The organism is Subtercola boreus, assembly GCF_003399625.1.
In the GTDB taxonomy this organism is placed as follows: domain Bacteria; phylum Actinomycetota; class Actinomycetes; order Actinomycetales; family Microbacteriaceae; genus Subtercola; species Subtercola boreus_C.
Genome location: NZ_NBXA01000022.1, coordinates 170,900 through 259,583 on the forward strand (window position 1 = coordinate 170,900; position 88,684 = coordinate 259,583).

The 88,684-nt window shown below is 67.8% G+C and carries 88 protein-coding genes, 1 tRNA gene, 1 other RNA gene and 1 pseudogene (1 of these 91 only partly in view); 44 read left to right on the forward strand and 47 right to left on the reverse strand.

Annotated elements, in window-relative coordinates:
• The 5 genes from B7R21_RS11600 to B7R21_RS11620 all read left to right on the forward strand — a co-directional run.
• On the forward strand, positions 1-225 hold the final stretch of the coding sequence (locus B7R21_RS11600) for a bifunctional o-acetylhomoserine/o-acetylserine sulfhydrylase (RefSeq protein WP_116283405.1). Its footprint begins 1,098 nt before the window's first position; 225 of the gene's 1,323 nt are visible here — the last part of the coding sequence; its start codon lies beyond the left edge, outside the window; the stop codon is at positions 223-225.
• Positions 226-298: 73 nt separating this feature from the next.
• Entirely contained in the window at positions 299-1,504 is a 1,206-nt protein-coding gene (gene metX / locus B7R21_RS11605) for a homoserine O-acetyltransferase MetX (RefSeq protein WP_116283406.1), read from the forward strand.
• A gap of 28 nt (positions 1,505-1,532) precedes the next feature.
• Complete coding sequence (locus tag B7R21_RS11610) at positions 1,533-2,678, forward strand: sensor histidine kinase (RefSeq protein ID WP_147305873.1); 1,146 nt, start codon at positions 1,533-1,535, stop codon at positions 2,676-2,678.
• Positions 2,675-3,934: a hypothetical protein gene (locus tag B7R21_RS11615; RefSeq protein ID WP_116283408.1), complete on the forward strand. Its 1,260-nt coding sequence runs from the start codon at positions 2,675-2,677 to the stop codon at positions 3,932-3,934. Before B7R21_RS11610 ends, B7R21_RS11615 begins: the two co-directional genes overlap by 4 nt.
• 31 nt (positions 3,935-3,965) lie before the next feature.
• Positions 3,966-4,667, forward strand: a complete 702-nt coding sequence (locus B7R21_RS11620; RefSeq protein WP_116283409.1) for a response regulator transcription factor — start codon at positions 3,966-3,968, stop codon at positions 4,665-4,667.
• A gap of 26 nt (positions 4,668-4,693) precedes the next feature.
• On the opposite strand, the gene B7R21_RS11625 is transcribed toward B7R21_RS11620, so the two are convergent.
• Positions 4,694-5,998, reverse strand: a complete 1,305-nt coding sequence (locus tag B7R21_RS11625) for an MFS transporter (RefSeq protein WP_116283410.1) — start codon at positions 5,996-5,998, stop codon at positions 4,694-4,696.
• 95 nt (positions 5,999-6,093) lie between these two features.
• Positions 6,094-6,264 (reverse strand): annotated as a pseudogene (locus tag B7R21_RS20725) (thiamine-binding protein); the annotation flags it as partial.
• A gap of 73 nt (positions 6,265-6,337) precedes the next feature.
• Here B7R21_RS20725 and B7R21_RS11635 point away from each other — a divergent pair.
• The 5 genes from B7R21_RS11635 (at position 6,338) to B7R21_RS11655 (ending at position 9,793) form a co-directional block, all read left to right on the forward strand.
• Entirely contained in the window at positions 6,338-7,855 is a 1,518-nt protein-coding gene (locus B7R21_RS11635) for a recombinase family protein (protein ID WP_172592145.1), read from the forward strand.
• Between the two features lie 328 nt (positions 7,856-8,183).
• A complete protein-coding gene (locus B7R21_RS11640; RefSeq protein WP_116283413.1) occupies positions 8,184-8,438 on the forward strand; it encodes a hypothetical protein in 255 nt (84 codons plus the stop codon).
• 352 nt (positions 8,439-8,790) lie between these two features.
• On the forward strand, positions 8,791-9,369 hold the full coding sequence (locus B7R21_RS11645; protein ID WP_116283414.1) for a hypothetical protein: 579 nt from the start codon (positions 8,791-8,793) through the stop codon (positions 9,367-9,369).
• Positions 9,366-9,614: a hypothetical protein gene (locus B7R21_RS11650; protein ID WP_116283415.1), complete on the forward strand. Its 249-nt coding sequence runs from the start codon at positions 9,366-9,368 to the stop codon at positions 9,612-9,614. Before B7R21_RS11645 ends, B7R21_RS11650 begins: the two co-directional genes overlap by 4 nt.
• Positions 9,611-9,793 carry a hypothetical protein gene (locus B7R21_RS11655; protein WP_116283416.1) on the forward strand — a complete coding sequence of 61 codons (183 nt, stop codon included), beginning with the start codon at positions 9,611-9,613 and terminating at the stop codon, positions 9,791-9,793. Before B7R21_RS11650 ends, B7R21_RS11655 begins: the two co-directional genes overlap by 4 nt.
• Before the next feature lie 254 nt (positions 9,794-10,047).
• Here the strand turns inward: B7R21_RS11655 and B7R21_RS20115 are convergent, their stop codons facing one another.
• Together B7R21_RS20115 and B7R21_RS11665 are read right to left on the reverse strand one after the other, a co-directional pair.
• Entirely contained in the window at positions 10,048-10,218 is a 171-nt protein-coding gene (locus B7R21_RS20115; RefSeq protein ID WP_172592146.1) for a hypothetical protein, read from the reverse strand.
• Between the two features lie 672 nt (positions 10,219-10,890).
• Positions 10,891-11,607 (reverse strand): hypothetical protein, encoded by a 717-nt coding sequence (locus B7R21_RS11665; RefSeq protein WP_116283418.1) that lies wholly within the window; start codon positions 11,605-11,607, stop codon positions 10,891-10,893.
• Positions 11,608-11,979: 372 nt separating this feature from the next.
• On the opposite strand from B7R21_RS11665, the gene B7R21_RS11670 reads away from it, so the two are divergent.
• Entirely contained in the window at positions 11,980-12,342 is a 363-nt protein-coding gene (locus B7R21_RS11670) for a hypothetical protein (protein WP_116283419.1), read from the forward strand.
• 484 nt (positions 12,343-12,826) lie between these two features.
• On the opposite strand, the gene B7R21_RS11675 is transcribed toward B7R21_RS11670, so the two are convergent.
• Positions 12,827-13,633 carry an AbiJ-NTD4 domain-containing protein gene (locus B7R21_RS11675; protein WP_147305874.1) on the reverse strand — a complete coding sequence of 269 codons (807 nt, stop codon included), beginning with the start codon at positions 13,631-13,633 and terminating at the stop codon, positions 12,827-12,829.
• Positions 13,634-13,753: 120 nt separating this feature from the next.
• On the opposite strand from B7R21_RS11675, the gene B7R21_RS11680 reads away from it, so the two are divergent.
• The 3 genes from B7R21_RS11680 to B7R21_RS11690 all read left to right on the forward strand — a co-directional run bounded on the left by B7R21_RS11680 (position 13,754) and on the right by B7R21_RS11690 (position 15,435).
• Positions 13,754-14,467 carry a DNA/RNA non-specific endonuclease gene (locus B7R21_RS11680; RefSeq protein ID WP_253259766.1) on the forward strand — a complete coding sequence of 238 codons (714 nt, stop codon included), beginning with the start codon at positions 13,754-13,756 and terminating at the stop codon, positions 14,465-14,467.
• Between the two features lie 39 nt (positions 14,468-14,506).
• Positions 14,507-15,070, forward strand: coding sequence for a hypothetical protein (locus tag B7R21_RS11685; RefSeq protein WP_116283422.1), 564 nt, complete (start codon positions 14,507-14,509; stop codon positions 15,068-15,070).
• A 179-nt stretch (positions 15,071-15,249) separates the two neighbouring features.
• Positions 15,250-15,435, forward strand: coding sequence for a hypothetical protein (locus B7R21_RS11690; protein WP_116283423.1), 186 nt, complete (start codon positions 15,250-15,252; stop codon positions 15,433-15,435).
• 5 nt (positions 15,436-15,440) lie between these two features.
• On the opposite strand, the gene B7R21_RS11695 is transcribed toward B7R21_RS11690, so the two are convergent.
• From B7R21_RS11695 to B7R21_RS11725, 7 genes are all read right to left on the reverse strand, one after another.
• Entirely contained in the window at positions 15,441-15,665 is a 225-nt protein-coding gene (locus B7R21_RS11695) for a hypothetical protein (protein WP_116283424.1), read from the reverse strand.
• 117 nt (positions 15,666-15,782) lie between these two features.
• Entirely contained in the window at positions 15,783-16,229 is a 447-nt protein-coding gene (locus tag B7R21_RS11700) for a hypothetical protein (protein WP_116283425.1), read from the reverse strand.
• A complete protein-coding gene (locus B7R21_RS20120; RefSeq protein ID WP_116283426.1) occupies positions 16,222-16,590 on the reverse strand; it encodes a hypothetical protein in 369 nt (122 codons plus the stop codon). The genes B7R21_RS11700 and B7R21_RS20120 overlap by 8 nt, the downstream gene beginning before the upstream one ends.
• A gap of 115 nt (positions 16,591-16,705) precedes the next feature.
• The gene (locus B7R21_RS11710) at positions 16,706-17,005 is read right to left on the reverse strand and encodes a thiamine-binding protein (RefSeq protein WP_116283427.1); all 300 of its coding nucleotides are present in this window, start codon (positions 17,003-17,005) and stop codon (positions 16,706-16,708) included.
• Complete coding sequence (locus B7R21_RS11715) at positions 16,999-17,181, reverse strand: thiamine-binding protein (RefSeq protein ID WP_437184188.1); 183 nt, start codon at positions 17,179-17,181, stop codon at positions 16,999-17,001. The genes B7R21_RS11710 and B7R21_RS11715 overlap by 7 nt, the downstream gene beginning before the upstream one ends.
• Positions 17,181-18,509: a glycosyltransferase 87 family protein gene (locus B7R21_RS11720; RefSeq protein ID WP_116283428.1), complete on the reverse strand. Its 1,329-nt coding sequence runs from the start codon at positions 18,507-18,509 to the stop codon at positions 17,181-17,183. The genes B7R21_RS11715 and B7R21_RS11720 overlap by 1 nt, the downstream gene beginning before the upstream one ends.
• Before the next feature lie 4 nt (positions 18,510-18,513).
• Complete coding sequence (locus B7R21_RS11725) at positions 18,514-19,356, reverse strand: ADP-dependent NAD(P)H-hydrate dehydratase (RefSeq protein ID WP_116283429.1); 843 nt, start codon at positions 19,354-19,356, stop codon at positions 18,514-18,516.
• Positions 19,357-19,495: 139 nt separating this feature from the next.
• Here B7R21_RS11725 and B7R21_RS11730 point away from each other — a divergent pair, with 139 nt between their 5' ends.
• On the forward strand, positions 19,496-20,581 hold the full coding sequence (locus B7R21_RS11730; protein ID WP_116283430.1) for an NADH:flavin oxidoreductase/NADH oxidase: 1,086 nt from the start codon (positions 19,496-19,498) through the stop codon (positions 20,579-20,581).
• 76 nt (positions 20,582-20,657) lie between these two features.
• Here B7R21_RS11730 and B7R21_RS11735 read toward each other — a convergent pair whose 3' ends face one another.
• The 4 genes from B7R21_RS11735 to B7R21_RS11750 form a co-directional block, all read right to left on the reverse strand.
• Complete coding sequence (locus tag B7R21_RS11735; RefSeq protein WP_147305877.1) at positions 20,658-21,302, reverse strand: hypothetical protein; 645 nt, start codon at positions 21,300-21,302, stop codon at positions 20,658-20,660.
• Between the two features lie 510 nt (positions 21,303-21,812).
• Positions 21,813-22,850, reverse strand: a complete 1,038-nt coding sequence (locus B7R21_RS11740; protein WP_116283432.1) for a hemolysin family protein — start codon at positions 22,848-22,850, stop codon at positions 21,813-21,815.
• Positions 22,850-24,331, reverse strand: coding sequence for a hemolysin family protein (locus B7R21_RS11745; protein WP_253259767.1), 1,482 nt, complete (start codon positions 24,329-24,331; stop codon positions 22,850-22,852). Before B7R21_RS11745 ends, B7R21_RS11740 begins: the two co-directional genes overlap by 1 nt.
• 99 nt (positions 24,332-24,430) lie before the next feature.
• A complete protein-coding gene (locus B7R21_RS11750; RefSeq protein WP_116283433.1) occupies positions 24,431-25,870 on the reverse strand; it encodes a GuaB1 family IMP dehydrogenase-related protein in 1,440 nt (479 codons plus the stop codon).
• Between the two features lie 157 nt (positions 25,871-26,027).
• On the opposite strand from B7R21_RS11750, the gene B7R21_RS11755 reads away from it, so the two are divergent.
• The gene (locus B7R21_RS11755; RefSeq protein ID WP_116283434.1) at positions 26,028-29,834 is read left to right on the forward strand and encodes a multifunctional oxoglutarate decarboxylase/oxoglutarate dehydrogenase thiamine pyrophosphate-binding subunit/dihydrolipoyllysine-residue succinyltransferase subunit; all 3,807 of its coding nucleotides are present in this window, start codon (positions 26,028-26,030) and stop codon (positions 29,832-29,834) included.
• A 428-nt stretch (positions 29,835-30,262) separates the two neighbouring features.
• Here the strand turns inward: B7R21_RS11755 and B7R21_RS11760 are convergent, their stop codons facing one another.
• Both B7R21_RS11760 and B7R21_RS11765 read right to left on the reverse strand, forming a co-directional pair.
• Positions 30,263-30,505 carry a zf-HC2 domain-containing protein gene (locus B7R21_RS11760; RefSeq protein ID WP_116283435.1) on the reverse strand — a complete coding sequence of 81 codons (243 nt, stop codon included), beginning with the start codon at positions 30,503-30,505 and terminating at the stop codon, positions 30,263-30,265.
• Positions 30,502-31,203 carry a sigma-70 family RNA polymerase sigma factor gene (locus B7R21_RS11765; RefSeq protein ID WP_116283436.1) on the reverse strand — a complete coding sequence of 234 codons (702 nt, stop codon included), beginning with the start codon at positions 31,201-31,203 and terminating at the stop codon, positions 30,502-30,504. Before B7R21_RS11765 ends, B7R21_RS11760 begins: the two co-directional genes overlap by 4 nt.
• Before the next feature lie 129 nt (positions 31,204-31,332).
• Between B7R21_RS11765 and aroA the strand changes: the two genes are divergently transcribed.
• The 7 genes from aroA to B7R21_RS11800 all read left to right on the forward strand — a co-directional run bounded on the left by aroA (position 31,333) and on the right by B7R21_RS11800 (position 39,261).
• Complete coding sequence (gene aroA, locus B7R21_RS11770) at positions 31,333-32,784, forward strand: 3-phosphoshikimate 1-carboxyvinyltransferase (protein ID WP_116283437.1); 1,452 nt, start codon at positions 31,333-31,335, stop codon at positions 32,782-32,784.
• Complete coding sequence (rsgA, locus tag B7R21_RS11775; protein WP_116283438.1) at positions 32,781-33,839, forward strand: ribosome small subunit-dependent GTPase A; 1,059 nt, start codon at positions 32,781-32,783, stop codon at positions 33,837-33,839. The genes aroA and rsgA overlap by 4 nt, the downstream gene beginning before the upstream one ends.
• A 586-nt stretch (positions 33,840-34,425) precedes the next feature.
• Positions 34,426-35,277: an inositol monophosphatase family protein gene (locus tag B7R21_RS11780; protein ID WP_253259768.1), complete on the forward strand. Its 852-nt coding sequence runs from the start codon at positions 34,426-34,428 to the stop codon at positions 35,275-35,277.
• Between the two features lie 9 nt (positions 35,278-35,286).
• Positions 35,287-36,222: a cysteine synthase A gene (gene cysK / locus B7R21_RS11785; protein WP_116283439.1), complete on the forward strand. Its 936-nt coding sequence runs from the start codon at positions 35,287-35,289 to the stop codon at positions 36,220-36,222.
• Between the two features lie 7 nt (positions 36,223-36,229).
• Complete coding sequence (gene epsC / locus B7R21_RS11790; RefSeq protein WP_116283440.1) at positions 36,230-36,754, forward strand: serine O-acetyltransferase EpsC; 525 nt, start codon at positions 36,230-36,232, stop codon at positions 36,752-36,754.
• Between the two features lie 163 nt (positions 36,755-36,917).
• Positions 36,918-38,222 (forward strand): hemolysin family protein, encoded by a 1,305-nt coding sequence (locus B7R21_RS11795; protein ID WP_116283441.1) that lies wholly within the window; start codon positions 36,918-36,920, stop codon positions 38,220-38,222.
• Positions 38,215-39,261 (forward strand): hemolysin family protein, encoded by a 1,047-nt coding sequence (locus tag B7R21_RS11800; RefSeq protein ID WP_116283442.1) that lies wholly within the window; start codon positions 38,215-38,217, stop codon positions 39,259-39,261. The genes B7R21_RS11795 and B7R21_RS11800 overlap by 8 nt, the downstream gene beginning before the upstream one ends.
• Positions 39,262-39,339: 78 nt before the next feature.
• On the opposite strand, the gene B7R21_RS20125 is transcribed toward B7R21_RS11800, so the two are convergent.
• The 7 genes from B7R21_RS20125 to B7R21_RS11830 form a co-directional block, all read right to left on the reverse strand.
• Entirely contained in the window at positions 39,340-39,501 is a 162-nt protein-coding gene (locus B7R21_RS20125) for a hypothetical protein (protein WP_172592147.1), read from the reverse strand.
• Between the two features lie 115 nt (positions 39,502-39,616).
• A complete protein-coding gene (locus tag B7R21_RS11805) occupies positions 39,617-40,759 on the reverse strand; it encodes a cysteine desulfurase family protein (protein ID WP_116283443.1) in 1,143 nt (380 codons plus the stop codon).
• Positions 40,756-41,655: a carboxylating nicotinate-nucleotide diphosphorylase gene (nadC, locus tag B7R21_RS11810; RefSeq protein ID WP_116283444.1), complete on the reverse strand. Its 900-nt coding sequence runs from the start codon at positions 41,653-41,655 to the stop codon at positions 40,756-40,758. Before nadC ends, B7R21_RS11805 begins: the two co-directional genes overlap by 4 nt.
• Entirely contained in the window at positions 41,652-43,310 is a 1,659-nt protein-coding gene (gene nadB / locus B7R21_RS11815; RefSeq protein WP_116283445.1) for an L-aspartate oxidase, read from the reverse strand. The genes nadC and nadB overlap by 4 nt, the downstream gene beginning before the upstream one ends.
• Positions 43,307-44,578, reverse strand: coding sequence for a quinolinate synthase NadA (nadA, locus tag B7R21_RS11820; RefSeq protein ID WP_116283446.1), 1,272 nt, complete (start codon positions 44,576-44,578; stop codon positions 43,307-43,309). The genes nadB and nadA overlap by 4 nt, the downstream gene beginning before the upstream one ends.
• Positions 44,579-44,615: 37 nt before the next feature.
• Complete coding sequence (locus B7R21_RS11825; protein ID WP_116283447.1) at positions 44,616-45,299, reverse strand: NUDIX hydrolase; 684 nt, start codon at positions 45,297-45,299, stop codon at positions 44,616-44,618.
• 357 nt (positions 45,300-45,656) lie between these two features.
• Positions 45,657-46,655: a helix-turn-helix transcriptional regulator gene (locus tag B7R21_RS11830; RefSeq protein WP_147305878.1), complete on the reverse strand. Its 999-nt coding sequence runs from the start codon at positions 46,653-46,655 to the stop codon at positions 45,657-45,659.
• 205 nt (positions 46,656-46,860) lie between these two features.
• On the opposite strand from B7R21_RS11830, the gene B7R21_RS11835 reads away from it, so the two are divergent.
• Positions 46,861-47,625: a sigma factor-like helix-turn-helix DNA-binding protein gene (locus tag B7R21_RS11835; RefSeq protein ID WP_116283449.1), complete on the forward strand. Its 765-nt coding sequence runs from the start codon at positions 46,861-46,863 to the stop codon at positions 47,623-47,625.
• Positions 47,626-47,686: 61 nt separating this feature from the next.
• Positions 47,687-48,034: a UBP-type zinc finger domain-containing protein gene (locus B7R21_RS11840; RefSeq protein ID WP_116283450.1), complete on the forward strand. Its 348-nt coding sequence runs from the start codon at positions 47,687-47,689 to the stop codon at positions 48,032-48,034.
• 74 nt (positions 48,035-48,108) lie between these two features.
• Here B7R21_RS11840 and B7R21_RS11845 read toward each other — a convergent pair whose 3' ends face one another.
• Positions 48,109-50,787 (reverse strand): phosphoenolpyruvate carboxylase, encoded by a 2,679-nt coding sequence (locus B7R21_RS11845; protein WP_116283451.1) that lies wholly within the window; start codon positions 50,785-50,787, stop codon positions 48,109-48,111.
• A gap of 31 nt (positions 50,788-50,818) precedes the next feature.
• Between B7R21_RS11845 and B7R21_RS11850 the strand changes: the two genes are divergently transcribed.
• Positions 50,819-52,090: a MarP family serine protease gene (locus B7R21_RS11850; RefSeq protein ID WP_253259769.1), complete on the forward strand. Its 1,272-nt coding sequence runs from the start codon at positions 50,819-50,821 to the stop codon at positions 52,088-52,090.
• 133 nt (positions 52,091-52,223) lie between these two features.
• On the opposite strand, the gene B7R21_RS11855 is transcribed toward B7R21_RS11850, so the two are convergent.
• Positions 52,224-52,739 (reverse strand): MarR family winged helix-turn-helix transcriptional regulator, encoded by a 516-nt coding sequence (locus B7R21_RS11855; protein WP_116283453.1) that lies wholly within the window; start codon positions 52,737-52,739, stop codon positions 52,224-52,226.
• Positions 52,740-52,817: 78 nt separating this feature from the next.
• Here B7R21_RS11855 and B7R21_RS11860 point away from each other — a divergent pair, with 78 nt between their 5' ends.
• Both B7R21_RS11860 and B7R21_RS11865 read left to right on the forward strand, forming a co-directional pair.
• Positions 52,818-53,912, forward strand: coding sequence for an FUSC family protein (locus tag B7R21_RS11860; RefSeq protein WP_116283454.1), 1,095 nt, complete (start codon positions 52,818-52,820; stop codon positions 53,910-53,912).
• A gap of 9 nt (positions 53,913-53,921) precedes the next feature.
• On the forward strand, positions 53,922-54,521 hold the full coding sequence (locus tag B7R21_RS11865; protein WP_116283455.1) for a hypothetical protein: 600 nt from the start codon (positions 53,922-53,924) through the stop codon (positions 54,519-54,521).
• Between the two features lie 77 nt (positions 54,522-54,598).
• Here B7R21_RS11865 and ssrA read toward each other — a convergent pair.
• Positions 54,599-54,994, reverse strand: a transfer-messenger RNA (tmRNA) gene (gene ssrA, locus B7R21_RS11870).
• Between the two features lie 99 nt (positions 54,995-55,093).
• Here ssrA and B7R21_RS11875 point away from each other — a divergent pair.
• Complete coding sequence (locus B7R21_RS11875; RefSeq protein ID WP_116283456.1) at positions 55,094-56,017, forward strand: oxidoreductase; 924 nt, start codon at positions 55,094-55,096, stop codon at positions 56,015-56,017.
• A gap of 4 nt (positions 56,018-56,021) precedes the next feature.
• Here the strand turns inward: B7R21_RS11875 and B7R21_RS11880 are convergent, their stop codons facing one another.
• The 6 genes from B7R21_RS11880 to prfB form a co-directional block, all read right to left on the reverse strand.
• Positions 56,022-56,879 (reverse strand): ABC transporter permease, encoded by an 858-nt coding sequence (locus B7R21_RS11880; protein ID WP_116283457.1) that lies wholly within the window; start codon positions 56,877-56,879, stop codon positions 56,022-56,024.
• Positions 56,876-57,850 (reverse strand): ATP-binding cassette domain-containing protein, encoded by a 975-nt coding sequence (locus tag B7R21_RS11885; protein WP_116283458.1) that lies wholly within the window; start codon positions 57,848-57,850, stop codon positions 56,876-56,878. Before B7R21_RS11885 ends, B7R21_RS11880 begins: the two co-directional genes overlap by 4 nt.
• 79 nt (positions 57,851-57,929) lie before the next feature.
• Complete coding sequence (smpB, locus tag B7R21_RS11890) at positions 57,930-58,406, reverse strand: SsrA-binding protein SmpB (protein WP_116283507.1); 477 nt, start codon at positions 58,404-58,406, stop codon at positions 57,930-57,932.
• Between the two features lie 76 nt (positions 58,407-58,482).
• Positions 58,483-59,400, reverse strand: a complete 918-nt coding sequence (gene ftsX / locus B7R21_RS11895) for a permease-like cell division protein FtsX (RefSeq protein WP_116283459.1) — start codon at positions 59,398-59,400, stop codon at positions 58,483-58,485.
• A complete protein-coding gene (gene ftsE, locus B7R21_RS11900; protein WP_116283460.1) occupies positions 59,397-60,566 on the reverse strand; it encodes a cell division ATP-binding protein FtsE in 1,170 nt (389 codons plus the stop codon). Before ftsE ends, ftsX begins: the two co-directional genes overlap by 4 nt.
• A gap of 98 nt (positions 60,567-60,664) precedes the next feature.
• A complete protein-coding gene (gene prfB, locus B7R21_RS11905) occupies positions 60,665-61,771 on the reverse strand; it encodes a peptide chain release factor 2 (RefSeq protein ID WP_116283461.1) in 1,107 nt (368 codons plus the stop codon).
• 114 nt (positions 61,772-61,885) lie between these two features.
• Between prfB and B7R21_RS11910 the strand changes: the two genes are divergently transcribed.
• The 3 genes from B7R21_RS11910 (at position 61,886) to B7R21_RS11920 (ending at position 64,084) form a co-directional block, all read left to right on the forward strand.
• Entirely contained in the window at positions 61,886-63,148 is a 1,263-nt protein-coding gene (locus tag B7R21_RS11910; protein ID WP_116283462.1) for an MFS transporter, read from the forward strand.
• Between the two features lie 30 nt (positions 63,149-63,178).
• A tRNA-Leu gene (locus tag B7R21_RS11915) sits at positions 63,179-63,260 on the forward strand.
• 59 nt (positions 63,261-63,319) lie between these two features.
• Entirely contained in the window at positions 63,320-64,084 is a 765-nt protein-coding gene (locus B7R21_RS11920) for a DedA family protein (protein WP_116283463.1), read from the forward strand.
• Between the two features lie 132 nt (positions 64,085-64,216).
• On the opposite strand, the gene B7R21_RS11925 is transcribed toward B7R21_RS11920, so the two are convergent.
• Genes B7R21_RS11925 through murI form a run of 4 tightly spaced genes read right to left on the reverse strand, consistent with a single transcriptional unit; the run spans position 64,217 to position 67,473 of the window.
• Complete coding sequence (locus B7R21_RS11925) at positions 64,217-65,140, reverse strand: cation diffusion facilitator family transporter (RefSeq protein ID WP_116283464.1); 924 nt, start codon at positions 65,138-65,140, stop codon at positions 64,217-64,219.
• Between the two features lie 46 nt (positions 65,141-65,186).
• Positions 65,187-65,816, reverse strand: a complete 630-nt coding sequence (gene rdgB / locus B7R21_RS11930) for an RdgB/HAM1 family non-canonical purine NTP pyrophosphatase (protein ID WP_116283465.1) — start codon at positions 65,814-65,816, stop codon at positions 65,187-65,189.
• On the reverse strand, positions 65,813-66,574 hold the full coding sequence (rph, locus tag B7R21_RS11935) for a ribonuclease PH (protein ID WP_116283466.1): 762 nt from the start codon (positions 66,572-66,574) through the stop codon (positions 65,813-65,815). The genes rdgB and rph overlap by 4 nt, the downstream gene beginning before the upstream one ends.
• Positions 66,571-67,473, reverse strand: coding sequence for a glutamate racemase (gene murI / locus B7R21_RS11940; protein WP_116283467.1), 903 nt, complete (start codon positions 67,471-67,473; stop codon positions 66,571-66,573). The genes rph and murI overlap by 4 nt, the downstream gene beginning before the upstream one ends.
• A gap of 135 nt (positions 67,474-67,608) precedes the next feature.
• Between murI and B7R21_RS11945 the strand changes: the two genes are divergently transcribed.
• Complete coding sequence (locus B7R21_RS11945; RefSeq protein WP_253259778.1) at positions 67,609-68,982, forward strand: nicotinate phosphoribosyltransferase; 1,374 nt, start codon at positions 67,609-67,611, stop codon at positions 68,980-68,982.
• A gap of 40 nt (positions 68,983-69,022) precedes the next feature.
• On the opposite strand, the gene B7R21_RS11950 is transcribed toward B7R21_RS11945, so the two are convergent.
• From B7R21_RS11950 to B7R21_RS11960, 3 genes are read right to left on the reverse strand one after another with little or no spacing between them, the layout of a single operon-like run.
• On the reverse strand, positions 69,023-69,301 hold the full coding sequence (locus B7R21_RS11950) for a DUF3039 domain-containing protein (RefSeq protein WP_116283469.1): 279 nt from the start codon (positions 69,299-69,301) through the stop codon (positions 69,023-69,025).
• A 9-nt stretch (positions 69,302-69,310) separates the two neighbouring features.
• On the reverse strand, positions 69,311-70,888 hold the full coding sequence (locus B7R21_RS11955) for an ABC transporter permease (protein ID WP_116283470.1): 1,578 nt from the start codon (positions 70,886-70,888) through the stop codon (positions 69,311-69,313).
• The gene (locus tag B7R21_RS11960) at positions 70,864-71,901 is read right to left on the reverse strand and encodes an ABC transporter ATP-binding protein (protein WP_367379403.1); all 1,038 of its coding nucleotides are present in this window, start codon (positions 71,899-71,901) and stop codon (positions 70,864-70,866) included. The genes B7R21_RS11955 and B7R21_RS11960 overlap by 25 nt, the downstream gene beginning before the upstream one ends.
• Before the next feature lie 37 nt (positions 71,902-71,938).
• On the opposite strand from B7R21_RS11960, the gene B7R21_RS11965 reads away from it, so the two are divergent.
• From B7R21_RS11965 to B7R21_RS11975, 3 genes are all read left to right on the forward strand, one after another.
• The gene (locus B7R21_RS11965; RefSeq protein ID WP_172592148.1) at positions 71,939-72,364 is read left to right on the forward strand and encodes a hypothetical protein; all 426 of its coding nucleotides are present in this window, start codon (positions 71,939-71,941) and stop codon (positions 72,362-72,364) included.
• A gap of 196 nt (positions 72,365-72,560) precedes the next feature.
• Positions 72,561-73,433 carry a hypothetical protein gene (locus tag B7R21_RS11970; protein WP_116283472.1) on the forward strand — a complete coding sequence of 291 codons (873 nt, stop codon included), beginning with the start codon at positions 72,561-72,563 and terminating at the stop codon, positions 73,431-73,433.
• 78 nt (positions 73,434-73,511) lie between these two features.
• Positions 73,512-73,823 (forward strand): hypothetical protein, encoded by a 312-nt coding sequence (locus B7R21_RS11975; RefSeq protein ID WP_253259770.1) that lies wholly within the window; start codon positions 73,512-73,514, stop codon positions 73,821-73,823.
• Positions 73,824-73,873: 50 nt separating this feature from the next.
• Here B7R21_RS11975 and B7R21_RS11980 read toward each other — a convergent pair whose 3' ends face one another.
• A complete protein-coding gene (locus B7R21_RS11980; RefSeq protein ID WP_116283473.1) occupies positions 73,874-74,965 on the reverse strand; it encodes a glycosyltransferase in 1,092 nt (363 codons plus the stop codon).
• Between the two features lie 120 nt (positions 74,966-75,085).
• Complete coding sequence (locus tag B7R21_RS11985; RefSeq protein ID WP_253259771.1) at positions 75,086-76,738, reverse strand: S1C family serine protease; 1,653 nt, start codon at positions 76,736-76,738, stop codon at positions 75,086-75,088.
• A 148-nt stretch (positions 76,739-76,886) separates the two neighbouring features.
• Between B7R21_RS11985 and B7R21_RS11990 the strand changes: the two genes are divergently transcribed.
• Entirely contained in the window at positions 76,887-78,083 is a 1,197-nt protein-coding gene (locus tag B7R21_RS11990) for an aminotransferase class I/II-fold pyridoxal phosphate-dependent enzyme (RefSeq protein WP_116283474.1), read from the forward strand.
• A 178-nt stretch (positions 78,084-78,261) separates the two neighbouring features.
• Here B7R21_RS11990 and B7R21_RS11995 read toward each other — a convergent pair whose 3' ends face one another.
• Complete coding sequence (locus B7R21_RS11995; protein WP_116283475.1) at positions 78,262-79,077, reverse strand: carbon-nitrogen hydrolase family protein; 816 nt, start codon at positions 79,075-79,077, stop codon at positions 78,262-78,264.
• Positions 79,074-80,108 (reverse strand): zinc-dependent alcohol dehydrogenase family protein, encoded by a 1,035-nt coding sequence (locus tag B7R21_RS12000; RefSeq protein WP_116283476.1) that lies wholly within the window; start codon positions 80,106-80,108, stop codon positions 79,074-79,076. Before B7R21_RS12000 ends, B7R21_RS11995 begins: the two co-directional genes overlap by 4 nt.
• A gap of 67 nt (positions 80,109-80,175) precedes the next feature.
• On the opposite strand from B7R21_RS12000, the gene B7R21_RS12005 reads away from it, so the two are divergent.
• From B7R21_RS12005 to B7R21_RS12015, 3 genes are all read left to right on the forward strand, one after another.
• Positions 80,176-80,688 carry a hypothetical protein gene (locus B7R21_RS12005; RefSeq protein WP_116283477.1) on the forward strand — a complete coding sequence of 171 codons (513 nt, stop codon included), beginning with the start codon at positions 80,176-80,178 and terminating at the stop codon, positions 80,686-80,688.
• Between the two features lie 14 nt (positions 80,689-80,702).
• Positions 80,703-81,098, forward strand: a complete 396-nt coding sequence (trxA, locus tag B7R21_RS12010) for a thioredoxin (protein ID WP_116283478.1) — start codon at positions 80,703-80,705, stop codon at positions 81,096-81,098.
• Between the two features lie 79 nt (positions 81,099-81,177).
• Entirely contained in the window at positions 81,178-82,815 is a 1,638-nt protein-coding gene (locus B7R21_RS12015; protein WP_116283479.1) for a family 14 glycosylhydrolase, read from the forward strand.
• Positions 82,816-82,896: 81 nt separating this feature from the next.
• Here B7R21_RS12015 and B7R21_RS12020 read toward each other — a convergent pair whose 3' ends face one another.
• Positions 82,897-83,127 (reverse strand): hypothetical protein, encoded by a 231-nt coding sequence (locus B7R21_RS12020; protein WP_147305879.1) that lies wholly within the window; start codon positions 83,125-83,127, stop codon positions 82,897-82,899.
• A complete protein-coding gene (locus tag B7R21_RS12025; protein ID WP_116283481.1) occupies positions 83,120-85,693 on the reverse strand; it encodes an ATP-dependent DNA ligase in 2,574 nt (857 codons plus the stop codon). The genes B7R21_RS12020 and B7R21_RS12025 overlap by 8 nt, the downstream gene beginning before the upstream one ends.
• 69 nt (positions 85,694-85,762) lie before the next feature.
• Here B7R21_RS12025 and B7R21_RS12030 point away from each other — a divergent pair, with 69 nt between their 5' ends.
• The 4 genes from B7R21_RS12030 to B7R21_RS20980 all read left to right on the forward strand — a co-directional run.
• A complete protein-coding gene (locus B7R21_RS12030; RefSeq protein ID WP_116283482.1) occupies positions 85,763-86,620 on the forward strand; it encodes a Ku protein in 858 nt (285 codons plus the stop codon).
• Between the two features lie 91 nt (positions 86,621-86,711).
• A complete protein-coding gene (locus B7R21_RS12035) occupies positions 86,712-87,377 on the forward strand; it encodes a DUF3105 domain-containing protein (RefSeq protein ID WP_253259772.1) in 666 nt (221 codons plus the stop codon).
• A complete protein-coding gene (locus tag B7R21_RS12040) occupies positions 87,374-88,156 on the forward strand; it encodes a DUF305 domain-containing protein (RefSeq protein ID WP_253259773.1) in 783 nt (260 codons plus the stop codon). The genes B7R21_RS12035 and B7R21_RS12040 overlap by 4 nt, the downstream gene beginning before the upstream one ends.
• Positions 88,157-88,361: 205 nt before the next feature.
• Positions 88,362-88,684, forward strand: a 323-nt coding sequence (locus B7R21_RS20980; RefSeq protein WP_172592149.1) for a transposase, incomplete at its 3' end; no start/stop codon positions are given.

Genomic DNA, 88,684 nt, shown 5'->3' on the forward strand with positions numbered 1-88,684 from the left:
ACGCTCTTCTCGCACCTGGCCAACATCGGCGATGTGCGTTCGCTGGTCATCCACCCGGCGTCGACGACGCACTCGCAGCTCACCCCGGAGCAGCAGCTGACCTCGGGCGTCACCCCGGGCCTCGTGCGACTCTCTGTGGGGCTCGAGAACATCGAGGACATCAAGGCCGACCTGGCAACCGGTCTCGCGGCAGCACGCGAGGTCGCGCGCGCGAACGCGCTCTGAGTTCCTCACGAAAGGGGCGGCCGCGCGTAACATGCGCCCGGCCGCCCCTTTCGCTTGCCAGAATGGAAGAACAATGGACTGGCAGATACCCGAAGACACCGTTCCGAGCGACTTCATCACCGATGCGCAGATCCGGTCCATCCTCGGCAAGCCGCCGGCGACCGGGGCCTGGCGGGACGGCGATCCGGTCGGGCGCCGTCAGTTCGCCCACATCGGCGACATCGCCTTCGAGGGCGGAGGCACGGTTCCGGATGCCCGGATCGCCTTCGAGACGTTCGGAACCCTCAACGCCGCCGCCGACAACGCGATCCTCGTCGCCCACGCTCTCACCGGGGACAGCCACCTCACGGGGCCGGCCGAGCCCGGGCATCCGACAGCCGGCTGGTGGGGCGGGATCGTGGGCCCCGGCCAGGCGATCGACACGGAGAAGTACTTCGTGGTGGCACCGAACATGCTCGGCAGCTGCCAGGGGTCGACGGGGCCGGCATCCATTGCCCCCGACGGCGAGGAGTGGGGTGCGCGGTTCCCGTTCACGAGCATCCGCGACCAGGTGTCGGCGCAGGAGCGGGTGATGCAGCAGCTCGGCATCCGCCGGTGGGCCGCGATCGTGGGTGGCTCGATGGGCGGCATGCAGGTGCTCGAATGGGGAGTCACGTTCCCCGACAGGGCCGAGAAGCTGGCCATGATCGCCGCTCCGCCGATCTCGAGCGCCGACCAGATCGCGCTGAACTCGGTGCAGATCGAAGCCATCAGGGCAGACCCGCTCTTCCATGACGGCAGCTACTACAACGCGAAGGACGGCGAAGGCCCCCACTCCGGGCTCGCGCTCGCCCGGCGTATGGCCCTGCTGAACTACCGGAGCCCCACCGAACTCAACGACCGGTTCGAGCGCAGCTGGCAGAGCGGCATCAGCCCTCTCGGTAGCGGCGGGCGCTTCGCGGTGGAGTCGTATCTCGACTTCCACGGCAACAAGTTCACCCGCCGGTTCGATGCCAACTCCTACATCACTCTCGTCGAGGCGATGAGTTCACACGACGTGGGCCGCGGCCGGGGCGGGGTCGTCGAGGCCCTCCACCGGGTGAGCGCCGTCTCGCTGGTGATCGGCATCGACAGCGACCGGCTCTTCCCGGTGGAGGACCAGCAGGTCATCGCACGTCACATCCCCGCCAACATCGACGGAGACGAGGCAGCCGTGATCTCGTCGCGCTTCGGCCACGACGGCTTCCTCATCGAGAACGAGCTCGTCAGCCGGGAACTGCGGCGGCTCCTGGCCCTCTGATGCGGGGTGCCCCGCTAGGATCACGAGTGTGATCAGGCGCCAGGAACCCTTGCTGCGGACAGCGGCGTGGGTGGAGGGCTGGGTCTTCACGCTGTCGTCCCTCGTGTGCCTGGCGATCGCCGGCACCGTTCCGGGTTACGTCATCGCGATCGCCCTCCCGCTCTACGCGGTGATGCTCCTCGGTTACCTCATGGTCGGCCGCTCCTCGGCCACCCTGTGGGTGGTCGTGAGCACGGTGGCCGGTCTCGCCCTGAGCGGGCTCCTCGGGAGTGTGGTGGCCGAGTACCCCGCCATCCTGAGCGCTCTGCTGCTGGTCTCCGGCGGTGGTATCGGGGCAATGGCGATCGTCCTCCAGGGCTCTGTATCCGGTCGCGTCTACCTCACTGCGGTGTTCCTGGTCAATCTCGCCATCGCGCTCTCGTCGATGACCTCCGACGAAGCGGTGCAGGCGCTCACCATCTTCATCGTCAGCTGGTCGGTGAACGCGCTCGTCGGCATCTGGATCACCGACAGCGTCAGGCGCGCCCGAGACCGCATCGCCCGACTCGGTGCCGTGCACCGCGCGGAACGGTGGGCGAGCGAACTCGAGGCAGAACGCCGCCGGAGCGCGCGGCTGCTGCACGACACGGTGCTCGCGACCCTCACCCTGCTCGCGCATTCCGGCCGGGGGGTGGATCCCGATGCCCTCCGCGTGCAGGCCAGCGACGACGCCGTGCTGCTTCGACAACTGCGCCAGGGCGAGACACCCACACCCCGGTCATCCGGAACCTACAACCTGCGGACCGACCAGGCACCACCGGTCACACAGAGCATCAAGGCTCTGCAGCAGCGATTTAAACGGCGCGGCCTCACGGTGCACTGGCACGGCGACGGCGATGTCACCCTGCCGCCGGTCGTGCGGAGCGCCTTTCTCCTCTCGCTCGGTGAGTGCCTCGAGAACGTTCGGCGCCACGCCCAGGTCGACGAGGCCGACGTGACGATCACGCAGGACGCCGGTGGCGTGCGCGCCATGGTCACCGATTCCGGAGTGGGATTCGAGACCGACGGAGTCGACAGCGCCCGGCTCGGTCTCGCGGAGTCGGTGGTGGCGCGCCTTCGCGACGTCGGCGGGAACGCCCGCATCTTCTCCGCCCCCGGGGCCGGAACGACCGTCGTCCTGGAGGTTCCACGATGAGCGACCCGGCACGACTCGGAACAGAGACCGACGACCAGGGCAGCGGCCTTCTCACCCGGCTGGTGCGCGCCCGCACCCTCGGTCCCGAGGCATTGGAGTCGCTCCGGCACGACGTGGCGACCGACTCCCGGATCGGCATCGGCTACCTCGGCATCGGTGCCGTCGTGGCGGGGATCCTGCTGAGCATCCGGGGACTGGCCATCTTCCTGCTGAACTGGGGCGCCTACGACAACCCGTGGCTGACGGTCGGCGCCTGGGCCATGATCGCCGTGGCCATGGGTGGCGGATGCATCATCGCCAACTCCCAGGGCGGGCACCTGCCGACGTCCGCCTACTCCGGCGTGCTGTTCCTGCTCGCCGCGGCGGTCGTACTCGACCTGGTGTCGGCACATGGATTCACAGCTGCGGTGCCCGAAGTCACGGTGATCATCGGGGCCGGAGCCACCCTGCTCTCGCTGGTGGCCTACCGGCCGCTGAACCAGCTCATCCTGGCGACCGTCGTGCTCGTCGTCTTCCTCCTGGCCGTGACGGCGGTGGGCCTCGGCGAGCAGCCCTCGGCCGCCAGGCCCCAGATCGAAGTGATCGTGGCGGCCCTCGCGCCGACTCTCATCGCGATCCTGATCGTCAAGTCGTTCACGCGGTTCATCGACCGGGAACTCGACCGCACCCTGGTGGAGAGCACGATCTCCTCCCCCCGGTTCGCGGTGGGCATCCTCGGCTCAGATGAACTCGCGCGGCTCGACCGGAGCGCAGAGGAGCTGCTCTCCGACGTGGCATCCGGACGGATCCCCCTCCCCCTCGATGCCGAACAGGCTGCCGCTGCGTCGTCCCTGGCGAACGAACTCCGCCGCCGCCTCATCGAAGGTCGCCTGCAGACGTGGCTGCAGCACGCCATCGGCGATTCCGAGGTGCTCCGCCCGACGGTGACTCTCGCGGATCCCGACGGGCTGGCCGGGTACCTCGAACCGGAGCAACGGGAGGGCTTCTTGTCAGCGCTCTGGCTCATTGCCGCCGCAGCCAACCGGCAGCAACCCTCCATCAGGGTCACCCTCGGGCCGTCGGTGCACCCCAATCGGGGGACTCTGGTGGATATGATGGTGATTCCGATGGAAATTTCGATCGACGGCATTCCACGCCGACGTTTCGATGTGACGATCTGGGGGGCGCTGGATCGAGTGGGACAGCATTCGGAGAGCAGCAGGAACGGCTCGATCGACATTCACATCACCGCAGAGGTCCAATCCCCCGAATCCTAGAATCGCGAGTGATGCAGAGGGAAGGCCAGACATGCCAACGACGCATGAGAACATCCGGTTGGCGATCGTCGACGACCATCGCATGCTGCTCGGGGCACTGACCGAGTGGATCCGCGGTGCCGCGAGCGACATCAACATGGTGGCCGCCGTCACGACCTGGCCCGACCTGCTGACAGACCCGGAATTCCCCGTCGACGTCGTGCTGCTCGACCTCGACCTGAAGGACAACCTGCCGATCTCGGTGAAGCTGCGGGCCCTGAAGTCGGCCGGGGTGAAGACCGTGCTGATGAGCACCTACTCCGAACCCGTGGTCGTGCGGGAGGCCCTGGCGGCCGGGGCACTCGGCTACCTCGTGAAGAGCGAGGAGGCAGACATGATCGTCGAGGCGATCCGGTCTGCCGCGAAGGGCGAGCCCTTCATCTCCAGCGAGCTCGATCTCGCGCTCAGCGCCCAGGAGGTCAATGGATCGCCGAAACTGAGCGCACAGGAACGCCGCGTGATGGCGCTCTACGGTGGCGGCGAACCGGTGAAGCAGGTCGCCGAACAGCTCAGCATCTCCGAGGAGACGGCCAAGAGCTACCTGAAGCGCATCCGCGAGAAGTACCGGGTTCTCGGCATCGACGTCGGCACGAAGGTGGCCCTTCGAAAGCGCGCCATCCAGGACGGCCTGCTCATCCAGGACGACTACCTCACGAACCCCGAGAGCGTGGCGGGCGAGACGTCGCGAGGCTGAGAGCCGGCCGGCCTGGCAGGGCAGCGTCAGCGCCTGCTCGGCACCGCGATCGGCTGGGTGCCGTCGAGTTCGGTGCGGAAGGCCGCCTCAGCGGTCGCCACGGCGATGCGGCGGCGGGTGCGGCGTTCCACGGTGAACGAGGCGAGCGCGATGAGGATCCCGAGCACGGTGAGAACGATGCCCGCGCCGATCGGTGCGATGTAGCCGAACCCGAACGTGAGGGCCACTCCCCCGACGATCGGGCCGAGCGCGTTGCCGAAGTTCAGCGAAGAGTGGTTGAGAGCGGCCGCGATCGACTGGCTGTCGCCCGCGACATCCATCAGCCGGGTCTGGATGAGCGGGGAGATCGATGCCGCAGCGGCCCCCACGAAGAACAGGCCGACGAAGAGCCCGACAGGGTTCGAGGCGAACAGCACCAGTTCGACGAGCGCCAGCAGCAGCAGCCCGAAGAACAGCAGCATCGAGCGCTTCAGGTTGTGATCTGCCGCCCAGCCCCCGGTGAGGTTGCCGATGGTCATGCCGAGACCGACAACGACAAGGGCCCACGGCACGACCGACGCCGGTAGCCCCGTGATGGTGGTGAGGATGGGTGAGACATAGGTGTAGACGCAGAAGAACCCACCGAAGCCGATCGCCCCGATCGCAATGGCGAACCAGACCTGCGGCCGGCCGAACGCCTTCAGCTCCTTGCGCATCGTCGCGGTGCGGTCCCCCGGGAGGTTCGGAACGGTGAGGGTCACCGCGACGAACGCCAGCACGAAGATGCCGGCGACCACCAGGTAGGACACGCGCCAACTCGACGACTGCCCCACCCACGTGATGAACGGCACTCCGACCACGTTCGCCACGGTGAGACCGCCGAGCACGAGCGCGACGCCCTGGCCGCGCTTGTTCGGCCCGAGGAGTGACGCCGCCACCAGGGAGGCGATGCCGAAATACGCTCCGTGCGGCAGGGCCGACACGAAACGGGCCACCAGCACGAGACCGAAGGTGGGGAGCAGGGCCGAGGCGATGGTTCCGAGGATGATCGTGACGAGCAGCACCATCAGCACGACCTTCCGCGGCCAGCGCGCGGCGACAGCGGCGATCGTCGGCGCCCCGACGACCACCCCCGCGGCGTAGGCGGTGATGAGGAGGCCGGCCTGGCCGTTCGCCTGCTCAGACGAAACCCGGAACAGATCGGGCAGCAGGTCACTGGCGAGGTTCGGCAGCAGACCCATGGCGACGAACTCGGTGCAGCCGATGCCGAAGCCGCCGAGGGTCAGCGCCAACAGCGCAAGACGGATGCGGGCCGGCGACAGCGACGACAGCCCAGGAGAAGTGAGGGTCACCCGTCCAGCCTAGTGCCGCGACCGACTGCCGATCGAATCGATTCGATCGGCGCTGCACCGGCACTGCACCGGCGCTGCACCCGCTCCCGTGCGGGCTACTCTCCGAGCGCCTGCTCGAGCCGGTCGAGCTTCGCCGTGAGCTCCCCCGTGTATCCGGGTCGGATGTCGGCCTTCAGAACCAGAGACACGCGCGATCCGAAGGCGCCGACGGCCTCGGTGGCCCGTTTGACGACCTCGAACACCTCGTCCCAGTCACCCTCGTGAGTGAGTTTTGGGTATTGGCGCGAGCAGCACGCCCGCACTGGCCCTCTCCTCCTCTGCAAACACGAGGAGTGCACTGTGAGAATTATCGGTTATGTTCGCCTGTCCAGGGCGTCACGCGAGGAGTCAACGTCGATCGTCCGACAGCGAGAGCTGATCGCGCAGACTTGCACGCTGCGCGACGACTTCGAGTTGATCGACTTGGTCGAGGACGTCGACGTCTCCGCCACGCGGAGCAGGCTCGACCGGCCCGGACTAAATAAGGTCCGAGAGATGGTCCGCAGAGGTGACGCCGATGCCGTGATGGTCTGGCGCCTCGACCGCCTGGTCCGGTCCGTCGTCGATGTTGGGGTCCTCCTCGACGAGGGTCTTCAGATCATTTCCGCAACCGAGAACCTCGACACGACCTCGGCAATGGGCCGGGCGATGATCGAGATTCTTCAGGTCTTCGCGAGCATGGAAGCCAAGACCATCGGCGTCCGCGTCGCAGCCTCCCAGGAGCGCCTTCGCAACAACGGCCGCTGGCCTGGAGGCGTCGTTCCGTACGGCTATCGATCCGTACCCCACCCGACCGGCGCAGGTCGCGCGCTGGAGCCTGAGCCGTTCGAGGCGCGCATCGTCCGCCGCATGGCCGACGAGGTTCTCGCCGGGTCTCCTGTGTTCGCTGTGACAGCTCGCCTGAACGCGGACGGAGTTCCGACTCGACGGCCGATCAAGAACGACGACGGGACGGAGTCTCGCCGCGACTGGTCGCCGACAAGCGTGCAGCGCATTCTACGATCCGACGCGGTCCTCGGCAGGGTTCGCCTCGGCGGCATTCACAAGCGAAGTGGCCGTAAGACGACCACGACCAAGAAGGCCGAGCCGCTGCGAGACGAGCTAGGAATCCCGGTCTCAGTGTGGCCCCCACTTCTCTCTGTAGAGGAGGTGGAACGGCTCCGAGAGCTAACCGATTGGAAGCCGATCCCCGGCCGATCAGAAGCAACTCGCCAGGGGCGCAGACAGCGGCGGACTCGACTTCTCTCCGGACTCCTCTCTTGCCCCACCTGCGGGCATGAGCTGGTCGCGAAGAGTCGCCGGTCGACAACGGGAGAGGATATTTACACCTGCAACGCAAAGTCTCGCGGGCTCGTCTGCGAGTGCGGCGTCGCCGTCGAGTGCTACCGGATCGAAGCCGAAGTCGAACGTCAGTTCCTCGGCGCTTACGGCCGCCTGCGCCTAGTCGAGCCGTCGACCATAATTCGGGAGGTCGCGGGTCTTGCGGCGGTCCAGGAAGCGATCCGCGACACGACAGACCGGCTCCGAGATCCCGACGCCGACGTCCCTACGCTCGTCGACCGACTGACGGATCTACGCCGTGAACGGGAGCGGCTGGAGGCGGTGCCCGAGCGCCCAGTCGTCGTCATGGTCGACGCCGGTATGACCGTCGAGGAAGCCTGGGCGGATCGGGACGTCACTTTGCGGCGCGAGATCATCGAAGCTTCCGGCGTGTCGATCACGCTCGCGCACGCGGCGCAGCGGGGACGCTGGGACCCGGCGCGCGTCTCAGTCGAGTTCCCGATCGGTTACCTCACGGAGCGCGACTTCGCAAGTTAGGCGGCCGCACGCCTGAGGAGGCATAACCGAGCCACGTGGCCCTCTCCTCTAATGAGCCCCCCTGTTCTCTGTTGCAGCGGCTTGGCATGCGAGGTGAGTTGGCCTGTTGGCGCGCCCATGCCTGGCGGCCTTCGGCGTCCTCTCCCGACGGCCCCTTCTCCTTCCGCACGCGGTCATTAGGCCGTTCGCGTCGCGGCCCCTGGCGGGGAACCTGGAGCCTCGTCCGCGTGCTGGCGGCGGGGCTCCAGCCTGCCCGCCGCCTCGCCCGCCGAGTGCGGGCGCTTTTTCAATCGACCTTTGCCGGTCGCCCTCTAACGAAGGAAGAACTATGTCCTCGTTCATCCAACACTGCAACTACTGTGATCGGCCGTTTCAGGCCCAGCGAAGCACCGCACGATTCTGTTCCGGCGCTCACCGAAACGACTACCGGCGCCGAGCGACTGACGCCTGGCGAGAGGAGGCGGTCGCCGTCCTGATCGATCAGCAGCTCGCCGCGATCGCCGTCAACGCCGAGGCGCTGGGTGCCGTGATCCGCCGCGCCGATGAGCTTTTCGCGCCAAGTCGCCGTCGAAGCGCTGCTTGATCCGGGCGCCCGGTAGGGCCGCTCGCCGCTGCGCCGAGGATGGGAGCCTCCGCCGAGCGCAGAGGCCGGACGCCGGACACCGGTGTGACGGAATGACGGTTCTTACGTCACTTCTCTTCTTTCTCTCTAGAGTTCTCTCTCTTAAGGAAAGAAGCAGAAGTGACGTACCTTTCGTCATTCCGTCACATCCGGCCCTCTCAGCCAGGCTTCGGCCATATATCTGGTCGTTTCCTCGGCGCCTTCCCTCTCTAGCGCGAGCACCTCGCCGCCGTGACACCCATCCGGCGTACGGCCTGAAATTCACCCCGACCCCGCCAGCCGCGAGAGCGGCACAAACAGAAAGAGAAACCGAATGACCAACAACATTGAAGCTCGCCCCGACGGTCTGCCGCCCGCGTTCCTGATCGACGCGGTCCCCGGCGCCGTCGAGGCCCTCACCCATGCGCGACGCACGGAAGCGGGCGGCGAGGTACTCCGCGCCGCGACGAACGAGGCAATGCGGGCGCGTCGTGGCAAAGTTCAGACCCTTGGAACACCGCCCGACACGTTCCCCGGACCGGCGCGTGGCGTGAGCACGGCTGAATTCGACGCGCTCCAGGCTGCCTACGCTGACGCTCAGGCCGCCGAAAGCGCATACAACCGACGCAGCTCCGCAGCGTGGCGATCCTTCGCAACCCTGATCTCAGAGGGCAAGTCGGAGCCGCGCGCCCGAGAGGCCGTCTCAGCGTTCGCACAAGACAGGCACGCGGATGCCGAGGCCGCCCTCGCAGCTCTTCAGGAGGCGCTCCGAGAACGAGAGGAAGCCGCCTCGTTCCTCCGCACTCCGCGAGCACAGAGGCCGCTGGAGGACCGGGCGCACGTCCTGCGCCTCGTCCAGGATCAGATCGACGCGTTTTCGCCGGTGAGCTTCGCGACCGAGGTCGCAGCGTGAGCACCGCCGACACAGAGGCGATCGTCCGCGCCGTCCAGGCCGCGCGCCCGCTGCCGGAGACGGCCGAGGAGCTGGACGCTGGGGCGCTTCGCCAGTTGACCTGGCAGGCCACCCGCGCGGGCGTCACCCCCGCTGAGTATCTCGCCCAGGTTCACGTCGACCGCGCGGCCACCGCGGCGCAAGAGACCTTCGTCGCCGACGTTCTCTCGTCGGTCCGCGCGGCGCGAGCGGGCGGTCTGCGATGACCAACTCTTTCCAGCCCGCGTCCGACGCCAAACCGCCCCAGCTCGACCTCACCCTGGCGCTTCGCCCGGGCCACGGCGGCGACGATCCCGTCCGGTTCGACGCGAACGCAATCGCGCTGGCTGCGCGCACCGCGCCGCCGTCTCAGGTCGTCCGCGCCCGGATCATCCTTGATGACTAGCTACATCTCGCCGGGGCAGACGCCCGAGCTGTCCCGGCACCCCCTATCCGCGCCCGCCGTGGCGCAGTGGCTCAGGAGGCCGCTCGACTATGACAAAGACCGAAACTCCCTCCCCGCTCGCAGACCTCGCTACCGCGGTCCGATCGCGTGTCGAGCATCGCATGACAACCCTCGGCCGGTTCGCCGAGGCCGAAGCGACCAGGACCCCTGCGAAGCTCCGCGCCCCGCACGCCCGCCAGACTTGGCTAGCCCTATCACCGGAGAGCCGCCTGGAACACCTGCGCTCGACCGTGATCGCAGACGAAACCGACATCCACCTCGCCCGCGCCGAAGGACGCGCACACGCGGCGGACGAACGAGAGCGGCAGCGCCAGGCCGTCGCCGACGAAGGTCGCCAACGCGAGGCCCGAGGCGTAGCGGTCCACAGCCGAGTCCGCTTCTGGGTATCGTGTGCCCGCGGCTGCGGCCGGATGGTATCGGCGCCTGATCCTCGGCCGGTTCTGCGATTCTGCACTGCTCAGTCGACAGGCGGGTGCATGCCACGCGCTGACTGAACGCTCAGCCCGCTTGCTTGCCCGGGACGGGCTCGGGGTTGCCCCAGGCTGCGTTACCGAGAACCTTCTGTGCATTCATTACCTTGACGACGTCGCGCCGAGTGAGCACCGCCAAGTTGACTGCATCAGCGTCGGCGGGGTCAGATCCGCAGAGGACCGCGACAGTCTGCATGTTGGCCGCGATGCTCTCGTATGTGCCCCGATAGTTGTCGAGTGGAGTCGCATTCGCAAACTGACTAGCGGTGAAACGGACATAGTCGCAATTCGCGGGTGCGTAGGTCTCCACCTAAGCGAACAGAGCCCCGAGGGCACCGACGAGGCTATCGGTCGCCGCCTTATCGTCCGGTTGGTCGGGCGCCGATGTAGCCGGGGGGGGGGCAGGCTTCGTCGTCACCGGCGCGACTGGCGACCCGGTGTTGATCGTTATGCAACCTGACGCTGATAGCGCGATGAGACAGGCAAACGTTACTGCGGCACCAACCCTGAACTTCCCCACCCGCATAGGCTACAGGGACGGTGCCTAGCGCCGTCGGTACTGCACGACTAAAGCCTTGCTCGGCGCCCTCGGATTCGCGGTTTCCGAGTCTTGAGCCCCTCATTTAGTTGTTCCAATTCATCCTCGATCCCGGACGCCGCGCTGGCAAGCTTCCTGATCTGGCTCTCGTTCCGGTTGCGGATATTCCAGTTCTTATTCTCGTAGTCCTGGGGAAGCAGAGCCTGACTCCACTGATCCAGGCTGAGCTGGAACGAATCTGAATACCGTACAGGGACACGCTTCCTCCAGGGGTTCCCAGGTGACCGCCGCAATATTCGGGGATCCTCGTAAGAGACAGTGACGCTGTAGTGCCGTGGTAGCGACTTATTGCCCATGTAGTCAGGGCCGCGGTCCAGATGCCAGCTGATACTTCGGGATGGAGCAAGCAGCTGAAGCTCATTTGCCGGATCGAAGATGCGATTCAGCACCGCTGCGCTATCCGGCCGGGTGGACTCGAAAGGGCGATCCACGCTGAGCCGCACGTTCTGCGCTGCGGAAGTAGAGATGTTACTGACGGTGATATTCAGCAGGTTCGATCGAAACGTCAGATCTGCAATCACGAACGGTCGCCCGCGAGCCTCGGATTCCCGGATGAATGCTCGCAGCTGGATCAGCGCAGCGATAACCGTGATCGTCGTGAGGAGAAAACCTAGGAAGCCCCACCAAGCAGACCACTCAGCCGGAAGCGGCCAACCTTCTATGTTCCAGAAACCCGCGATGCGCACGCTGCCACGCTATCGGACGCCTTCCGCGCCCGAGGCGCCGACACCTCTACCCCCTGGGGGGTGACTCCCCCTCCCCTCTCTCGTGCAAGCCCGAAGCGGCATAGCGTCTCACTCTCGCTACCGGCAGACGCCTGGTTTTTCCGTGCTCAGCTAGGGCGCCGTCGGCCGTTCGCTGCGATCAACAAGAACGCCAGGCCGCAGGCCCAGATCACAGCCCCGACGACCTTCGGGAACACGGCGTCACCCACCAGGAAATAAACGACTCCCGCCAATAGCAGCACAGCACCGACAACGAGCGCGGTCGTTCGCTGCCTTCTCGTCATATCGCGAATCTACCATCGCGACTAATCCCGCATCCGAAAGGTTAACCGCATGACCCCGACAAGCCTTCCAGACGACTGGCTCCTCCCGCCCGACTGGACGGACTCCGCGCGCGACGTCTTCCTCGGCGGCATCGACGAGCGCCCCGACCTAGCCGGGGCCGAACTGGCCTCACTAGAGCATGCCGCAGCGCTCACATCCTCCGCTGACAGGCTCGACGGAGTCGCCCGCGACGCTGGCATTGTTGCAACCGGCTCAACCGGCCAGGTCGTCCTCCACCCGGCCGTTACCGAGGCCCGACTCGCGCGCGCATCCGCATCGACAATTCTCGCTCGGCTCGTCACTCCGACCGCCGGACCTCAGACGGCATCGCAGCGTGGACGCGCCGCCGCTCGCGCCCGGTACTCGCGTTGAGACGTCCCGACGTCGGAGCCGCCGCTCGACGAGAGCCCCGCCCCGTCGAAGCGATCACGCTCGACCCGGCGTACGTCACCGCCGTCGGCGTTCTTCGCGCAGCGGCCGACGCGGTCCGCGACTCCCCCGAGTTACAGGAGTCGTTTACACGCGCCCGCCAGGAAGGTGCGGCGGCACTCGCCGCGCATCACGCGCTCGCCGGGCAGGTGTTACGAGCCACTGTGACAGCGGCAGCGAAAGCGACGCCGCCTCCGCCATTCTGACGCGCCGCTCAGACCCGGTCCACCGGCCGCTTCATTTTGTCTGGCGGCCGAACTGCCCCCGACTGGGCGCTCTCCGTCCTGTGCGGAGGTTGCGGCCCTCAGCGGGCCACCCAGGTCACCGAAGACTCGCCCTAACAAGCCTTGCGCCGCCGGTTGCCTGAGATTTCGGCGAAAGGGACGGAACAAACTCCGCCGGTACGTTGGCTTGGCCTGTATATCGGTCAAGCATGCTTGAGGAGGTAATTGACGAAAGCTGACGAAGCTACCAGAAAGTACACAGCGAGAGGCTCGTCTGCGTCTTCGGGCCGGACGAGGGCATGTCGGATCCCGGCCGCGTCGCTGGTGTAGCCGTAGAGCTTTGTCCAGCCGTCAATCAAAGCACCGTGGGCGGGAACCCCCTTGCCCTGTAGCTTTCGTAGGCCGCTACTCAGAGTGTTGTCACCGGTGAGCTCGGCGACCGTGGCTTCTACTGCGCTGATCGATTCAGACACGACCTTTGCATACTGGGGCTTGTCGCGGCTGCCCAACAACTCCACGGCGCGGCGCAGGTGGGTTCGCGCATTCGATCCCGCCGATGCGAGCGCGTCCTCGATTGCCGCCACCTCTGCAGGCGCGCTTACGGGAACGACTTGATCGTTCAGAATTCGGTAGCCGACGACGTAGCGCTCGAAGTCATCCGTGACCCAGGCGATATAGGCGGATGAGACGCCCGAACTGTCGCCCGCGTTTTGAGCGATGAACTCGACCACATCTAGAACAGATGCCCACGTTCCGGTCTGATGACGAGCCTTCAGGGCCGCGGTAAGTCGATGTATGGTGAATTCGTCTAGCGGTTGTTCAAGCAGACTCGACCACACATGTCTTCTAAACCGCTCGGCGTATTCTCCGTACGAGCCCATCTGCTCGAGCTTCGAAATGACCCCGAGGTAGGAATTCCATAGCGCAGTCCTGGTCGCGTCGTCCAGACTCTCGACTTGGACTATGGTGCGAGGTGGCGTGACTCCCGCACGTTCAGAGAATGTTGACATGGGCAGATGTTATCCGGCAACGGGTCACGTGCAGCCCGGACGCGCCCTAGCTCAATGGTTCGATAGATCGCCCCCTCCACGCCCCAGGACCCGGCCCGCCGACTGCCTGCCGCGACGGCCGTGAACATCGACGGAGCGCTCCTCCGTGACATAGAGCGCGGCGGCGACTGGCACCTCGACCCGCGCATCCCCGCGACCGAGCAGGCCGGGCCGGAGATCTACTCGAACAACGACCTAGACCGCGGTCACCAGGTGCGCCGCCGCGACCCCGTCTGGGGCGACCTGGCGACCGCGACCGCCGCGAACCAGGCCACCTTCGTCTACACGAACTGCGCGCCCCAGGCTGGCGAATTCAACCAGTCCGCCGAGCTATGGGGCGGCCTAGAGAATCACGTCCTGGAATACACCAGCGTGTACGAGCAGAAGATCAGCGTTTTCACCGGGCCGGTCCTGGCGTCAGACGACCCGGCCTATCGCGGGATCCAGATTCGGCGCGTGTTCTGGAAGATCGCAGCCTGGACCGAGAGCGACAACGCCGGAGCGTCCCAGCTCGCCTCGGCGGGCTTCTTCCTAGACCAGCCGCCCGAGCTGGACGAGATCGACCTCCGCACCGCCCGCGCGATCGCAGCCGGTAGCCCGCCGCCCCTCGGACCGTTCAAGACGTTCCAATTCTCGGTCCAGCAAATCAGCGACCTGACCGGCCTTCAGCTCGGCGATCTCGTCGCCGCGGACCGTAGCCGGTCCGATCGAGCGCCCGCCCCGTACCTGCCCGCGAGCTTCAATCCCTCGCCGACGTCGTCCTCGGATAACTGGACCGCCAGGCCCTCCAGTTAGGATGCGCTTATGCGAAACCCGTCTGTCGTTCTCTTGGCTATGGTCGCAACAACCCTCACTCTGGCGGGATGCGCCTCGGCCGGAGCCGTGCCGTCTGCCGCAGACGCCGCCGGTAGCCTCTCCGGTTCTCGGTCAGCAACGAAGTCGCCGACACCGACGCCCACCGCGCAACCATGGGCCGAAGTCACGGACGGCACCTGGACCCCCATCAGTCGAGCAGTTGCGCTCGGCCAACCCGCCTCCAGCAACCCATTCGCGTACAGCGTCACCGTTACCGGTGTGCCGACACTGACTATCCTCGGCGACCGGGTGACGATGACCTCCCCGGTCTCCATCACTCACACGCAAGACGACCTCACGCGTAACACGGTGGCCTATGCCACGCACCCGATATGGACGCCGGGGAACCTGAATTACCCGGAGCACGACGAGGCCTACGGCACGCACCCCGACATGAAATGCGCGGCAGAGAAGATCGCGGTCGGCGAGACAACGACCTGCACAGTCGCATTTACCGCCCCACCCCGCGAGATCCAGAATTCCTACTGGCAGTTCGTCGGCGTCGACTCCGCCGCCTGGCCGAGTCAGCCAGGGCGAAACTAGGCTCACTGACGGTGAGCGGCGCCGCCGCCTGCGGCGTAATCGCCTCGACCGCCTCGCCCGCCCGGATCCCCGCGGCATTGCGGCGCTGTCCGGGTAGGTCCTGTCCCAATCTGCGGAGATCGTTCCCTCGTCACCCGGCCACTGGACGAGACGACCGGCTTCCGCACTACCGGGGCCCTATGAAGATCGAGTGCCTGATCGACGGGTGCGACGCCGACCCGTCCGAGGAGTTGAGGCTCGACGAGGGCGGCCTCGGCGTCGCCTATGCGATCTGTAGGGCGCACGCCGAGGAGGTCCGCAGCGGCGCCATGTTCGCCCAGGGGGCCGACCCGTCCCGAGGGTTACTTGGCCTCCGCGACGTGTAAACGGCTTAGGCGTTCGCGGCGACGTACTCGGCGATCTGTTCCTCAGTGCGCGGGACCCATTGCGAGCTCGACCTGTCGCGGAAGACCGTCCAGGTCCCGCCCGCCGTCCGGCCGATCAGCGATCCGTCGACGCGGAGATGCTGGCTCCGTCGTTCCGGCCCGCCGTGCACGACACCGGCCGCTTGGCGCAGCTCCTCGAATGTTGCTGTGTACTCTGCCGCTGCTGTCATGGTTCCTTCTCTCGCTCCGGCACCGTGCCGAGCGGTTCGAGGTTAATTGAGACCGGCGCTATAAGTCAAACAATGCTCAACAACCGTAAGACATCTCACGCATCAGATCGGGCCATGCTAGCTCGGATCCCACTCCAGGCCCGCGAACGAGTCCCCGATGACCTGAACGGCCGGGTCGCCGATCTTCACATATGAATCCGAGGGGCTCAGGTCCTGTTGGAGACGTCGCTCAGAGGTCCGAAGTGTCTCCTGGCGATCCTCGCCAGTACCAAACGCAAAACCAAGCGCGGATATCGAGGTCCCTCGGCTCTTTATGGTGCGGAAAGTCCGACCGACAGCCACCTTCGGCTTGACGTCGACGATCTTGACGAAAGTCTTCGCCAGCTCGACCGAGTCGAGAATCTCGCCCGTATCCGGGTCCTTGATGTCCGCACCTCTTGGGCTCAGAATCGCAAAGCGCATTCCGATTCGGACACCCTGTAAAGAGCCGCGATTGATCACAAGATCCTGCTCTGTCAGTATCTGAGCGACCTTTCCTTCGATCCGATCCTCGGTGTCAGTCATTGCGTCCTTCCTCAATTGCTCGCAGTACCGCCGGGTGTAGGTTCGACCAGTCCTCGACGCTTTCGACGAGATCCTCTTCGATGAAGCTGAGAGCGGTGCTCAACTCGCCGAGGGTATCGGCCTTCGCCCGCGCAGCGACCTCGTCGTTTCCGCGCTCGGCCATAAGCCTGGCGGAATTGATGCGAGTGGAGATCTTTAGAAGGCGCCTGAGCGCGATCTTCACCGCCTCCGGCTCTGCCCGATCTTTTTTCGCGAATGCCCAAATGCTTCCGCCCTGGAACACAGCCGCTACCAACACGAGAAAGGCGCTCTGAGCGCCTGAGGGAGGCTGGTCACTGCCGCCCGCAAACGCTAGAACCACGGTCGCTCCAAGACCGACCGCGAGAGAGAAAGATCCTCCTATGGCATATCGGTGCTTGCTCCAGCCCGAAACTACTGTGCCCCATCGATTCCCCACAATCCGATGGTATCGGGCTCTAGCCGAGCGCCTCTTCGAGCCGGTCGAGTTTCGAAGTCAGCTCACCAGAGTAGCCAGGCCGAATGTCGGCCTTCAGCACAAGAGACACGCGCGACCCGTACTCTCCGACCGCCTCGGTCGCCCGGCGAATGACGTCGAACACTTCCGCCCACTCTCCCTCGATCGTCGTAAACATCGAGTCGGTGTGGTTCGGGAGCCCGCTCTCGCGAACGATACGCACTGCGGCAGCGACGGCGTCGTGGACTGACCCGTCGGCGCGGCCGTCGCCGCTCGGCGCCACTGAAAATGCAACTAGCATGCCATTCTCCAATGTCCTTCTTCTGCTAACGTGCCCTCGATCGTGGTGAACATCGAGTCGGTGTGGTTCGGCAGGCCCGATTCCCGCACCACGCGCACGGCGGCCGCGACCGCATCGTGAACGGAGGCTTCGGGGCCCTCACCGCCCGAGGGAGCGACAGAGAATGCGACGAGCATCAGGTGACCACCTTCACAGCGACAGGAGCGGAGACCGGCGCGCTCTTCTTCACGCGGGTCGTGACGAGCGCACGCACCGCGAGAACGAACAGAACGCAGACGAGGAGGTTCCGCACCGTCAGGGTGACGAGCATGAACGTGTTCAGTGAGATCAGCCAGTCGTAGTAGTACGGGTAGATGACCTGCGTCAGCAGGGCGAGCACGGCCGCGATGATCGCAAAGGTGCGGAACCGCTTGCCCTGCCAGATGATCCCCAGGATGACCGGGGCCGTCAGCCACAGCATGAACTGCGGGGAACCGACCTTGTTGAACACGATCAGCGCCGTCACCAGGGCCAGGGTGAGCGGCGGCAGCACCTCGGTCACCCGGGCACCCGAGCGCACCACCCAGACCCCGATCAACAGCAGGGCCAGCACCGCGAGCGCAAGGAGCGGCGTGGTCAGCACGTCGGCGATGGGGCCGCCCGCTCCCTTCACCTGGAACGTCAGGATGTCCTGGTCGTAGTAGACGACCGACCCGGGCAGCTTCAGGTAGGCACCCCACATGAACGGGGTGCTGATCGGTGCCTCGATCTGCAAGCCACGACCGGTCTGCTGGGTGACGAAGCTGATCAGGTTGGCGCCGGCACCGAGCGCCAGTCCCACGCCCGCGATGACGGCAGCGGTCACCGCTGCGGCGATGGCGACGCTCCAGCGCTTCTTCGCGGCGATCATGACCGCGACGACCATGGCGATCGGCCAGACCTTCACCCAGGTGGCGGCGGCGAGCAGCGCCCCGGCGACGGCGGGGCGGCGGATGGCCAGCAGGAGCCCCACGATGACGAGCGCCACCTCGAAGGTGTCGATGCGCCCGAGCGCGACAGGACCGAGCAGCAGCAGGGCCGCGAGCCACCACCAGGCGGCCACGAAACGGATGTTCGGGCCGAAGCCGGTCGGGCGGGCATCCGGTGCCGGCATGTGGTCGGGCCGGGTAGCCCGGTCGGGCGACCCCTCCCCAGCGGGCGCGACACGGGTCGCACGGGAGTTCAGGATGAACGCCAACACGGCCCCGTTCGCGAGCACCACCAGCACGAGCCAGGTGATGCCGTAGAGCGTCTTTCCGAACGCCGCCGCCGCGATCATGGGTGCCAGGGCGAGGAGCGGATAGACCCACGGGCCGTCGATGCCGATCCAATATCCTTCGAACCCGTTCTGGATCCACGTGTTGTAGACCACAGTCACATCCCCCCAGGGCAGGGTCGGAGCCGTGAGGCCGACGTATCCGAGCCAGAGATGGATGGCGACGAAGACGGGCCAGATCAGCAGGGGGTTCGTAGCCAGTCGACGCACCCCGCTATCTTATGCGGCGGAGTTCTCCGATGACGGCCGGCACGGCCTCCGCAATGTCGAGCGCGACGATCGGCCCACCGCCCGAGGCGCGCTCGCCCGCGAGGCCGTGAAGCACCGCCGCCGCCGCAGCCAGTTCGGCGAGCAGGGCAGGTTCGGCATCCAGTCGCTCGCGGTGTGTGGCCACCAGAGCGCCGAGGATGCCCGCCAGCACATCGCCCGACCCCGCCGTGGCGAGCTCGGTGGTCGGCGCTGTGACCCGCAGGCGATGACCCACGCCCACGACGTGCGTGACGTGCCCCTTCAGCAGCACGGTGACACCGAACAGCCGCGCCGCCTCCACCGCCCAGCGGGCCGGCTCCCGGGTCACCTGCTCCCGGCTGGCCTCGACCCCCCGGGATGCCAGCAGCGTCACCAGCTCCCCGGCGTGCGGGGTGATCACCACAGGGCCGGTCGCGTGCTCGAGCAGGTCGAGCGCGCCGGCGTCGACGACGGCCGGATCCCCCGAGCTGAGCGCCCCCACCAGCGCCGAGGTCACGTCGTCGCTGCGGGTGCGGGCATCCATTCCCGAACCCGTCAGCCACGCCTGCACGCGCCCCTCGGCCGTGACGACCTCGGGCCGGCGCTGCAGCACGAGCCGCGTTGCGCGCCCCGGCCCGATGTAGCGGAGCATACCGACCCCGGTGCGGCTCGCACCCTCCACACCGAGCACGGCGGCGCCCGGGAAGCTCGCCGAGCCGGTCATCACGCCGAGCACACCGCGGGAGTACTTGTCGTCATGCTCCCCCGGCGGCTCGACGAAGGCCCGGGCATCCGCTGCGGTGAAATCGGTGAAGGGGTCGACGCTCATGATTCCACGATAGGTCGCGCCGGGATGCCGCCACCACCCTGCCGCGCCCCGTGCGCCACCTCCATGCCCGCCGCGCCCCGTGTGCCACCTCCATGCCCGCCCCGGAATATCTCGTTCGCCCGCTCGCTTCTACTCCCACGTGACCTCCGCAACGCTCTTCAGCCCCCTGACCATCCGCGCGACAGAGTTCCGCAACAGACTGTGGGTCGCGCCTATGTGCCAGTACTCGGCCGAGAAGCAGGACGGCGTGCCGACCGACTGGCATCTCGCGCACCTCGGCTCGTTCGCAAGTGGCGGCGTCGGACTCATCATCACCGAGGCCACCGCGGTCACCCCCGAGGGGCGGATCTCCCTGCAGGATCTCGGGCTCTACACCGATGAGCAGCAGCAGGCGTTCGCCCGCATCAACACCCTGCTGCACGCCCAGGGCACCGCCACGGGCATCCAGCTCGCCCATGCCGGACGGAAGGCCTCGGTCTTCCGGCCCTGGGCCGACACGAAGGGCACCGTTCCCCTCGCGGAAGGCGGCTGGTCGACCGTCGCACCGTCGGCTGTCGCCTTCCCGGGGTACGACGTGCCCGCAGAGCTCACCGTCGACGAGATCGCGCAGCTCGTCGAGGACTTCCGCGCCGCCGCCCGCCGCTCCGTCGACGCCGGCTTCGACGTGATCGAACTCCACGCTGCCCACGGGTACCTGATGCACCAGTTCCTCTCGCCGCTCAGCAACGAGCGCACCGACTCCTACGGCGGGAGCCTGGAGAACCGGGCCCGTTTCGTGCTCGAGGTGGTCGCGGCCGTCCGGGCCGAGATCGGCGAGCTGATGCCGCTCTTCGTGCGCTTCTCGGGAACGGACTGGGCCGCCAGCGGTGGCTGGGACATCCAGCAGACCGTCACCGTCGCCGGCTGGGCGAAGGATGCCGGGGCCGACCTCTTCGACGTCTCGAGCGGCGGCAACGTGACCGGTGTGACGATCCCGGCCGCCCCGCTCTACCAGGTGGAGCTCGCCGAGACGCTGCGAACGGAGGCCGGCGTGCCGGTGAGCGCCGTCGGCCTCATCACGACGGCAGCCGAGGCAGCGGAGGTGGTGGCCTCCGGACGCGCCGACGCGGTGATGATGGCGCGGCAGTTCCTGCGCGATCCCCACTTCGCGCTCCGCGCCGCCCACGAACTCGGCGTCACCCTCGACTACTGGCCTCCCCAGTACACCCGCGCTGCCTTCCGCTAGCCCCCCCCCTCTCCCTCCCCTCCCCCTTCTCGCTCCCCGCCATCGACTCGGTAGTTTCTGTCGCTCCAGCGCTGTCTCACCGACAAGAACTCCCGAGTCGATGTGGGTTCGGCGGCCGCCACCCGGCGGCTGTGAGGGCGGTGCGCACATCGCAGAGCGTGACGGGGGCCTCCGAGCGGAGGCCCTCTATCCGCACGCGCTGAACGGTCTCGCCCGCTTCGATGAGTCGGGCGATCCGACGTTGATCCTCGGCGTAGATCTCACGATTGAATCGATGCTGCTCTCCGTCGTATTCGACGATGAGTCGGAACTCGGGATAGTAGAGGTCGGCACGACCGGCGAACCCCCCGCTCGGAGTGCGAATGTCGACGTTGACCTCGGGCTCCGGTAGTCCGTCTCGGATCAGGAGAAGACGCAGCGCGGTCTCCATCGGCGATTCGACGCCTTCCCGTACGAGGTCGAGCGCGGCCGCAAGACGGCGCTTCCCCCGGCCCCGGAACTCGTTCACGCGCACCCGGAGTCCATCGAGGTCGGCGAAGGGCCGAGCATCACCTCTCTTCGGATACCGCGGGCGGAATACCGCTGCATCACCCATTGCGATCAGTTCATCGAGGCCCGCTACGCTTCCGAGCTGGATCCACGCGGACACCGCGTCGCAGACCGGAAGCCCGTCGAGTGTCGTAACGTCGGGCGGCCTTCCACCGACAACGTGACCGCTCACCCCCCGGGCATCCGGAGGCCACCCGTTTCCGACTGAAACAGCGACATCCACCGCAGCCAGGCCGGAACGCCGCTCGTACGCAGGCAAGCCCCACAGCAGTGCAGCCGTGCGATGACTGAAATACTGACCGGGACGCAGCCGAGGAGCGTAGGCCTCGCACCGGCTCCGGATGTTCGAAGGGCGGTTCTCGAGTGAGACGCGCACCCCGCGAAACGGCGCCACAAGGTCTGATCGACGCAGCCGGTTATCGTCGATACCCCGACGGAGGGCATCAGACCGGCTGAAGGCGGCATTCCGGAACGCGGGTGGCAGGTCGGTCGGTCGTCGCATACCGCCAGTCTCGCCGCATCGGGGGCTCCGCCTGACGTTGTCCACAGGCCGCAAGAGCTTTCCACAGGCCGATAACGATCGGCTAGGCAGTTGTGGTCGGAATTGGGAATGCGTACCGACCGAAACTCCCGACTCGATGAGACGGTGGGTGGGTGGGGGTGGGTGGGGGGCGGGGCGGGGTCAGATGCGGCGGGTCGCGTCCTGCACCTCGCCGACGAGCTCCTCGATCACGTCTTCGAGGAAGAGCACGCCGGTGGTGTCGCCCGAGGCGCTGAACGCGCGCGCGACGTGGGCGCCGGTGCGGCGCATGGTCGCGAGGGCGTCCTCCAGTTCGGTGCCGTCGTAGATCGACGCGAGTAAACGGATCCGCTTCGCGGGCACTGGCTGCTCGAACTCGTCGTCATCGAGGTCGATCACGTCTTTCAGGTGCAGGTAGCCGATCGGGTTCCCCGTGGCATCCACCATCACATAGCGCGAGAAACCGTACTTCGAGACAGCGCGCTCGATGTCGGCCGGGGTCGCGGTGCGGTCGAGTGTGATCAGGCGGGCGACAGGAAGCGCCACCGACGCCACCGTCTTCTCGGTGAACTCGAACGCCGCGTGGAGGGCGCCCGAATTGTCGTCGAGCACACCCTCGCGGGTCGACTGCGCCACGATGCTCGACACCTCTTCGAGCGTGAACGAACTGGCCGCCTCGCTTTTCGGCTCGACCCCGAACAGCCGCACCACACCGTTCGCCGTGGCATTCAGCGACACGATCACGAAGCGGAAGATGCGCGCCACCCAGACGAGCGGCGGGGCGAGCAGCAGCACGGCCCGGTCGGGCACCGAGAACGACAGGTTCTTCGGCACCATCTCGCCGATCACGACATGAAGGAACGACACCAGCACCAGGGTGATGACGAATGCCACCCCCGTGATGAGGTCTTCCGACCAGCCGGTGAGCCCGAGCGGCACTTCCAGCAGGTGGTGGATGGCCGGTTCCGACACATTCAGGATGAGCAGTGACGCGACGGTGATGCCGAGCTGGCTCGTGGCGAGCATGAGCGTCGCGTGCTCCATCGCCCACAGCGCGGTCTTCGCGCGCTGCATGCCCGCCTCGGCGAGCGGCTCGATCTGGGAGCGGCGTGCAGAGATGACCGCGAACTCGGCCGCCACGAAGAAGGCGTTGACGAGCAGCAGCACGAAGAGCCAGACGATCCCGATCCAGTCGGCCATCAGCGCTCGCCCCTCTCGCGGCCGGCATCTCGGCCGGCACCTGCACGGGTACCCGCATCGAGCGAAACAGCAGCCTCATCGGCCAGCGATCCGCGGCCCGTTCCGGTGAGGTCATCCACCGATTCCGTGCGGAGCAGCTCCGCGTTCAGCGTCTCGGCGCCGCCCGCAGAGCCCGCGAGCGGTTCGGTGGGCGTCGGGGTGAACCTGATGCGATCGATTCTGCGGCCATCCATTCGTTCCACGCGCAGCTCTCCGTCGGGCAGCGCGACCGTGTCGTCGATCAGCGGCAGCCGGCCGAGTTCGCTCATCACGAAGCCGGCAACCGTCTCGTAGGGACCGTCTTCGGGCACGTGCACTCCCGCCCGGTCGAGCAGTTCGTCGGGACGCAGCTGCCCCGGGAACGAGATCGTGTTGCGGCTCCGGATGACGCCCGCACGGGTGCGGTCGTGCTCGTCGTCGAGTTCGCCGACGAGCTCCTCGACCAGGTCTTCGAGGGTGACGACGCCGGCCGTTCCGCCGTATTCGTCCATCACGATCGCCATCTGGTAGCCCTTGCCCCGGAGTTCTCCGAGCAGCACGTCGAGCTTCATCGTCTCGGGCACCCGCAGCGGCTCACTGAGCAGCGCGACCACCGGGACGTCGGCGCGCTTGTTCCGCGGCACAGACACGGCCTGCTTCACATGAGCGACGCCCACGACGTCGTCGATCGACTCGTCGACGATCGGGAAGCGGCTGTAACCGGTCGTGTTCGCCAGCCGGATGACGTCGCTCGCCGAGTCGGTTCGCTTCAGGGCGGCGATGCGCGGGCGCGGCGTCATCACATCTGATGCGTCATGCCCCGAGAACAGCAGCGTGCGGTTCAGCAGTGTGGCCGTGTCGACGTCGAGGCTTCCCTCGAGGGCCGAACGGCGAACGAGCGACGAGAGCTCCTCGGCGGTGCGCGCACCCGAGAGTTCCTCCTTGGGTTCGATGCCGAAGCTCCGGATGATCGCATTCGCACTATTGTTCAGCAGCAGCACCGCGGGGCGGAACACCGCGGTGAACACCCGCTGGAACGGGATGACGAGCTTCGCGGTCTGGATCGGCAGCGCGAGGGCGAAGTTCTTCGGCACAAGCTCGCCGACGATCATCGAGAGGAGGGTGGCGATGACCACGGCGACGATCGAGGAGACGACCGTCGCGACGGTCTCGTCGATGCCCACCGCGTCGAAGAGCGGCCGGAGGAGACCGGCGAACGCGGGCTCCATGGTGTACCCGGTGAGGAGGGTGGTCAGGGTGATGCCGAGCTGGGCGCTCGAGAGATGGGTCGACGTGATCTTCAGCGCCGAGATGGTCTGGCCCAGACCCTTCTCGCCGCGCTCCTGGCGGCCTTCGAGGTCGCTGCGGTCGAGGTTCACGAGCGAGAACTCGCTGGCGACGAAGAAGCCGGTTCCAACCGTCAGGGCGAGGCCGACGAGCAGCAGGATGAGCTCAGAGCCCACGCGAATCACCCCGCGAGATCAGTGCCGGTGTCGTGGCGAAGGGAAGCGGGGAGGGTGAGGGAGGGTCATCCATGAGTACCGACAATTATACGGTCACACTCACCAACTGACGGGCAGCGCCTTTCCCTCTTCATAGCCAGCCGCCGACTGCACGCCCACCCGCGCCCGGTCGTGGAACTCCTCTACCGACCGCGCGCCCGCATACGTGAACGAGCTCCGCACCCCCGACGTGATCATGTCGAGCAGGTCCTCCACCGACGGTCGGAGCGGATCGAGGTAGATCATGCTCGAGGAGATCCCTTCGGCGAACAGCTGTTTGCGGGCCAACTCGAAGGCCCCGAGTCTCCCGAACCGGTCGGTCACCGCCTTGGCCGACGCCATCCCGTAGTTCTCCTTGTAGAGCCGGCCGGCCGCATCCTGCCGCAGCACCCCAGGCGCCTCGATCGTGCCGGCGAACCAGGATCCGATCATGACGGATGCCGCACCGGCCGCCAGCGCGAGCGCGACGTCCCTCGGGTAGCGCACTCCCCCGTCGGCCCAGACGTGTGCGCCGTGCAGGGTCGCCGCGGCGGAGGTCTCGAGCACAGCGGAGAACTGCGGCCGACCCACCGCCGTCATCATGCGCGTGGTGCACATGGCGCCGGGGCCGACGCCCACCTTGATGATGTCCGCGCCGGCCTGCACGAGGTCCCGCACCCCCTCTACCGTCACCACGTTGCCGGCCACGATGGGCAGCGACAGCCCCGCAGAGCGCACGGCGCGGATGGCCCCGATCATGCCGTCCTGGTGCCCGTGCGCCGTGTCGAGCACGAGCACGTCGACGCCGGCCGACGCCAGCGCGCGAGCCTTGGCCGCGACGTCACCGTTGATGCCGACCGCTGCCGCCACGCGGAGGCGCCCCTGGGCATCCACCGCCGGTTCGTAGATCGTCGAACGGAGCGCTCCGGTGCGACTGAGTGTGCCGATGACCTGGCCGTGCCGCATCACCGGCGCGAAGTCGAGTTCGGCCGCGACCATGGCCTCGAAGGCCTGGCGCGGGGTGTCGAAGTCGTCGGCCGCGAGCGAGGTCAGCGGGCCGTGCAGAAGATCGCCGAGCAGGGCGTCGGGAAGAGCAGACGCGAGGCGGAGCGCCGGGATGCAGCCGAGGAACCGTCCTTCGGCGTCGTGCACCACGATGCCCTGGCCTGCGACGGCCGGCAGCACGGTGAGGGCCTCCTCGACCGTGGCCGAGGGCGGGAAGTCGAACGGTGAGTCGAAGAGTGGCGACTGCGCCTTCACCCAGCGGATGGCCGCGTCGAGGTCCTGCAGGTGCATGTCCTGCGGCAGCACACCCAGGCCGCCGCGCCGGGCGAGGGTCGCGGCCAGTCGCGGCCCGGTCACGGAGTTCATGTTCGCCGCGACGATCGGGATGGTGGCACCCGTCCCGTCGCCCGGCGCCAGCGACACATCGAGCCGGCTGCCGACGTTCGAGCGCGACGGCACGAGGAAAACGTCGGAATAGGTCAGATCGGTCTGCGAATGTGCGGTGAGGAACTCCATGCGCCCCACGCTAGACCCGTAGGGTGACCGAACACTCGGCGGGAGGGTTTAAGCTGGGCAAGCACGTGTCGGCGCGTGGATCTTGCTCTTCGGGTGTCTGGCACGGCATTCATACGTGACAACGCATACGTGACAAACGGAGAGTGGGCGATCGGCTGTGTCAAGCCAGTTGACCGGAACGGGAACTGACGACGGTTCGTCGGGCGAATTCGGAGCGAACGAGTGGCTCGTAGACGAACTCTACGAGCAGTACCTCGTCGACAAGAACTCAGTGGACCAGTCCTGGTGGGCGATCCTCGAGCACTACAAGCCGAGTGGCGGTGGCGAGGCAGGCGACGCGGCAGTGCCGGCAGCCGCCGAGAGCCCCGCAGCGTCCGCAGCCCCGGCCGCATCCGAGAGCCCCGCAGCATCCGCAGCTCCGGCCGCATCCGAGGCCCCCGCAGCCTCCGAGGCCCCCGCAGCCTCCGCAGCCCCGGCCACGCAGCCCGTGGCGCGCACCACCTCCCGCGAGCCCAGCCCCCAGCCGATCCCGGCCGAGGCGACCGTTCGTGCGCAGTCGGAGGACGACGCCGCCGAGCAGGACAAGGTGACGCCGCTCCGCGGCCCCGCGAAGTCGCTCGCCACCAACATGGATGCGAGCCTCACCGTTCCGACGGCGACGAGCGTGCGGAGCATCCCGGCGAAGCTCCTGATCGACAACCGCATCGTCATCAACTCGAACCTGAAGCGCGCCCGCGGCGGCAAGGTCAGTTTCACCCACCTCATCGGCTGGGCCCTGGTGCAGGTGCTGAAGGAGTTCCCGAGCCAGAACGTCTACTACGACGTGCAGAACGACAAGCCCGTCGTGGTCTCCCCCGCGCACGTCGGACTCGGCATCGCCATCGACATGCCGAAGCCCGACGGAACCCGCTCGCTCGTCGTGCCCGCCATCAAGCGTGCAGACACCATGCACTTCGGTGAGTTCCTCGCCGCCTACGACGAGCTCGTGGCGAAGGCCCGCGGCGGCAAGCTGACGGCCGGCGACTTCCAGGGTGCGACGATCTCGCTCACGAACCCGGGCGGCATCGGCACCGTGCACTCGATCCCGCGTCTCATGAAGGGCTCGGGCGCCATCATCGGAGCCGGTGCCCTCGAGTACCCGGCCGAGTTCCAGGGCGCCTCATCGAAGACCCTGACCGATCTCGGCATCGGCAAGATCATCACGCTGACGAGCACCTACGACCACCGCGTCATCCAGGGCGCCGGATCGGGCGAGTTCCTGAAGAAGGTGCACGAGCTGCTGATCGGCGAACGGGGCTTCTACGAGAACATCTTCGCGGAGCTCCGGATCCCCTACGTTCCGATCCACTGGAACTCCGACATCTCGGTCGACGTCAGCGACACGGTCAACAAGACGGCCCGGGTGCAGGAACTGATCAACTCGTTCCGCGTGCGCGGTCACCTGATGGCCGACATCGACCCGCTCGAGTACCGCCAACGCACCCACCCCGACCTCGACATCGAGAGCCACGGGCTCACCCTCTGGGATCTCGACCGGGAGTTCGTCACGGGCGGCCTCGGCAAGCCGTCGCTCCTGCTCCGCGACATCCTGGGCATCCTCCGTGACGCCTACTGCCGGAAGACCGGCATCGAGTACATGCACATCCAGGATCCCGAGCAGCGCAAGTGGATCCAGGAGAAGCTCGAACGCCCGTACGCGAAGCCCGGCCACGACGAGCAGATGCGCATCCTCTCGAAGCTGAACGAGTCCGAGGCGTTCGAGACGTTCCTGCAGACGAAGTACGTCGGCCAGAAGCGGTTCAGCCTCGAGGGCGGTGAGTCCACCATCGCCCTGCTGGATGCCGTGCTGCAGGCCGCGGCCGACGAAGGTCTCGACGAGGTCGCGATCGGCATGGCCCACCGCGGCCGCCTGAACGTGCTGACGAACATCGCGGGCAAGACCTACGGCCAGATCTTCCGCGAGTTCGAGGGCACGCAGGATCCGCGTACCGTGCAGGGCTCGGGAGACGTGAAGTACCACCTCGGCACCGAGGGCACCTTCACGGGCACCGAGGGCAGGGAGATCCCCGTGTACATCGCGGCGAACCCCTCCCACCTCGAGGCCGTCGACGGTGTGCTCGAGGGGATCGTCCGCGCCAAGCAGGACCGGAAGCCCAAGGGCACCTACTCGACACTTCCGATCCTGGTGCACGGCGACGCGGCCATGGCCGGACAGGGCATCGTCTACGAGACCCTGCAGATGGAGAAGCTCCGCGGCTACAAGATCGGCGGAACGATCCACGTCAACATCAACAACCAGGTCGGCTTCACGACCCGGCCGAGCGACTCCCGCTCCTCGGTGTACTCCACCGACGTGGCGAAGTCGATCCAGGCTCCGATCTTCCACGTGAACGGTGACGATCCCGAGTCTGTGGTGCGCGTCGCGCAGCTCGCCTTCGAGTACCGCCAGCGCTTCCACGCCGACGTCGTGATCGACCTGATCTGCTACCGCCGTCGTGGGCACAACGAGGGCGACGACCCCTCGATGACCCAGCCGCTGATGTACAACCTGATCGAAGCCAAGCGCTCGGTGCGAAAGCTCTACACCGAGTCGCTCATCGGTCGTGGCGACATCAGCCAGGAGGAGTACGAGGCCGCGCACCGCGACTTCCAAGATCGCCTCGAGCGGGCCTTCGCCGAGACGCATGCCGCCCAGACCTCGTCGATCCCGATCATCACCGACGACATGAACGCCGTCAGCGACCTCGAGCGCCCCGAGGCGCAGCAGGCCGACGACAGCGGGGTCGGCGAACCGGAGACGACCGGGGTGGCGGCATCCACCGTTGCCCTGATCGGCGACGCGTTCAACAACCCGCCCGCCGGGTTCGCGGTCCACCCGAAGCTGCAGCAGCTGCTGCAGAAGCGCGTCGAGATGAGCCGCAACGGCGGCATCGACTGGGCGTTCGGCGAACTGCTCGCGCTCGGCTCCCTGCTGCTCGAGGGCACTCCGGTGCGTTTCTCGGGCCAGGACACCCGCCGCGGCACCTTCGTGCAGCGCCACGCGGTGCTCCACGACCGCGACAACGGCCAGGAATGGATTCCGCTGGTCAACCTCAGCGACAACCAGGCCCGGTTCTGGATCTACGACTCGCTCCTCAGCGAATACGCGGCCATGGGCTTCGAGTACGGCTACTCGGTCGAGCGCCCCGATGCGCTCGTGCTCTGGGAGGCCCAGTTCGGCGACTTCGCCAACGGCGCCCAGATCATCATCGACGAGTTCATCTCGTCGGCCGAGCAGAAGTGGGGCCAGCGCTCGTCGCTCGTGCTGCTGCTGCCGCACGGCTACGAGGGCCAGGGTCCCGACCACTCGTCGGCCCGCATCGAGCGCTACCTGCAGCTGTGTGCGGAGAACAACATGACCGTGGCGCGCCCGTCGACGCCCGCGTCGTACTTCCACCTGCTGCGCCGCCAGGCCTATGCCCGCCCGCGTCGCCCGCTGATCGTCTTCACCCCGAAGGCGATGCTGCGGCTCCGCGGTGCGACCAGCTCGGTCGACGATCTCACGCAGGGCAGGTTCGAGCCGGTTCTGGATGATCCCCGAACCGCGAGCGGCATCGACAAGTCGGGCGTGAAGCGTGTTCTGCTGATGGCCGGCAAGGTCTACTACGACCTGCTGAACGAGTTGCAGAAGACGCCGAACGATGAGATCGCGCTGGTTCGCCTCGAGCAGTACTACCCGCTGCCCGCCGCCGAGCTGAACGCGGTGATCGCCTCGTACCCGAACGCCGAGCTGGTGTGGGTGCAGGATGAGCCGCAGAACCAGGGCGCCTGGCCGTTCGTGTGCCTCGAGCTGGCGTCGCGCCTGCCCGCGGGCCGCACCGTGCGCGTCACCTCCCGCGCGGCAGCCGCCTCCCCGGCGGCCGGTTCGGCGAAGCGCCACGCCCGCGAGCAGGCCGACCTGCTGCAGCGCGCGCTGACCCTGTAGCGTCCGTCACCGCAAGGAAGCCCCGCCCACCGAACGGTGAGCGGGGCTTCCTCTGTGCCGGGGCTCCCTGTGTGGGGCCTCCGTTGCGCCCGCCCCGCCCCGCCCCGCCCCTCGCGTCGCGTCGCGCAAAAGAGGATCTCGAGGGGCGCTACGTCGCCTACGGCGCCACCGGCCCCGTCATCCTCTTCCACGGAGCGGGAGACGGAGCGGGAGTGGCTTCCGCGGACGGAGGGCACCGGGGGCAGAGGGGGGCCGGGGCAGGGGGGCCGGGGCAGGGGGGGCCGGGGCAGGGGGGCGGAGGCAGAGGGCGGGCGCCACCGGGAAGCCGCCCGTCCAGACCCCGGACAGCGAAAGGCCCCGCACACCGTGAGGTGAAGCGGGGCCTTTCCCGACAGCGCAGGCGATGTGGCGTTGGTGGGTGCAGCCTGCTAGTGCGTGCTCTGGATCTGCCGGATGTTGAACAGCACCTGGTCGCGCAGCTGCTCAGGCGCGATCTCCTTGCAGGCGCGCTGCACCGCCTCGGTCAGCACCACACCGATGTGCAGTTCCGACGAGCAGTCGGAGCAGCCCGCGAGGTGCTCGCGGATGTCGGCAGCGTCGTGGCTCTCGAGCTCGTTGTGCAGGTACTCCTCGAGCTCAGCCTTGGCTTTGGTGCAGCCGCAGTCGGTCATGTCGTGCTTCCCTTCGAACCGGCAGCGGTGGAACCTGCCGGAGTGGTCTTCTTCTGTCGTGCTCGGGTGGCGGGAGGCGGGGTGGATGTCTTCGTCGACTTCGCCCCCACGCTCTCCTTGGAGGGGACGGGGATGCCCCGGCCCTCTGCATACTCGGTCAGCAACCCGCGGAGCAGTCGCCGGCCACGGTGCAGGCGACTCATCACGGTTCCGACCGGAGTCTTCATGATGTCGGCGATCTCCTGGTAGGAGAAGCCCTCGACGTCGGCCAGGTAGACGGCCAGACGGAAGTCTTCGGGAATCGACTGCAGGGCATCCTTCACCGCACTGTCGGGCAGATGGTCGATGGCCTCCGCCTCGGCCGAACGCGACGACGTGCCGGTGGCCGTGGCCGACTCGGCGTTGCCGAGCTGCCAGTCCTCGAGATCGCTCGTGGTGCCCTGGTAGGGGTCGCGCTGCTTCTTGCGGTACACGTTGATGAACGTGTTCGTCAGGATGCGGTAGAGCCACGCCTTGAGGTTCGTGCCCTGCTCGAACTGGGCGAAGGCCGAGTAGGCCTTGACGAAGGTCTCCTGCACGAGGTCCTGCGCGTCGGCGGGGTTCCGGGTCATGCGGAGCGCGGCGCCATAGAGCTGGTCGAGGAAGGGGATGGCCTGCTCCTCGAAGAGCGCGCGGGGATCAGTGTTCAGGGTTGTCATCACCGGCAAGTCTACGATGTGCTCTGCCCGAACGGACCGACTCCGGGGCCGCTCGAGGGTGCTTGCTGCAACTGCCACGGTGACACCCTCCTTCGTGAATGTGCGGATCGCCGATACTCTGGACAACTGATGCTGATCTCGAGATATTCCGCCCCCGACTTCAACCCGTACGGCGACACCGCCCCCGTGGAACCCGATCGGGACTGGGCGGCACCGCGCGCCCGCGGCCCCCTGGCTGCCACGGTGGCCCTCCCCGGGTCGAAGAGCCTCACGAACCGGGAGCTCGTTCTCGCAGCCCTCGCCGACGGACCCTCCCGCCTTGCCGCACCGCTCCGGTCCCGGGACACCCAGCTGATGGCCGACGCTCTCCGCTCCCTCGGCGTCACGATCGACGACGAACCTCCCGCACCCGGCCCCGCCGCCGGACGGTTCGGGCCGGACTGGCTGGTGACGCCCGCCGCCGAACTCCTCGGCAGCACCACAGTCGACTGTGGCCTCGCCGGCACGGTCATGCGCTTCCTGCCGCCTGTCGCCGCGCTCGCGCTCGGCCCCGTCGTGTTCGACGGTGACGAGGGAGCCCGCCGCCGCCCGATGGCCACCACGATCTCCTCTCTCCGCTCGCTCGGCGTCGACATCAACGCCGACGGTCGCCAGAACCTCCCGTTCACCGTCTACGGCTCAGGGGCCGTCGACGGCGGCGAGATCACGATCGACGCCTCTGCCTCGTCGCAGTTCGTCTCCGGACTGCTGCTGGCGGCGGCCCGGTTCACGAATGGGCTGACCCTCCGGCACGAGGGTGAGCGCCTGCCGAGCCTGCCGCACATCGAGATGACGATCGCCGCTCTGGATGCCCGCGGCGTCAGCGTCACGTCACCCGAGCCCGGCGTCTGGCAGGTGGAGCCCGGCCCCATCGCCGCACACGACGTGGCGATCGAACCCGACCTCTCCAATGCGGCCCCGTTCCTCGCCGCCGCACTCGTCGCAGGTGGATCCGTGACGTTCGCCGGCTGGCCGGTGTCCACCACGCAGGTGGGCGCCCATCTGGCCGACCTGCTGCCGCTCTTCGGCGCGACGGTCACCCGCGACGGCGACAGGCTGACGGTCACCGGAGGGCCTGTCATCCACGGCGTCGAGCTCGATCTCTCGGCGGGCGGCGAACTCGCTCCGGCGATCGTAGCGATCGCCGCCCTCGCCGACTCCCCCAGCACGATCACGGGCATCGGGCACATCCGGCACCACGAGACCGACAGGCTCGCCGCCCTCGCCGCCGAGATCAATGCCCTCGGTGGAAGCGTCACCGAACTGGGCGACGGACTCCGCGTCGAGCCGCGCCCGCTCTCCGGCGGCATCTGGCACACCTACGACGACCACCGGATGGCGCACGCCGGTGCGATCATCGGCCTCGCGGTCGACGGGGTCGTCGTCGAGAACATCGCCACGACGGCGAAGACCCTGCCCGAGTTCGCTGCCCTGTGGGAGGCGCTGGTGTTCGGCGAGCCCGGGCAGCGTGCCGTCACGAGTCTGGATGTCGCCACCCCGGCCGAGGCGCCGAATGATGCGAACCCGGAGCTGCCTGAGTGACCTGGTGGAGCGACGGGGCCGGCGACGAGCCCGACGAGTTCGACGAATTCGATGAGTCGAGCATCCGGAGCCGCCCGAATCCGAAGGGCAACCGGCCCCGCACCAAACAGCGGCCCGAGCACGCGGATGCCGTGAACGGCCGCATCCTCTCCGTCGACCGCGGACGCTTCGGGGTGCTCGTTCGCGAGAACGCCGAAGACGAGGCCGTGATCACGGCGTCGCGCGCCCGGGAACTCGGCCGCCTCGGCATCGTCACCGGCGACACGGTGCACCTCGTGGGCGACACCAGCGGCGCCGAAGGATCGCTCGCCCGCATCGTGCGGGTGGACGACCGGAAGACCCTGCTGCGCCGGAGCGCCGACGACTCCGACGCCGTCGAACGCGTGATCGTGGCGAACGCCGACCAGATGCTCATCGTGGTCGCCGCGGCGAACCCCGAGCCGCGGGCGAACCTCATCGACCGGTACCTCATCGCGGCGTTCGACGCGGGGCTCGCCCCCATCCTGTGCATCACGAAGACGGATGTCGCCGATCCCACCTCGTTCCTCGAGCAGTTCGACTGCTTCGACCTCGAGATCATCATGGGTGCGAAGGACGACTTTCCGCTGGATGCCCTCAAGACCCTGCTCGTCGGGCACACCACGGTCACCGTGGGGCACTCCGGCGTCGGTAAGTCGACGCTCGTGAACGCCCTCGTTCCCGGCACCGACCGGGCCGTCGGCCGGGTGAACGACGTCACCGGTCGCGGGAGGCACACGTCCTCCTCCACCGTCTGCCTGCGGGTGCGCGACCACAACGGCGACCCGGGCTGGATCATCGACACCCCGGGCGTGCGCTCGTTCGGCCTCGGCCACGTGCAGCCCGCGAACATCCTGAAGTCGTTCGCGAACTATGCCATCCCCGCGGCGACGCTGCCGAAGTCGGCCGGCGGCATCGAGCTCAGCCAGGCCCACGACTGGGAGATCGTCGACCGTGTCTCGGCCGGCGAGCTCGGCGAGAGCGGCAAGGCGCGCCTCGAGTCCCTGCAGAAGATCATCACCACGCTCGAGAAGTAGCCCCAGGGCCGGGTGTGACCCTCGGGCTGTCCGACGGGGGTATGGCCGACTGCGGGATGACGGGTGGGTTGCCAATGAGGCCGAACCCTTCGGCCAGGCGCACGACCGGTTCTTCGACCATGCGGTCGTCAGGGGCGAGGCCGAGATCAGCGGCACTTACGTCGTCAGTGAGCACTCGTGAATGAGAATGTGGAGGTGCAGCTCGATGCCGTGGTTCGGGGCTCAGCGACGGTGGCGGTCAGCTCACTGGTGGAAGACAACGCCATGATCGACGGTGAGGCTCGAATTGCCGATCACTCCTCCCCGTCGGGCACCTCCCGCGTCGGTGGCACCGATCGGATCACGGGCAGTGCACGACTTCCCCGTCCCCCACCGTTTCGAGGCCGACGGCGACTCGATAGGTGAAACGCTCTCCAGATCCCATTCCATCGCGCCCGTTTGTCGCATCCGCGCGCGTTCGTCGCATCCGCGGGTGCGCGCCGACGCGCGGAGGCGACAAACGGTGGCGGAACGCGTGCGGGCGGCGAGCGGGGGGAGGGAGGGGCGGGCGATGATGGCGCGCAGCCCGCCTCGGTACGCTGGGGAGGTGACCGAACAGAACGAACACAGCCTCGCCGACGACCTCCGCCTCGCCCTCGACCTGGCCGACGCGGCCGACGCGATCTCTGCCGAGCGGTTCCGCTCTCTCGACCTCGTGGTGGAGCAGAAGCCCGACCGCACGCCGGTGACGGATGCCGACAGGGCCGTGGAGCTCGCGATCCGTGACGGGCTCGCGAGGGAGCGCCCGGGCGACGCGATCCTCGGCGAGGAGTTCGGCGAGCAGCCGGGCACCGGGGGCACCGGCAACCCCGCGGGCACTGGTGACTCCAGAGGCACCGGGCCCCACCGCCAGTGGATCATCGACCCGATCGACGGCACCGCCAACTTCCTCCGCGGGGTGCCGGTCTGGGCCACCCTGATCGCGCTCGTGGTCGACGGGGTGCCGGTACTCGGCGTCGTGAGCTCCCCGGCTTTCCAGAAGCGCTGGTGGGCATCCACCGGGCAGGGCGCCTGGCTGAGTGAGCAGAGCGGTCCACCGCGCCGGCTCGCTGTGTCGAAGGTGGCGACGCTCGCCGACGCCTCGATCAGCTACAACTCGCTGAAGGGCTGGGACGAGGCTGGCCGGCTCGACGCGCTGCTGGAACTGTCGCGGGCGGTCTGGCGAACGCGTGCCTATGGCGAGATGTGGTCCTACATGATGGTGGCCGAGGGCCTCCTGGACGTCTCGGGCGAATACGACCTGCAGCCGTACGACGTCGCCGCGCTCATCCCGATCGTCGAGGAGGCGGGCGGCCGCTTCACCGGGCTCGCGGGCGAAGACGCACTCTGGTCTGGCAGTGCGCTGGCAACGAACGGCGTCTTGCACGAAGACACGCTCACCCTACTGGACGAAAGCTAGGCTGGGATCATGTCCCGCATCTACGACAACATCACCGACCTCGTCGGCCACACCCCGCTCGTTCGCCTGAACCGCGTCACCGAGGGGTCGGGCGCCACGATCCTCGCGAAGCTCGAGTTCTACAACCCGGCGAACAGCGTGAAGGACCGCATCGGTGTGGCCATCGTCGAAGCGGCCGAGAAGGCCGGTGCACTGAAGCCCGGCGGCACCATCGTCGAGGGCACCAGCGGGAACACCGGCATCGCCCTCGCCATGGTCGGTGCAGCCCGCGGCTACAAGGTGATCCTCGCGATGCCCGAGTCGATGAGCATGGAGCGCCGCGTGCTGCTCCGCGCGTACGGAGCCGAGCTCGTGCTCACCCCCGGCCCCGACGGCATGCGCGGCGCGGTCGCGACTGCCGAGCGCATCGCAGCAGAGACCGAGGGCGCCATCCTCGCCCACCAGTTCGAGAACGAGGCCAACCCCGCGATCCACAGGGCGACGACCGGCCCCGAGATCTGGGACGACACCGACGGCACCGTCGACATCTTCATCGCAGGCATCGGCACGGGCGGCACCATCACCGGTGTCGGCCAGTACCTCAAGGGCAAGAACCCCGGGATCCAGGTCATCGGCGTGGAGCCGAAGGACAGCCCGATCCTGAACGGCGGCGCCCCCGGCCCCCACAAGATCCAGGGCATCGGAGCGAACTTCGTGCCCGACATCCTCGACACCACGATCTACGACGAGGTCATCGACGTGACACTGGATGACTCGATCCGCCTTGCACGCCAGCTGGCCACCGACGAGGGGATCCTCTCCGGCATCTCCTCGGGCGCCATCCTCTGGGCGGCCCTCGAGGTGGCGAAGCGGCCCGAGAATGCCGGCAAGACCATCGTGGCGATCGTCTGCGACTTCGGAGAGCGTTACGTGTCGTCGGTGCTCTACGACGACCTCGGAGGCTGATTCGGCCTTGGGCTTCTTCTCCCGCCTCCGCGAAGACCTCGCGACGGCGAAGAGGCGGGACCCGGCCGCGCGTTCGAAGCTCGAGGTTCTGCTCGCCTACTCGGGCATGCACGCGCTCTGGATGCACCGCCTCACCCATGCGCTCTGGATCCGGCCGGGGCTGAAGCTGCCGGCTCGGCTTCTCTCCCAGCTCGCGCGGTCGCTGACGGGGGTCGAGATCCATCCCGGGGCGATCATCGGACGGCGGGTCTTCATCGACCACGGCATGGGTGTCGTGATCGGTGAGACGGCGCGGATCGGCGACGACGTGCTGATCTACCACGGAGTCACGCTCGGCGGAGTCGGCCCGGTTGCGGGCATCCGACACCCGACCGTCGGGGACAACGTGCTGCTGGGGGCCGGGGCGAAGCTCCTCGGACCCATCGTCATCGGCGACGGGAGTGCCGTCGGCGCGAACGCGGTCGTGCTGCAGGATGCTCCCCCGCACTCGCTCGTCGTCGGGGTTCCGGCGACCAGCCGGCCGCGGGGGTAGCTGGCTCTCCCGGACGCCAGCCGGCGGCTCTGCCGAACGCCGCTCTCGGCATCATTGGAGCTTTCTCATCTAGGGTTTTCCTCATGGACGACCCTCCTGCTGCCCACCATCCCCCGCCCACCGATTCGAAGGCCCTCGAGGCTGCCTCCGTCGGGGGGCTGCTGTGAACGAATGGGTGATGGTCGGCCTCGGCCTGCTGCTCACCGTCGGCACCGGTCTCTTCGTGGCCTCCGAGTTCGCCCTCGTCAACCTCGACCGGAGTGACCTCGAGAAGCGCCGGGACCGCGGCGAGAAACGCCTCCAACCGACGATCAGTGCGCTCCGCATCACCTCCACCCACCTCTCGAGTGCCCAGCTCGGCATCACGCTGACGACCCTCCTCACCGGCTACACCTTCGAGCCGGCCATCAGCTCCCTGCTGGCTGGGCCGCTCACGGCCCTCGGCATTCCTGCCGCCGCCGTGCCCGTCGCCGGCGCCGTGATCGGTGTGCTGCTGGCGACCCTCTTCTCGATGGTGATCGGCGAGCTGGTGCCGAAGAACTTCGCCCTCGCGCTGCCACTGGCCACCGCCAGGGTCGTCATCCCGTTCCAGACCCTCTTCACCGCCGTGTTCAAGCCGATCATCCTGCTGCTTAACAACACTGCCAACGCCCTGATCCGCGCTCTGGGGATCGAGCCGAAGGAGGAGCTCTCCGGCGCCCGGAGCGCCGACGAACTGTCGTACCTCATCCGGCACTCGGCCACCGCCGGCCTGCTCGACCGGAGCGACGCCGCCCTCCTCGGCCGCACGCTCCGGTTCTCCCAGCGCGACGCCGGAAGCGTCATGACGCCCCGGGTGAGGATGAATTCCGTGGCGCTCACGGATGACGCCGCCATGATCATCCGACTCTGCGGAGCGACAGGACACTCGCGGTTTCCGGTGATCGACGGCACACCCGATGTCGTCGTCGGGTTCGTGCACGTCAAGCAGGCCTTCGCGGTCGACCTCGACAGACGCGAATCGGTGACCGCCGCCGACCTCCTCTCCGAGGCGGTGCGCGTGCCGGAGACGATGGGCGTGGATGCCCTGCTCACCCTCTTACGGAGGGAGGGCCTGCAGATCGCCGTCGTCAGCGACGAACACGGCGGCACTGCAGGCATCGTCACGCTCGAAGACCTGATCGAGGAGATCGTCGGCGAGCTGGAGGACGAACACGACCGCCACCCGTCCGGCGCGACCCGGCGAGGCCGATCGGTGACCTTCGATGCGCGCTGGCGCCCCGACGAGCTGCTGGACCGCACCGGCATCGAGGTGCCCGACGACGGCGACTACGACACGGTCGGCGGCTTCGTGACCGATCAACTGGGCAGACTCCCCGAGCTCGGCGATGAGGTACTCCTCGCGGGTTCGACGCTGCGGGTCGAGCGTGTCGACGGCGCCCGCATCGTGCGACTGCGCCACACCCCGACGGAGTTCGCCCATGAGTGAGTACCTGCCCGGCCTGGTCTGGCTTGTGGTGCTGCTGATCGGCAACGCCTTCTTCGTGGGGGCCGAGTTCGCCGTGATCTCCGCCCGCCGTTCGCAGATCGAGCCGATGGCTGCCGCTGGAAGCCGGGCTGCAAAGACCACGCTCTGGGCCATGGAGCATGCGACGCTGATGCTGGCGACCAGCCAGCTCGGCATCACCGTGTGCTCTCTGCTCATCCTGAGCGTCTCCGAGCCTGCGATCCATCACCTGCTCGAGATCCCGCTCGGCCTGACTCCGCTCAGCGCCGACCTGGTCGGCGTGATCGCCTTCGTCGTGGCCCTGGTGCTGGTGACGTTCCTGCACGTGGTGTTCGGTGAGATGGTGCCGAAGAACCTGTCGTTCTCGGTGCCCGATCGCGCGGCCCTGCTGCTCGCGCCACCGCTGGTGTTCGTGTCGAAGGCGCTCTCCCCCGTGATCTGGGCCCTGAACGGTATTGCGAACGGTGTGCTGCTGCTCTTCCGGGTACAGCCGAAGAACGAGGCCACAAGCACCTACACGCTCGACCAGGTGGCGAACATCGTCGAGCAGTCGAGAAGGGAGGGACTGCTGAGCGACGCTTCGGGCACCCTCGCGGGCGCGTTCGAGTTCACCTCACAGCACGTCTCCGACGTGGATGTGCCGCTCTCCCGGACGATCCTGCTCCCGGCGGAGGCGACTCCGGCCGACGTGCAGCGAGCCGTTGCCGAACACGGCTTCTCCCGCTACGTGCTCACCGGCCCGGATGGCGAGCCGTCGTTCTACATCCACCTGAAGGATGTGCTCGACCTCACGGGAGCCGAGTTCGAACGCCCCCTTCCGACCAAGCGACTGCGCCGGCTCAGTGCCGTCTCCCGGGGTGCGGAACTCGAGAACGCGATGGAGGTGATGCGCCGCCACGGCGCGCACGTGGCCCGTACCCTCGACCCGGATGGCAGGACCGTCGGGCTGCTGTACCTCGAAGACGTGCTCGAGGTTCTCGTCGGCGAGGTGAGCGCCGCGACCGCCGTGCAGGAGCGGTAGGAGCGGTAGGAGTAGACCCTCCACAGACGCCAGAAGCCCCCGTCGCAGAGTGCGGCGGGGGCTTCTGGAGCGGCTCGATCAGACCTTGCGGCCGGTGATGAAGCGCAACAGGAACACGATGAGGGCGATGACGAGCAGAACGACACCCACCCAGATCAGGAAGCTGAGCGACGACGAGACGCCGCCGGTGATGAGCAGAACGATCGCGATGATCGCGATGATTGCTACGAGAATGTTCATGAGTGAAACCCCTCCTGCGATGTGTGTGGCGGTGGCCACGCTCTCATTTTATTCGCAGCCTGTGCCCCCGGCTGGGTCTTGCGTCCTGCTACGGTTCTGCGCTATCGGGCCAGCGCTATCGGGCCAGCGCCCGCACCGCACGGAAAGCCCGTCCCACGGCCCCGATCGTCTCCTCGATCTCCGGCGCGGTCGTCGAAGCGCCCAGTGTGAACCGCACGGCCGTCTGCGCCAGCGCCGGTTCGTACCCCAGCGCCAGCAAGACGTGCGACGGCTCATCGCTGCCCGCCGCACAGGCTGAACCGCTGGAGCAGACGATGCCGTCCCGCTCCAGTTCGAGCAGCAGGGCCTCACCGCTCGTGCCGGGGAAGCAGAAGGAGGCGTTGCCGGGCAACCGGGCCGTCGGATGACCGGTGAGCCGGGCATCCGGAACACCGCTGAGCACACCGGCGATCAGCGCGTCGCGGAGCAGTGCGGTGCGGGACGCATCGACCGTGCGCGTCTGCTCGGCGAGCGTGAGAGCCACGGCAAGGCCCACCGCGCCCGCGACGTTCTCGGTGCCGGAGCGGTGACCGCGCTCCTGGCCTCCGCCGTGGAGCACAGGCTCGAGCGGCAGGCGGCCCCGGGTGAAGAGCACGCCCACGCCTTTCGGCGCGCCGAGTTTGTGGCCCGAGAAGCTCAGCGCGTCGACTCCGAGCTCCGCGACATCCAGCGACAACCAGCCGGCCGCCTGCACGGCGTCGGTGTGCAGCGGCACCCGCACCGCCCGGGCGATCCCGGCGAGCTCAGCGAGGCTCTGCACGGTGCCGACCTCGTTGTTCGCGAACATCACCGAGGCGAGGGTCGTCTGCGGGGTGACGAGGGCGGCGAAGTGTTCGCGATCGACGAGTCCTGTGCTGTCGACCCCCACCTCATCGACGCGGAAGCCGTGGTGCCGGCGCAGGTAGTCCGCCGACTCGAGCACCGCCTCGTGCTCGATCGGCGTGATCACCAGGTGCCGGCCGCGCGGTGCGCCCAGTGCGATCCCCTTCACCGCGAGGTTGTCGGCTTCGGTGCCGCCCGACGTGAAGACGATCTCGCTGGAACGCGCGCCGAGCACGCGGGCGACGGATGCCCGGGCCTCCGCCAGGGCGTCAGCCGCGCGCTCGCCGAGCGAGTGGGTGCTCGACGGATTGCCGAAATCGCCGGTGAGGTAGGGCCACATCGCCTCGAGCACCTCCCGGCGCACCGGGGTGGTGGCCGCCGAGTCGAGGTAGATCACGGCGCCGGAGTGGTGTGCGGCGCCGTCAGCGTCACATCGAGCCCCAGGTCGAGCGATCGCACGCTGTGGGTCAGCGCCCCCACCGAGATGATGTCGACCCCGGTGGCGGCGATGCCGGCCACCGTCCCCAGGTTCACCGAGCCGCTCGCCTCGACGATGGCGCGGCCGGCCACCTGCTCCACGCCTGCCCGCAGGTCGGCGAGCGAGAAGTTGTCGAGCATGATGGTGTCGACCCCGCCGGCCAGCACCGGCTCGATCTGTTCGAGCCGGTCGACCTCGGCCTCGAGGTGGGTGGTGTGGGAGAGCTGGGCGCGAACGGCGAGCAGGGCATCCGTCACCGACAGCCCGCCCTGCGTGAGCACGGCCAGGTGGTTGTCCTTCGCCATCACCGCATCGCTCAGTGAGAAACGGTGGTTGTGACCGCCTCCGGAGCGCACAGCGTGGCGTTCGAAGACCCGGAGGCCGGGCGTGGTCTTCCGGGTGTCGACGATGCGGGCCCCTGTTCCGGCCGCGAGCGCCACATACTCCGCCGTCAGGGTGGCGATGCCGGAGAGCCGCTGCACGAAGTTCAGCGCGATCCGCTCGGACTGCAGCACCGACCGGGCCGACCCCGACACGGTGGCGAGGATCGCTCCCCGCTCGAACGCGGTGCCGTCGGGCACGAGCACCCGGGCCGTGACCGACTCGTCGACCAGACGGAAGGCCGCGGCGAAGACGTCTCCGCCGCTGAAGACGCCGGCCTCTCGTGCCACCAGCGCGGCGTGGGCGTGCGCGTCCGCGGGAAGAAGGGTCTGCGACGTCAGATCGCCCCAGGGCGCGTCTTCCTCGAGCGCCATCAGCACCACGGGGTCGATCTGGCGCCGGGTGAGGGCGGGTGTTGCAGCTGTGACTGTCATAGGGTTTCGAGCACTCTCCGGTCGGAACGGGCGACGAGATGATGACCGAACGCGTCATCGGTCTCCGGGAAGTCGGAACGGAAGTGCGCGCCGCGCGACTCCCGACGGGCGAGCGCCGCCGTGGTGGCGAGCCGGGCGAGCAGCAGCAGGTTGTCATCCTCGAGCACCCGGAAGGCGTCCGGCTCAGCCCTGCTGCCTGAAGTGCTGCTTCCGATGGTGCGTCCGGTTCCGGATGATCGCCCCTCGGCCCACGCCGCGAACTGTTCGAGCGCGTCGGCCAGCCGCGAACCGTCGCGGTGCACCCCCACGGCATCCCACATCAGCTGCTGCAGCGCATCGCGGCTGAACGGTCGCGTCTCCGCCCGGCCTCGAAGAGACCCGAATCGTCCCTCCCGCTCGGGGATGGCGCGATCGGCGCCCCCGGCCCACGGCGCGGCACCGCCGCTCCACGCCGACGCGATCGCCGCCCCCGAGTCCGCCCCCGCCGCCGCCGCCGACCCCTGCAGGGCCTCGACCGCCCGCCAGGCGTACACAACCGACTCGAGCAGCGAGTTCGACGCCAGCCGGTTCGCGCCGTGCACGCCCGTGCACGCGGCCTCGCCCACCGCGTAGAGACCCGGGAGCGTCGTTCGCCCCCGGTCGTCGGTGCTCACGCCGCCCATCCAGTAGTGCGCCGCCGGTGTGACGCGGATCGGCTCCGTACCGGGGTCGACGCCGTTGCGGCGGCACGCGGCGGAGATGCTCGGAAACCGCTGGGCGAAGAACTCGGATCCGAGGCCGGTGGCGTCGAGCAGCACCCCGCGCCCGCCCTGCAGCTCCATCTGCCGCGCGATCGCCCGCGCCACGACGTCGCGCGGAGCGAGTTCGGCGTCGGGGTGCGCGTCGAGCATGAACCGGTGGCCGTCCTCGGCGCGGAGCACAGCGCCTTCGCCCCGCACGGCCTCCGAGACGAGGAAGTTGCCGGGGGCATCCATCGACGTCGGGTGGAACTGGAAGAACTCCAGATCGGCGAGCTCGGCACCGGCCCGGTAGGCGGCAGCGACCCCGTCGCCGGTCGTCACCCGCGGGTTCGTGGTGTGGCTGTAGAGCTGCCCTGCTCCCCCGCTCGCGAGCACGACGGCATCGGCCCGAAGCGTTCGGCGTTCGCCCGAGCGCAGCACGACGTGCACTCCGGCGACCCTGCCGCCTTCGACGAGAAGGTCGCTCACGAAGGTGTCTTCGAGCAGAGTGGACGCGGTCCCCCGCACCGCATCGACGAGCGCCCTCTCGACGGCGGAACCGGTCGCATCCCCGCCGGCGTGCAGGATGCGCGGAAACCCGTGCGCCGCTTCGAGTCCATGGGCGAGCACACCGCCCTCCCCGTCGAACTCGACGCCGAGCCGGATCAGATCGCGGATGCGGGCGGGACCCTCCGCGCAGAGCACCTCCACCGCAGCCCGCCGGTTCAGCCCGGCCCCGGCGGCGAGGGTGTCGGCGACGTGGGAGGCGACGGAATCCTCGGCAAACATCGCGGCCGCGATGCCGCCCTGCGCGTAACGGGTGTTGCTCTCGCCGAGCTCCGCCTTGGTGATCAGGGTCACCTCGTGGGTGCGGCTCGCCTCGATGGCGACCACCAGCCCCGCGATGCCGCTGCCGACCACCACGAGCGCACTCACGGCCGGGCCGCCAGCATCCGCTCGAGCGCCACCCGGGCGGGTGCCGCCACGCTCTCGTCGACCGAGATGCGGTTCAGCACCTCGCCGCCGACGAGCGCCTCGAGCACCCAGGCCAGGTAGCCGGGGTGGATGCGGTACATCGTCGAGCAGGGGCAGACCACCGGGTCGAGGCAGAAGATCGTGTGCTCCGGATGCTCGGCCGCCAGCCTCTGCACCATGTTGATCTCCGTGCCGATCGCGAAGACCTGGCCGGGTTCCGCCGCGAGAATCGCCTTCTGGATGTAGTCGGTCGAACCCGCCTCATCCGCCGCATCGACAACAGGCATCGGGCACTCGGGGTGCACGATCACGCGCACGCCCGGAAAGTCGGCACGCGCCTTCTCGATCTGGGCGACAGTGAACCGCTTGTGAACGGAGCAGAATCCGTGCCACAGGATGACCCGGGCATCCAGCACCGCCTGCTCGTCGTTGCCGCCGAGCGGCTTTCTCGGGTTCCACATCGGCATGCGCTCGAGCGGCACACCCATGGCCTTCGCGGTGTTGCGGCCGAGGTGCTGGTCGGGGAAGAAGAGCACGCGCTGGCCGCGCTCGAACGCCCACTCGAGCACCGTCGCAGCGTTCGAGGAGGTGCAGACGATGCCGCCGTGCTCGCCACAGAAACCCTTCAGCGCGGCGGAGGAGTTCATGTAGGTCACCGGGATGACCGGCACCCGCCCGCTCGCATCGGGCTCGGTTCCGTAGAGTTCCTCGAGCTGCTCCCAGCACTCGGTGACCGAGTCGATGTCGGCCATGTCGGCCATCGAGCAGCCCGCCGCGAGGTTCGGCAGAATGACCTGCTGGTCGGCGTTCGAGACGATGTCGGCGGTCTCAGCCATGAAGTGCACCCCGCAGAAGACGATGGCCTCGGCGGCCGGCCGGCTGCGCGCAGCGTTCGCGAGCTGGAAGGAGTCGCCCACGAAGTCGGCATACTTCACGACCTCATCCCGCTGGTAGAAGTGACCGAGCACCACCACGCGGTCGCCGAGCGTCGCCTTCGCGGCCAGGATGCGCCGGTCGAGTTCTTCGTCTGTCGCGGTGCGGTACTCGGCCGGGATCTCGCCCTGGCGGGGAGTGTCCGCGGGAGCCACATCGGCCATCGACGACCCCGGACCGTAAGCCGGAACGGGCACGGCGTCGAAGTTCCACGGCGCATCCTTCAGAGCCGGGCTGCAACTGGTGACGGCTCCGCCGGGGCGGATCAGGTTCAGGGTGGTGGCGACGGATGGCATGACGTGCTCCTTGCAGAAGACAGTGGCGGGGGGGGTGTCAGGCGTGTGGCAGCGGGCCGTTGTCGGCCAGGTCGAAAGACTCGTTGTAGCGGAAGAGCCGGGGCGGCCTGTGACGACCACCCGACTGCCGCTCCTCCGTCGCGACGACGGATTTGGTGGCCTCGATCTGGCGCCGGAAGTTCGCCGGATCCAGAGGCCGCCCGAGCACCGCCTCGTACACCTCCCGCAGCTGCGCGAGCGTGAACCTCTCGCCCAGGAACGCGTGAGCGATACGGCTGTACTCCATCTTGTTGCGGAGCCGCCAGAGCGCGTAGCCGACGATTGCGTTGTGGTCGAAGGCGAGCTCCGGCAGGTCATCGGCCGGAAACCAGCGCACATTCTCCCCTTCCGCTGCCCGCTCGGCCTCCTCTGCCTCCACGAGCGCCCAGTAGACGATCGAGACGACCCGGGTGCCCGGAGAACGCTCGACCGTGCCGAACGCGTAGAGCTGCTCGAGGTACTGCGGAGTGAGCGCCGTTGTCTCCAGGAGGTTTCGCCCCGCCGCATCCGACAGGCTCTCGGATGCCCGGATCGGGCCGCCCGGAAGCGCCCACCTGCCCCCGAACGGTTCACGGATGCGTCGCACGAGGGGGAGCCAGAGCGTCGCGGGGCTCTCCGCGCCCGTTTTGCGGAGCGCGAAGATCACGGTGGAGACCGCGAGCTGTGGCTGGGTGGAGAGCATCTGCTGGATCCGGTCGACTAAGTAAAGGTACAAATGACTAGAACAGATGATACAACCCCCGTGGCCCTCTGCGCCACCGCGCCCACACGGAGTGAGAGAGGTTAGATCACGGCAGGGATCCCGTCAAGCCTCATCCCGGTGACTTGTGAGCCGTCGCCGAAGGGCGGATAGTTCATACCGACGCACCGCCGCTCCCCCCACGAAGGCGGTGCATCCGGAGTTCCCCTAGCGGTGACCGAGCGAGTTCTGACGCTCCGTGGCTGCGCGAATTCCCGCGGTCTGGCTCCCGGCAATCGGGTAGTCGGAGGCCAGGCCGCACTCCTCCCCGTCTCCTTTTGCGGGCCCTTCGACCGCGGCTCAGCCGATGAGGGTGAGTCTGTCGATCGTGTCCTCGGGCGTGCCGAGCGGGCGGCCGGCAAGCAGTTCGCGCGGGGTGATCCCGTAACTCGCGCGGAGGGCGTGCCGAAGTTCCTTCACGCTCGAGAACCCCGCCTGCGCCGCGATCTCTCCCACTGAGCGCGGCGCGTGCGAGGCGAGACGGAGTGCTGCCAGCGCAGTCTCCAGACGCTTCGCCCTGATCACCTCGGCGGGCCCCACACCCTGCGAGGAGAAGCTCCTCTGCAGGTGACGGAGAGAGACGCTCAGCAGCTCGGCGAGCACTTGCGGGGTGAAATCCGGATCGTGGGAGCGGCGGGCGATCAGAACCTCAGCCCGTGCTCGGAGACCCTGTGGGAGAACCTCGGCATCGGAGCGGTGACCGGCGCCCTCGAGGAAGAGTCCGGCCAGCAGCTGGGCAAGCACCATCGTGGTGGCCTCGGTGGCCATCGGTCGCTCGCCTGCAGCGGCGAACTCCTCCATCAGCGCGAGGAGGAAGGCGAGGGCGGGACGACGCAGCCGCGATGCATCGGGAAAGCTGCCGATCCGCTCGGGAACGGTGACCCCGTGTGCGGCCAGCAGATCACGATGGATCGAGACCATGGCCACCCGCGACTTGACCAGGTTGACAGCCTCGACCTCTTCCCAGCCCGCCATGTAACCGGCCTGGCCCGGTTCGAACCGGAACGTCCGGCCGGCTTCGTACAGTTCGAAGATGCCCTGTCGGACGAACACGATACTCACGAAGTCGCGCTGCTCCGGATCCCGACCCGAAGGCGAGATCTGCAGCGGGGTCTGCGCGACGTCGGTGATGATGACTCCGGGAAGCGACCACCGCCGCCCCCGTGCCTGGAAGTCTTCGGGTCTCTCCGACACGAGGTGCGGTCCGAGGGCGCGAAGACCCTCCACCCCCTCCAGCGTCCAGCGGGACGGCTGCACCTCTGTGAAGCCGGGTTCCTGCACCATGGTGTCGTCTTTCACGCCCCGCACGGCCTGCTCACACGGTGCGGACTGGATCTGCTGAACCCCTCAGGCTCTCAGGTTACCCCCAGCGACATGCAAATGACCACTGGCGACCCTGCGGGGGACCGTTCGGACGGTCCTGCTCTGTTCGGGTGATAGTAAGTCAACTCGAAAGCCGACGTCGTACCCGCGACTCCAAGCGCGAGAGGAATGGGGGTTCCGAATGAGATCCAGACGCTCGATGGTCATCATGGACGACCGTGCCGTGCTCGTGGAGGGAATCGCGACCGTTCTGCAGTTCACGCATCCCGAACTGCAGCTCTCGACCGGTTCTGAGGGCCTGGGCCACCTCGTGTCCGCATCCAGGCCGGCCCGCGCGTCCGACGGGGCCCCGGTTATCGTGGCGGGCGGATCCGCTCTGGCGACGCTCCCGGAGTCCCGTGCGCTGCAGGGTCTCATCGGTGCCGGCGCTGCGATTGTCGCCATCCTGGGCTGTTCGAACCAGGCCAGCGCGTACACCTTGAGGGCGGTCGGCGTGAGCGCGTTCGTCTGCGAGTCAGAGGGCATCAACGAGCTGTTGCGGGCCATCGAGAAGGTACTCGAGTGCTCGACGCACCTCTCCCCCGACGCCGAGGTGATCTTCTCCAAGCCCGCACGCCGGGCCCCCCGCCTCAGCCCCCGCGAACGCCAGATCGTGCTGCTCTACCTCTCGGAGAACGACTGGAGCGTCGACGACGTCGCCCGCATGCTGCAGATCAGCGCGCAGACGGTGCGCTCGCACCTCGCCAGGCTCCGTAGCCACTTCACCGCCGCAGGATTCACGGTGCGGAACAGGCTAGAACTCCGACAGGCCCTCGTCGAGATCGGGGTTCTCGAAGCCGGCACACCGGTCGCCCCGTATGCCCTTCCCGCCGCCCAGTCCGCTCCGCGGGGCCTCAGCCGGTTCCGCTACGCCGACGACACCGCGCCCACCACGAAGGCCGGCTGAGCGAGGGCGCCGAACTGTGGCGCCGAGCTGTGGTGCCGAGTGATGGTCTAACATCGCAGGTGTGACAGCAGCAGGCGGAATCGATCCCGACGTGGCACCGAGTGGAACCGACTGCGTCGAGTGCGACGCTCAGGGGCTCTGGTGGTTCCATCTCCGCCGGTGCGCCGAATGCGGGCATGTCGGCTGCTGCGACGATTCCCTGGCCAAGCATGCGACTGCCCACTTCCGCGAGACGGGGCACCCTGTCATCCAGAGCTTCGAACCGGGTGAGACCTGGATGTTCGACTACCGCACCGAGGCGGTCTTCGAGGGTCCGTCGCTCGCCGCACCGACCCATCATCCCCTCGGCCAGACCACGCCCGGCCCTGCCGATCGCGTGCCCACCGACTGGGAATCGCAGCTCGGCTGATGGCAGGAGGTTCGCCGACCACCTGACGCGCGGACGGATCGGCTGGAACGTCGTGTCGAGCGACATGCAGACCGCTAGCCCGTGTTCTGCAGTCCCGCTGCCACACCGTTCACGGCGAGAAGAAGCAGCTGGTGCGGCTCGTCGAGCGGATCGGCGCTGCCGGATGCGCGGATGTCCCTGAGCGCCCGGAGCTGAAGCAGCGACAGGGCGTCGACGTACGGGCTCCGCAGCCGCACGGCCCGTCGCAGAACGGGTCGCGCCTCGAGCAGGGCATCGTGGCCGGTCGTCCGCTGCACCCAGTCGCGGGTGAGTTCCATCTCCTCGAGCACGAGTTCTGCAAGATCGGCGCGGTCACCGAGGGCGAGGTAGCGCTTCGCCAACCGCAGGTCGGTCTTCGCCAGAGACATCTCGACGTTGTTGATCATGGCTGTGAACAGCGGCCAGCGCGAATAGGCATCCTGCAGCACCCCGACGTCGCCGACGGCGGCGAGCGCGGAGCCGAGACCGAACCACCCCGTGAGGTTGATGCGCGCCTGCGTCCAGGCGAACACCCACGGGATCGCGCGGAGGTCCTCGAGCGACTCGATCGAGAGGCCGCGACGGGCGGGCCGCGAGCCGAGTGCCAGCAGGCCGACCTCCTCGAGGGGCGTGACCTGCGCGAACCAGGGCGCGAAACCGTCGCTCTTGATGAGCTCGTAGAACCTCTCGCGTGAGCGGGCATCCATTGTCGCCGCGACGTCGCTGAAGTCCTCGGTCGCCGACTGGTTCGCCTGCTCGTTCGACGGAGTCGAGGCGAGCAGGGTCGCGGCGGCCATCTGCTCGATGTGCCGGGCGGCGATGGTCTTGTCGCCGTACTGCGCGAAGATCACCTCGCCCTGCTCGGTGAGCTTGAAGCGGCCGTCGACCGATCCGGGCGGCTGCGCCAGCACGGCCTCGTTGGCCGGCCCGCCGCCGCGCCCGAGGGCACCACCCCGACCGTGGAACAGCGTGAGCACGATGTCGTTGTCAGCCGCCCACTGCGTGATGCGCTGCTGCGCCGAGTAGAGCGCGAGCGTTGCCGAGACCGGGCCGACATCCTTCGAGGAGTCGGAGTAGCCGAGCATCACTTCGAGTCGTCGCCCTGTCGCATCGAGCCGGGCCTTCACCTCGGGCAGATCGATCATCTCGGCGAGGATCGTCGTCGACGCGGCAAGATCGTCGAACGTCTCGAACAGGGGCACCGCATCCAGAACCGGCGCGGCTTCGGGCGAACCCATCGCGGCCTCCGCCAGCGCGTACACCGTGGCGAGGTCGGCGGAGGACTGCGTGAACGACACGATGTAGCGCCTCGAGGCCCGCACCCCGTACCTGCGCTGCAGGAACGCGATCGTGCGATAGACGTCGAGCACCTCGAGCGTCATCTCGCTGAGCTTCCCGCCGGCCCGCACCTCGGCGAGCGCCTCACGGTGCACCTTCGAGTGCTGGCGCACCTCGAGCTCGGCGAGGTGGAATCCGAAGGTCTCGACCTGCCAGATGAGGTTCTGGAGCTCTCCGTTCGCACTCCGGAGGGCTCCGGCGTCGCGGAGCGAGTGCTGGATGACCCTCAGGTCGGTGAGCAGTTCCTCGGGGCCCCGGTAGCCGAGGTCGGCGTCCCGCCGTCGGGTCGCAGCGATGCGCTCGGCGACCACCAGCAGCACTCGTCGATGAGGCTCGTTCGGTGCGCGGGTGCCGATCTGCGAGGTGATCTCCACCGCGAAGCTCCGCTGCGTCTCCCAGAGGCCGTCGAGCGCCCGGCTCGGCGGGGTGTCGACCTCGTCGAGGGTGAGCGTCCGGCCGATGCGGGTGGCCGCGTGTTCGAGCCCGAGCAGGATGTGCTCCGACGCGATCGCGGCGGCCTGCCGGGTGACGGCCGCGGTCACGAACGGGTTCCCGTCGCGGTCGGCAGCGATCCAGCTGCCGAGGCGGAGGAACGCGGGCGCTTCGGCAGGCCGGGCGCCGGCGGCGTTCCCGAGCAGCCAGTCGTCGAGCATCCGGTACACCTTCGGCACCACCTCGAACAGGGTCTGGTCGAAGATGCTCATGGCGGTGCGCACCTCGTCGAGCGGCGTCGGCCTGGTCGTTCGAAGCGGTGAAGTGCGCCAGAGCACGTCGATCTCCTCGAGGAGGCGACGGTCGTTCTCGGCCGTCGTGAGGGTGCCCTGGCGCAGTTGGTCGCGATGCTCGAGCAGTTCGCTGATGCGGCGGATCCCGGAAGCGACGGCCCTCCGGCGCGCCTCGGTCGGGTGGGCGGTCAGTACCGGGTGGAACCGCAGGCCGCGGAGCCGCTCGGCGGCCTCCTCCGTGCCCACCTCAGCCACCAGCTGCTCGATCGCGCCCGGCAACGAGTCGGTGACGACCGCGTCGCTCGCGCCGTCACGGGCCCGCAGAACCCGCACGCGGTGATGCTCCTCGGCGAGGTTCGAGAGATGGAAGTAGCAGGTGAAGGCGCGGGCGACCTGTTCGGCGCGCTCGGGTGTGAACGAGTCGACGAGGCGCTCGGCGTCTTCGATCGACACCGTGCCGGCCGACGCGCCTGCCGCTCCGCCCTGGGCGTTCGTCTCGTAGGCCGCGATGGTCAGAGCTCGGAGCGCCTCCACGTCGCGGAGCAGATCATCGCCCCCCGCCTCGGTGAGCACACGGCCGAGCAGCGCCCCCAGGCGGCGCACGTCGCTCCGCAGGTCTTCGTCGACTTCGTCGCGGATGTCTCGCCTGGTCTGGTCTTCGGATGTGCTCACCCGTCCACGCTAGCGCTCCCAGATTGACAGCATGTTACGGGCGGGCACCCCGAACATCTCCGGCGCAGGGATCATCCAGCTTCATCCGACAGATTGGGAGTCTATGGAAATCGCCGTCGACCTCGTGCTCGCAGTTGCAGGCCTCCTGGCGATCATCGCCGGCTGGGGCCGCGGCCTGCTGGTGATGGCGGCGTCTCTCGTCGGCATCGCGCTCGGCGCCTGGGTCGCCACGCTCGCTGCTCCCTCGGTGGTGACCCTGCTCGCCGACCACGGCTGGACGAGCTCACTCCAGCGGTCGATCGCGGCCGGCGTCGTCTTCGTGCTGTGCATCGTGATCGCCTCGACCGTGCTCGGCTCGCTCGCCCTCGTCATCCGGCGCACCATCGGCCGGGTGAAGGTGGTACGTGGAATCGACTCCCTCGGCGGCGCCCTTCTCGGCGCGCTGGCCTGGGCCGTCATCGTCTGGCTCGCGGGCGGTTTCCTGCTCTCGACGGGTCAGCTCCAGGCAACCCAGCTGGTGAACGCGTCGAAGATCGTCAGCACGCTCAACAGCATCTCGCCTGTTCCGGCGACCACAGCGCTCGGCACCCTCGACCAGGCCCTCGGCAGCGCGGGCTTCCCCACCGTCTTCGCCGACGGGGCGGAGATCATCGCCGGCGCACAGGCACCCGAGCAGGGCGTGCCGGCCGCGGTCGACAACGCCTCACAGGGGGTCGTGAAGATCCTCTCCTCTGCGCCCAACTGCAACACCGATGCAGAGGGCAGTGGCTGGGTGGTCTCCGACGGGCGGATCATCACGAACGCGCACGTCGTCGCCGGCAGCAGCGAGATCTACGTGCAGGTCGCGGGCTCGGGCGCTCTCCTTCCTGCCCGGCTCATGGTCTACGACCCGCAGCGCGACCTCGCGGTGCTCGACGTGGCGAACCTCGGGGTCGCTCCCCTGACTCTCGGCACCGATCTCGCGGCCTCCGCCTCCGCCGTGGTCGCCGGCTACCCCGAGAACGGGCCCTTCGTGACCGCCCCGGCACGCGTCCGCCAGATCGTCGAGGCGACCGGGCTCGACATCTACGGCACCGAAGACGTCACCCGCGAGATCTACTCCCTCCGCGGCACGGTGCTTCCCGGCAACTCGGGCGGCCCGCTCTTCGATACCGCCGGCGACGTCGTCGGCGTGGTGTTCGCCCGCTCGACCACCGACGCCGACACCGGCTACGCGATGACCCTGGCTGAGATCGCCCCGGTCGTGCAGGCGGCAGCCGGGGCGACCGCTGCGGTCAGCTCTGGGGCCTGCCAGACCGACTGAGCCGCGGGGCCGGAACCTCGCTGCGGGCACAGTCGACGGCGTCAGCGAACACGCGGAAGACATGGTCCTCGGGCTGGAACGCGCTGTCGACCCGGATCGCCGTCATCATGCGGAGGCCCGCATCGGAAGTCGATCAGGTTACAGCGGGCTCGGCCCGTCGATCGCATTCGAGCAGCACCCGGCGGAGCGCGCCCTCGAGCTCCTGGCGCTCCGGCGCGCCGAGCACTCCGACCAGCTCCCGCTCGAGCGTCAGCTGGTCAGGCAACGCGCCGTCGATGCGCTCCCTGCCCTCCGGCGTGACAACCACCTTCACCACCCGCCGGTCGCCCGTGCTCCGTTCGCGGAGCACGAGGCCCGCCGCCTCGAGGGCCCCCACCCGCTTCGTGATCGAGGCGTTCGACGCTGCGATTGACCTCGCGAGCTGTGACGGAGTGGGCGGCTCGGCGGCTCGGCGAACGGCTGACAGAACGTCGAACTCGCCGCGGGTGAGCCCGTGTGCCTTCAGGAGCTCGTCGCTCAGGAGCGTCGCGAGACGCGCGATCCGCAGGATCCGGCCCATCGTACCCATCGGGGCCGTGTCGAGATCGGGCGCGATGACGCGCCAGTCGGAGCGGGTGTCGTCGAGCGCATCGACGCGAGCGGTGGTCATGTCACTATTTTACTAGTAAAATAGTTTCGTGCAGCGCGGCATCCCTTCTCTCGCCAACCCTCCATCGAACAGGATCCCGTGTCGACCAGCACCCTTCTCCCCTATGCCCGCTCGGTCGTGACAGTGGGCGAACACGGCGGCGCGCACCGCGCGGCCATCCGCGCCGGGCTGTCGATCCTCATTCCCTTCCTCGTGCTTCTCGCGCTCGGTCATGTCGAGTGGTCGATCTACGCAGCCTTCGGCGCCTTCACCTCCGTCTACGGCCGGAACTCCTCCCGCTCGGGCCGGCTCCGCATGCAGGCTGCGGCCGCCGTGGTCATGGTCAGCGCGGTGCTGCTCGGCAGCCTCGTCGCGATGCTGCCCGGACGGGAGTGGCTGGCGGTGCTTGTCGCGAGCATCGTGGCGGTCGTCGCGGCGCGGGTCTCCGACATCTTCGGTTTTCTGCCTCCCGGCCCCCTGTTCGCCGTGTTCGCGCTCTGCGCCATCGCCTCCGTGCCGGGCACGGCAGCGAACCTCCCGATCGCCTTCACGGTGGCCGGGGCATCCGCGCTGCTCGCCGTGGTCATCGGGCAGGCAGGACGAGTGCGTCTCGTGACTCCGGGGCGGCCGGATGCCCGGGGAGCCATCGGGCCGAGCGCCGACCTCCGACCGGCGGCGCCCCCGGCGTCTCGGGCCGCGTCACCCCTCGCGTTCCGTCCGTTCCACTATCTCCGCTTCGGAGTCGCTGCCGCGGTGGCGGGCTCCCTCTCGACCGCGCTCGGAATCGGGCACCCCTATTGGGCGATGGTCGCAGCGATCGTGCCCCTGGTCGCCGCCGACCTGCCCAACGCCTTCGTTCGGGGAACCCACCGCGTGCTCGGCACCGTCGTCGGTCTGGCTCTCGCGTGGCTGCTGCTGCTCCTGCAACCGTCGGGTCTCGTCGCGATCCTCCTGGTCGTCGGTCTGCAGATGGCCGCGGAGCTTCTCATCATGCGAAACTACGGCCTCGCCCTCGTCTTCGTGACGCCGCTCGCCCTGCTGATGATCGATCTGGTGCACCCGGGCGACCCCACACAACTCATCACCGACCGGGGGCTCGAGACGCTCCTGGGAACCGCTGTGGCCATCGTGATCGCCTGGGTGACGTGGCTCGCATCGCGGCGCCCAGTGGCCACCACCGGCCCACTCGCATAGTCTGGACGAATGGCTCAACGCTCGCGCGGAAGAACTCCGTGGATCATCGCCGGCCTGATCGTCTTCGTTCTCGCCGACCTCGCACTCGTAGCATTCGCGCTCAGCGGGCCTTCCGTCGACGGTGACCAGGTCAGCGCCGCGGAGCCCACCTTCGTGGCGACGCCTGCACCCACGACTGACGCTCCCACCACATCCACCGCCTCGCCGACCGCTTCGCCCACCCCGACTGCGACGAGCACCGCACCGTCGACGACTGCGCCCAGCACGCCCGCTCCGTCCACTTCTGTTCCATCCACCTCCGCTCCGGCGTCGCTCAGCGGCATGGCCGATGCGAAGGTCGGCTACCGTGCCACAGCCGGAACCTGCACCGGAGACAGCACCGCCACCGACTCGGTCATCGAACTCACCACAGACGGCGGCGCCACCTGGACGAAGGTGAACCCCACCGATCTCCGCATCCGTACCGTCGAGAAGCTCATCGTCGTCGACGAATCCCACGTCGACCTGCTCGCCACCTACGGGGCCGGCTGCACCGAATCGGCGATCAGCACCTTCACGCAGGGCGAGTTCTGGCAGGCCTACCCCGACCGCACGGCCGCCCTCAAATAGCCCTGTCTGAACGACGAAGGCCCGCGCCCCCTGGGGGGTCGCGGGCCTCATGACAGGCGGTTCGCAACAGCGGCCGGCGGTGGAGATGCGGGGAATTGAACCCCGGTCCACTGCTGTGGTCGTATGCCTTCTACGGGCGTAGCCAGCAAGATGTTCTACTCGGCTCCGGAAGTTGTCGCTGGCACCTGATCCGACGAGCCCAGCCCGAGTGCAAGTCCCTGTGCGCCCTCAGGCGTGACGCACAAGCAATCCCTCTAGATAACGCCAGGATCCGGGTAGAGGGCATTCCCGGTCTGACGGTTCCTTATGCGGCTAGCTGGTGCTTAGGCTGCGAGAGCGAAAGCGGCCTGCTTGGCCGGAACAGTGCTGTTTTGATTGGCACTTATTGTTTGCGCGGATCGTTTACGAGATAACCGTGCGTCCTCGGCCCGCTTCTCACACTCACTCAGGCAATGTCGAAACCGATCATCCCCGCGAGCAGCTGAAGAGCTGGACCACTGCTGCACACTGTTGAATTGTCAAGGTCGCCGCCCTCTCAGGCAGCCCTCCACTGTAACAGCTAATGTCGGCTCATGACGACTCCCCGCTGGACCCCGGCCCTCCTTCCCTCCCTCAGCGGCAAGACCTTCGTGGTCACCGGCGGGAACGCCGGGCTCGGCTACTGGGCATCCGAGCTCCTCGCCAGGCGCGGTGCCTCCGTGATCATCGCCGCACGCAACGAACAGAAGGCCAGCCGCGCGATCGCGTCGATCCTCACCCGCGCCCCGCTCGGCAGCGTGCGCTCCGTGAAGCTCGACCTGGCCGACCTGGCCTCAGTGGAAACGGCAGTCGCAGAACTGTCGACGGGCCCCATCGACGGCCTCATCCTGAACGCCGGACTCACCGAGTCGTCGAAACGCGCCTTCACAACCGACGGTTTCGAGATCATGTTCGGCACCAACTTCCTCGGCCACTTCGTGCTCACCGCAGGGCTCATGCCGACGCTGCTCGCCACGGCCGGCTCGAGGGTGGTCTCGCTCGGCAGCATCAGCCACGAATTCTTCGAACTCGATCTGGATGACCTGCAGAGCGAGCACTATTCGAGCTTCCGCACCTACGGCCGCTCGAAACTCAGCGTGATGCTCTTCGGATTCGAGCTCGACCGTCGCCTCCGGAAGGCGAGCCACAGCACCCGGAGCCTCGTCGCCCACCCCGGATTCGCGCTCGACGGACTGAGCGCTTCACGCCCGGGCATCGGCGCGAAACGCTCGAACGCCGCAGTGCGCACGGGCCTCGCCACGTTCGCACAGGGCAAGGATGCCGGCGCCCTGCCGATCGTTCGCGCCGCCGCCGATCCGCTGGCCGCGGGCGGCGACTACTGGGGCCCCGACGGCTGGCGCCAACTGAAGGGCGACCCGACGGTGGTCAGGGCCAGAACCCGGGCCCGCGACATCCGCACAGCCAGCGCGCTCTGGAGCATCGCCGAGAACCTCACGGGCACGTCCCTCACGCTCTGACCTGTCACCGCGAACTCACCGTGCGGAACTTCCGCACACTCAAGGGAATGAACACCGCCAGCAGCACGACGATGCCGATGAACACCGTCAGCACCGGATGCTGCTGCGTCCAGACGTCGGCCACCGGCGTGCCGGGCGGCACGTTGCCGAACAGCGTTCGAGCCGCCTGCACCAGCGCCGAGACCGGGTTGTACTCCGCGAAGATGCGAAGCGGAGTCGGCAGCGTGTCGCTCGGCACGAACGCGTTCGAGATGAACGTGAGCGGGAACAGAACCAGGAACGACACGTTGTTGATGACCTCGGGGCTCCGCACGCTCATTCCGATGAACGCCATCACCCACGAGAACGCGTAGGCGAAGAGCAGCAGCAGTACCACCGCCGCCGCAGCCTCGAGAAAACTCGATCGCACCCGCCAGCCCACGATGAACCCCGTCGTCATCATCACCGCCATCGAGATCGTGTTGATCAGCAGGTCGCCCGTGGTTCGCCCGATCAGCACGGAGGCCTGGTTCATCGGCAGGGTGCGGAAGCGGTCGATGATTCCGTCCTTCAGATCCTGCGCCATCGCCGAGCCCGAGTATGTGGAGCCGAAGACGACAGTCTGGGCGAAGATGCCCGCCATGATGAACTCGGTGTAACTGCTGCCCGGAATGTCGATCACGCCGGCATACACGTAGCTGAAGAGCAGCACGAACATGATCGGCTGGAGCAGCGTGAACACGAGGATGTCGGGCACCCGTTTGATCTTGATGAGGTTGCGGCGGGTCGTGATCCAGCCGTCGTTCAGCAGGTTGCCGATGCGGGAGGTGGATGCGGCGGGGTTGGCTGTCGCGGGCGTGAGGGCTGCCGGCGTGGCGCTCATGCGGCCGCCTCCTCGTCGGCGGTCGCCATGTGGCCGGTGAGCGTCAGGAACACGTCGTCGAGCGTGGGTCTCCGCATCCCGGCATCGAAGAGCGGGATGCCGAGTCTCTCGAACTCGCCGAGCACCTCCCGCAGGGCGGCCGGCGCATCGGTGGCATTGACGGTCAGCTCACGCCCATCGTCGGAGACGGTCGGCGCCGCACTGCCCACGCGGGCCAGCACATCGCGTGCCGACGCACTGTCTTCTGAGCGTACGAGACTGATCTCGACACGCTGGCCGCCGATCGACGCCTTGAGTTCGTCGGAGGTGCCTTCGGCGATCACCTTCCCGTCGTCGATCACCGAGATGCTGTCGGCGAGCTGGTCGGCCTCCTCCAGATACTGGGTGGTCAGGAGCACCGTGGTGCCCTCGCCCACCAGCGTGGTGATGATGTCCCACATGCCGAGCCGGGAGCGCGGATCGAGCCCCGTCGTCGGCTCGTCGAGAAAGAGCACCTGCGGCCGGGACACCAGCGCCCCGGCGAGGTCGATCCGGCGCCGCATGCCACCGGAGAATCCCTTGACGGGTCGGTTCTGGGCCTCCGTGAGGTCGAAGAGTTCGATCAGTTCGGTGGCCCTGGCCCGTGATGCCCGGGAACCAAGATGATAGAGGCGCCCCACCATGTCGAGATTCTCGAAGCCGGTCAGGTTCTCATCGACCGCCGCGTACTGGCCGGACACCCCGATGATCGGCCGGATGCGCTCCGGTTGCCGCACCACGTCGATTCCGCCGATCGTGGCGCTGCCCGAGTCGGGGCTCGTGAGGGTCGTCAGCACTTTCACGGTCGTGGTCTTGCCCGCTCCGTTCGGGCCGAGGAGCGCGGTGACAGTGCCCTGCGGCACCTCGAGGTCCAGCCCGTCGAGCGCATGCACGGGGCCTGCCCCGCGGGGCGTGTAGGTCTTTCGGAGCCCGCTGGCGATGATGAAGGTCATGCGCCGAGAGTAACCAGCACCACCGACATCCACAATGGTGGACACCGTTCACATCGTAACGAGCTGATCACGACTCAGTTCAGTCCCCGAGGTTCCGCTGCGTTCCCATCGCACGGTCGGCCTCGCGCTTGTCCTGTCGCTCCCGAAGCGTCTGGCGCTTGTCGTATTCGCGCTTGCCCTTCGCTACCGCGAGCTCGACCTTCGCCTTGCCGTCGCTGAAGTACAGCCGCAGCGGCACAAGCGTATAGCCGCCCTCTTTCACCTTGTTGTGGATCTTGAGGATCTGCGCCTTGTGCAGCAGCATCTTGCGCTTCCGGCGCGGCGGGTGGTTGTTCCACGAGCCCTGGTTGAACTCGGGGATGTGCACCGCGTCCAGCCACGCCTCTCCCCCATCGATGTAGCCGTAGCCGTCGACGAGGGACGCCCGACCGGCCCGCAGCGACTTGACCTCGGTGCCGGTGAGCACGAGGCCTGCCTCATACGTGTCTTCGATGCTGTAGTCGTGGCGGGCCTTGCGGTTGGTCGCGACGACCTTTTCTCCGCGTTCGCGTGGCACGAGCACTCCTGGAAGATCGGTGGTGGATGAGCTGCGCGGCACGCAGCAGCCCTCCAGTCTATGCCGTTCGAACTGCTCAGACCTTCAGGTACCGGGTGATGGCGAACTTGGCGGAGAACGCGGCGAGCACAACCGAGAGCACGATGAGCGTCGGCACCACGAAGAGCAGCGCATCGTTGTCGGTCACGAAGGCGGTGAAGGGCAGTGCTGTCTGCAGATAGCCCTGCACGAAGAAGTGAACCACCCCCCAGACGGCCGCACCGGCCAGCACCGATCCGATGAGCGCGGCGATCACACCCTCGAGGATGAACGGCGTCTGGATGAACCGGTTGGATGCCCCCACCAGCCTCATGATGCCGATCTCCCGTCTTCGGGAGAACGCCGACAGCCGGATCGTGGTCGCGATCAGCAGCACCGCGGCCACCAGCATCAGCACAGCGATCCCGATGGCGGTGTAGCTCGCCGCGTTGAGGATCGAGAAGATCTGCTCGAGGTAGCTGCGCTGGTCGACCACGCTGTCCACCCCCGGGAGGCCAGACAGGCTCTCGACGAGCACCGCCGACTGCTGCGGGTCGACCATGTTGATCCAGAAGGTCTGGTTGAGCAGGTCGGGCGTCACGTACTGGGCGACATCGTTGCCCGCGAACTGCTGCTTGAACTTCTCGTAGGCCTGCTCGTGCGTCTCGAAGTAGTACTGCTGGATGAAGGGCGACAGCGTCGGCGACTTCAGCTGGGCATCCACCGCCGCGATCTGGTCGTCGGTGGCCTCACCGTTCGTGCAGTTCGCGCCTCCTGAGGTCGTCGTGCACATGTACACGGCGACCTGCGCCTTGTCGTACCAGTAGCTCTTCATCTGGCCGATCTGCATCTGGAGAAGAATGGCGGCGCCCACGAAGGTGAGCGAGATGAAGGTCACCAGCACGACGGAGACGACCATGGACATGTTGCGGCGAAGGCCTGTGCCGACCTCGCCGAGGATGAGTGCGAGTCTCACTGGGTCGGCCCCACGTTCTGGTCAGCGGCCCTGTCGTGGTTCTCGCCGCGCGCACGAAGTCCGAGCGTCTCGGCCAGGCTGATCTGCCCGGTCATCAGCGAATCCCTGTCGTCTGCGGGTGCTGCTCCAGGCTCGGGCTCCGGATCGGGCTGTGTGGGTTGCGCAGCTCCGCTGTGCACTGCTGTGGAGAGCGCAGCCGCGGGCTCCGTCGTGGCCACACCCCGGGCATCCGGAGCCTCGACCTCGCCGGTGTCGGCCGGTGGGAAGAAGAACGGGGTGTCGTCGGAGACATCCTCGATGACCGCGGTGGTTCCGGCAGCGGGCAGCGGCATGCCGACAGGCTGCACGAGCACCTGCTGCCCGGTCTCGGTCGTGGCGAAGACGGGTCGTTCGATCGCTCCCGTCGCCTGCATGCGGAGGGAGAGCGGATCGGGACGGGTGATCTCCGCGGTCATGCCGGAGTCCTGCAGGCTGATCTCGGTGGTCGCACCGTAGCCGCCCTGGCGGTCGTCCCGCACGACCTGGCCGCTGACGAGTTCGACGACCCGGCGCTGCATCTGGTCGACAATCGCGTTGTCGTGGGTGGCCATGATGATCGTGGTGCCGCCGGCATTGATGCGGTCGAGCACGTTCATGATTCCGGCACTCGTCACGGGGTCGAGGTTTCCTGTCGGTTCGTCGGCCAGCAGGATGGCGGGCTTGTTGACCACGGCGCGGGCGATGGCCACGCGCTGCTGCTCACCGCCCGAGAGCTCGTGGGGCAGTCGGCCGGCCTTTTCGGCGAGGCCGACCATGGCGAGCACGTCGGGCACGGCCTCCTGGATGAATCCCCGGGACTTGCCGATGACCTGGAGCGTGAACGCCACATTGTCGAAGACGTTCTTGTTCGGCAGCAGACGGAAGTCCTGGAACACGACGCCGAGATTCCGGCGGAAGTAGGGCACCTTGCGGGACGAGATCGACCCGAGGTCCTGGCCCAGGACGTGGATGTTCCCGCTCGAGGGGCGATCCTCCTTCAGCACGAGGCGGAGGAAACTCGACTTGCCGGAGCCTGAGGCACCCACGAGGAAGACGAACTCACCCCGCAGGATCTCGAGGTCGATCGTGTTGAGCGCCGGCTTGGCCGTGCCCCTGTACATCTTGCTTACCTGGTCAAATCGAATCATGGCGACGTCAGCCTAAGCAGCACCTGCGGGCAATCCGCCCAGCGACATGCCCAATACCCAACCGCGCCGCCGAAGCTGGGAAGTGGCTCGGTGATCCCTCAGTCCTGCTTGCGCTTGCGCCAGCGGATGCCCGCCGAGATGAACCCGTCGAGGTCGCCGTCGAACACGTTGGAGGGGTTGTTCACCTCGTAGTCGGTGCGGAGATCCTTCACCATCTGGTACGGGGCGAGCACATAGCTCCGCATCTGGTCACCCCAGCTCGCGGTGATGTTGCCCGCCAGCTCCTTCTTCGTGGCATTCTCCTGCTCGCGCTGGAGCAGCAACAGCCGCGACTGCAGCACCCGGAGCGCCGCAGCACGGTTCTGGATCTGGCTCTTCTCGTTCTGGCAGCTCACCACGATCCCCGTCGGCAGGTGGGTGATGCGCACAGCGGAGTCGGTGGTGTTGACCGACTGGCCACCCGGCCCGCTCGAACGGAACACGTCGACCCGGATGTCGTTCTCGGGCACCTCGACCACGTCGGTGGTCTCGATCAACGGAACGACCTCGACGGCCGCGAAGCTCGTCTGGCGCTTGCCCGCCGAGTTGAACGGGCTCATCCGCACCAGGCGATGAGTGCCCGCCTCGACGGAGAGGGTTCCGAAGGCATAGGGCGAGTCGATCTCGATCGTCGCACTCTTGATGCCCGCCTCTTCGGCGTAGCTGGTGTCGAGCACGGTCGACTTGTGGCCGTGCTGCTCGGCCCAGCGAAGGTACATGCGCAACAGCATCTCGGCGAAGTCGGAGGCGTCGACCCCGCCCGCGCCGGCACGGATCGTCACGACCGCCGGCCTCGGGTCGTACTCGCCGTTCAACAGCGTCTGCACCTCGAGTTCGCCGAGGAGCTTCGTGATGCTCCGGAGCTCGGTCTGAGCTTCGAGCACGGCGTCTTCGTCGGATTCGTCGTTCGCCAGTTCGACCATGATCTCGAGGTCGTCGAGCCTGGAGTTGATGCTCACGATCTTGGCGAGCTCGGCCTGCCGATGAGAGAGGTCGCTGGTGACCTTCTGCGCTTTCTCGGTGTCGTTCCAGAGGTCGGGCACCCCGGCCTGCTCGCTGAGCTCGGAGATCTGGACCTTGAGCCCCTCGACGTCGACCACCGACTGGATGTCGCCGAAGGTGGAACGGAGGGCACTGATCTGCTCAGAGAGGTCGAGTTCTAACACGATCCCCGAGCTTACCCGCTCCACCTCTCGGCTGGCCGGGTGGTGCTGGCCGGGTGCTGCTGGCCGGGTGCCGGGCGCCGGGCTGAGGCGCCGCGCACCTAAACTGGTTGCCTGATGAGTACTTCCGAACCGGCGCCCGCCTTCCGCATCCGGTCGGTGGCGGCATCCGCCCTCATCCCGGCGCTGCTCTTCGCGATCGGCGAGGGCGCGATCATCCCGATCATCCCTGCGGTTGCCGGCAACCTCGGCGCCGGCCTCGCCCTGGCGGGTTTCATCGCGGGCATGACCATGATCGGCGAGCTGGTCGGGGACATCCCGAGCGGGTGGGTCGTCTCGAAGATCGGCGAACGCCGGTCGATGATCTACGCCGCTGTGCTCTCGATCGCTGCGATCATCCTGTGCCTGCTCGCCCGCGAGCCGCTGCTGTTCGGCATCGGCATCTTCCTGCTCGGGCTGTCGGCGGCGGTCTTCGCGCTCGCCCGCCACGCGTTCATGACGAGTTTCGTGCCCGTCGAATTCCGGGCGCGCGCGCTCTCGACGCTCGGCGGGACATTCCGGGCCGGCTGGTTCATCGGCCCGTTCCTCGGGGCGGGCATCATCGCGCTGACCGGCTCTGCCCTCTCGGTCTTCTTCGTCATGGGCGTCTGCGGTGTCGCCATCATCGTGCTGCTGCTGGTCGTCGACGACCCGACCGAAAAGCTGCTGAAGCCTGATACCGGCCAGACTCTCGTCGCGGCCGAAGCAGCGGGACTGTTCCCCACCATCTGGGCCCACCGGCAGGTGCTGACACGGATCGGGCTGGGCGTCGCCATCGTCAGCGCGCTGCGGGCGAGCCGCACCGTCGTCCTCCCTCTCTGGGCACTGAGTCTCGGACTGAGCGAGAGCACGACCGCACTCATCGTCGGACTCGGCGCGGCAATCGACTTCGCGCTTTTCTATACCAGCGGCCAGATCATGGACCGGTTCGGCCGGCTGTGGAGCGCGCTGCCGTCGATGATCGGGATGGGTGCCTGCCTGCTGGTCCTGTCGTTCACGCACGATCTCAGCCATGCCCTCGGCTGGTTCATCGTGCTCACGATCCTGCTCGGGCTCTCGAACGGCATCTCCAGCGGAATCGTGATGACGCTCGGTGCGGATCTCGCACCAAAGGGCTCACCGGCCCCGTTCCTCGGTGCCTTCCGATTCACGGGGGACCTCGGATCCGCCACCGCGCCGGTGCTCATCGCGGCCGTTGTCGCCGTTGCGGGGCTGCCACTCGCCGTCGGAACCATCGGTGTGATCGGCTTCTTCGGGGCGGGTGTGATGCTCCGCTACATCCCGCGATTCGTACCGCGGAGCCTTTCTCACAAATCGCTGGGATTACGAGCGAGGGCCTGAACCCCAACCATTACACTGGGGGTGTTCTACGCGGGAGTGGTGAAATTGGTATACACGCAGGTTTTAGGTACCTGTGCTTTCGAGCGTGAGGGTTCAAGTCCCTTCTCCCGCACGCGAGAAAGCCGATTCCCCGCGGCCGGCCGCTGAGATCCCGACGACTGGAGCTAGACCATGCACGCAGCCCTGATCCCCTGGCTCGACCCGAACACGCTCATCAACGGTTTCGGGCCGTTCGCGCTGCTCGGCATCTGCTTCATCATCTTCGCCGAGACCGGCCTGCTCGTGGGCTTCGTGCTCCCCGGCGACACGCTGCTCTTCTTCACGGGCCTCCTCACCTTCACCGGCACCATCGGCGTGCCCATCTACTTCGTCGCACCCGCCATCGCCCTCGCCGCCTTCATCGGCGGTGAGGTCGGCTACCTCATCGGCCGGAAGGCCGGCCCCCGCATCTTCGAACGCAAGGAGTCGGGCTTCTTCAGCATCAAGAACGTCGAGCGCACCAACGCCTTCTTCGAGCGGTTCGGCGGCTTCGCCGTCATCGTCGCGCGCTTCGTCCCGGTCGTCCGAACCTTCGCCCCGATCGCAGCCGGTGTCGGCAAGATGGATCCCCGCAAGTACAGCTTCTACAACGCCATCGGCGCCCTCATCTGGGGTGGCGGCATCGTCATGCTGGGCTTCTTCCTCGGCCAGATCCCGATGGTGAAGGACTTCACCGAGAAGTACATCGACGTCGTGCTGCTCGCCGTCGTGGTGCTCACCCTGGTTCCGACCGTCTTCCACACCATCCAGTCCTCCCGGAAGGCCAAGAAGGCCGCCGCCGCGGGCGACTCCGAAGACGACGCCGAAAGAGTGGAGGCGACCGGCGCTGCCGAGGAGCTGCTACTCGACCCCACCGTCTTCGACCGCGGCGCTCACGGAGCCCACGACGCCAAGTAAGCCGGCCCTCTGCCGTCGCCCGAGTGTCATCGAGTGGGCAGTTCGGGCCCTGAAGTCCACGTGCGAAGGGCCCAAACTGCCCACTCGATTGATATGGCGGGGTGGATGGGCGGGGGTGGGCGGGTGACGGTGCTAGCGGTGCTGCTCGTTCTCGTGTCCCGCGTGCTCCGCGGGCTCGAGCTGGAAGGTCGAGTGCTCCACATCGAAGTGCGACGTGAGGCACCCCTCCAGCCGATCGAGTAGCGCGCCCGTCTCACCGTCGGCGAAGACCTGCTTGTCGACGACCACGTGAGCCGAGAACACCGGCTCCCCTGAGGTGATCGCCCAGACATGCACGTCATGCACTTCGAGTACGCCCTCTGTCTCGAGGATGTGACGGCGGATCTGCTGCACGTCCGTCTCTTTCGGAGCCGACTGGATGAGCACCGCCACCACATCACGGATGAGCACGAAGGCGCGCGGCACGATCATCACCGCGATGGCGAGGGAGGCGATCGCGTCCGCAGCCACCAGGCCCGTCGTGATGATCACGATGCCCGCGATGATCACAGCGATGGAGCCGAGAGCGTCGCCCAGCACCTCGAGGTAGGCGCCCCGCATGTTGAACGATGTGCGGTCACCACCGCGGAGCACCAGGAGCGCCGCGACGTTCGCCACGAGGCCGATCGAGGCGATGATGAGCATCGGCGTGCCCTGCACGTGGTCGGTCTCGGGCGACAGCAACCGCGAGACACCCTCGATGCCGACGAAGACAGCGACCACGACCAGGATCAGCCCGTTGGCGAGGGCAGCCAGCACCTCCGCCCGCTGGAACCCGAACGTGTGACGGTCGGATGCCGGTCGGAGAGCGATGATCGACGCGACGAGAGCGATCACCAACCCGAAGAGATCGGAGAGCATGTGGCCGGCATCGGCCAGCAGCGCCAGCGAGCCGCTGGCCAGCGCACCGACGACCTCGACGATCAACACGAGGGTGACGATGCCGATGGCGATCAGCAGGCGCGTGCGGTTCGTCGAACCCGTCGCGTGGCTGTGGCCTTCACTGTGAGTGCTCATCGCTTACAGGATAGGGCGGGAAACCGAGGCGCCGGGCCCCGCTGGGCTACTTGGGAATGACGTTCATTCTCAGCAGGGGGATGACGTTCTCGAACGCCAGGGCGCGGTGGCTGATCGCGTTCTTCTCGTCAGCGCTGAGTTCGGCCGCGGTGACGTCGAGCCCGGTCGGCACAAACACGGGATCGTAGCCGAAACCGTTCGTCCCCCGCGCCTCACGGATCACCGCGCCGCGCCAGAAGCCCGACGCCACGTCTTCGAAGGCCACGGCATCCGGCTCGCTTCCTGCACCCGCAGGCACGACGACAGCGATGTGGCACACGAAGGCGGCCCCTCGCTGGTCGTCGTGGATGTCGGCGAGCTGGTCGAGCAGGAGTTCGCGGTTCGCGACGTCGCCCTTTCCGTGCCCTGCCCATCGCGCGGAGAAGATTCCGGGAGACCCGCCGAGGATGTCCACGGCGATGCCCGAGTCGTCGGCCAACGCGGGTAGCCCGGTGTGGAGGGCTGCTGCCCGCGCCTTGATCAGGGAGTTCGCGGCGAACGTGGTCCCGTCCTCGATCGGCTCCGGGCCCTCGTACTTCACGATCTCGAGTTCGGGGAGCCTCGCCCCGAGGATCTTCTGGAACTCGTCGACTTTGTGCTGGTTGTGCGTGGCCAGCACGACGCGCACGCGGGTCACGCGGCCGCACCGGAGGTGAGGGCGGCGGTCTGGGCCGCGGTGAGTTCAGTCGTTCCGATCAGGGCCAGATCCAGGAGCGCGTTCAGTTCCGAACGGTCGAACGGCGCGCCCTCGGCGGTGCCCTGCACCTCGACGAAGAGGCCGCGGCCGGTCACGACGACGTTCATGTCGGTTTCGGCACGCACGTCTTCGACATATGCCAGATCGAGCATGGGCGATCCGTCGATGATTCCCACCGAGATCGCGGCGACGCTGTCGATGAGCGGCTGGGCCTTCTGGCCGATGAACTTGCGACCCCTCGCCCACTCGATCGCGTCGACCATCGCCACATAGGCGCCGGTGATCGCTGCGGTGCGCGTGCCACCGTCGGCCTGCAGCACGTCACAGTCGATCACGATGGTGTTCTCGCCCAGCGCCTTCATGTCGACGACCGCGCGGAGCGAACGCCCGATCAGGCGCGAGATCTCGTGGGTGCGACCGCCGATCCTGCCCTTCACCGATTCCCGGTCCATGCGGCTGTTCGTCGACCGCGGCAGCATCGCGTACTCGGCAGTGACCCAGCCCTTGCCCTTCCCCGACATCCAGCGGGGCACGCCATTGGTGAACGATGCCGTGCAGAGCACCTTCGTGTTTCCGAACGAGATGAGTGCCGATCCCTCGGCCTGGCTGCTCCAGCCGCGCTCGATCGTCACGGGGCGGAGGTCGGCGGCGCTGCGGCCGTCGGCGCGCACGAGCGGGGAGGAAGTGGTGTCGGTCATGGGTTCTCCTTGAAACGGGGGTGGGGTCGGATGCCGGGGCGCTCCGTGGACTGCTCGGCGAGGGCGGCACGAACGAGAGCGATGTCGGGAAGCGAGATCGCGCCGGTCTCGACGAGGTCGACCGCCGAGACCTGCGGGCCGAGGAACCTGTTCGCCAGCCGGAGGAACTCCTCCGCGCTCTCGCCCGTCGCTTCGTATCGGTATGTCGGTGCATCCTTCGCGGTGCGTTGGATGCCCAACTGCACCAATTCGCGATAGACATCGTTCGCGGTCTGGGTGTCGCTCGACACCAGCGTCACGCCGTCGCCCATCACCACGCTGATCGCGCCCTTCAGGAACGGATAGTGCGTGCATCCGAGAACCAGCGTGTCGACGCCTGCCTCGCCGAGCGGCGCCAGGTAGGTGGCGGCCACCGCGAGAAGTTCCGGGCTCGAGGTGTCGCCGCTCTCGACGAAGTCGACGAACCGCGGGCAGGCTTCGCTGAACAGTTCGAGGTGGGGGGCCGCGGCGAACGCGTCGTTGTAGGCCCGGGAGGTGATGGTCGCCGTAGTGCCGATGACCCCCACGCGGTGGTTCCGAGTGGCCGTCACGGCGGCGCGGACGGCAGGCTGGATGACCTCGACGACGGGCACCGAATAGCGTTCCCGGGCATCCCGGAGCATCGCGGCCGACGCCGTGTTGCAGGCGATGACCAGCATCTTGACGCCCTCGTCGACCAGATCGTCGAGCACTGCCAGCGCGAAGCGACGCACATCGGCGAGCGGTTTCGGCCCGTACGGCGAGTGCGCGGTGTCACCCACATAGAGGAGCGATTCGTTCGGCAACTGGTCGCGAATGGCCCGGGCGACGGTCAGGCCGCCCACTCCGGAATCGAAGATGCCAATCGGTGCGTCGCTCACAACTGACGAGCCTACCCGCAGGCTACGCTCGATCCTGTGAGCTCCTCCCCCGCGGTTCCCTCGTCCACCCCGCCTCTCGTGTCTCCGGTGCCCCGCAGCTCGTCGGCCTTCCTCACCGACCGGTACGAGCTCACGATGCTCGACGCCGCTCTCGCTGACGGCACTGTCGACCGGGCGTGCCTGTTCGAGGTGTTCGCCCGGAGCCTTCCGCACGGAAGGCGCTACGGGGTCGTGGCCGGCACGGGGCGGGTGCTCGAACTCATCGGCGACTTCCGCTTCGGTGAGCCGGAGCTCGACTGGCTCCGCGAGAACGACGTGGTGCGCCCGGCGACGCTCGACTGGCTCGCTGACTACCGCTTCCGGGGCACGGTGCGGGGATACCGGGAGGGAGAGCTGTACTTTCCCGGCTCGCCGATCCTCACCGTCGAGGCATCATTCGGCGAAGGCGTCATCCTCGAGACACTCGTGCTGAGCGTGCTGAACTACGACTCGTCGGTGGCGGGAGCCGCCGCGCGCATGGTGTCGGCGGCTGGCGGTCGCCCGCTGGCCGAGATGGGCTCCCGGCGCACCGGTGAGCGGTCGGCCGTCGCGGCAGCCCGCGCGGCCTACATCGCCGGCTTCGCGGCCACCTCGAACCTGGAGGCGGGGCGATCGTGGGGCGTACCGACCATGGGCACGGCCGCACACGCCTTCACGCTGCTTCACGACTCCGAAGAAGACGCGTTCCGTTCGCAGATCGAGGCGATGGGTCCCGGGACGACCCTCCTGATCGACACCTACGACGTCGAGCACGCCACCGAGCTCGCCGTCGAGGTGGCGGGCCCCGGCCTCGGAGCCGTGCGGCTCGATTCGGGCGACCTCCCCGCACTCGTCGCCTCTGTTCGGACGCATCTCGACTCCCTCGGGAACCACGACACGAAGATCACCGTCACCAACGATCTCGACGAGTACACGATCGCCGCCCTCGCGGCCACCCCGGTCGACTCCTACGGCGTCGGAACCTCGGTCGTCACCGGCTCGGGTTCGGTCGCAGCCGGCATGGTCTACAAGCTGGTTGCGCATCGCCTCGATGACGGCGAATGGATGTCGGTGGCCAAACGGTCGGCGAAGAAGAGCACGGTCGGCGGGCGGAAGAACGCAGCCAGGCGACTCGACGCCTCCGGCACGGCCACAGCAGAGGTGCTCTATGTCGAGGGGGGCGCCGCGGGCGGAGCCCATGACGGGATCGTGGGTGACGAGGCATCCGCAGCCAACCCGCAGGCTGCGACGCTGCCGACGGCGGGAACGGCGGCAATGGCAGGAACGGCGGCAACGGCAGGATCCGAACGCCCTCTCCTTGTCGACCTGATCGTCGACGGAGTGGTGGTCGGCGATCACGTCGGCCCGGTCGGCGTCAAGCGAGCCCGCGAGCACCACGCCGAAGTGCGGAGGGAGCTGGCCCCGAGCGCCTTCCGGCTCTCGCGGGGCGGCGAAGCGATCATCCCGACCATGTACGCCGCAGGCAGCTAGACAGCCGCCGCTCGGCAGCCGACCATTCCAGCGACACAACCTACTCGTCGGCGATGAGGCCCTCGTAGATGTCCTTGCAGGTCGGGCAGACCGGGAACTTGTCGGGGTCGCGGCCAGGCACCCAGGTCTTGCCGCAGAGGGCCTTCACCGGAGCCCCGCTCAGCGCGGACTCGAGGATCTTCTCCTTCTGCACGTAGTGCGAGAAGCGGTCGTGGTCCCCGGGATCGATCTGCTCGGCGTCGAGAAGTTCTTCGAGCTCACGGTCGAGCGTTGCGGTTCCGCCACCATCGGGCAGTCCGCCCGGCTCTGAAATACTCATGCGAAAAGTCTAGCCGCGAACGGAGGCCGCGAGGATCTCCGGCCCCCGTCGGTTGAACACCGCGCCTCCCGCCAGCGTGCCGAGCACGAGCACGAGCACGCCGATCGGCACACCCCACCAGAGGGCGGTCCAGTAGAGGTCGGGCTGCCCGAGCAGGATGGCCTGCACGCCGAAGACGACGGCTGGCGTGGAGACGGCGAGCGTTCCCACCAGGGTTCCCACCTGAACGAACACCGACGTCGAACCGGTGAGCTGGGGCTGCGTGAAGGGGCTCTCGCCCGGCCGGGTGGCCGCGTAGGGGAACCTCGCCGAGATCAGGTTGCCGAAGCCGACGGAGGCGAACAGCAGACACGAGCTCACACCGAGCAGGGCGGGCAGGGCATCCGCGTTCCGCGAGACGAAGACCGTGACGACCGAGCCGATGCCGATCAGCGGGAGGCCGATGAGCAGAACCGGGGCCAGACGGCCGAGCCGGTCGGCCAGCCCCCGCCTGCCGGAGACGATGTGGAGCCACACCGCCGTGTTGTCAAGGGCCACGTCGTCGTGGATGGCAAAACCGAGGAAGAGGCACATGATCGGCAGGGGTACGAGCGCGTAGTACTCCAGCGGGAAGCCGACGACCAGCAGCGGAATCGCCAGGATCACCGGAACTATCGGCACGATGATCAACGGAACGTAGTAGCGCGGGTCGCGGGCCCAGTAGGTGAGGCTTCGCGCCGCAACGGCGGCGGCTGGCGTCGACGGAAGGCTGCCGAACCAACCGAGCCCGCCCGGCTGGGCCTGTTCCACACTCTCGGAGCGCGTCGAGGTGAGCATGAGCGTAACGAGCGATCGCCAGACCAGCCAGAGCACGGCTACCGTGACGACGGCGATCAGGAAGCAGAGCAGCGCACCGCCCGAGTCTCCGTTCGCGGCCGCCGCAGGGATGGCCCACGCGGCGCCCAGGGGGGTGAAGCCCAGCAGGAGGGCGACACTCAGGCTGAGACTGGATGCCGCGAGGCCCCAGTTGACGGTGAGTGCGAGGGCGACCCCCGGGGCCAGCAGCACCAGCACGAAGACCCCGACCACACCGGCGACCTCCCGGGAGCGACGGGTCACGAGCACCAGGGCGGAGATCGACGAGAAGATGAGCCCGCAGAGCACGCAGGTGGCCACCCCGAGCACCGACCCGACCAACGCCAGGAGCACGCCGAGCGGCGTGGGCGACCATGCGACGACCGTGGCCACCGCGAACACGACGACCGCGACGACGGGCAACGCCACCAGTGCGCTCACCGCTTCGGCCAGCGCAAGCCGGGGGGCGGGGATGCCGAACAGCGCGAACCGTCTGGGATCCATCGGGTCGTCCCGCTGTATCAGCAGCGGCACCAGCACGAACGCGAGCACGATGGCCGAGCCGCCGATCACGATCTCGTTTCGCGCGAGCACGACATCCAGGCTCGCGAGTCCCGAGATGCGGAGGAAGACCGCGATCACCGCGATGAGCCCCGCCAGCAATCCGACACCCACGCCGAAGAGCCGGGCGCGGGATCCGGCGAAGATGTTCCTGAGGAGCGCGAGCCTCAGTCCAACGAGCTGAGCAACCATTCCATGCCTCTGACTGCTTTGTGCCCACCGGCGAGCTCGATGAACCGGTCTTCCAGGGTGGAACCCTCGCGTACTTCGTCGACGGTGCCGCTTGCGAGAACCTTGCCGTGCACGATGATGGCCACGCCGTCGCAGACGCGCTCGATCATGTCCATGCTGTGGCTCGAGAGAACGACCGTGCCACCGGCACTGACGTAGCGCTGGAGGATCTCGGTGACGGTGTCGGCCGAGACCGGATCGACCGCCTCGAACGGTTCGTCGAGCACCAGGAGCCGCGGGGAGTGGATCATCGAGGCGGCGAGGGCCACCTTCTTCGTCATGCCGGCCGAGTAGTCGGAGACGAGCCTGCCCAGGGCATCCTGGAGCCCGAACGCCTCGGCGAGTTCGTCGGCACGTTCCCGGACGGCCCGACCGTCGAGGCCCCGGAGAGAGCCGGAGTAATGCAGCAGCTGCCGACCCGTCAACCGGTCGAAGAGGCGGAGCTTGTCGGGGAGCACCCCGATCGAGCGCTTGGCCGCAACCGGATCGGCCCAGACATCCAGACCGTTCACGCGGATCTCGCCCGAGTCGGGCCGGAGAAGCCCGGTGATCATCGACAGCGTCGTGGTCTTGCCCGCACCGTTCGGCCCCACGATGCCGTAGAAGCCGCCCCGTTGCACCTCGAGGTCGACACCGTCGACGGCGACAGTCGAACCGAAACGCTTCACGAGCCCCACGAGCGACAGAGCGGCTACCGGAGGCACAGTGACCGCTTCGGCAGCATCGACAGCGACCCGGTCGTCAGTAGCTGCAGCATGTGCGACAACAGCCGCATCGACGTCTTCGTCGGCGTCAGCAGGCGCCTCTCCGACCACCGGCTCGTCGGTCACTGCCTCGTCGACCACCGGCTCATCGACCACCGCCACGTCGACCACTGCCTCGTCGACCACCGGCTCATCGACCACGGCCTCATCGGCCACTGCCTCGTCAATCACGGCAGCATCGACCACCAGCACGTCTTCGACGACCACCACCTCCGGCGCCTCAGGTGCGACCTCAGGCGGAGTGACAGTGCTCGCGGCCGACGCACGGGGCGTGGTGGTGCGCGGCGTGGTGGTGCGCGGTGTACTGGTTCGCGGAGTCGTGGTGCGGGGCGTCGTGGTGCGCGGCGTCGTAGTGCGGGGCGTCGTCGTTCGCGGCGCAGCCGGCCGCGGCGTCGTCGTGCGCGGTGCAGCACTGCGTGGCGCCCTGGCCGCAGCGGGCTTCCGCGGGGCGGACGGCTTCTTCGCCGTCGCGGCTCCGTCGCCGGTAGCGGCATCCGCGCCCTCTGCCGGCCGATCCTTCTGCACCCGACCCGAAGCAGCACCGGTCGTGGCCCGCGGCCTGGCCGGCGCACGGCGCACCGGGGTGCGGCCTGATGCGGCGGAGGCGGGCGCACCGGAAAGCGACTGGTCGCTCCCGGTCGCGGAGGGCTCTGCTTCTGGACTCACTGCTTAAACCTATCAATCCCCGTGGTGCTGTGCGGAGGGTCAGGCCGTGCCCGTTCGCTGGGCTGACCGATACCCCCGACAGCGCTGAAGCAAGCTCCGACCCAGCATGTATATCACAGAGTCTCCGGCGCACGCTGGGCCTCGAAGCCTCACAGAGACCGCCTTAGAATTGCGGCTCACCGTGATTGGGAAGGCACCACACCATGGCAACAAGCGAGAAGACCCTTCCGCCGTCGGTGAACCCGAATGTGCTCAAGGGCATCGACCGGGTGCTGAGCATCCATCGGCCTGTCGTGCTTGCCCACATCAGGAACATGAGAAGGCGCCACCCCGGATTCACACCGGCCCAGCTCATCTCGGCGCTCGAACGGCACTACCTCGCCGCAGTGACGACGGGCGGCGCGGCCGTGGGTGCGTCCGCCGCGATCCCGGCCGTCGGTACGGCGGCGTCACTGGCACTGACCGGCGTCGAGACGCTCGGTTTTCTCGAGGCCACGGCACTGTTCTCCCAGTCCGTCACCGAGGTGCACGGAATCTCCATGGAGGATCCGGATCGTGCACGTGCCCTCGTCATGAGCCTCCTGATGGGCGGCGGCGGCGCCGATCTGGTGCAGCAGCTCGCGCGGCAGGCCGGTGGCGCCGGCGGGCCCCGCTCGGAGTTCTGGGGCACCATGGTGACCAAGAGCCTCCCCCAGGCGGCGGTGGGCCCTGTCGCCGACCAGGTCAAGAAGACCTTCCTCAAACATTTCCTGGCGTGGACGGGATCCACTGCGGTGGGACGCCTGCTGCCGTTCGGTGTCGGCGCCGTGGTCGGTGGAGCCGGCAACCATGTGCTGGGTCGCCGGGTCGTGAAGAGCGCCCGTTCAGCCTTCGGCCCTGCTCCGACGGTGTTCCCGGCGAGCCTCGAGCCGAGGATCGTGCTGCGCGAGAAGCCACCGAAGGCTCTGAAGATGCCGAAGCCACCGAAACCGACCAAGCAGGACAAGCCCGGCAAGGCTCCGAAGATCCCCAAGACTCCCAAGACCCGGACAGCCCCGCCGCCCTACACGAACTCGACCCCGCCCGACACCGCCTGACCCGGCCTGACCCCACCAGACCCCGGGTACGCGCTGATCGGAAACGTCAGTGTCGGAGGGCCGACATACCCTTCCAGCATGCTCGCCAGCCGAACCGCCGCCGCCACGTCCAACCCCTGGGCCGAGGCGGCCTATGCGGTTCCGCTCCGGGTCGACAGATCCGCGGCTCCCGTCTACCGCATCGTCAACCTGGGCCACGAACCGCTCGAGGGGCTGACCTTCTGCCTGCTCGGCTCCGGCGTGATGAACGCCGGCACACCACGGTCGCTCGATGTCGGTGCGACACTCGAGGTGACGATCCGCGGCGAAGACCTGGCGAGGCGGAGTGTGCTGGTCGTCCGGTGGTTCAGGCCCTCCGGTGAGGAATACCTCTGGCGGGTGAGCTTCTGACAGGGGCTGCCGAAGCGAGGACGCCTGGCCGCCGTTACGCGTGGTCGCCGTTACGCGTGGTCGAGGTTCACGATGACCGTGTCTGCAGCGCCCTCGAGATTGAAGAACCCAGCCAGGAAGCCGAAACCCCAGCTGTAGTGCACGAGGGGAAGCGCGATGGCGAACCACGCGCCGGTTCTGACATCGTCGCGGGAGGCCGCAGCGATTCCCAGAACGACGAGACCGACCACGTAGACGACAGGGAGGAGGAGCAGGGCGAGCAGCATCCAGGAGATCACGGCCGCGACGCCGAGAGCGCCCGCCACCAGCCCGAAGAGCCCACCGGCACCGAGGACGAAGCCGAGGATCGTTCCGAGCACGAGGACGGGTGGCAGTGGGAAGCGCAACTCCTTCTGCTCGGGGAAGGCCCGGGCGAACTCTCCGCGCCACAGCCCTTCAGCGAACGATCCGCGCGTGAGATCTACCACCCGGGACGGCGGCCGGTAGGTCACCTCGAGTTCGGGCACGAAGGCGACCTGGTGACCCGCCTCACGGAGCCGGGCGTTCAGCTCCCACGTCTGCCCGTGGCGGATCTCCTCATCGAAGAGCCCGGCCTCGATGAACATCCGGCGACGAATCACATGGTCCTCCGGAATGCTGGTCGGGCCCGCCCCGTTCGCACGCTTCAACGGATCGGCCGACAGACCGTACCGGTGCGTGAAGACCCGCGCGACGGCACGCTCGAACGCGTTCACGCCGACAGGCGTCGTTCGCCCGACGAGGGCCGCGGCATCCGTTCTCACCATCGCCTCCACAGCGCGGCGCGTGTAGTCGACCGGCAGCTCGGCGCGGGGATCCACGCGGATGATCAGCGAACTCCGGGCTGCGGCGATGGCCTCGTTCAGACCGATGACGACTGAGGCCGATGTGGTGGTGATCACACTCAGCCGGGGGTTGAGGCTGGCGGCGTATTCGATGAACTGGCTGGTGCCGTCGGTGTTCGGGCCGACGGAGACGATGATGTCGAGCCCCAGCGGGTAGCTCTGGGCTGCGATGCTCTGGAGTGCTGCCTCGATCGTCGTGCGATCGTTCCGAGCGACAAGGATCGCCGTCACGGGCGGAAGCACAGACGAGGAGGGGGAAGCAGGAAGGGAGTCGTTCATTCGGTCCGCTCGGTGTTTCGGGGAGAAGCCGCCAGAGTGGAGGCCGCCGGACACACCGATAGGCCCCCGCGTGCAGTCGCAGCAAGCGATGAGCCTATCAGGTGGGTTTCCGGATGCCGGTCAGCTGGCGAGCTGGCCCAGCGTGACGTCGACCGTCTTCGACGTTGTGCCGCGGAGGTAGGTCACCTTCGCGGTGCCTCCGGCGGGCAGCACCCGCACCTGGGCGGTCAGGTCGGTCGCGTCGGTGATCGCGATGCCGTTGAAGGCGGTGATGATGTCGCCCTTCTCGAGCCCGGCAGCAGCAGCCGCACCGCCATCGGTGACCGCCACGACGTTTGCCCCGACGACAGTCTGGGTGGCGCTGGCAGCCGCACCGATCGAGGCGCCGAGCAGGCCGTGCGTGGCCGATCCGTTCTTGATGATCTCGTCGGAGATGCGCTTGGCAAAGTTGGCCGGAATCGAGAAGCCCACCCCGATGTTGCCCGACTGGCCGCCCGATGAGCTGGAGCTGCCGGCGCTGGCGATCGCCACGTTGATGCCGATCAGTTTGCCCTCAGAATCGAGCAGGGCGCCACCCGAGTTGCCGGGGTTGATTGCAGCATCGGTCTGGATGACAGCCAGCGAGATCGTGCTCGTGGCCGTCGACGGGGTCTGAGACTGGCCCTGGCCCGGAATGTCGAAGTTCCAGAAGTCGTAGGGGCTGCCGGTGCTGTTCGGGTCGGGAGTAGCCTGCTCGCCGCTCGTCTTGGGAGCCGCCGACGACGCGACCGTGATGCTGCGGTTCAGCGAGCTCACGATTCCGTTGGTCACCGTTCCGGAGAGGCCGAGGGGTGCACCGATCGCGATTGCCGTGTCGCCGACGTTCAGCTTCGACGAGTCTCCGAACTCGATCGGGGTGAGGCCCGAGGCATCCTGCAGCTTGACGACCGCGAGGTCGGCCACGGGGTCGGTGCCGACGACCTTCCCCACGTAGATCTTGCCGTCGGCGGCGGTCACCGAGATGGTGGGGTTCGCAGTGGCACCGTCGAGGGTCACCACGTGCGTGTTGGTCAGGATGTAACCGTCGGCGCTCAGGATCACGCCTGAACCGGTACCGGACGTGGTGGTTCCGTCGGAGACCGAGAGGGTGACGACCGACGGGGACGCCTTCGCAGCCACCGCGGTGATCAGGTTGGCGGAATTCGGGTTGTTGACAGTGATCGTCTGGGGGCTGGACGCCTGGCTGGTCGAGTTCTGGTTGTTGCCCGACATGGCCCAGACGCTGATACCCGCTCCGGATGCTCCACCGATCAGTGCGCCGATCGCGAGCGCTGCGACGAGGGCGACACCACCGCGGCGCTTCGGAGCATCGGAACGGGATTCTGCGCCCGCGACATCCGGCTGGCCGGGCTGCTGCCCGAAGGCGCCGTTGCCGTAGTTCGGCAGAGGGGTGGTCGGCTGTGTGGCCTGGGCGTAGCCGGGCTGGGCGTAACCGGGCTGGGGGTAGCCGGCGGGCTGGGCGTAACCGGGAGTCTGGGCGTAACCGGGGTGGGCCTGCACGGGCGGCTGCGGCTGCGCGGGCGGCCGTGCCTGGGCAGGAGCCTGCGCCTGGGTAGGCGCCTGCGCCTGCGCCTGGGCAGGAGCGACAGGAGCGGGAGCCACCGGGGCAACAGGAGCGACGGGCGTCTCAGCAGCTGCGCTGAGGTTCTCGGTCGGGTTCTCGCTGGCGCCGTGTTCGGGCTCGTTCGGTCGACGGTCCGGAATGTCTGCGGGGTTTTCGGTGCTGTCGGTCAAGTGGTGCTCCTTTCAAGCATCTCCAGCCTTCCCGTGTCACCTGAGCATTCTCTATGCGTGGGCTGCGAGCAGACTGTTGTTTCAATTGTGCACTCCGGCGCGGTGCCCGGCGCTCCGCCGCCGAGGGGCTTGACGGTAGATTGGGACGATGTCGATCAGTGGACCCTGGCAGCGAACCGCGGTAGGAGCCGGCCTCCTGGGGGCCGACGGAGTCATCCGACCCACGATCTTTGCCGAGATGAGTGCACTCGCGGCGGCGACGGGAGCAATCAACCTGGGGCAGGGGTTCCCCGACGAAGACGGTCCCGCCGAGGTTCTGGATGCAGCACGCCGCGCGATCAGCGAGGGGCTCAACCAGTACCCACCCGGCCTGGGGATGCCGGTGCTCCGCGAGGCGATCGCCGACCACCAACGCCGGTTCTACGGCCTCGACGTCGACCCCGACAGGCAGGTGCTGGTCACCGCGGGCGCCACGGAGGCCCTCGCGGCGGTCATCCTGGCGTTCGTCGACGACGGCGACGAGGTGGTCACGCTCGAACCCTTCTACGACGCCTACGGTGGGCTGATCGCCCTCAGCGGCGGCGAGCATCGCACCGTGCCGCTCCGGCTGCCCGACTTCCTGCCCGACCACGACGACCTGCGCGCTGCCGTCACGGATCGCACGAAGCTGATCGTCATCAACAACCCGCACAACCCGACCGGCACGGTGCTCCCCCGGGAGACGCTCGAACTGATCGTCGAGCTGGCCCACGAGCACGACGCACTGATCGTCACCGACGAGGTCTACGAGCACCTCACCTTCGGGCGCCAGCACATCCCGATCGCGACGCTGCCGGGCGCCTGGCAGCGCACCATCACCATCTCCTCAGGGGGCAAGACGTTCAACACCACCGGCTGGAAGGTCGGCTGGATCACGGCACGCCACAAGCTCATCACCGCCATCGTCGCGGTGAAGCAGTTCCTCACCTATGTGAACGCCGCGCCCTTCCAGCCGGCGATCGCGGTCGGCCTCGGCCTGCCGGATGAGTACTTCGCCGGAATCGCCGACGACCTCCGCCAGAAGCGCGATGTGCTCTCGGCAGGCCTCGCGAAAGCCGGTTTCGGGGTCTTCGAGTCGCAGGCGAGCTACTTCGTCGTCGCCGACGCCGCACCCCTCGGCTTCAGCGACGGTATGGAGCTCTGCCGCCAGCTGCCCGAGCTCGCGGGGGTCGTCGCGGTGCCGATCTCGGCGTTCTGCCACGACGAGCTGGGCGCCGAGTACTCGTCCCTGGTGCGTTTCGCGTTCTGCAAACGCGTCGACGTGCTCGAGCTCGCCGCGAAGCAGCTCTCCCGCCTCGGGCGCTGACCCGCGCTGCGCTCCCCCCGCGCTGCGCTCCCCCGCCCGCATCCCGCATCCCGCTACACAATGTCGCTTCCGCGCCCGCGCGCGCACTCGCGGATGCGACAAATGGGCGCAGATCACCGGGAGCGCGGCACCGGCGCCGGGCCAGCACGAGGGGCGGGCCCGGCGGGCGGCTGAAGCGTCAGCGCGGCACGACGCCGAAACGCCGGAGGTCGAGCGCCGGGTTCACACGCCGCACCTCTGTGAGCCGTGACGGCTCGATGAACGCCACCGCCACGCCGGCCTCGGATCCGAGCGCCGCCACCGTCACACCGGTCGGGTCGATCACCCGGCTGAGGCCCACCCCACCGGGTGCAGTGTGGTCTGCCGCCGCGACGAAGACCGTGTTCTCGATGGCCCGCACCTCGAGCAGGCTCGTCCAGTGCCGTTCCTTCGTCGGCCCTGGAACCCACTCCGCGGGCACCAGCACGAGGTCCACCCCCGCATCGACAAGCCACCGGGTCACCTCGGGGAACCGGATATCGTAACACGTCTGCAGCCCCACCGTGAAGCCGGCCACGCCGAACGTCTGCGGATGCGCGATGGTGCCGTGCTGCATCCACTCGCTCTCGCGAGCGCCGTAAGCGTCATAGAGGTGCAACTTGCGGTAACGCGCAACGACCGCACCCTCTGGCGACAGCGCGACAAGCGTGTTGTGCACCCGCGGCCCGTCGGCCTTCTCGATGATGCCGGCGACGAGGTGGATGCCGAACTCCACCGCGAGCGCACCGAGCGCCGTGACGAACTCCCCATCGACTATTTCGGCGGCCCCGAGGGTCTGGCTGCCGAGCGGCGCCACGAAGTGCATCGAGTACTCCGGGAGCACCACGAGCGATGCCCCCCGGGCCACAGCAGCTTCGATGAGCACGCGGATCGCCGCGAGGTTCGCCGCCTTGTCGCCGCCCGGCGCGAACTGCGCCACGGCGATCCCGAGAGGGGCAGGAGCAGGCGCACTCATGACAGGTGCGCGATCGCTTTGATGGCTCGGCGGCCGTCCATCGCCGCGTAGGCGTCGGCAATGTTCTCGAAGTCGAACTCGTAGTCGAACACCAGCCCCGGGTTGATCGAGCCATTCAGCACGTCGTCGAGGAGCGCCGGGAGGTAGGCGCGCACGGGGGCGAGCCCACCGCTCAGCCCGACATTGCTGGCGAACGCCGCCTGCAACGGGAACTCGACGCCGTGCGGCACCCCCACGAAACCGACCCGCGAACCCGGGCGCGCGACGGCGAACGCCGTGGTGAAGGCCTGCGCCGTGCCGACGCACTCGAGGGTGGCGTCGACGCCGACCCCGTCGGTGAGGTCGCGTACCTCGGCCACAGCGTCGTCGCCGCGCGAGGAGACGATGTCGGTCGCGCCGAACGCCCGGGCGATGGCCTGGCGCTCGGGGTTCCGGCTGAGCGCGACGATCCGGCCGGCGCCGAGGCGACGTGCGGCGAGCACCCCGCAGAGTCCGACGGCTCCGTCGCCGACGACAGCCACGGTCGAGCCGGCCACGACACCGGCGCTGACCGCGGCGTGGTGGCCGGTGCCCATCACGTCTGACAGGGTCAGGAGGGAAGGCAGCAGCGCGGCATCCGGAGCCCCACCGGGCACGACGACCAGCGTGCCGTCGGCCTCGGGAACACGCACGTACTCGCCCTGGCCGCCGTCGGTTCCGATGGCCCAGAACCCGCCGTGCACGCACGACGACGTGACGCCGTGCAGGCAGTGCGGGCAGGTGCCATCGCTCCACATGAACGGTGCGATCACGAAGTCACCGACCTTCAGGGCGCTCACATCGGTGCCGATCTCCTCAACCACGCCGAGGAACTCGTGGCCGATCGGCCCGCCGCCCTTCCGTTTGCTCTCCCCGCGGTAGTACCAGAGGTCCGACCCGCAGACGCAGGTCGAGGTCACGCGCACGATCGCCTCGCGGGGGTTCTGGATGACCGGATCCGGCCTCGACTCGACCGAGATGTCGAACGGGGCGTTGTAGACGGCTGCTCTCATGCGTCAAGCCTAAGCGTGCGCCGCCGCTGTGCGCTCGGCAAGACGGCCGACGCGTAGACTTCCCGACATGATCGTGGAGTCGCTGGATCGCCTCGCTGCCGGGCGGAACGCGAGCATTCGCATCCCCGAAGGGCAACGCACCCACCCCCGGACCGAGCGCTCCTTCACGGTCATCACCTGGTTGCTGGCCGTCGAGTTCCTGCTCGGGATCACTGCCCTCACCATCGCCTCCGTGCTCACCCTCGACGGCCAGCAGGTGCCGTGGCCGGTCTGGTTCCGGGGGCTGGTCGTGCTCGGCATCACCACAACCCTCTTCTACTTCGCCTGGCGGGCTCGCGCCGGCTATTACTGGGCGTACTCGAGGCTCCGCCTGTTCAGCCGGATCTTCCCCATGGTCACGCTGGTCATCGCCGCGATCCCCGGGCTCTACCCGCTCTGGATGATCGTCGAGCAGGTCCTCTTCAGCCTCGTGTTGTTCGGCATCAGCGAATACCTCTCGACCGACCACATGCGCCAGGCCTTCGTGAAGCCCGTGAGATCGCCCGACGGCGAGGCGACGGGGAATACCGTTCAGAACTGACTGTTCTACTCACTATGAGCACGCAGACACTGACACAAGAGAACCACGACCAGACGGTCGCCGACGGCATTGTGCTGATCGACTTCTGGGCCGCCTGGTGCGGTCCGTGCCGCCAGTTCGCGCCCGTCTTCGAAGCGACCAGCGAGAAGAATGCCGACATCACGTTCGCGAAAGTCGACACCGAAGACCAGCAGGCTCTCGCGGCCAGTTATGGCATCACCTCCATTCCGACGCTCGTTGTCTACCGCGACGGCATCCCGATCTTTGGCCAGCCCGGCGCACTGCCGCAGCCGGCCCTCGAGGGCCTCATCGACCAGGTGCGCGCGCTCGACATGACCGAGGTGCGGAAGGAATACGACGAGGCCGTCGCGAAGCGAGAAGCTGAGAGTCTCGCCACGCCGGATGCATAACTGAGTCTCTCTCAGCTACCATGGTGAGTTCACGCCCGAGGGGAACGTGAGCTCACCATTTTCGTACCGAGAGAGATCGATGAAGATCAGACACAACCCCCCGTCCAATCCCCTGCGCTCCAATCCCCTCCGCACCAGCCCCCTCCGCTCCAGCCCGCTGCGCTCCCACCCCCTGCGCCGGCTCCTGCTCGTCACGGGCCTCACCACCGCCCTCGCGGCGGGCGTGGTCGCACTGCCGGGCGCGGCACTGGCCGACACCGGCGACTCCCCCACCGTCAATGCGATGGCACCGCTCTGGATGGCCGACTGGTCGAGTGACGGCCCCCAGTGGCAGGCCTTCACCCGCCAGCTCACCGAATTCAAGCGCATCGGCGGCACAGGGATCTCGGTCGACGTCTGGTGGGGAAAGGCGGCGACGAGCCCCACCAGCTACAACTGGGCCTACTACGACAAGACGTTCGGCGCGATCACGGCCGCCGGGCTCAGCATCGTGCCGGTGATGTCGTTCCACCAGTGCGGAGGCAACGTCGGTGACGACGGCGACTGCAAGGTGCCGATCACGATCCCGTCGTTCGTCTGGGCACCCCTGGTTGTGGGCGGAGTCGTCGGCACCCGGTCGGCCGACAACTACTACCAGAGCGAATACGGCAACATCTCCCGCGAGACGGTGTCGCCCTGGGGAACCGCCGCCGGGCGCACGTACCAGCAGATGAAGAACTTCATGAACGCGTTCGAAGACCACTTCAGCGGCACGGGGCCGGGCGCAGGATCCGACCTCCGCGGATCGATCAGTGAGATCGCGCTCAGTGCGGGCGCCTCCGGCGAACTGCGGGAACCGTCGTACAACGCTCATGACGCGAGCGTCCCCGGTTCACCCGCGAACTACCCGAACCGCGGAGTGCTCCAGACCTACAGCCCGGCAGCCAAAGCCTCGTTCACGGAGTGGGTCCTGTCGAAGTACGGATCCGTCGCCGGTGCGGCCACGGCCTGGAGCATCCCCGGGCTCACCCTCGACACGATCTCGGCGCCGAACGACCACGAGAACTTCTTCACCTCCGGCGCGTTCAAGAATCTGCAGTACGGCAAGGACTTCACCAGCTGGAACACCCAGAGCCTGGTCGGCCACGGGCGGAAGGTGCTGAACGCCGCGATCCAGGCGTTCGACGGCGCGTTCAAGAACATCGATCTGAGCGAGAAGATCCCCGGAGTGCACTGGCAGACGATGGCGGCTTCGAGCATCCAGCGGGTGCCTGAGGTGACCGCCGGCCTCATCTCCACCGACACAGACATGAACAGTGCGGCCACCGGTCACGGCTACAACCCGATCCTGTCGATGATCGGCGACGTGAACGTGCACGGCGACGGAACCCTGCCGGTGACGCACAGGATCGTGCTGCACTACACCGAGCTCGAGAAGCCGAACCTCGTCGACGACGACAAATACCGGGGTGCCTATTCCGCCGCCGCCGACCAGGTGGGCTGGATCGCCGACGCCGCCTGGAATGCGGGCGTCCTCCTGAAGGGCGAGAATGCCCTGAACGGCGGCCTCTACGGTGACGGCGATGCCTCGCACGCGGGCTGGTCCCACATCCGCCAGGCGTTCGATCGCGACCCGGTCAGGCGTTTCTACGGCCTCACCGTTCTGCGACTGAGTGATGTGGCCACGCCCGGTGCGGCGGAGACGGGCATGGCTGCCTTCATCCGCGACTACAAGTAGCGGTTCCGGTCAGAAGCCCCGCGAACACGAAGAAGCCCCGGACCGCACAGGTCCGGGGCTTCTTCGAACGATCGGTTCAGGCTACGCGCCGTCGACGTGACGGAGTACCTGCAGCGGGATGAAAACACCGAGGCAGACGGCCACGAGGCCGGACGAGAAGATCAGGGCACCGAAGTCGGGGAACTCGAAGGCGACACCGAAGAGGAACATTCCGCCGATGAACAGCGCGAGTGACACCACCAGGGCGACGACGGTGGTCACTCCACCTGACGACTGCCGGGTTTCAACAGGGCCTCTACCGATCTCATCCATGCGTCCATCCTAGATCAGACGGGGACTTGTCTGTTCGCCAGCCGCGCCAACTCGGCTGGCGGAGATGCCCGGAGCCCGTCCACTCGGCGAACTCGACTTCACCGACGAGGGTGGGCTCGATCCAGCGCGCGTCAGCCGCGACCTCACGGGGAACCTCCGCGAACGGGCTCGACGATCGCGCGAGCGGTGCGACCTGCTGGGAGAGCCGTTCCAGCTCCTTCTCGCTGAAGCCCGTGCCGACCCTCCCCACGTAGCGGAGCTGGCCGTCGTCAGGGATCCCGAGCAGCAGCGACCCGATCGTGTCGGAACGTCGCCCCTTTCCCGGACGCCAGCCGCCCACGACGACCTCCTGGGCAAGATGGTGCTTGATCTTGATCCACGAGCGTGAGCGTGAGCCTGCCGTGTATGCGCTCCCGTGTTTCTTCGCCATCACCCCTTCGAGCCCGAGCTGCTCACTGCTGCTGAACGCGGCGTCGAAGTCCCCGGCGAAGGCCTGAGGCAGCTGCACGCGGGAACGGGCATCCGGAACCACCGCCTGCGCGAGCAGGGCCCGCCGTTCGTCGTACGACTCACGGAGAAGAGATCGGCCGTCGACGTTCATCAGATCGAAGACGAAGTAGTGCACGGCGACTCCCCGCGCGGCCCGTGCCACCTCGACCTGTCCCTGCAGGTTCATCCGCTGCTGCAACCGGCCGAAGTCCGGTCGGCCTTTCGCGTCGAGCGTCACGATCTCACCGTCGATGACAGCCGAGTGAGTGCCCACGGACGCCCGGATCGAGTCGAGCAGGTCGGGATACTGGCTCGTGACATCGTTTCCGTTTCGCGTGAGAAGCCTGACGCTCACCTCGCCCGCGGCATCCGGAGCCTCGACGTAGGCGACAGCCCGGATGCCGTCCCACTTCATCTCGAATGCCCAGTCGCCGGTATTCCCGAGGTCCTTCCCCGAGCCGAGCGTGGCGAGCATGGGCGTGATCGGCTCCTCGGGCAGCGCACGCCCCACCGACCGCGCCGCGTTGATCGCCGGGGCCTCGTCGTCGGGCTGGGGCGCCAGCCCCCGATGCTTCTCCTCCTGGGCCTTCGTGTACGTCAGCTCCATCCGGTGGATCAACCAGTTCCTGGCGCCCTTCTCGTCGTCGCCTGAAGCCCGACCGGACCCCGCAGCCCCGCGTGCGCCCGTGTGGATGAGTGCGAATTTTCGGTCACCACCGAGCCCGCCCCCCTTCGTGCCGTGGAGCGTTGCGATGACCTCCTTGCCGTCTCGCCACTTCTCGAGGTCGTAGGTGCCCTGATCCCAGATCTCGACCGTTCCACCGCCGTACTCGCCCTTCGGGATCGTGCCGGCGAAGGTGGCGTACTCCAGCGGGTGATCCTCGGTCTGCACCGCGAGATGGTTGACCTTCATGTCGGTCGGCACCCCCTTGGGGATGGCCCACGAGACCAGCACGCCGTCGTGCTCGAGCCGGAAGTCGTAGTGAAGCCGCGACGCGTCGTGCCTCTGGATGACGAACATGTTGCCAGCGCCGGGCGCCGGCCGCGCCTCCGGAACCGGCTCGGGAGTCTTCGCGCCGTCGCGCATGCTGCGGTAGGTGTGCAGTGCGTCGAAGTCCGGCTCCAGCGGCTCCCCGCCCTCCAGCAGCACCGCGAGCGGATCTCCACGCCGCTTCACCCGCGCGAGAACCTCCGTGTGGCTGAGCTGCGCCAGCGTGGGCGATGCAAGTTCCCTCCACGTTCGGGGGGCCGCAACGGTCGGATGCGATCGCCCACGGAGCGAATACGGCGCCACCGTGGTCTTGGATGCGTTGTTCTGGCTCCAGTCCACCAGCACCTTCCCGACCCGCAGCGACTTCTTCATGTCGCTCACAATCAGATCGGGGTGATCCGCTTCGAGAATGCGGGCGAGCTCGTGCGCCACGGCGGAGACCTGCTCGCTGCTCTGGGTGCCATCCAGCGCAGCGTAGAGGTGGATGCCCTTGCTCCCGCTCGTCACCGGCACAGGCTCGAGCCCCATCCCCTGCAGCAGCACCCGTGCCAGCTTCGCGACCTCGACGCACTCCGCCAGGCCCACCCCATCGCCCGGATCGAGATCCAGCACGAAGCGATCGGGGTTCCGCCTCGCCCCCCGCGGCCCGAACCGCCACTGCGGCACATGCAGCTCGAGTGCAGCGATCTGCGCCAGCCAGGTGAGAGTGGCACGGTCGTTGACCAGCGGATACTCGTTGGCATGGTCGGAATGCTCGATCGAGTGCCGTCGCACCCACGACGGCGTCGAGTCGTCCAGATTCTTCTGGAAGAACATCTGGCCGGGATGCTCGTCGGTACCCACACCGTCGACCCAGCGTTTGCGGGTGGCCGCCCGGTCGCGCGTGTGCGGCAGCAGGTACTCGGCGATCTCGGAGTAGTACCGCAGCACGTCCGCCTTCGTCGTGCCGGTCTCCGGGTAGAGCACCTTCTCGAGGTGGGTGAGCTTCAGCCGGTGACCGTCGACGTCGACGACCACATCCGAGGGTGAGGTGGATGCCCGGGAGATGGATGCCCGGGAGCCTGGCCTTCGCTGTGCGGCGCTCATGGCCCCATCCTGCCCGCCCGCACGTCAAGGCACTAGCTCTTGACGGGTCGTCGCGCCACACTGGAGGGCATGAGGTCCATTTGGAAGGGTGCCATCACGTTCGGGCTGGTGAACGTGCCCGTGAAGGTCTACAGCGCGACAGAAGACCACGACATCTCCCTGCACCAGGTACACGACGCCGACGGTGGACGCATCCGGTACCAGCGCGTCTGCGAGATCGACGGCTCGGTCGTCGAGTACGCCCACATCGACAAGGCCTACGACGACGGGGAGCGCACGGTGATCATCACCGCCGACGACATCGCCTCGCTGCCTGCGGAGAAGAGCCGCGAGATCGATGTCGTCGAATTCGTGCCCGGCGAGCAGATCGACCCCATCCGTTTCGACAAGAGCTACTACCTCGAACCCGACTCGAAGTCGTCGAAGGCCTACGCGCTCCTGCGGCGCACCCTCGAGGAGACCGAGCGTGTCGCGATCGTGCACTTCGCCCTCCGCCAGAAGACGCGACTCGCAGCTCTCCGTGTAGCCGGCGATGTTCTGCTGTTGCAGACCCTGCTGTGGGACGACGAGGTGCGCGAGGCGACGTTTCCGAGCCTGGATGATCATCCCGCCGTGTCCCGCAAGGAACTCGACATGTCGGCCAAGCTCGTCGAGTCGTATTCGACCGATTTCGAACCCGGCAAGTTCAGCGACGACTACCAGCTGCAGTTGCGCGAGCTGATCGACGCCAAGCTGGCCAAGGGCGACTCCGTCGACACCGAGGAGACGTTCGGCGAGTCGGCGGACCACAGCGATGGCGACGCGGATGGCTCGGGCGGCGAGGTGCTCGACCTCATGGAGGCGCTCCGCCAGAGCGTCGAGAAGAGCCGGGGTGCGCGCGAGGCCACGTCGAAGACTCCCGCTCGCACCACGAAGAGCGCCGGTTAGTTGTCGCTTTAACAGATTCCTCCCGGTTGGCATCGCTAGTCTGTCCCAGGCACACCTGCGAGAACACCCCTGAGAAGAAGAGGCTCCCCCCGTGGCATCCGGTAACAAGAACAGCGCGCTCACCGTCAAGCAGGAGCGCGATGCGCGCCGGGCAGAGAAAGTCGCGGCGATGAAACGCGAGCAGGCGAAGCAGACGCGCAACCGTCGCATCGGGATCGGCGGAGGCATCGGAGCCGCCGCGTTGATCATCGTGCTGGTCGTCGTCTTCGTGGTCACCGGATCGGGTTCTGCGCCCGCACCGGTCGCAACCAAGGCCGACGGCGTTCAGACCTTCACCGGACTGACGCAGAAACACGTCACCGGCACGGTCACGTATCCGCAGGTACCGCCTGTCGGCGGCAACCACGCGGCCGTCTGGCTGAACTGCGGCGTGTACGACCAGCCCGTTCCCAACGAGAACGCCGTACATGACCTCGAGCACGGCGCCGTCTGGGTGACCTACGACGCTTCCCAGGTCACCGGCGACCAGCTGACCGCGCTTCGGGCCGCACTGCCGACCACCTACATCGTGCTCTCGCCGTACGTCGGACTGCCCTCCCCCGTGGTCGCCTCCGCATGGGGTGCCCAGATCCAGCTGACCGGAGCGGACGACACTCGCCTGGCCGACTTCCTGAAGACATATTGGCAGTCACCGAACGCTCCTGAGCCGGGCGCAGCCTGCACCGGTGGTGTGACAGCTCCCGGCCTGGTGTCGTGAGCGCATCCACGGATGCCGACGACATCGTCGACGCCGACGACCAACTCGACGAGCCCGGGCCAGCCAGGGCCGACACCTCTGGCAGCTCAGGCGGATTCGGTTCCCGCTCGGGCCGCACGGTGCGCATGCGGCTCGCCATCGCCGTCGGAGCCGTGCTTCTCGTGGCCATCGGACTCGTCGTCGGGCGGGTCACCACCCCGACCGTCACGTTTCCCTCGACACTGAGCGCAGAGGCCGGCTTCGCTCGCGACATGCAGGTGCACCACCAGCAGGCGGTCGACATGGCCATGACGGTTCGCGAGCAGACCACCGACCCGGATGTACGCCAACTCGCCTACGACATCGCCACCTCCCAGAGCCAGCAGGCCGGGCAGATGTTCGCGTGGTTGAACCTCTGGGGTCTGCCTCAGGCCTCGCCGTCGCCCCAGATGACGTGGATGACTCTCCCGACCCTCGACCAGAGCGCCTCCGGCCACGGCATGAACATGAGCGCCACGGAGTCGACCCCCGGCGCCGGGGATGCCTTCGTGCCCGGCACGCTGATGCCCGGGATGGCGTCGGCCGCGGATCTTGCGCGTCTCCGTACCGTCACAGGAGTGGATGCCGAGAAGCTCTTCCTCACCCTGATGATCGCGCACCACAAGGGAGGCGTCGAGATGGCGCAAGCGCTCGTCGAGCGGTCGACGAATTCCGACGTGCTCGCCCTCGCCAACTCGATCATCAAGGCGCAGACCAGTGAGATCGGCTACATGACAGAGCTGCTGGCGGCTCGTTCGTAGGTCGTTCCGCTGCTGCTGTCGCGCCCTTCGGGCTTGCCGTCAGATGGATGGGGTCTGGATGCGCGTGGCTGGATCGGTGAGGTGGCCAGCCGAGTCGGGGCTCGAGACGCAGATGGTGGGCTGGGGTGCCCGGGCAAAGGCCTAGTTCTACCCGGGCTTGGGTCTATACGATTTTCGGTGTAACTCCTGAGCAAGGAGGAACCGAATGACTGACGTGAAGATCGACGTGGAGGACGAGGCCGTGGCGACGGTGAAGCATGACGGCTTGGTCGATGGCCGGCTGGTAGACCAGCTCATCGGGCGGGCACGGGAGCAGGGCGTCGCGTTGACGGGCGAGGCCGGCCTGTTGGGCCAGTTGACGAAAATGGTCCTCGAGTCGGCGCTCGAGGGCGAGATCACGGACCACCTCGGCTACGACAAACACGAGCGCGTCGAAGCCACCTCCAATGCTCGGAACGGGTCGAGGACGAAGACAGTCCTGACTGACATTGGTCCGGTCCCGATCGAGGTCCCTCGGGACCGAAACGG

Coding starts and splice junctions, on each gene's coding strand:
- B7R21_RS12020 (WP_147305879.1), bottom strand. CDS start 83,127: ATGGATGAGATCGGTAGAGGCCCTGTTGAAACCCGGCAGTCGTCAGGT.
- B7R21_RS11975 (WP_253259770.1), top strand. CDS start 73,512: ATGCTCGCCAGCCGAACCGCCGCCGCCACGTCCAACCCCTGGGCCGAG.
- trxA (WP_116283478.1), top strand. CDS start 80,703: ATGAGCACGCAGACACTGACACAAGAGAACCACGACCAGACGGTCGCC.
- B7R21_RS11700 (WP_116283425.1), bottom strand. CDS start 16,229: ATGACTGACACCGAGGATCGGATCGAAGGAAAGGTCGCTCAGATACTG.
- B7R21_RS11740 (WP_116283432.1), bottom strand. CDS start 22,850: ATGGCCGACTGGATCGGGATCGTCTGGCTCTTCGTGCTGCTGCTCGTC.
- B7R21_RS11825 (WP_116283447.1), bottom strand. CDS start 45,299: ATGCTCTCCACCCAGCCACAGCTCGCGGTCTCCACCGTGATCTTCGCG.
- B7R21_RS11865 (WP_116283455.1), top strand. CDS start 53,922: ATGGCTCAACGCTCGCGCGGAAGAACTCCGTGGATCATCGCCGGCCTG.
- B7R21_RS11695 (WP_116283424.1), bottom strand. CDS start 15,665: ATGACAGCAGCGGCAGAGTACACAGCAACATTCGAGGAGCTGCGCCAA.
- aroA (WP_116283437.1), top strand. CDS start 31,333: ATGCTGATCTCGAGATATTCCGCCCCCGACTTCAACCCGTACGGCGAC.
- B7R21_RS11710 (WP_116283427.1), bottom strand. CDS start 17,005: ATGCTAGTTGCATTTTCAGTGGCGCCGAGCGGCGACGGCCGCGCCGAC.
- B7R21_RS12015 (WP_116283479.1), top strand. CDS start 81,178: ATGAAGATCAGACACAACCCCCCGTCCAATCCCCTGCGCTCCAATCCC.
- B7R21_RS11850 (WP_253259769.1), top strand. CDS start 50,819: ATGTTACGGGCGGGCACCCCGAACATCTCCGGCGCAGGGATCATCCAG.
- B7R21_RS20125 (WP_172592147.1), bottom strand. CDS start 39,501: ATGAACATTCTCGTAGCAATCATCGCGATCATCGCGATCGTTCTGCTC.
- B7R21_RS11760 (WP_116283435.1), bottom strand. CDS start 30,505: ATGACCGACTGCGGCTGCACCAAAGCCAAGGCTGAGCTCGAGGAGTAC.
- B7R21_RS11620 (WP_116283409.1), top strand. CDS start 3,966: ATGCCAACGACGCATGAGAACATCCGGTTGGCGATCGTCGACGACCAT.
- B7R21_RS11855 (WP_116283453.1), bottom strand. CDS start 52,739: ATGACCACCGCTCGCGTCGATGCGCTCGACGACACCCGCTCCGACTGG.
- ftsE (WP_116283460.1), bottom strand. CDS start 60,566: ATGATTCGATTTGACCAGGTAAGCAAGATGTACAGGGGCACGGCCAAG.
- cysK (WP_116283439.1), top strand. CDS start 35,287: ATGTCCCGCATCTACGACAACATCACCGACCTCGTCGGCCACACCCCG.
- B7R21_RS12005 (WP_116283477.1), top strand. CDS start 80,176: ATGATCGTGGAGTCGCTGGATCGCCTCGCTGCCGGGCGGAACGCGAGC.
- B7R21_RS11835 (WP_116283449.1), top strand. CDS start 46,861: ATGAGATCCAGACGCTCGATGGTCATCATGGACGACCGTGCCGTGCTC.
- B7R21_RS11675 (WP_147305874.1), bottom strand. CDS start 13,633: ATGTCAACATTCTCTGAACGTGCGGGAGTCACGCCACCTCGCACCATA.
- B7R21_RS11950 (WP_116283469.1), bottom strand. CDS start 69,301: ATGAGTATTTCAGAGCCGGGCGGACTGCCCGATGGTGGCGGAACCGCA.
- B7R21_RS11655 (WP_116283416.1), top strand. CDS start 9,611: ATGACCAACTCTTTCCAGCCCGCGTCCGACGCCAAACCGCCCCAGCTC.
- B7R21_RS11715 (WP_437184188.1), bottom strand. CDS start 17,181: ATGCTCGTCGCATTCTCTGTCGCTCCCTCGGGCGGTGAGGGCCCCGAA.
- B7R21_RS11765 (WP_116283436.1), bottom strand. CDS start 31,203: ATGACAACCCTGAACACTGATCCCCGCGCGCTCTTCGAGGAGCAGGCC.
- B7R21_RS11800 (WP_116283442.1), top strand. CDS start 38,215: ATGAGTGAGTACCTGCCCGGCCTGGTCTGGCTTGTGGTGCTGCTGATC.
- nadC (WP_116283444.1), bottom strand. CDS start 41,655: ATGACAGTCACAGCTGCAACACCCGCCCTCACCCGGCGCCAGATCGAC.
- B7R21_RS12000 (WP_116283476.1), bottom strand. CDS start 80,108: ATGAGAGCAGCCGTCTACAACGCCCCGTTCGACATCTCGGTCGAGTCG.
- B7R21_RS11615 (WP_116283408.1), top strand. CDS start 2,675: ATGAGCGACCCGGCACGACTCGGAACAGAGACCGACGACCAGGGCAGC.
- B7R21_RS11990 (WP_116283474.1), top strand. CDS start 76,887: ATGTCGATCAGTGGACCCTGGCAGCGAACCGCGGTAGGAGCCGGCCTC.
- B7R21_RS11995 (WP_116283475.1), bottom strand. CDS start 79,077: ATGAGTGCGCCTGCTCCTGCCCCTCTCGGGATCGCCGTGGCGCAGTTC.
- B7R21_RS11910 (WP_116283462.1), top strand. CDS start 61,886: ATGAGTACTTCCGAACCGGCGCCCGCCTTCCGCATCCGGTCGGTGGCG.
- nadA (WP_116283446.1), bottom strand. CDS start 44,578: ATGCCATCCGTCGCCACCACCCTGAACCTGATCCGCCCCGGCGGAGCC.
- B7R21_RS11955 (WP_116283470.1), bottom strand. CDS start 70,888: ATGGTTGCTCAGCTCGTTGGACTGAGGCTCGCGCTCCTCAGGAACATC.
- B7R21_RS11875 (WP_116283456.1), top strand. CDS start 55,094: ATGACGACTCCCCGCTGGACCCCGGCCCTCCTTCCCTCCCTCAGCGGC.
- B7R21_RS11980 (WP_116283473.1), bottom strand. CDS start 74,965: ATGAACGACTCCCTTCCTGCTTCCCCCTCCTCGTCTGTGCTTCCGCCC.
- B7R21_RS11925 (WP_116283464.1), bottom strand. CDS start 65,140: ATGAGCACTCACAGTGAAGGCCACAGCCACGCGACGGGTTCGACGAAC.
- B7R21_RS12025 (WP_116283481.1), bottom strand. CDS start 85,693: ATGAGCGCCGCACAGCGAAGGCCAGGCTCCCGGGCATCCATCTCCCGG.
- B7R21_RS11945 (WP_253259778.1), top strand. CDS start 67,609: ATGCTCGACGCCGCTCTCGCTGACGGCACTGTCGACCGGGCGTGCCTG.
- B7R21_RS11685 (WP_116283422.1), top strand. CDS start 14,507: ATGGTCGCAACAACCCTCACTCTGGCGGGATGCGCCTCGGCCGGAGCC.
- B7R21_RS11725 (WP_116283429.1), bottom strand. CDS start 19,356: ATGAGCGTCGACCCCTTCACCGATTTCACCGCAGCGGATGCCCGGGCC.
- metX (WP_116283406.1), top strand. CDS start 299: ATGGACTGGCAGATACCCGAAGACACCGTTCCGAGCGACTTCATCACC.
- B7R21_RS11970 (WP_116283472.1), top strand. CDS start 72,561: ATGGCAACAAGCGAGAAGACCCTTCCGCCGTCGGTGAACCCGAATGTG.
- B7R21_RS11920 (WP_116283463.1), top strand. CDS start 63,320: ATGCACGCAGCCCTGATCCCCTGGCTCGACCCGAACACGCTCATCAAC.
- B7R21_RS11750 (WP_116283433.1), bottom strand. CDS start 25,870: ATGGAGTTCCTCACCGCACATTCGCAGACCGATCTGACCTATTCCGAC.
- B7R21_RS11690 (WP_116283423.1), top strand. CDS start 15,250: ATGAAGATCGAGTGCCTGATCGACGGGTGCGACGCCGACCCGTCCGAG.
- rph (WP_116283466.1), bottom strand. CDS start 66,574: ATGACCGACACCACTTCCTCCCCGCTCGTGCGCGCCGACGGCCGCAGC.
- B7R21_RS11880 (WP_116283457.1), bottom strand. CDS start 56,879: ATGAGCGCCACGCCGGCAGCCCTCACGCCCGCGACAGCCAACCCCGCC.
- B7R21_RS11640 (WP_116283413.1), top strand. CDS start 8,184: ATGTCCTCGTTCATCCAACACTGCAACTACTGTGATCGGCCGTTTCAG.
- B7R21_RS11885 (WP_116283458.1), bottom strand. CDS start 57,850: ATGACCTTCATCATCGCCAGCGGGCTCCGAAAGACCTACACGCCCCGC.
- B7R21_RS11645 (WP_116283414.1), top strand. CDS start 8,791: ATGACCAACAACATTGAAGCTCGCCCCGACGGTCTGCCGCCCGCGTTC.
- B7R21_RS11670 (WP_116283419.1), top strand. CDS start 11,980: ATGACCCCGACAAGCCTTCCAGACGACTGGCTCCTCCCGCCCGACTGG.
- B7R21_RS12030 (WP_116283482.1), top strand. CDS start 85,763: ATGAGGTCCATTTGGAAGGGTGCCATCACGTTCGGGCTGGTGAACGTG.